Below are 88,503 nucleotides of genomic sequence, written 5' to 3' on the forward strand. Positions count from 1 at the left end.
TTCTCTATTCTCTTTTCTCTATTCTCTTTTCTCTCTTCCCCACACACCCCACACTTCGATGGCGGCTTCCCACACACCCCACACCCTACACCGATGGCGGCCCCACACCCCAGGGTCTGGGTCAGCTTAAAAAATATCTTTGCGACCCCGCAGACGGGCAAAGGTTTGTACTGGGTCTTGGCTGTCTACCGCTGACTGTAATGCCGGTTGATCCCAGCGCAAGAAAGGATTGGTGCGTTTTTCCAGCCCCAGAATTGATGGGACGGTGGGTTGAGATAGCGATCGCGCGGTTTTCACTTCAGCAAAGCGCTGTTGTAAATCTGGGTTATCCCCATCGACGGTTATGGCAAATTGCAGATTACCGAGGGTGTACTCATGGGCACACCAAACTTGCGTCGAGTCCGGTAAATTGCGTAGTTTGCTCAGGGAGTTGACCATTTGTGCGGGGGTGCCTTCAAATAATCGGCCACAACCTCCAGCAAATAAGGTATCTCCACAGAATAAATGGCCGGTGTCTTCGACCGCATTGGGCGGAAAATAGTAGGCAATGTGACCGCGAGTATGTCCGGGAACAAAGAACACTTGACCTGTGCGATTCCGCGAAGCGGATCCCTTGCGGGAATCGCCAAATTCCACGGTATCGCCTTCCTCAAGAAAGACTTGCTGACCAGGAATTCGTCCCCGATCCTCTGCCCCCCCGTACACGATCAGATTGGGGAAGCGTTCCATCAGCGATCGGTTGCCCCCCACATGATCGCTATGATGATGGGTGTTAAAAATTGCCACCAACTCAGCCCCTAGTTCTTCAAGCTTTTGTAACACCGGGGGAGCCACCGCCGGATCCACCACAGCCGCAATATTTTTCTGAGCGTCGTATATTAAGAAAATATAATTATCAGACAGCGCCGGAATTCGATAAATTTGCATAGAACCATGCCTCCATGAGCGGAAATTTATTCAGTTAAATTTTAATCTGCTTCCGGGGGACAAAGAAAAATCAATCCTCAGTAGTACAATAATGAATACTCACTATCCGGTTAAGACCGATCGCTAGATCATTCCCTATGGTTAGACAAAATCCAATTCCCGTCAGTTCAAACATTCATCAACTGATTACACGAATTGTCGAATCCAATGAAATTGGCAGAAGGGAACAGTTACAACTCACCTCTGCTATGCTAAGGGATAAGAATCTTACCGAGGAAGATCGCCGACAAATCAATCGGATCTTCGATCATATCCAAAGCGGGCGCATCAAAATTATCGATCTTTAGTCGCTCTCTAAGAATTGTTTGGTAAATATTAAGCCACTGAAACAATATAAGGAATTTGCAAGTGAGTAACAAAAAACAAATGATTTTAGTGACTGGGGGCGCTGGATATATTGGCTCCCATGCAGTTTTAGCCCTGAAACAAGCCGGTTACGATGTGCTGATTCTTGATAATTTGGTCTACGGTCATCAAGAAATTGTTGAGGAAGTTTTACAGGTGCCATTGGTGGTCGGGGATACCTGCGATCGCCCTTTGTTAGACCGCATTTTTTCTACCCATGATATTGCCGCTGTGATGCACTTTGCCGCCTATGCTTATGTGGGAGAATCTGTCACAGAACCAGCCAAATATTATCATAATAATGTGGTGGGTACTCTCACTCTTTTAGAAGCGATGGTGGCGGCAAACGTGAAGAAATTTGTCTTTTCTTCTACTTGCGCTACTTATGGCATTCCCCACAGAATTCCTCTCACAGAAGACCATCCCCAAAATCCGATTAATCCCTACGGGGCGACTAAATTAATGGTGGAAAGAATTCTCCAAGACTTTGACCCAGCTTATGATTTCAAATCCGTAAGTTTTCGCTATTTTAATGCGGCTGGGGCTGACCCAAATGGCCAACTGGGAGAAGATCACAACCCAGAAACTCATCTCATTCCTTTAGTGTTACAAACTGCTTTGGGCAAACGAGACTCTATTGGAATTTTTGGCACGGATTATGAGACTGCCGATGGCACTTGTATCCGAGATTATATTCATGTGAATGATTTGGCCAGCGCCCATATTTTAGGTTTAGAGTATCTGATCAATGGAGGAAATACAGACTTTTTTAACTTAGGCAATGGCGGCGGTTTTTCCGTTAGAGAAGTGATTTTACAAGCAGAAAAAATTACGGGTAAAAAGATTAAAGTGGTAGAGAGCGATCGCCGTCCGGGAGATCCTCCGGTGCTCGTGGGTAGTAGCGAAAAAGCCAAAACAATCTTAGGATGGTCGCCCCAATACTCAGATTTAAAGGATATTATTGCTCATGCTTGGCAATGGCATCAAAAACGTCATGGTTAAGTCTAGGCAGCATTAATAGCCAACATTAAAAATCATGGTTCTTCAGTCAGGTGGTAAGATGGCTCCCCTAGTATCAATCATTATCAATTGTTATAATCAATCTCACTACCTGGAAAGGTCAGTTAAAAGTGTTTTAGCCCAAACTTTTACTGACCTAGAATGCTTGATTGTGGATGATGGTTCCACGGATAATACTCGGCAGGTGGCGGAGAATTTAATGGCTCTAGATTCGCGAGTCAGATATTGCTATAAAGAGAATGGTGGTTTGCCCGCAGCCCGCAATTTTGGGGTAAAAGAAGCGCAAGGAGAATGGATTCAATGTCTGGATGCGGATGATTGGATCCACGAAGATAAAACCCGATTTCAGTTAGAGCATTTAAAGGGTTGGGAAAATCAAGATATTGTCTTTTATTGTGATTACGAGCGAGTGTTTATTGATGCGGATGAAAAGATTGTGGACAGACAGCCCAATATTATCGGTGACTTGAACCGAGAGCAATTAATTCAACGGTTATTGATTCCCGATTTTTTGGCAAATTCCCCCCATCCTGCCCTGCAACAATGTATGTTGATGAAACGCAGTATTTTCCAAAAATGTCAGTTTCCCGCAGAGATGAAAGCCCTGGGAGATAGATACTTTGGGGTGGATATTCTGGTGAACGGTGTCACTTTTGTTTATACCCCGATGGTGGGGGCATTCTATACAAAACACCAGGGAAATCGCACGAACAGTTGGAACTATATGCAGAATTATTATCTGTTATTTTATGAAAAGGTTTATCGAGAACAGCCAAGTTTACGGAAACTTTGTAATATTGGCTTAGAGTTTCTGGTGAATGAGGCGATTCGGGATAAAAAATCAGCAACTTTTGACCGTTTAGTCAATATCCTCGAAGTCCCGATCGCGCTCAAAATCTGGAATATGCGCTGGCAAATTTCCGGGTCTACTGGACTTAGGTTGGCTTATGGGGTGCGATCGCTCATTCCCAGCTTTTTATTATATGAAAAATACCAAGGACCGCGCTCGAAGAAAGTGATTAATTTTATAGCCAAGCTAGGGTTAAAAAAATAATCCAATCAAAAATAAAAAATTATTATGATAAAAGCATTTGAGCATACAGTCAATCTCAAGCAAATATAAGCTAAGGAGTTATTTGAAATCTTGGTGAAAGTATCTTTAGTCGTCAGTGATTTATCCGGGGGAGGAGCAATTCGGGCGTTTCTCCTGGGGCAAGTGCTAAAACAACTGAACTATCAAGTCCAAGTGATTGGCTTTCAATTTGGTAAAGAAATTTACGCGATTCCGCCCCAGGGTTTCTCCGTGGATGAGGTAGCGGGAGAAAATTATCCCGGTTTCCTGAAAGCTGCCCAAAAGCTGCTGCAAAAAATTGATGGAGATATTATTTATGCGGTCAAACCCAAGCCCACTAGCTTTGGCGTATCCCTGCTGAAGAAACTGCAAACCCGTCGTCCTTTATTGTTAGATATGGATGACTGGGAATTGAGTTGGTATGGGGGGGATGATTGGCAATATCGCCCCGGTTCTCTGAAGCAATTTTATCGCGATATTTTTAAAGAAAATGGCCAATTGCGATCGCCCGATCATCCCTTGTATGTGAAGTGGATCGAAAACTGGGTTCACCTCGCTGATGCCATCACCATTGATACGCAGTTTTTACAAGACCGCTTTGGCGGAATTTATATTCCCAATGGCAAAGACACAGATATGTTTGACCCGGAAAAGTACCACCCCGCCGCGAGTCGAGAAAAATATGGACTTTCTGGTTATCGAATTTTGATGTTTCCCGGCGCCCCGCGACCCCACAAAGGAGTAGAAGATGTTTTAATGGCTTTAGATCGATTAAATCAGCCGGATTTCCGGTTAGCCATTGTCGGCGGCAGCCCTTATGATGACTATGACGATCGCCTCATGGAAAAATGGGGACGTTGGATTGTCAAAATTCCCAAGAGTCCAGTGGAGAAGATGCCGGAAATTTTGGCCGCTGCTCATCTGGTGGTGGTGCCTCAACGAGATACCTTGACCGCCAGAGCCCAGTTTCCCCTAAAGTTAACCGATGGCATGGCGATGGCCAAACCTGTTTTATCGACAAAAGTTGGGGATATTCCCGAAATATTAGGGGACACTGGGTATTTGGTTGAACCCAATTCCCCGGAACAAATTGCCCGGGCAATTGCCAATATTTTCCAAGACTTTGAGTTGGCTAATCAAAAAGGTATGAATGCTCGGAAAAAATGCGTTCAATTTTATAGTTTAGACGCAATGGCGGCATCTTTAGAATTGTTAATCTCTGGTTTATAATCTGAATTAATTGAGCCAATAGAGCCAGCGATTCCCTTGTCCTCCGCAAGCGGATCGCATCGAACTGGCAAAACCATTACTGATATTTCCCTGAAGATTTTTTTGCTGAAAACTTCCTAGAGTAGATTTAAGCAGCCTCTCTGAGAATTTGTAGAGTTGAGGCGATCGAGTGACGAAGTTCGGTAATTTTGCTAAGGTTATTGGTGAATATCCATATTTCACCGCTCATTGGGGATTGATTAACCCATCGAAACCCTCCGCAGGCAATAATGACTCCATATAAATTTCTCCTAAAATTTGCTCGCAGACAGCCGGTCTGGATTCTCATCACGATTATCCTAGGTTGGACCGGTGCTTTGTTCAATGGGGTGAGTACAACTCTGATTGTACCATTGTTACTGGGATTTTTAGGACAAGAACTGAAATTTGAACAAGCTCCCCCTTTTCTGCGCTACACTCTATCCCTATTCGATAACCTCCCGGCTAAGTATCGCCTCCTATATATGATGGGCATCATTCTGCTAGGTATTTTGTTAAAGAATGGTGCGATCTATGCCAGCACTGTGGCTTCTGCTTATGTGTCCAAACAATTGGTGAGAGATATTCGCCTTGCGGCGATCAAGTTACTATTAGATGTAGACCTGGATTTTTACTCTAAAACTAAAATTGGCGATGTGATCAATTCCATTGGCCAAGAAGTGAGCCGTGCAGCGGGTGCCATTCGCTTGGGAATTCAAATGGTGGTTCATGGCATTACTATTTTAGTATTTATTGCTATTCTGATCTCGATTTCCTGGCAGCTAACATTAGTCGCTCCATTTATTTTAGTTTGGGTGCCTGTTTTGTCTCAGTTTGTGATTAATAGATCGCAAAAATATGGAGATTTTTTGTCCCAATCATCGAGAGCATTTTCGGGGAAATTTATAGAAATATTAAATGGAATTCGTCTGGTGAAATCAACTAGCAGTGAAGCTAGAGAATATGACATTATTGTGCAAAGAATTCTGGATCGGGAAGAAGCTGAATTAAAATCCGAGATGAACTATGCCCTAACTGCCCCAATTAATGAAATTAGCGCAGTGAGTGCCTTGTTAGCCATGATTGCGATCGGTAGGGTTCTGTTTGCCAATCAGATCGATTCATTGTCTGCGGTTCTCTTAACTTATTTATTTGTGCTGAATCGGATGATGGTGGTGGTGGGACAATTAAATAGTACCCGTAGCCGATTTGCTAATGCGGTCCCTGGGGCTGTGATTGTGAGTGAATTTTTGCGCCTTGATGATAAGCCGATCATGCAAAATGGTTATATTCCCTACCAGGGAATTCAAAAAGAAATTCGGTTTGAGGGCGTCTCTTTTTCTTATCCGAGTAGTTCAGAATTGGTGTTAGATGAGATTAATTTAACGATTCCTCGAGGCACGACTTTGGCTTTAGTGGGGGGATCGGGGGCAGGAAAATCGACTTTGGCGGATTTAGTGCCCAGATTTTACGATCCAACCGCTGGAAAAATTACCATTGATGGAATTGATTTAAGAGATTATGACTTTACCACCCTGCGAAAAGCAATGGGGATTGTGAGTCAGGAAACTTTTTTGTTTAATGATTCGGTGCGAAATAATATTAGTTATCCCCGTCCTGATGCCAGTGAAGCGGAAATTATTCAAGCGGCAAAGCAGGCGAATGCTTATGATTTTATTGTGCAGTTGCCCCAGGGGTTTGATACGGAAATTGGCGATCGCGGGGTGATGCTTTCCGGGGGACAACGACAACGCATTGCGATCGCCCGTGCCCTGTTGAGTAATCCGGATATTTTGGTCTTAGATGAAGCCACCAGCGCCCTGGATACGGTTTCCGAACATTTAGTCCAACAAGCGATCGAACGGTTAAGCAGCGATCGCACCAGCATCGTCATTGCCCACCGACTCTCCACCGTCCAAAAAGCCGATCAAATCGTCGTCCTGGAAAAAGGAAAAATCATCGAAATCGGCACTCATATAGAACTCTTAAAGAAAGGTGGTCGCTATACTCACTTATACTCCCTGCAATTTTCCAAAGACTCACAAGAACTGTTGCTAAAACGAGCTCGCAATGAAACTTTAATGAATTCTTCTTATGAAATCCGCACCCGTTTAAACCCGATGATTGGATTTCTCCGGTTACTGGTGGACAATGCTGCTGATTCAGCGGAAGAACGGCGGGAATTAACCCAAGAAGCTTATGAATCAGCCATGCGTCTGCTTGGCACTTTAGAATATCTCGAAAGTAGTGCCAAAGAATCGATTGATCCTTAATAAATTAGATATAAATTAGATGTTTATCTCCCAAATTTATGACCCTACCCAAATCAGCCAGCATGGGCAAATTTTTCCTCCGCACCACTCTTGTTGTCCCGTTTCTGATTCAAATTATCGCCACGGTTGGCTTAGTGGGGTATCTTTCTTTCCGCAATGGTCAACGGGTTGTCACCGACTTAGTGGGTCAGCTACAAGGGGAAATTAGTTCTCGAGTTAGAGAACGGGTTCAAGTCTATCTGGCTACACCACCCCTGGTGAATCAAATCAATGAAGATGCGGCGCGGTTAGGGTTGCTAGATTTTTATGACTTAGCCATCGATAGAGACTATTTGCGGCGTTATTTTTGGAACCAGGTGCAGCGTTTTCCAACCATTGGTCATGCGGGAATAGGGAACGAGGATGGACAATATTTACGCATGGGCTGGGTCAACCGTTCGGTGGGGGACGAACAACCGCAACTGGCCGAACAATTAGAATGGGGAACCGGCGATTTAATTTATTACCTACTTGACCAGAATGGTAATCCCACTGAGGTGGCTAAAAAGACTCCGAATTATGATGTCCGTAAGCGTCCCCTTTATGAGACGGTGCTGAAAAATAATCGAGCCGCTTGGAGTGAAGTTTATATTAATTTTGGCTATGGTTCACTACAAATTAATGCCAGTTCTCCCTACTACGATGAGCCGGGAAAGTTGCTGGGGATTTTCACTTGTCAGATGGGACTCGATCAAATTCAGGGTTTTTTGCAGACGTTGCAGGTGGGGCGGTCTGGTCAGGTGTTTATAATTGAACCTTCGGGAGAACTTATTGCTAGTTCTTTGAAAGACCAACCCCTAACCGTGGGCAAAGATAGTTCCCAAAGGCGTCTGACCGCCCAAGAAAGTAGCGATCCCATTATGCGTGCGAGTATCGATTTTCTCCGCCGCAAAATTCAGGATTTGCCCACGCTTCAAGAGGCAACGCAATTAGATTTTCAACTGGATAATCAACGCTATTTTCTCAAACTTTCCCCTCTAAGAGATAAATATGGGTTGAATTGGTTGATTGTGGTGGTTGTCCCGGAAGCGGACTTTATGGATCAAATCAATGAGAATACTCGCAATACATTCGTGTTGTGTTTGCTGGCATTGGCGATCGCGATCGCCTTTGGGATGTTGACCGTGAGTTGGATTACCAATCCCATCCAACAAATTACCAAAGCCTCAAAAGCGATGGCTGATGGTGATTTGAATCAATATATTCAACATAGTCCCATTATTGAAGTGGATCGATTGAGCAGTTCTTTTAATTGGATGACCGCACAACTAAAAGATTCCGTAGAAGCTTTACGTTTGGCAAATGAAGAATTAGAAAACCGGGTGGAACAACGCACGCGGCAATTGAGTCAAGAAAAAGAGCGATCGGAACAACTGTTACTGAATATTTTGCCGGTGGAAATTGCCGATCGCTTAAAAAGAGATGAATCCCCCACGGAACATTTTGAAGAAGTGACCATTCTGTTTGCGGATATTGTCGGATTTACCAGTCTTTCGGCGGAGATGGAACCGATGCAATTAGTGGCCGGACTAAATCAAATTTTCTCCGCCTTTGATGGGTTGACGGAAAAGCATGGCCTAGAAAAAATCAAAACCATTGGCGATGCTTATATGGTGGTCGGGGGATTACCGATTCCCCGTGGAGATCATGCGATCGCGATCGCGGAAATGGCCTTAGAAATGCAAGCTTACATGGCCAATATGCCCAGGGATTTAGGTCATGCCCTACAAATCCGCATTGGCATTAATACTGGCCCGGTAATTGCCGGAGTCATTGGCATCAAGAAATTTATTTATGACCTGTGGGGCGATGCGGTGAATGTCGCTTCCCGCATGGAATCTCACGGCAAACCGGGCTATATTCAGGTGACAGAAACAACATATAACCATTTAAAAGAGCAATATATCTTAGAACCCAGGGGAGCGATTTCGGTCAAGGGTCGGGGAGAGATGATCGCTTATTGGCTGGTGGGCAAAAAATCTTTGGCCTTGGCTAACCCTTCAATGCTTCAATAATCTTCACATTTGCTTGAGGAAAGGTAAATTGCTCCAACTGATCCAAGTTGACCCAACGGACTTCATCACATTCTAACGGTTGCGGTTCCCCCGCCAAGTGACGGCAATGATGCACCATCAGGGAAACTCGAAAATGAGAATAGGTGTGCTCTACGGTAATCAGGTGCGCTTGGACGGCGATTTCTATGCCTAATTCTTCCCTAATTTCTCGCTGAATACAAGCTTCTACGGTTTCTCCCGGTTCAATTTTGCCGCCGGGAAATTCCCATAAACCACCGTGAAGTCCATGGGCTTTGCGGCGGTCAATTAAAATTTGTCCGCGATCGTTCCAAATCACGGCAACGCCAATGCATTTATGGGGAATCGGTGTCAGGGTTTCACTCATAAGTATTTTTGGTTGTTGCTTGAGTTAGGGGTTTGAGGCAGGGGTTTGAGGCAGGGGTTTGAGGCAGGGGTTTGAGTCAGTTAAACAAAACAAAATCAGGCAGACTGTTCTGGGAGCCTGCCTTGCTCGCTTGTAGCGATGTTGAGAATATCAATAATGCGGGTTGGACATAAATGACTGGGATCATGGAGTCAACGGAACACAAGCGAATAAGTTTAAAACTGATCCCCGTGGGAAGATTTCGGCTCATTTAATTGCAGCGATCGCTCAAAAGACATCCGTTGTTCGGCATTTCTGAGGAAATAACCGCTCATCATCGCCGAAGCTAGTAATCTGCCCAAATGTTCCCGACTGGTAGTCACCATCATCCCAAAATGTTCGGGTGGTAAATTCCCTAACAGTCCCATAATATTTCGCTCAATCACTTGAAAGACTTCATTGGTGGTAGGCTGGGATAACTGAGAAATGGTTTCTGGACTCATAGATTGGACATATTGCCAGAGCAAATTATTGCCCTCACGGTCATGGTTGGTAAATTCTGGAAATTGATTCGACGAATTATTCATGGCGCATAACCTCCGAGATCAAAGACCTGCTCACAAATTGCTAAAGGATACTATTATCAAAGACTTTTCAGTAAGCTCATTTTTAATTTAGCAATGATCGGTTAATCCGCAGGTAGGATTAACCGATCTCCCATAGACGGGTTATCTACTAATATTCTAACTTTTTATTTTAAATCTACCAGTAGGCTGGGCAAGATTTTCCCCATTAATGTAGGGTGGGCAAGATTTTGCCCACCCTACCAGTAGTAAGGTGGGCAAAGTTTTCCCCATTAATGTAGGGTGGGCAAAATTCATTAATGTAGGGTGGGCAAGATTTTGCCCACCCTACCAGTAGTAAGGTGGGCAAAGTTTTCCCCATTAATGTAGGGTGGGCAAAATTCATTCTAGTTAGCTGGCGACATATTCGTTCATATCCGCTTTGCGCTTGCGTAATTTGGCCAGGGCTTCCCGTTCAATTTGCCGCACCCGTTCCCGACTAATTTTTAGCCGATCGCCGATTTTGGCCAAAGTCATGCCCTGTCCGTCTTCCAAACCAAATCGCAAGGCGAGGACTTCTCTTTGTTGGGGAGTTAATTCCGCCATCATGTTTTCTAAGTCCGATCGCAACGAGGCTTGAGTGGCGTAATCTTCCGGTGACGGGCCGGTATCTTCCAGCAATTCTCCCAGTTCCGTATCCTGGTTATCCCCGACTCGTAAATCTAAGGACAAGGGATGTCTGGCTCGTTCTAGGTATTCCCGAATTTGTTTGCCGGTCATTTCCAGTTCGGCGGCCAACTCATCAATGGTGGCTGCCCGCCCCAGTTGTTGGGAGAGTTGGCGTTGCGCTTTTTTAATTTTATTCAGTTTTTCCGTAATGTGAATGGGCAGACGAATGGTGCGACCTTTTTCGGCGATCGCCCGAGTAATTGCTTGGCGGATCCACCAGTAGGCATAAGTGGAAAACCGATAACCTTTACTCGGATCGAACTTTTCCACACCGCGCTGCATTCCAATGGTGCCTTCTTGAATTAAATCCAGCAAATCCACATTCCGTTTAATATATTTTTTCGCCACCGAAACCACTAAGCGCAAATTCGCTTCCACCATTTTTCGCTTGGCAATTTTACCTTGGGCGATCGCTTGAGACAGGTCGGCTTCGGTAATTTCTGCGGCGATCGCCCATTCTTCATCAGTGGGTTCTCGATGTAATTTTTCCGCCAATTCTTGTTTAAGTTGTTGCAGGGAGGTTAATCGCTGCACCTGCTTACCCAGAACAATTTCTTGTTCATGGGTTAACAAAGGAACCTTCCCAATTTCTCGCAGATAGGTGCGTACTAAGTCTGTAGAACTTTGACCGATTTTCATGGCAATAAATTAATTATGATTAACGACAGTTGAACCCAATTTATCCAGTGGTTAATTAAGGGAAATGGAAAGATGATCCTGAGAAATCAATGGGATTGATTTCACTGCTTGTTGGATGCCTACTATGAATCTGTCTGGATTTTCTTCCCCTTCAGTTATTTTCGGGAATTTTTCTGACAACGATAAATTAAAAAGTTAAACAAGTGAATTGAGGAAAAATAAAATTTTCCCTCTGACCAAACATCCGTCACAAATCTATTTCGATCGCAGTTTTCCCAATATCAGCAAATGGATACGGGAGTTGAATATCACTGACTCACGGCTTGATTTCCTGTACCGACGGATACTTTAGTCGGTTGAAATGTCAAGGTTTGCATATATTGTCGGCAGAGTATCTCGTCCGTTGAGCCTGCGATAATGCTACGCATCGCTATCGCTGGTATGTTAACAATTGTAACATTTATTAAAAAATTGTCTAGTCCTCCGCACCCTTTCTCCTCAGAAAAGTCAGAATTATGCTAGAGATTACCCAGGAATCACCCAGATAAATGCATCATGGAAAACATTTTGAAGATTTTTTTTGTCAACGCTCCGGAAATGAGCCGGATCCGTGATTGGCGATTTGTCACGAACAATGAGAGGGCGATCGGCCATGATTATGCTTGCGATATCGAGGTTTTCCGGGCTATGTTTTCCTGGCGATTCCGGGGAAAATGACGGTTAAATGAAATTGGTTAATGATGTAGATATCAAGTGAATACTCTGTTATTTTTGAGTAACTTTGCTCTTTAGAGAAGGTAGAAACATCAGTTTATTCTAATTCGGAAATCCCCGCTGCGGAAAATCCGGGGAAAACTGGCTAATTTCATTGGTTTTTCTGATGATTTGAGTAAAAATTACTTATTTTTTTGGCAAAAAATTATGCCGCCGAAAAAAGTGACGGGGTAAAACGGAAATAATTTTAGAAAAAATTAATCTTTTGCCAAGGATTTAAACATCAATTATTCTGATGGCGATGATAACAGCAATTGATGAATATCCCAAAAGTCCAGAGGCAACAAAAAACCCGGTTTTTTTGAATGAAAAAACCCCCCTTTGACCGCCATCGGGCAGGGGGGGTTTTGTATCAGCTAGACCCTTAAAAAATCAACTAACCTAACCAATATATTCCTGAAGTGCTTTCACCTCTAGGGGTTGGGATTTCAGGGTGCGAATGGCCGCTACCGTAGCCTTGGCTCCAGCAATGGTGGTGATAATCGGCAGTTTGTAATCCAGGGCAGTACGACGAATGCGTCGGCCTTCCGCTTGGGCATCTTCCCCAGAAGGAGTGTTGATAATAAATTGAATGTTTTCATTCTTAATCCAGTCGATCACATTCGGGCGACCTTCATAGATTTTCAACACTAAATCTACGTCATTAATGCCGTTTTCCTGTAAGACTCGTCGCGTCCCGGAGGTGGCCACTACCTTAAAGCCCAACTGGACTAACTCCTTGACCACGGGAACCACCGCATTTTTGTCGCGATCGCTCATGGAAACAAACACCGTCCCCCCGGTAGCTAGTTTCACACTTGCGGCCATCTCTGCTTTGGCAAATGACTTGCCAAAATCGATGTCAATGCCCATTACTTCCCCAGTGGAGCGCATTTCTGGGCCAAGTAAGGTATCGGCACCAGGGAATTTATTAAAGGGCAGCACCGCTTCTTTCACGGCAATATGTTCGGGGATGACTTCAGCGGTAAATCCGAGAGATTGTAGGGTTTCCCCGGCCATGATCCGGGAGGCGAGTTTGGCCAAGGGGACGCCGATCGCCTTAGAGACAAAGGGTACAGTCCGAGAAGCGCGGGGGTTGGCTTCCAAGATATAAACTTGTGGGTCATAGCCGCTGGCGCCCGCCACCGCATATTGAATATTCATCAAGCCCACCACTTTGAGGGCTTTGGCAATTTGATAAGTCCAAGTGCGGATCTTATTCATCACCGAGGGGGATAGGGTGATCGCGGGAATAGAACAAGCGGAGTCCCCAGAGTGAACCCCGGCTTGTTCGATGTGTTCCATGATGCCGCCAATGACTACATTGCCCGTAGCATCAGCGATCGCATCCACATCCACCTCAATGGCATTTTCCAAGAAGCCATCAATTAAAATCGGGTGGTCCGGTTCTACCTGCACCGCGAGGGTCATGTACCGTTCCAGTTCACTATCGGAATAGACGATTTCCATTGCCCGTCCCCCTAACACATAAGACGGACGCACCACCACCGGATAGCCGATTTTTTGGGCGACCACCAGGGCTTCCTCGTAGCTGCGGGCAATGCCATTGGGGGGCTGCTTAATATTCAGCTCTCGGAGGATTTTCTCAAAGCGTTCCCGGTCTTCGGCAATATCAATAGAGTCAGGAGAGGTGCCCCAAATTTTCGTATCTAAGCCCGGAGTTAAGCCGTAGGTTTCCGGATCGTTCAGGGCTTTCTCAATGGGTACGGCCAATTTCAACGGGGTTTGACCGCCAAATTGAATAATCACCCCTTGGGGATTTTCCGCTTCAATAATATTCAGCACATCCTCTTTGGTCAGAGGTTCAAAGTAAAGCCGGTCTGAGGTGTCGTAGTCCGTGGAGACGGTTTCCGGGTTGGAGTTGACCATGATGGTTTCATAGCCGTTAGCCCGCAGAGCATAAGAAGCATGACAGCAGCAGTAGTCAAATTCAATCCCTTGACCAATGCGGTTCGGGCCACCACCGAGAATCATTACCTTGGGTTTGTCGGAGCTCCTGACTTCGGTTTCCGGTTCGTAGGTGGAGTAATAATACGGCGTATAAGCTTCAAATTCAGCGGCACAGGTGTCTACCAGTTTGTACACGGGGGTGACGCCGAGTTGTTTCCGGTAAACCCGCACTTGGTCTTCGGTGGTCTTGGTGGCATAAGCAATTTGCCGATCGCTATATCCCTGACGCTTAATCTCAAACATAAGCTCTTGGGTGAGATTTTTCAGGGGAGTGCGTTTGAGGAATTTTTCGGTTTCCAGTAAATCGCTCATTTTATCTAAGAACCACGGGTCAATGCCGGTGATTTCATAGATTTCCTGATTACTCATCCCCATGAGCATGGCATGACGCAGGGTAAAGATGCGGTCTGGGTTGGGAGTACGCAACCCGGCGCTAATTTGTCCTAAGCTGGGGAGCACTTCGTCGCGATCGCACCCCCAACCAAAGCGGCCAATTTCCAAACTCCTTAAGGCTTTTTGTAAGGATTCTTGGAACGTCCGCCCGATCGCCATCGCTTCGCCCACGGACTTCATCTGGGTGGTTAAAACCGGCTTGCTTCCGGGGAATTTCTCGAAGGCAAACCGAGGAATTTTCGTCACCACATAGTCAATGGTGGGTTCAAAACTGGCTGGAGTCTTTTGGGTAATATCGTTAGAAATTTCCGGCAAGGTATAGCCCACCGCTAATTTAGCCGCAAATTTGGCGATCGGAAATCCCGTGGCTTTGGACGCTAAGGCTGAAGACCGAGATACCCGTGGGTTCATCTCAATCACCACCACATCCCCGTTCACCGGATTGACCGCAAACTGAATATTCGACCCGCCAGTTTCTACGCCAATTTCCCGAATAATGGCGATCGAGGCATCCCGCAACCGCTGATATTCTTTATCCGTCAGGGTTTGGGCTGGAGCCACCGTAATCGAATCCCCCGTATGCACCCCCATCGGATCCAGGTTTTCAATGGAGCAAATAATCACCACATTGTCCGCCAGATCCCGCATCACCTCAAGTTCATACTCTTTCCAACCCAACAGAGATTGCTCAATCAAAATCTCGGAAACTGGGGAAGCATCAATCCCTGCTTGGGCCATTTCTTCAAATTCTTCTTGGTTGTAGGCAATGCCACCCCCGGTGCCCCCTAGGGTAAAACCCGGACGGATAATCAGCGGATAGCTGCCAATTTGTTGTGCCACCGTCTTGGCTTCATCAATATTATGGGCAATTCCTGACGGGCAGCATTGGATGCCGATTTTTTCCATCGCTTCTTTAAAAAGCTGCCGGTCCTCGGCTTTTTCAATGGCCGGTAACTTCGCCCCAATCAGTTCCACCCCATACTTGTCTAACACGCCATTTTTGGACAGGTCAACCGCAATGTTTAAAGCGGTTTGACCCCCCATTGTCGGCAGCATCGCATCGGGACGTTCTTTGGCGATCACCTTTTCCACCATTTCTGGGGTCAGGGGTTCCACATAAGTCCGGTCAGCGGTTTCCGGGTCGGTCATAATCGTGGCTGGGTTGGAGTTCACCAGTACCACTTCATATCCTTCTTGTCTCAAAGCCTTGCAAGCTTGGGTGCCGCTGTAGTCAAACTCACAAGCTTGACCAATAATAATCGGGCCGGAACCAATGAGGAGAATTTTTTTGATATCGTCGCGACGAGGCATAAGTATATACTCCCACGGAATATTTTTGACTGAGTAGAATTATTTGCTAACAGAATTTACGCAAATCTTCTCTTAGCTATCAGCTATTTGCTATCGGTTATCAGCTATGATTAATTTTGCTGGGAGCGAAACATTTCGCCCCTACTGTTATTGGTTGTTGGTTGGTGGTTATTGGTTATTGGCTATTGGCTATTGGCTATTGGGGATGATCGGTTCAAATAACGAATAACCAATCACTCATAACAATATTAAGCGGCAAATTCTACGATTTTACTTACTCAATTTAGTCAGATGTTAGTCAGATGAGTCAGAGTCGAGCCGGTCTATCTAGACCTGTCCGGGCAAAGTAGCCCGGTGATAGTCATTTAAAATCGACATTTGACAGTGACTCTTTAAATCCACCACATTTTAAGGGGTTTTGTCTAGATCGTCCCAACTGCTTTCGGCCATTTTTCCAAGGTTTGATGACTTAAGGCCAAAAAATCAATTTAATATTTGCTATTTGTTATTTGTGATTTTGGGGACGGGAATCAAGGCATCTCTGGCGGTTGTCAGCGAAATTAGTCTTGATGGTATGCCTAAAAATTGCCAGGAGCTAAACCTCAATTGCCCACATCCGTTGCCCACATCCGTTGGTGGTGCCTTACGTTCCACTTCGTTCTACGCTTCGCACCCTACTGTTAAAAAAAAGAGATCCATCTCTGGGTATTGCGTAAAATAAGCAACAAGGGATAACCAATAATCAAGCATTAACAAACAACAAACAACTTGCCAAAAAACAACAAATAACAAATAACAAATATGCTAATCATTGCCAACTACCATCTCAGAGAAATTCTTTATCAAAGTAGTCACTCGGAAGTTTATCGGGGGACAAGTACCGTTGATGGACGACCGATTATTCTGAAAATATTTAGCGATCGCTACCCGGTTCGGGAAAAAATTGCTCAGTTTCAGCGGGAATATGAAATCACCAAAAGCTTAAATCTCCCTGGGGTGATTAAAGTTTATGAATTTGGCCGCTTTGAAAGCCAAAAATCAGGGGTTTTTAGCGATCGCTACGGGATGACTTTAGAAGATTTTGGCGGCACCGCTTTAAACCAGTTGGGAATCCTGGGCAAATTATCTTTAGACAAGTTTCTCAAATTAGCCATTGCGATCGTGCGAATTCTTGAAGCAGTGCATACGCAAGAAATCATCCACAAAGATATTAATCCCAGTAACTTGGTACTCAATCCCAACACTGAAGAAATTAAACTGATTGATTTTGGGTTAGCCACCCTTTTCTCTCAAGAAACAGCTACCTTTCAACCGCCCAATCAATTAAAAGGCACTTTGGCGTATTTAGCGCCGGAACAAACCGGACGCATAAATCGGCGCATCGACTATCGCACAGATTTTTACTCATTAGGGGTCACATTTTATCACCTCTTAACCGGACAATTGCCTTATGCTAGTCAAGATTCTTTAGAAATAATTCATAGTCATCTCGCCAAAGAAGCGATTCCGCCTCATCTAATTTCCCCCCATATTCCCCCAGTGGTTTCCGAGATTATTCTCAAATTGATGAAAAAAAATGCCGAAGCTCGCTATCAATCTTGTCAAGCAATTGCAGCGGATTTATCCGAATGTTTACGCCAATATCAAAGCCAGGGAAAAATTGAATCCTTTACCTTATGCCAGAAAGATTTTTATGCCAGATTTCAAATTCCCCAGAAACTATACGGACGAGACAAAGAAATTGCCCGGCTGATGAATGCTTTTAATCGAATCGGTGGTTCAGCGATCGCTCCCGTTGAATTATTCTTAGTTGCGGGCTATTCTGGAGTAGGCAAATCGGCGTTAGTTAGAGAAATACAAAAACCAATTACCGCCCATCAAAGTTATTTTATTACAGGCAAATTTGACCAATATCAGCGGCATACTCCCTATCTAGCATTTACCGAAGCCTTTCATCAACTCTGCGAGCAACTTCTGGCGGAAAAACCCGAAATTTTTACTCAATGGAAACAGCGGTTACAGAAAGCCGTGGGCAAAAATGGCCAAGTCTTAATTGATGTGATGCCTGATTTAGAATTAATCATTGGCAAACAACCCCCTGTGGATCATTTAGGAACCCAAGAAGCGCAAAATCGCTTTGAATTAGTTTTTAGAGAGTTTATCCAAACCTTATGTCAGCCCGATCGCCCGTTAGTCTTATTTATTGATGATTTACAATGGTCAGACCAAGCATCATTAAGGCTATTAGAGATGATTGTCACCAATCAGCGTTTGCATCATTTACTGGTGATTGGGGCTTATCGGGATAATGAAGTCAATGCTACTCATCCGTTGATGCTGACTTTAGAAAATATTCAGAAAAACGGCGGACTAATCTCGGTGATTACTTTAGAAAATTTACCCTGGGATGAAGTGAATGCTTTTATCGCCGATTCTTTGCAACGTTCAAATAAAAAAAATCTCAAATTTTTAACTAATTTAATTTATCAAAAAACTCAAGGTAATGTTTTTTTACTGGTCAGTTTTTACAAGCTTTAATTAGCGAAAAATTAGTCATATTTTCTCCATTTCGGGGAGAGTGTATCTGGAATATTGCCCAAATTCAGGCGAAAAATTTTTCTGATAATGTCGTAGACTTGATGGCGGAAAAACTGAGTAAGTTATCGGCAAAAACTCAGCAAATATTACGGTGGGCGGCTTGTATTGGCAATTCTTTTGATTTGGAAACTTTAGGGATTATTTCGGAAAGCTCCCCGGTTGAGGTATTCGCTGATTTATCACCGGCTTTGAATATGGGGTTAATTTGCTTAGAGAGCGATATTGCATCCGCAAAGCGACCGGATATTGCATCCGCAACGAGGAGCGATCGCTATCGGTTAATCAATGGGGAGAATACAGGGGATATTCTCCAGGATATTGCCGGGGAAATCAGATTGTATTTTATCCATGACCGAGTACAACAAGCGGCGTATTCACTGATTGATGAGGAGCAAAAACAAGCGACTCACTTAAAAATTGGTCGGTTACTTTTAGCCAATACCCCAGAAGCCAGTTTAGACTCGGTAATATTTGATGTGGTTTATCAGTTTAATCAAGGTTTGAATTTAATTGAAGACCTCCCGGAAAAATTAGAGTTAATCCAATTAAATTTAGCTGCCGGGAAAAAAGCAAAAGCAGCGAATGCTTATAACTCCGCTGGGGAGTATTTCCAAATTGCCTTAAACTTTTTACCCGAATCTAGCTGGCAGACCTATTACTCATTAACCCTAGAAGTCTATACCGAATTAGCCGAAACTGAATATTTACTCGGCAACTATGCCCAAATAGACCAATTAGCGGAAATTGTTAAAAGCCAAGCAAATTGTGCCTTGGATAAAGTCAGAATTTATTTAACCAAGATTTTAGCTTACAGTGCCCAAAATCAAATGAATAAAGCCTTGGACACTGGGATATTTTTCTTGAACCATATGTTACAGATATCTTTAAAAAAAGAACCTCCCGTAGGTTTGCACGTTGAACAGCTTTATGACCTGCCAGTGATGACTGATGTTTATAGCCAAGGAGCACTGAGAGTTTTAATGACGTTGTTTGGACCGGTCTATATCACGGAACCCAGCTTATTACCTTCATTGGCTTATACAATGGTAGATTTATGTGTCACTTATGGCAACGATCCGCTGGCGGCTTATGCTTATGGCTTGTATGGAATGTTATTATGTGGTGTGTTAGGAGAAATTGAATTAGGCTATCAATTTGGCCAGTTAGCCCTGAAAATATTAGATAAGTTTTCTGCCTGCGAAATTTATTGTCGAGTCACGAATAAATTTTACTCCTTTATTATCCACTGGAAAGAACACGCTGCTTTAGCCCTGGAACCTTTACGGCAGAAAACTATCCCTGTGGGATTAGAAACCGGGGAAATCGAGTTTACTTGTTATGCCGCTACTAACTATTGTCATAATGTGGCGTTACTGGAAGAAAATTTAGCGATCGCCTCTGAGAAAATTACTCCTTATTTAGAATTAATCCAAAGTCTGCAACAAAATTTTCAACTTTATTATGCTCAGATTTGGCTTCAATATCTGTGCAACTTGCAGGGGCAATCGGGAGATCCGAAAAAACTAGACGGTGCAGCTTTCCCTCAAGAGAAAATTTTGCCCCGCTTGATAGAAATTCAAAATCTTGCTTCTCTTTATTGTTTTTATCTCACCTCAACGATGCTGAATTATTTATTCAAAGATTATGAAGCAGCGATCGCATCGGCGGATTTAGCCGCGCAAAATGCTAGAGGAATTGTGGGATTATTTCCATTTACTTACTACCAATTTTACCAGTCTTTAGCTCTATTAGCGGTTTATCCGAGGCGGTCATCAGCGGAGCAGTTAGAAATTTTATATCAGGTGAATAAAAATCAAGATCATTTAAAAATTTGGGCAGACCATGCGCCAATGAATTATTTACATAAGTGGCAGTTAGTCGAGGCAGAGAAATCCCAAGTGATCGGCAACTATTGGCAAGCTGTGGAACTATATGAACAGGCAATTAAAGGATCAACTAAACACAAATATATCCAAGAACAAGCTTTGGCATACGAGTTGGCCGGTGAGTTTTATTTGTGGCAAGGAATGGATAATTTTGCCAAAAATTATTTACAGGAAGCTCGTTATACTTATCTGCGGTGGGGGGCTGAGGCGAAGGTGACAGATTTAGATCGGCGGTATGCTCGATTTTGGCCGGAAATTTTTGCCAAAAAACAAACCAGTCAGAATATTGTAGTTGAAGATAATTCCCTATTATCTAGTCAAACTTTAAATAGCCAAATCGATTTAACCAGTATTATTAAAGCTTCCCAAGCTTTAACGGGAGAAATTGTCTTGCCAAATTTGCTGGAAAATATCCTGAAAATTTTAATGGAAAATGCTGGAGCAACTCAAGGTTATTTGATTTTAGAAAAAAATGGCCAATGGGTGATTTACTCCGCTGTCAGCTTTTCGGCAAGAACTGGAGAAATTTTGCAGTCAATTTCCCTGAACCAATTGGATAAAATTAAGTTTCCTGCGAGCATTTCTCCAGGAATTGTTAATTATGTGATGCGAAGTCAAGAAACGGTGGTTTTAGATGATGCGCTGAATCCACCAATCCAATTTACCCAAGACCATGATATTATAGAAGGGCAGTCTAAATCTATTTTGTGTTTACCTTTGCTGAATCAAGGGAAGTTGGTGGCGATTCTTTATTTGGAGAACGATCTGACTACGGGGGCATTTACCAAAGAAAGATTGACGGTGTTAAATTTATTGGCATCCCAAGCGGCAATTTCCCTAGAAAATGCTAAACTTTATACGGAATTACAAGCTAGTGAAGCAAAGTTAAATCAAATTTTAGAATCTTTGCCGGTGGGGGTTTCATTTCATGATATTACCGGACGAGTAATTTATCTGAATCAAACGGGCAAACAACTCATTGGTCAAGATGCTAAACCGGAAGTTTCTCCCGCAGAAATTGCTCAGGTTTATCAAGTTTATGTGGCTGGAACTGATGAACCTTATCCCGCAGAAAAAAATCCGGCTTTACGATCGCTTAAAGGAGAAATAGTCCTGATTGATGATATGGAAGTTCGTCGATCGGATGGCTATTCCCGATTGTTGGAAGTGCGATCGCATCCCATATTTGATGCTCAAGGAAATGTTATTTATGCGGTGACTTCCTTTGCGGATATTACCGAACGAAAACAAGCGGAAAAACTCCTGGCAGATTACAACCGCACTCTAGAAAATCAAGTGAGAAAACGCACGGAAGAATTAGTTAAATCTACGGAATTAGCCGAAAAAGCTAATCAGGCTAAAAGTACATTTTTGGCCAATATGAGTCACGAGTTACGCACGCCTCTGAATGCGATTCTAGGCTTTACTCAATTAATGAGTCATAGTCCAAGCTTGCCCAAAAGCGATCGAGAAAATTTGCAGATTATTCAACGGAGTGGAGAACATCTATTACAACTGATTAATGATATCTTGGATGTGGCCAAGATTGAAGCAGGACGGGCGACCTTAAATGAAAAATATTTTGATTTACATCAATTACTTAAAGATATTGAGGGTTTATTTGATCTCAAGGCCAAAGAAAAAGGTTTGAGTTTAACTTTGGTGATGAGTCCAGACCTGCCCCAATATGTACAAACGGATCCGATGAAGTTGCGGCAAGTGTTGCTCAATTTGTTGAATAATGCGATAAAATTTACGGAAAATGGGGGGATTTCTGTAAAAGCGGGCATCGTGCCGAGTGCCAATCAGTCTCAGTCTTTGAACGGCCATCGCTTGTGCCGAATTTTCTTGGAAGTGGAAGATACTGGGTCAGGAATTTCTCCGGAAGATTGCGATCTCTTATTTCAAGCTTTTGTCCAAACTGAAACGGGGAAAAATGCTCAAGAAGGGACGGGTTTAGGGTTAGCCATTAGTCAAAAATTTGTGCAAATGATGGGGGGTGAGATTACAGTTATCTCCCAGGTGGATCGAGGCAGTTGTTTTCGCTTTGAAATTGATGCCAAACTGGTCGATTGTTTGACCGTAGAACATAAATTAAGCGATCGCCATGTAGTAGCTTTAGCCCCCAACCAACCCAGTTATCGGATCTTATTAGTAGACGATCGCCCAGATAATCGGCACCTCCTAGTCAAATTACTCAGTCCTTTGGGGTTTGAACTCCGAGAAGCGGGCAATGGTCAAGAAGCGATCGCCCTTTGGCAAAAGTGGGAACCCCATTTAATTTTTATGGATTTGCGAATGCCGGTAATGGACGGCTACAAAGCCACCGAAGAAATTAAATCCACCGCTAAAGGACAAGCTACGGCGATCGTTGCCCTGACTGCCAGTGTCTTCGATCAAGACCGGAACTTGATCTTAGATGCAGGATGTGATGATTTTATTCGTAAACCCTTCCGCGAGGCCGATATTTTTACCGTTCTGGAAAAACATCTGGGGGTGAATTTTATCTGGGGTGAACAGATACCCGTTCCCGTAACAGAAACCCAAGATGTCAACCAAATCGTGGCTGCCCTGCAAACGCAACCCATAGAATTATTAGACCAATTAGCTGTAGCCGTGCAAGAGTGTGACATGGAAAAAATTTCCCTAACGGTGGCAGAAATTCGTCACCATAATCCCCCTTTGGCGGAAAGTCTGACAGGTTTAGCGGATAACTTTGCCTATTTGGAAATTCTCCAGTTAATTCAAAATGCAAAGCAAAAGACCTCTGGGCTTGACCCAAAAATTCAGCCCATTGAATACCGGGGTGAGAGTCGCGATCGCTGATTTCTGCTACAATTCTGAGTGTTCAGGGAAAATCAAGAGGTGCTGGGAATCGTTTCTGCCGTTTTAATTCTGGCAATTCAGTTATAATTTTAGCAAACGCCATCAACTCAAGGATTATTTCATTTTTTCATCTCTGATATTAGAGAACGAGCGGGAATTTTCTGATAGTAACGTTTTTCCGAAAGTCTGAAATTCCGAAAATCCGCTCGCTGTTTCCTCTTTTTAATCACTGATTAAAACAAATCACAGACTAATTAATTAAAAATGACGATTAATCTCGCAGAATCTAAACACCAAATTAATATTCTGTTGGTAGACGATAATCTCGAAAATTTGCGTTTGTTGATCCAAATGTTAAGTAAACGAGGATATAAAGTCCGACCAGCTAATCAAAGCAGTTTAGCGCTTTCTGTGGCCAGAACCACGGCACCAGATTTGATTTTGCTCGACATTATGATGCCAGAAATCAATGGTTATGAAGTTTGTCAGCAGCTAAAATCCGATCCGAACACTCAAGAAATTCCGATTATATTTCTCAGTGCCCTAGACGAACCGATTGATAAAATTAAAGCGTTTACGGTGGGAGGGGCAGACTATATTACCAAGCCTTTTCAAATTGAAGAGGCGATCGCCAGAATTGAGCATCAACTAACCCTGAAACATCTAAAAGAAAAACTTAACCAAGAAAAAACTCAGTTAGAAGAGGAAATTAAACAGCGAGAACAAAGTGAACGGTTATTTAGAAATATATTTGAAAATGCTGCCGTAGGGATGTGCTTAGTGGAACTTTCCGGTAATTTATTAAAAGTAAATGCGTCCCTAGGAGAAATGTTGGGGTATTCTGCCGCTGAATTTTTGCAATTAAACGCCAAAGACATTACTCACCCGGATGATTTAAATTTAGATGCATCGGATCTACAAAAGCTCCAACTGGGTACGATTTCTAATTATGATATAGAAAAACGCTTGATTCATAAAAATAAATCAATTATTTGGGCGTGGTTGAGTGTATCTTTGATGCGGAATGCGGAGGATCAACCTCTTTACTTAATCTGGCAAATTCAAAATCTTACTCAACGCAAGGAAATGGAGGATGATCTAAAAAAAGCCAAAATTGCAGCGGATGATGCGAACCGGGCGAAAAGTGAATTTTTGGCCAATATGAGTCACGAAATTCGCACCCCACTAAATGCCATTTTAGGATTTAGTGAACTTCTCCAGAGCCTAGTCAACGAGGAAAAGTTTGGGTCTTATTTACGGGGAATTATTTCTAGTGGCAAAAATTTACAACGCTTAATCGAAGATATTCTCGATTTGTCCAAGATTGAAGCAGGAAAACTAGAATTAAACTATGAAAATGTGAATCTGGTCAATTTGATGAATGAGATCAGAAATATGTTTAGTAAGTCGGCGGAAGAAAAAGGATTATCTTTGATTTTTGAACTTGATGAGTCGGGGCCGTCAGTAATTGTCTTTGATGAATTTAGACTGCAACAAATTTTGGTGAATTTGATTGGCAATGCGATTAAATTTACCGAGGCGGGAACGGTCAAAGTGCAAATGTTGAATTCACCGAGCCAATCAGCCCAATTTGCGTCAGAGTATGCTCACGTTTTTGATTTGACCGTGATTGTTGAAGACACTGGGATTGGCATTAATCCCAGTCAACAAACTGAGATTTTTAAAGCATTTCGCCAAAGTGCTGGACAAAATGTCCGTGAATACGGAGGCACTGGTTTGGGGTTAACGATTACCCAACGCTTAACGGAATTACTAGGTGGGACGATTAAAATTAGTAGTCAATTGGGCAAAGGGTCTCAGTTTAGCTTACATTTTCCCCAAGTAGTTGGGGTAGAATTATTTAATCAAGCGATCGCCCCTGGGGAGGAAACTTTGGATCTGAATTGTTTTCCCCCCCTGAATATTTTGGTGGTGGATGATGTTTTGTCTAATCGAATCTTGATCCAGGGATATTTTGATAATACGATTCATCATGTTTGGTTGGCCGAAGATGGGACTCAAGCCTTAGAAATGGTAGAAGCTTCTTGTCCAGATTTAATTTTTTTAGATTTACGAATGCCCAATTTGGATGGAGAAGAAGTGGCGAAAATGCTGAAATCTAATCCAGACACCCAAGGAATTCCGATTATTTTTCTGAGTGCGGCTATCTTTGAAATTCAAAAAAAGCATATGAGTAGCCTCTGTAACGGCTTTCTTTCTAAACCTGTGAGTCGGCATGAATTAATTATGACTATGAACAAAATATTTCCCACCACCATGAAATTCCCTGGGAATACACCAGAGTCATGGGTTATAGATGCCCCAGAAAAATTCTTAAGTTCAACGGCGATTACCCTCTCCAAAAGCAATGGGACAAAGTTATTATTTCCCCTTGACCAAGATAGTGAATTTTCTGGATCAGAAACTTCAGAACGGTTCAGAGAATTGGCCAATATTCTCAAGGAATTAGAAGCAGAAGTTTGGCATAATTTACACAAAAAGATGATTTGGCAAGAAATTTATCATTTTATCGATCGATTACAATCCTTGGCCTTAGAATATCAATCCAAAACTTTATTAGTCTATACGGAAAAATTAGCGGCTTTGTATAACGAATTTGAAATTGAGCGATTAGAAGCAAGCATTTATCTCTTCCCAGAAGTTATTCAGGCGATCGCCCCACAGGATTCATCTCAACCAAATTCACCATAAATCCTTTGGCTGAATGGCTGAGGTAAGTTTTCCGGTAAGTTGTCCGGTAAAATTTTAAGATTTCCTAAAAATTCACAACGGTGATGCCCGCAAAATTTACACTGGAAAAAAATGATTAAAATAACTTTCACTGGATGAGGGATTTCTTATGGTGACTCGTGATTTTTCTGATGAACTGGAATGGACGACAGAGGCGAAAACCAAGTTAAAAAATATTCCTTATTTTGTGCGATCGCAAGCTCGTCAACGCATTGAACAAATGGCTAGAGAGGAAGAGTTACAGGTGGTTACACCAGACCTAGTAGAAAAAGCCCGTTTAGAATTTGGTCAATAATTCAGATAAATTGTTGCCAACTTATTTTTATTTATTGCTTATTGGTAATTATGTTCAAGGTTCTTTGATGAAAAATAAATCAGATCACCAATAAGCAATATTTTAGTCTGGCTGGACAATATCATTCAACTCAGCAGCCGCATGGTTTAATTTTTGAATTCCTATTTTAATTTGATTCATCCCATCATTGCTATCTTGAGCATTTTGACTTAGATTATTCATAGCTATCACCACTTGTTGAATCGCCGAAGCTTGTTGTTTGGCATTCAGGGAAATTTGCTGAGAACTCATCACAATTTCTTTAATTTTTTCTGCCATCAGATTAAAACTATTCGCGGTTTCTTGGGCTAATTTTTCAGTATTTTCTACACTTTGAATCCCATGTTGAGTAACAGTCACCGTTGTGCTACTAGACTCTTGAATATCTCTGACTAAGTTATTAATTTTTTCGGCGGATTTTTTACTTTGATCGGCCAATTTACGGATTTCTAAGGCTACTACAGAAAACCCTTTACCCGCTTCCCCCGCCCTCACCGCTTCCACCGCTGCATTCAGGGCTAACATATTGGTTTGATTGGCTAAATCACTGACTAATTGGGAGATGATGGCAATTTGGTTGGTGCGATCGCTCAGGCGTAAAGTTTGTTCGGCAATTCCCTGAACTTTTCCTTTCGTCTCTGCCATTTCTGCCAAGGTGGTGGCGACTAATTGATTACCTGTTTCCGCTAAATTTAAAAGGTGTTGGGCTCCTAGGGCTGACATATCTGCTTGTTGAGTGGCTTGTTTAGCAGATGCCCCTAATTCATCCATAGAAGTCGTGGTTTGATTAATAGAAATTACTTGACTATTAGTAATCGTTTCTTGTTGACGCACCGCCCGATTAATTTCTCCGGCAGAGTTGTCAATTGAACTGGCAGATTGACTGATTTTGTTGCTGACTACAGAGGAAATTAACCAAGCAATCACCAACGCGGTAAGGGCGGAAATGCCTGAGCCAAATATTAACAGATTTACGGCTAATTGCAGAGTTTTTTTGGCGGCGATATTCTCTTGGGATAATTTTTGGGTTTCTGTTTCAGTAAATTCATTGGTTAACTTGAGAAAATCCGCCAAAGCTTTAGTGCCGATTCCCGAATTAAACAGATCCATCGCCGCTTGGCTGTTACCAGTTTTGACCAAATTAAATATTTGATTGGCATATCGATCGTATTCTTGGCCAATTCTTTTCATTTCCTCAAACCGTTGTTTTTGTTGAATATCGGTAACGATATGATCTCGCTCTAAAATCTTACTCGCTTGCTGAAAATCTTGCCAATTTTGGTTGTATAATTTGATGAAATCTTCTTTTTCTGATAGCAAAAAAGCTCGACTATTGGCTACCATATTACTACCGGATAAGGCAACTTTATTGGTTTCAATAATAGATTTTTGCACAGTTTCAACTCGATTAAAAGCGTCAAATACTTCATTGGTGTTCGTATAAACAATGCTCGCCGAACCCATAAACACGACAACAGGTATGGCATAGCCAATCAGCATTTGGGTTCTGAGTTTAAGTCTACTCAGAAAGTTTTTTTGATTATTTTGACTAATTCGGCTATCTTGGATATTTTGGCTATTGTAGTTGCGATCGGAAGTATTCATAAAATTTCATAAGATAATATGAGTATTTAATGTCTATAAAGCTTTATCTTTGAACCAGTGACAGTTAGGGATTAGAAAAAAGCAGATCGGAAATTACCACCAACCCCCTGGGACTAAAAAATCGGGGGTAATGGTCTTTCCCCAAGATTTTGCTGCCAGAGGAAATGCAGATCGGTTTTTTGTCAGGATTCCCAGGATTCAGGCAGTTAGAATTTCGATAATAATTCATAACGATGGGTTGTGAGCAATGGAGGGAAATAACTATATAGTAAGGCTTTAATAATAAAGCTTTAATTACTCACATCTCCAGATTTTGACGGTACTATCACTCGACCCACTGGCAAGGGTTTTGCCGTCGGGACTAAAGATGACGGAGGTGACGGCTTTGCTATGTTCGGTGAGGGTAGTTTGCAATTGACCCGTGGTTAAATCCCAAAGTTTAATTGTGGCATCATAGCTGCCGCTGGCAAAGGTTTTGCCGTTAGGGGCGATCGCCAGGGTGGTACTCGGCAACATAGGACCCGTGAGACTGTGTAATACTTGGCGAGTCTGAAGATCCCAAATTTTGATGGTGCGATCCCAACTACTGCTGATTAACAGGCGTCCGTCCGGGGCGATCGCCACCCCATAGACTGCCCCAAGATGACCCGTCAGTTCAGCCAGTTCAGCCAGTTCAGCCCGTTCAGCCGGTTTTCCTGGGTGAGTGCTTTTGTCCAGTTGCCAAAGTTTAATCTTTTGATCTGCCGAACCACTCGCTAATAAATCACCAAGTAAATGGCGATTGGGATTAAAAGCCACACTGATTACTTGTTGGCTATGACCTTTCAGAATTTGGGTTAATTCTCCGGTCGGCAAATTCCACAGGCAAATCGTTTGGTCACGACTGCCGGAAGCGAGGGTTAATCCATCAGGGGCGATCGCTACTGATGCTACCACACTGCGATGACCTGTCAATTCAAATCTCAGGGTCGGTGGCACACCTTGGTGTAACTCAGCGGTTCCCAACTGCCACAACCGCCAAACCAGAATCCGACCATCGGCGCTGCCACTGACTAAGGTCTGACCATTGGGGGTAATGGCTAAACAGGTGACAGGATGGGGATGGGCCGTCAGAGTATGTAATAACTCACCCGTGGTAAAATCCCACAATTTAATCGTCCCATCGGCGCAACCAGCGATTAAAGCCCGACATTGTGTACTAAAAGCGATCGCCGTGACTTCTGGTATTCCTGGCGTATCTGCGGTCGCCGCATTCAAAGTTTGCACGCATTGCCATTTAGGGATGCGCGGAGATTTTGCCACCACCGGACTAGGCAACTCATTCACCGTTTGGGGCGGGGATATTTTTTCTATGGCTAATGGGGATGGTTTCTGAGAATTTTCTGGAGAATTTGGAGAACTCGTAGTCGATTTTGGGACTTTTTTAGCTTTAATTTGATAAGACTTGGGCAACTGCTTAATTAGCTGACGACTCAGGGCTGGATCTAAATCTGCTAACACCGCTTTTGCTGCATCGTAACGATGACTAACCGGCCACAGCATTTTATCTAAAATCCGGGCTAAAGCAGGACTAATCGCACTTCTGAGATAGTCTCGCCAGACCCAGACCCCTTCCAAACTATCAAACAGATCAAACGGGGTCATTTCCGTCAGCAAATGCACGCAAGTCACCCCTAAACTATAAATATCACTGGCAAAAACCGCCTGACCCATTAACTGTTCCGGGGCAGTATATTCCGCACTGCCCACCATCGTTCCTGGACTCAGCATGGCCAGAGAATTCATCTGTTTAGCTACTCCAAAATCTACCAAGACCAAAGACTGATTTTTCTCAGAGCGAATATCAGAGCGAATAATATTCTCTGGTTTAATATCTCGATGAATTAATCCATAATTATGAATTAAGTGCAATACGGGCAAAATTGATTCTAATAATTCTCGAATATTCGCCTCGTTAAAACTCCCCGTATCCCTCAATTCTGCTTCTAGATTTTTTCCGGGGATAAATTCTTGGATCAAATACTGGCGATCGTTCTTCTCCAAGGCATCAATCAGGGCAGGAATTTGGGGATGTTGCCCTAATTCCGAGAGATTGGCTAATTCCTGTTCAAAGGAATTGGCTGCTTGTTTGGACTGATGGCGAAACTGTTTAATAATACAGCGGGGTTTGGTCGCTTCTGCTTCGGCAATGCCGATAAAAGTCCGGCTATAGTTGCCACAACCAATGGGTTTGAGAACCCGATATTTGTCGCCCAGGAGTAACTTTTGGCCGCAATTTTGGCAAAAAAGATTCTGGTCAGGATTTTGGGGGTTTGGGCAATGGAGATTTAGGCAAAGGGTCATAAACTGAATTGAAATTAATATTCACCACTTCAGACAGAGGACAGAGAAATACACAGAAATATAGAGAGATGGCGTGAAGCTTCCGCAGCGTAACAGCGAATCGCCTCTGCCTCCGATCTTTGTGTCCTCTGTCTGAAGTGGTTATTTTAGTCTAATTTTATGCCAATCTTTAATTATGATATTTTATCCTAATATTTTATTCCTGAAGGTTAAATTCAGGGGATTCGCCCTCCGCGATCGCTCATTTACTCTCCGAAAATTGCGGATAAATTGGCAGTTATTTGTTAAGTTTTTTTAAGTTTTTTTGCGATTTATGATTTATTTTACCGTAAGCAGCCCCCACATATTTATCTGCATCAATTCGATATGTCACCCCATTTTGGGGCGCGATCGGCAGTCTGTGTTAGTCCAGCAAAGAATTCAAACCTAAAAATAACTTTTTCGGTGCAATTAGCAGTCGCGGATTCCCCGAATTAGTGCAGGGTATTTTTTCGGCAAAAAAATTTTATATTATAGATTTGTCTAATTTAAGTTATAATTTAATCAGGATCGAATTCAACTAAATTACGCTCCTTAATTCTCTATTTATTCTATTTATTTTCGCTGGTTCAATGCGAATAATCCCTGCTGGGAAAAAAAATATAGATGGCATCGAATATATCTGAAAATCAGGAGATGAGCAATTATGCAGATTATTCCTAGAAATGAAATCATTAAATTTACCGAAGATGAAAAAAATTTATTGACAAAAAATCGCCAAAAAAATCAGTGGCGACTGGGGAAAACTATTCCCATAGGTTTAGGCATAATTGCCAGTTTAAATCTGTTCAGTGCCATGATATCTCGAACCAACATATTGAGAATTTCTGATGCAATAGATTGGGTGAATACTGCCCATGAAGTTAAGGCAAATATTCGCTTATTGGACAGTCAAATATTAGAATTAGAAACCGATGAGCGGGGTTTTTTGTTGACGGGTAATACGCAATATTTAACTCAGTATGAAGATTACGATGAATCTATATCTAAAGTGATTAGCGATTTAAGATTATTAATCAAAGATCCAAACCAGCTTGAACGACTTGATGATGTGGAAACTATCCTAAAAATTAGATTAAGTGAAATTGCGGCAACGATTCAGCTTAAGAAAAATAATGAAACCGCAACGGTTCTCAAAGCAGTTCAGGACAACACCAGTAAAAATACGAGAAATCAAATCCGAATCCAACTGAAAAAGATGGAGGAAGAACAACATAAAATTATTGGTGAACGGCAAGAAATTGCCAATCAAGCAGAAATCCAAGCGAATTTACTGACGATCGCCACTTCTACGGGTATTTTTATGCTGGTTTGTGGCATGATTTGGTTTGTTTTGCGACAAGTGATTCAACCGATCGATCGCGCAGCTTTGACCATTAGTTCATCTTCGGCACAAATTGCCGCGACCGTGGAAGAACACGAACGCATTGCCAACCAGCAAGCAGCTTCGGTGAATCAAACCACCACGACAATGGATGAATTAGGGGCATCATCCCGACAAGCTGCGGGTCAAGCGGAAGCGGCAGCCCAAAATGTCGATCGCTTACTCATATTAGCCATTGGCAGCAATAAAGCGGAAAATATGACGTTTCAACATGAAGCGAACTTAAAGGAAAAATCTCAACAAATTGCTCAACAAGTGCTGAGTTTAAGTGAAAAGCTGACTCAAATCGATCGCATTGCTGGAGTAGTGAGTCAATTGGCCAATCAAACCAATATGTTAGCCCTGAATGCGGCGGTGGAAGCGGTGCGAGCAGGAGATCAGGGGAAAGGCTTTGGGGTCATTGCCACGGAAATTCGTAAACTGGCGGATCAAAGTGGTAAATATGCCGAGCAAATTAATGGACTGACCGCAGATATTCAACTAAGCACAGATGCCACAGTTAGTGTTAGCGAAGAGGGTAAAGAACTGGTGGAAAAAATGGTTAATTCTATTAATGAAATTGCCTTGAATATCAAACAAATTTCTTTTAATGCCAATCAACAAGCGATCGCCATTCAACAAAGTGTTGAAGCCATGACCAGCATTAACCAAGGAGCCGCAGAAACTGCCACGGGTATTGCCCAAACAAAAGCCAGTACCCAACAGTTGAATGAAGCAGCACAAGCCTTGAAAGCTCTGGTGTAGTTGTAGGGGTGTAGGGTGTAGAGCCGCCATCGGCCGCCATCGGCCGCCATCGGGGGGAGAAGTGAATAGTGAATAGTGAATAGTGAATAGTGAATAGTGAATAGTGATATTTAGGCATAACTTTTCACTTGTACGGGCGTCCTTGCGAAGCCCATGCCGTCAGGCTATATGGCCATTCGCCCCTACGAATGCATCACTTTCTTCCCCTACACCCTACACCCTCTCGAACCCTACACCCTACACCTCTTACCCTGAGCCTGCCGAAGGGCTACACCCCACACCCTACACCCTAATTAGACTTATTTAAATGAGACTTTAACTCCTCGGTCATGGCATAATAAGCCGGTTTTGGGCGATAATTAAAATCAAAAATTAACGGATCTTTCACGGTGCCTAAAAAACTTTTTAGCCAAGTATAGCGATCGGTAAATCCCCACATATTCAAAGTGTTACAATTCGGCGCTTCCAAGCAAATCCTCAAAAAATACCGATATATATCCGCTTGTTGGGCTAATTTTTCCTCTAATGTACCCGAAAACTGTGTCACGGGAACATCCATTTCCGTAATCACGATTTCTAAGCCAATCTCATTAAAACGCTTCATATTTTCTGCCACTTCTTTCGGGTCATTGGCGGAAAGAAAGCCAATATGGGTTTGAAATCCTACCCCATCAATTGACACCCCACGTTCTTTTAATTCTTTGGCTAATAAATATAAGGAATCGGCTTTTGAATTCAGCCCTTCCCCATATTCACTTAAATATAGCTTGGCGTCTGGATCCGCTTCGTGCGCCCAGCGAAAAGCTAAATCAATATATTCGGGGCCAATTGCTCGCATCCATAAGTTATCTCTTAAGGAACCATCAGATCCCAAGGGTTCATTGACTACATCCCAATGTTGTACTTGACCGCGATAATGACCGACTAAAGTTTGAATGTGATCTCGGAGAATTTCTTTCATTTCATCTCTGGTAAATTGATTTTCCGTTAACCAACGGGGCAAGGAATGAAACCAAACAATTGTGTGTCCACGCATGGTCATATTATGGTCTTGAGCAAACTTCACCAGGGCATCAGGACGAGTAAAATCATAGCGATCGCGCTCTGGATGTACAATGATAAATTTCACCTCATTTTCCGTAGTCAGGCTATTGAACTCGCGGGCTAAAACTTCTCGATATTGCCAATCTTTTTCTAAAATTTTATCCCCAACCGCTGACCCAATTAAAAACCCTTGCTGACTAGCCAAAGACCGCAAGGAAGTCGAGGGAATTTCTAGTTGAGTACCGGGGACTGGATTGGCAATTAAGCATACAGAGGCAATGGCGATCGCCAACAGAATCACCTTCGTTACCACCCGCATTAAAAATAGGTGTTTCATTATATTTTCTTGGTAGTTATATTGGTAGTTATAGTTATACTATAGTCGCACCATTGTCGCCATTGAGTCGCACCATTGTCAGAAACGGCACTCCTAGTCAATGTGCGGTTAAGAATGCAATCTCTGACATCATAACGAACGTTTCACTTAAGGATCATTTATGCATTTGATGATACCGATTTTTCCCTGTTATTCCGGCGAAATGCCGAAATTATTCAATCCATTGAACCCGCGCCATTATTTATTACTGGCTTATTGGATATTTTTTCGGCCTACGGCTTTAAATTCTTATTTCTATCAAGCTGCCCCGAACCTGCATCCGCAAGGAGGCTTCGGCAAATTCTGGCGCACCTGGAAAGTGCAGGCATATCGTCGCCTTTATCTGATGTTCGGGGCTACTTTGCTGTTATTGACAATTTTGCTCGGTTTAATCGCCAGTTTCTATAACCTCGCTACGGATCAAGGACATACTGCTTCGGTGAATGTCGTGACGCCAATTTCCTCTACGCAATTTATCTCGGCTTCTACTGGTAGTAGTTTTAGTTCGTCTACTATTAAAATTTGGGATTTGCCAACCGGCGCTGTGAGTCATGCTTTAATGGCTGGGAATCGAGGAATTAATGCGATCGCCGTCTCTTCAGATCGAACACGCATCGTTTCCGGGGGCAGTAACAGCGAATTGATTGTCTGGGATTTAAAATCTGGCACAAAACTGAAAACCCTGGAAGGTCATCGCCGTTGGATCAACGATCTGGTGATTCTGGGGGATGGTCAGCGGGCGATTTCCGCTGCCGCTGATCAAACCCTCAAAATCTGGCAACTGGACTCCGGTAAAGCCTTATTCACTTTAGAAGGTCATACCAATTCGGTCAACGATATCGTTTTGACCGAGGATCAGAAACAAGTGATTTCCGCTTCCGAGGATAGAACTTTAAAAGTTTGGGACATTTCCTCCGGCAAAGAAGTCAAAACCCTCAGCGGTCATCAGGTTGGGGTGAACAAAGTGGTGATTTTGCCCGGAAACAAAGCCCTCAGCGGATCTGTTGATGGGATTTTGAAAGTGTGGGATTTAGCATCCGGGAAAGAATTGCGGACATTAACCGGACATACGGACAGCATCCAAGATATCGCGGTGACACCAGATGGGAAATTGGCAATTTCTGGGTCAGCCGATCGCACCTTAAAAGTCTGGGACTGGCAAACCGGAAAACTCTTGCATACCCTCACAGGTCATCAAGGCTGGGTGAATTCCGTAGCGGTGACTCCTGATGGTCAGCAAGCTATTTCCGCCTCTTCTGACCATACCTTAAAAGTCTGGAATCTCCAACAGGGAAAAGAATTAAATACCCTCAAGGGTCATACGGAATGGGTGCGAACGGTGCAATTAACCCCCGATGGTCAATGGGCAATTTCTGGGTCAGGAGATGCCAGACCGAAAGTTTGGGATTGGAAGTCCGGTCAAGAAATTCCCCTCAAGTCTGCGGAGAATACCATCAAGTTAGCCCGAATTGGTTTTTATGTCGCCATGATTTTCGCGATCGCCACGGGTCTATTTCTGATTGCCCTGATTTTGGCGATCGGGATGATGGCTTTTGGCATTGCGGGCAGCCTCTTCTCTATTCTGGTTTTGGCTTTAGGCAGCACCATCGTCTTTACTTGGCTGTTCGTAGCTGCCGATGTGGTCGCTGTTAACCCCTCATTCCGAGAAGTATTCGGCGCGATGGCCCTAGATCCACAGTGGATTAATGCGGGGTTTGCCATTTCCTTGGGATTGCTATTTAATGTGGCGTTTAATTTAACCGGCAGAAAAGCGATCGCCCCAATCAGCAGCATCGCCCTAGTTTTCATCGTCGGGATTGCGATCGGTGCCCTCGAAGCCACTATATTAAGTAACAGTCAAATCATTACCCGAATTCGCCTAAACAGTGGCATAAAAACCGGGATAACTGTTGGTTTGCGATTCAACTTACTGGTCTTAATTGGCGCAGTGCGAGCCATATTTTACCCCATTGAACTTGCCTGGTCTGTCTATAGCAGCGTTCAAATTTTTTCTAAGGGGGGCAAAGGACATCCCGTGGAATGGGATGAACTACAAATTTTTCCCTTGTGGGGGACTCAGAAATATCTATATCGGCGATTACAGGCGTTTACTGCAAAGGGCGACCCCATCTCTGGACTACGTTTAATTGCCGAAGTTGCCAGCAACCCCTTTCAAAGAGTTTTCGCTATCCAAGCCCTGCATAAATTCTTACATAACGCTGAAAATGATGGAAAAAATTACAGCCCGCTACATTTGATTTATGCCATTTTGACCGATCCAGAATTAAAAGCATTCGTTTCAACTCCCAGCAGTCAACAAGATTGGCGCATTTTACCCAGCCGTCAACAATTACTCCTCGGCGAACTCGACCAACGCTGGGTTGACTGTAGTAGCGATTGGATCGATCGCCTAATTTCCCGAATTGTTTGGTTAAAATTGCGGATTTTAATTGGGTTTTGGTGGCACCACCGCACCACTCCCTTAACCCAATTTGCCGGAATGCTTTATGAATTTTTGAACCACAAAGACACAGAGGACACAAAGGACATCCGGGATTATGAAAGAATTTATGATCGTCTGATTGACTATCCCGGTGGCACAGAAATTGCCCTTTCCTTTCAAGCAATGGCTACTTGCTTGAAAGTTCAAGAATTGGCAGATATGGCTGAGGTGGTTAAGGCGATCGAACCCTTGGGAAATATACCCCCAGGTTCGCGGTTCGATTTTTTTGCGTCCCAAAGGGGCGACACTGCCCCCCTATGGGGGGACGCCATTCGACCAGCAGTAATTCAGGCTTTAATTCGTTTAGCAGATATAGCCAAGATATCGATGAATCAACCTACCACAGATGCAGTTCAAAAATTAAGCGCGATCGCTTATGGGATGATTCTGCTGCAAGAACTCGATACCGAATTAATCGCCCAAACAAATATCCCCCTGCCGGAAAAAATCATCCTGAAAAAAATTATTGCTCATTGGCGTCCATTACTAACTCAAGCAACCCATCAAACCCTAGCACAGTTCAATATGTTTTAATCACAAGGGGCGATTCCGCAAATAAGTAAATATATTTGTATGGGCGTGATATTTCCGGCAGTAAATATCGGATTACAAGCAATAACCTATATACCGGAATGCTTCGCCCTGGTAAACATGAAATGCTCTCAACTCGTAGGCGATCGCGCTCTCGTTGCAACCAAGCAAGAAACCGGGGCAAGAAACCGGGTTTCTATAAGAGTTGTTGGTTAGTGGCAAAGGTTATCTGAAGAAACCCGGTTTCTGGGTTTGGGTGGCAAAGATGGTCTAAAGAAACCCGGTTTCTGGGCCAGCGATCGCGTACAATAGAAAGCATACATTCTTGCCCAAAACCGATCTTTATGCCAGTAATTTTCATGTTTTATGGTGCGATCGTGATGATGTACTACTTTGATAACCAAAAACATCAATCCCCACACATCCACGTCACCTATCAAGATGATCTGTAATTGCAGTCAATGGGCAAGAAATATTCAAAATCAACCCCCTCCAGTAATCAGGAGTAATTATATGTCTCCCAAAGTTATTCAAGTAGAACCCTTGGAATCTTATCAACTTCGCCTGACTTTTAGCAATGGCGAAATTCGTCGTTTTGATGTGACTCCTTATCTTAACAAAGGCATATTCACCGAACTTCAAAACATTGAATATTTTCAACAAGTAAAACTTAGCTTTGGCAGCATTCAATGGCCTCACGAACAAGATTTTAGTGCGGATACCCTCTACCTCACCAGTCAGCCGGAAGAAAAAACTGTAGAGCCGATATTTTCTCACTCAGCCCGATAATAATTTGCACTCAACCAAATCGTTACAGCCGATTCGTAGGGGCGAAGCATTCCGGCAGTCAATATCGGAGTAAAACCAATAACCTATATACCGGAATGCTTCGCCCTGGCACATATTATATCCGTAGGGGCGAAGCATTCCGGCAGTAAATATCGGGGTAAAACTAATAACCTATATACCGGAATGCTTCGCCCTGACTGGGGTTCACGAGTTGCCAGCTTGCCAAGAAACCGGGTTTCTATGAGCACGTTGGTGGGGTGACAAAGATGGTCTAAAGAAACCCGGTTTCTGGGGATTATATTTGTAGGGGCGAAGCATTCCGGCAGTAAATATCGGGTTAGAACTAATAACCTATATACCGGAATGCTTCGCCCTGACACAAATGATTTACAAATCAGCTTGATTATCTTTGGGTAAAATATATTCCTCCTCAAAAACCTCTAACCAAGAAAGTGAGGTTAATCGACATTTTTTGCCCATTTCATCCTCGGCATCTTTCACCGCATTCTCAAAACATTTATCCCATATAGACTCAAGAAAATTACGATTTAAACTTGGAATTTCCTCTTGACTTTCCTCAATTTCTCTACGGGCTGAACGAATACTGATAGCCCAGCTAGAAGTGCGTTTCTCTGGTTGACATTTCCACTTAATAACGTGAAGCATTAAGCGAATTAACTGGGTTTTTACCGCTCTTTTTTCAGTTCTTCCCATCGCTTCAATTAGAGATGCTAAACCTTCTGTTGCTTCCATCGATTTTCCTTCTTTGAGAAGTGTCTGTACTGTCACAGCAGTTTGATAATGAGAGCAAACTGCTAACCAATCCCAATCTTGTTTAGTCAGCATTGCCATTTCCTTGAGATTATCTATATTTAATTAAGTTTAAAATAAGTCTTATAACAATTTGGCAAAAAAATATCAATATATCGACATTATTCCGCGACTATTTTCCCGTTTTTCTCACTCAGCTTTTCAGTTTTTAAGGTTTCTTGGATCGCTAACTCAGGAACTTCAGATGTGGGTATTTTTAAATTAAACTGAAAAACTATTTGATGTTGTTCAATATTGATATTAGTTATATTAACAACGCTTTGATCTGGTAATAAACTTTGCACGGGAATTTGGGGAGGTGCAGATTTATACCCCGACTCATCCAACCATTCATAGATTTTCCGCCAATTCTCCACCTTTTCGTCTACTTTGTCCAACAGAAATTTCACATATTTATAAATAGTGGCACATAAATCCGCCTCTACACCTCTGGGAATTTTATCTAATTTTTCCGCAATTGCTGAGGGACTATAGCCAGATAATAAACCTCTTAAATGGGCTTTTTCAATGGGAGTCAAATGTTTTCCTTTTGCCGAGGCTAAGTCAGCATAAAGGGTTTCTAAATCCCATTCTTGGGCAGCTTGACTAAACATTTGATCCACTTGAGTCATAGTAAGCGTTGGGAAATTGGCTAACAGAACTCTAACACCAGTCCTAACGTTAATCAGTAGATTTTTAGAACTGGGTTATTTTACTCTGATTATAGCATACTTTTAGCCTTTAGATAAAGATAAAACGCTTATGCCAATAGGTAATAATGCTGACTTTGCCACTAACCAAGAGCCCCGCTGTCCAGTGGTGCTGTTACTGGATAACTCAGGATCTATGAGTGGTCAGCCGATCCAGCAGCTAAATCAAGGGGTGGCGGTGTTTAAGCAATCGGTAGAGCAAGATGCTTTGGCTAAACTCAGAGTGGAGGTGGGGATCATTTCCTTTGGGCCGGTGAGGATGTGTCAAGATTTTGTCACGATCGATCAATTTGTGCCCCCACAGCTAAAAGCCGAAGAATTAACCCCGATGGGAGAAGCGATCAATTACGCTTTGGATTTATTGGAAAATCGCAAAGCTGATTACCACAATAATGGAATCCAATACTATCGGCCTTGGGTGTTTCTAATTACAGATGGTAGTCCTACAGATACTTGGCAACCGGCAGCACAGCGCGTCAGACAAGGTGAGAACGATAAAAAATTCTCGTTTTTCGCAGTCGGTGTCCAAGGTGCGGATATGGGAATTTTAAGCCAAATTGCCACTCGTTCACCCATGCTGCTGAATGGTCTTGATTTTAAATCAATGTTCTTGTGGCTCAGTGCATCGCTGACGCAGGTATCTCATAGTCAACCTGGAGCCAACACAATGATCCAAACTCCAGCGATCACGTGGAATCAAGTAGCTACTTAATATAGTGAGGAGATTAAACAGACTTTTATGCCTTGGAAAGCGATCGCCTGTTCTGCAAAGGGGACTAGCCATGAAAAAATCGGCTCGCCTTGTCAAGATTATGCTGGCTTTATCAGAGTGAATGACTCTGGAGAGGCTGACAATAATGGCGACATTGCGATCGGGGCTGTCTGTGATGGGGCTGGGAGTTGTAAATATTCTGATATCGGTTCTGAATTAGCCGTTAAAACAACTCTGCAATCTTTACAAAGTTGGCTTAAATGGCTGAAACATGAGAATAAAAAAGATTTATCACAACCCATCTTAGAAGATTATGCTCGCCAAGTTTTTGGCAAAAATCTAGCAAAAGTACAAGAAGCGTTTAGGGTCAAAGCACAGGAAATGGCCTGTTACTCAAAAGATTTCTCTTGTACTTTGTTAGTTGTGGTTGCAACTCCCAAGTGGCTGGCCGCGATGCAGATTGGCGATGGCTTTATTGTAATTCGACAGCCTGACTCAGAATATAAATTACTTTTTCAGCCCATCAAGGGAGAATATGCGAATCAAACCACCTTTATCACCGCTAGTAATGCTCTAGAAGTAATGCAGGTTAAGGTGTTGCCTGGACCGCAACAGTTTATTTTCGCCTCAACTGATGGCTTAGAAAGATTAGCCCTTGAGATTAAAAAAGAGTCAAAACCTCACCCGCCGTTTTTTGATAACTTTAGAGACGCTATACAAATTCGTTTTGAAACTGAGGAAAAAAGCTCAACCCAAGAGTGGTTACAGTCAGAGAAAGTCAATGAGAGAACCGATGATGATAAAACGATTTTATTATGCTGGTATAAATCGGCAGATGAGCTTAAACAATCAACCGAGACATCTCAATCATCAGCAATTGTTCATACCTCATCACAAGCAATTCCAACAATTCAACTACCGGGAGGTGCTACCCGCTACTCCCCCCAACCAACTCCAGCGCCTCAACCATTGGGAGGTGTTACCAGCCAAACCACACAAACCCGAGTAGCTCAACCATCGGAAAATGCTATTTCCCAATCTGATTCAAATTCAGAAACTGAACTATCGGAAGTTTCGGAATCAGAAGATCCTAAAGCCAAATCAGTTGAGAAAGCCGCTAAACAAAAAGATGCTTCCAGAGACGTTTACGCATTCGTCATTAATGTCTTAGCAGGCATTTTTTGGAACTCGCTTTGGCACGATTTATTTTTTGATATAAGGTTTAGCAGTTCAGTTGTCAGCAATTTTGTCGGTTTGTGTCTTGCGCTTCTACTGGCTGTCTTGATTTTATGGGTTGATTGGCAGCTATATCAACAAATCAAGCAGTATTCTTCTGATCAAGGGCAGAAAAAGGAACGTTTATTTCTTTACATGGCGCTAATTTGTGCAGTCGGACTAGGCTTAGGAGGTTTAGTATATTACCTAATTCGTTTAGGTTTATTGTATTTATCTAATGTGTCAATCGGATTACCCAAATAACAAAACATACAGTAAATAGCTATGCCTAGCTACTCTGACGATCAAGGTAAATCTATCTCTCTAGTTAAGGAAATTGCCAAAGGTGGTGAGGGAACGATTTGGCAAACTAATCGGAGTGGATATTTAGCAAAAACCTATCATAATCCAAGTAACGAGCAAATCACTAAGCTTGAGTTAATGGTTGCCAACCCGCCACCAAACCCAACGGCGGGTATGCGCCATATTGCGATTAGTTGGCCGACTAACTTAATTAAAGATAATCAGGGGAAGTGGGTAGGGTTCTTAATGCCAGAGATTAAGAATGCTAAAGAGCTTGTTTATGTTTATCATCCCACAAATCGCAACAAGCACGCCCCAGAATTTAACTGGTATTGTCTGCATATCATTGCCTATAATTTTGCCTCGATTCTGCGAGAAATTCATGCCAAAAATTATATAATTGGGGATATTAGTGTTAAAAATATTCTGGTAAATGGGAGCAGCTTAGTTTCTTTAATTGATACGGATTCTTTTCAAGTAACTGACCCGAAAACGCAGAAAGTTTATTATTGTTCTGTGGGTTCTGAAGGTTTTACCCCTCCTGAATTGATTGGGCAAACTTTATCTCAACTTGCCCAAAACCGATTTCATGACAGATTTCGCTTGGCAGTAATTATTCACTATTTACTGTTTGGTTCTCATCCCTTTATGGGAAAATGGACGGGTTCAGGCAACCCCCCTGGACAAAATGATGCAATTAGTCAGGGTCATTGGCCCTATGGGATTAACAGCTTGCTTAAACCTAGTCCAAACACTATCCCTCTCAATGTTCTGCATCCAAAACTTGGGCAATGCTTTACCAAATGTTTTAATGACGGTCATCAATCTCCAACTTCTCGCCCCTCTCCTGAAGATTGGGTTGATGCCCTGCAAGTGGCGATTAATGATTTAGTGGTTTGTAGTAAAAATCCGAATCATATCAATAGTCAGCATTTTCGTCGCTGTTATTGGTGCGATCGGGCTAAGGCTTTAAGCGTTGATATTTTTCCCGCTGTTAAAAATCCCATTGCTCCTCAGAAGATTTCTATAACACCACCACCCCCACCACCAGTGACAATACAACAATTGCAATCTCAAAATCAATCACTGAATCAACAGCTTGCTCAAGCTAATACACAATTATCAACACTGCAATCAAATAATCAATCACTGAATCAACAGCTTGCTCAAGTTAACCAAAAAGTATCAACACTGCAATCGGATAATAAATCACTAAGTCAAGACATTCAAAAACTGCAATCGGATAATCAATCACTAAATCAACAGCTTGCTACAGTTTCTCAAAACTCTCACCATACCAGCCAATTATCACAACAAGTACAAAGATTAGAGATTATCAAAAAAATTGCCATAACTAGCACAATCATTAGCACAATTGCTGCGACAGCTTTCGGGGGCTTATCTTTTCTTCAATATCAAGAGAGGAATCAGCTAATTAGGCAAATTGAGCAAATCAGAAGACAGAATAATCTTCCCTCTGGTCGATGGGACTTATCATCGTACTCTCTTGATAAGGAGTTAGAAAATTTGGGCGAGATGATTGAGGATGAAAAACCATTGGTTTCCCGTGACTTGGATGAGTTAATTAATAAAATGCAAGAGAATAAGGAGACGAGTATCAATGAACTAAACCAGAGAATTAGTAATTTAGAAGCTATTAAAACTGATTTAGAAAATCAAAATAACTCCCGGAAAAACCGAATCAATGAGCTAGTCAATCAAAATAACTCTCAACAAAACCGAATCAATGAGCTAGTCAATCAAAATAACTCTCAACAAAACCGGATCAATGAGCTAGTCAATCAAAATCAGTCTTTGCAAAACCGGATTAAGGAGTTAGAAGGCGAAACAACTACGCCGGGAATCTGAGAGTAATAGTAAAAAATTTGATTTTATGACTCTCGTAGCAAGCAAGAAACCGGGTTTCTAGTAGGGGCGAATGGCCATTCGCCCCTACTTGGTTGGGTGACAAAGATGGTCTAAAGAAACCCGGTTTCTGGGGATTATATCCGTAGGGGCGAAGCATTCCGGCAGGAAATATCGGGGTAAAACCAATAACCTATATACCGGAATGCTTCGCCCTGGCAACTCGTGAGCGATCGCATTGTCGTTGCCAGCAAACAAGAAACCGGGGCAAGAAACCGGGGCAAGAAACCGGGGCAAGAAACCGGGTTTCTATGACATTTGTTTGTTGGTGGCAAAGGTTATCTAAAGAAACCCGGTTTCTGGGGTTAGTGGCAAAGGTTGTCTAAAGAAACCCGGTTTCTGGGGTTAGTGGCAAAGGTTATCTGAAGAAACCCGGTTTCTGGGGTTTGTTCGGAGCGCTTCTTGGTTAGAGTAATTGTGTTAAAATTATCAAGTGGTTTAGTAGTATTCGCTACAGAGTCTTTGTGGATTCTAGCGGGCGCGGTTCGGGACAGGTTGTAGTTTGTCCCCGATCTATCGACAATATTCTAGGAGAATACAAAATGGCTAATTCCGTTGAATTTAAAACAAAAATTAAGCAGGGTATTATCGAAATACCAGAAGAATATAAACAGGAGTTAAGAGAAGAACAAGAGGTGACAGTAATTGTTGTCAAACCGCCAAAAAGAATCCCTCAAACAGGCATGATTGCTGAATTAACGCAAAATCCTATTTCAGTTCCCGGTATTCGCCAGTTAACACGAGATGAAATTCACTCACTATAGTTATGTCAAATTTTCCCATGATTTTTTTTGATTCAAATATATGGTTATATCGATTTTTATTCGATATTTTCTATGATTCAAACGATTAATGTCAGTGGCTTAAAACCCGAACAAGTCGAACAAATCAAATCGATTGTCGATGCTTTTAATGCTAAAAATAAACTCGAAGAATTAGCGATCGAGCGAATCGACAATCCAACACCAGATATCATCAATACTTTAACAGAAAATCCGATTAAAGTCAATGGTTTTCTCACCCGTGAAGATATTTATGACCGTTAATGAGGTAAAATGCCCCTAAGCTTTATTGATACTAACATTTGGCTATAATCTCTCATTTTGGGATAGCCTTATTGTGGCTATTGCCTTAGCTGGTGGTGCAGATACTCTCTATTCTGAAGATATGCAGCATGGGTTAATTCAGCTTGCCAAGAAACCGGGTTTCTATGAGCACGTTGCTTGAGTGGCAAAGATGGTCTAAAGAAACCCGGTTTCTGGGGATTATATTCGTAGGGGCGAAGCATTCCGGCAGTAAATATCGAGGTAAAACCAATAACTTATATACCGGAATGCTTCGCCCTGACTGGGGTTCACAAGTTGTCAGCAAGCAATAAACCGGGTTTCTATGAGCACGTTGGTTGGGTGGCAAAGATGGTCTTAAGAAACCCGGTTTCTGGGGATTATATTCGTAGGGGCGAAGCATTCCGGCAGGAAATATCGGGTTACAAGCAATAACTTATATACCGGAATGCTTCGCCCTGACTGGGGCTCACGAGTTGTCAGCAAGCAAGAAACCGGGGCAAGAAACCGGGTTTCTATAAGAGTTGTTGGTTGGGTGGCAAAGATGGTCTAAAGAAACCCGGTTTCTGGGACAAAGATGGTCTAAAGAAACCCGGTTTCTGGGTTTTTCTTTATCTCTTAGGTTTTAGGGTTTATCTGATACCAATGATGCACCGCTAACCAGATAGCAGAAAGTAACCCCGCAAGACTAAGAGTGATGCCACTGTATGTAACAATTAACCCCCAAATTGGCAAAACTCCCCCGGCGATCGTCGCCACAATTGCCGCTAATTTGGCAGATTTATTTTTACCTAAACCCCAGACTAATCCTAACATTACCAGTGAAATCATACTCCAAGCCAACTTAACATCTATTGAGCGACTTAAATAGGTCAAAGTTAGTAAGCAGGCAAAGAATAGTCCCCCAGCGATCGCCACATCTCGTAAACTCAGATTAACCGAGAAATACAAGAGCAGAATCCACCACAAAAATAGTGCTGGCGCTAATAATAATAAGCGGGGTAAAATGCCGGTATTTTTGACGGTATCTGTGGACGTAAATACCCCAAAAGGATTGCTCACGGATACGTTATCTTCAAACACCCAAGTAAAGCGAGTCCCATTGCGTTCGTTCTTAGTTTCCGTGGGAATAATGCCACTAGCAAAGTCAGCTTTAGAGAAATTCGCCAATGCACTTAACTGAAATTTCGCCAAAGACTCTCCTTGCGAATTATAGACCCACCGTGGCCCACCTTGGGCTTTATATCCTACCTGAAATGTGGCAGATTTACCCGCGCCTAACCGAAAGGGAAAGCCATAGTCTCCGGGGTTAATTTGTGGTAATATCTGCCCATCTTTTTCCACTTTAAAGTTTTGCAATAAAGTGTAACCGTAGGGAGGGTTAAATTCAAAGAAAAAATCTTGCGCTTGTTTGAGTTGGTTAACAAATTGATATTCCGCTTTGAAGTCTACGATATAAATGGCGCTATTTTTTTTCTGCACGTCAGTGCTTTGGTTGATGGTGACATCAATGTTTGAGGAAGCGATCGCCATATATCGGTTAAGAATTTGTTCCGACTCCACTTTTACCTGTTTGCCATCCACCCAGTTATAGTAAAAATATGGTTCAACCACGGTGTAGCGAATTTTTGGGACAGGTTGTTCTAGGCGATCGCCTGATACCGTAGCCGCTACCTGTTGAACTCGTTGCTGTTCCCAATGATGATAGCGATTTGCCAAAGTGGAACAAAGAAAAAATCCCCCCGTAACCAAAATCAAAACCAGTACCAAATGAGGAAATTTATCTAATATTCGGAAATAATTTTCCACCCACTGTTGCAGAGAAAGGGTCGGTTCTTCGGGCGCTTCGCGCAGCGATCCGCTCTCGCGGAATCGCCGTTTTATGGAAAAATTAATCACAGCAATGACCAACCCCAAAAATGCCATAAAAATGGCTAAATTTAAGGAAATTTTCATAATTTGTGACCCAAATTCCATCAATTCATTCGGATGGGTCAAATCTGGCAAATTAGGAATCCCTTGAAAATCTGAATACATAATCAGACGCCTCGCAGTTCTTTAATCATGGCGATGACTGATATATTCTAGACTTTTGGCAAAGTATCGGGAGAGCGGAGGAGCGGGGGAGCAGAGGTGCAGAGGTGCAGAGTGAATAGTAAATAGTAAATAGTAAATAGTGAATAGTGAATAGTGAATAGTGAATAGTGAATAGTGAATAGTGATATTTTTTTAACTTGTAGGGGCGAATGGCCATTCGCCCCTACGAATGCATAACTTTTCACTTTCCCCGTTCCCCGTTCCCCGATAACTGTTCCCTGTTCCCCAACCAACAACCAACAAACAACAAACAACAACCAACAACCAACAACCAACAAAAAATATGCAGAAAACCCTGAAACAAATCATCAATGAAATGCCCAAAGCAGAACTACATCTGCACCTAGAAGCAACGCCCCAATGGTCAAGTATTCGCCAAGCATTTGCTCGACATTACGGAGAAACATTGCCAGAAATTTCTCCGTTGTATCATCCTGAATTTAGATTTAATAATTTTCAAGAATTCCTCAATGGCTTTACCAGTTATATTCACCCGTGGTTACGCACCCCCAATGGCTATGCAGAATTAATCGATGCGGCGATTGACTCTTTAATTCAACAAAATATTCGCTATGTGGAACTAAATTTTAGTATCTTAAGTATTCAGCGAGTGAATCATAACCTTGAAGAGGTTTTATTTTTATTAGAAAATGCAATAAATCGAGCTAATCAACAAGGTTGTATAATTAAATTAATTGCGGGTATTAGTCGGAATCAAACCCCAGAAATAGCCGGTAAAATTGTCAAACAATTACTTAATTATTCTATAATTTCTGGGTTCGATCTTCATGGGTTTGAAACCCCAGAAACTCGTGCTGATTTATTCCGAGAGGCTTTTGAACTAGCCCAAGCAGCAGGCAAAAAAATCAAAGCCCATGCGGGAGAAATGGATGGGCCGGCAAGTATTCGGGCGGCGGTGACGGGGTTAGGGGTGACTCAAATTGGTCACGGGACTTCGGCTATGGAAGATGCGGATTTAATCCAGTTATTAATTGAGCGAAATATTGTGTTAGAAATGTGTCCGAGTTCTAACGAAAAGTTAGGCAATATTCAGCGGTATGATGACCATCCAATTTTAGCCTTAGATGCGGCTGGGGTTAAGGTGACAATAAACTCGGATGATCCGAGTTTATTTGGAGTTCATTTAACTGATGAAATGGTGCGATTAGTGACAGAAAGAGGCGTGGCGATCGCAGATTTAGTGCGTTGGACTCGTAACGCTTTTAATTGTGCGATCGCCGATGGTGACTCGCGGAATGAATTGCATCGTCAATTAGATACCTGGGCAGCAGCCTATCAGAATTTCCAGCCTATACAGCGGTGATTTAGCAAATTCGGGGAAGCTGTTCGCCACTGAGCATATCAATAATCCGTTGTTGACCAATTCTACTTTTCAGTTTAACTAAAGAATTGGCGTTGGGGTTCACGGAACCAATTTGACTGGCATTGGTTCCCAAGGGGTGCGATCGCATAATTTCCAAAGCTTTCTGGGCATCGGCAGGGGCGACAAAAGCCACAAATCGTCCTTCATTGGCCACATACAGGGGGTCAAATCCCAACAATTCACAAGCCCCTTGCACATCTTCCCGCACCGGAATCGCCAATTCATCAATAGAAATCTCAAAACCTGCTGCTGCCGCAATTTCATTTAAAGTGCTGGCTAAACCACCGCGAGTCAAATCTCGCAAACAATGAATTTCAATGCCCGCTTGTAAAAGTTGACCAACTAAATCCGCAACCGGGGCAGAATCACTTTCGATCTCGGTTTCAAAATCCAATCCTTCCCGCAGGGCCATAATCGCGATGCCATGCCGTCCCAGGTCGCCATTCACTAATAAAATATCCCCTGGTTGCACGGAACCGGGCGCGATCGCCAGGGAATGTTCAACAATTCCCACCCCTGCGGTATTGATAAAAATTCCGTCCCCTTTACCTTTGTCAACCACTTTGGTATCGCCAGTAACAATCTTCACCCCAGCATTTTCGGCCGCTTGCTGCATCGATTGGACAATCCGCCAGAGGGTTTCCATCGGCAGTCCTTCTTCTAAAATCAACCCAACGGTTAAATAAAGCGGACGGGCTCCAGCCATCGCCAAATCATTCACCGTGCCGTGAATGGCTAATGAACCAATATCCCCTCCGGGAAAAAATAGCGGACGCACCACATAGGAGTCCGTGGTCATGGCTATTTTCTGGGTGGGCAGAGTCAACACAGTGGCGTCATGGGGAATGTGGCTATCATCCCCAAAGGTGGAGATAAACATCTTTTCAATTAATTGATGCATCAGCTTACCACCGCCCCCGTGGGCTAAGAGGATATGAGGATATTGCTGAATCGGAATCGGACAGGTGCGGGTGTACTCTGGCATATATATCTGTATCTATATAAATAGATATATTTATCTTGGTATTAGGTTGGCAATACTCAGTCCCAAATTTTAACCCTTGGATTGCCGATTATTCACAATTGCGTCAGTGAGCGATCGCATCTTTCCCATTAGGGCAAGAAACTTACCCCAAGTCCAGGGGATCGAGTCCAGGTGCGACTCCCTACGGGACGCTTCGCGAACGCACTTCGCAGCAATTGTTAAAAAAAATCAACGAGTCAAAGTCAAAAACACCATTGGACTTAGAATTGTATCGAGTACAACATCTCTTTTTGCACAGAGATTTTGACCTGATGCAACTTGTCGATCGGAAAATCTGAATTTAATAACTTCAAACCCTTTGCTGTTAAAGGTTCCCAGTTTTCCCACCCCAGCTTCCACCAGGGATATGGCTTAGAATTGACAGTGATAGTTAGGTCAAGCTCAAGGGTCAAAAGCTTTCAATCTAATATTCGCGAATCATTTAATGGAGAAGGAAAATAATGATGATTCCATCCGTTCGATACTCCATCGATGTGATTAAGGAAGAAGTCCGCGATTTGGTTAACAAAAAATTAATCAGCCGTCGGCAGTCAATTTACAATATTTGTCAATATATCCCGGTTAGAGAATGGCAAGAGGTGGAGAGAGAGTTAGAAAATCACGGATTTTTACTCAGAGATAGAATTATTGACCTAATGGGTCGAGAAGATTGGTACGAAGACTAACTCAAGACTAACTCAAGACTTAACTCAAGGCTATTGTGAATTAGTCACAACCATCAAGGGGTGTGGGGCAGGACAATCATTATCAGGAAAAAAATCCCCGATGACGGGTTCACCAATCAAATATACTCATCAAGTCAAACCCGCAAAGTTTGGCTATTTTTATTTTAGGTTATTTAAGGCAGTTTATTTAGGGCGATTTCCCGCAATCCCATCCCCAAATCCAGCCAAACAAAATATAGACCAATCTGGCAAATATAAGCAAATATAAAATTAATCGGAAATTTTAGCCATATTTCTAGACCCAATGCTAAAATAAAGTAGCGTCTCTCCTGGAAGCGATCGCTCCTAATTTAATTAACCCAACCCAGTCACCTGAACCCTCATATTTTCACCCTGACCTCCGCTCTGCCCGGTAGTTACTCTATTGGGGATGGCGCTATCTGATGCGCTATCTGATGCGCTATCTAAAGAATATATTCAAGAGAGATTAAGTTATTTTGGAAATAAATATCACAAAAATTTATTTCCAACTTACAACATTTAACCAAGAAAACAACGAGAAAATTATGTGTTTAGCTGTACCAGGGAAAATTATCAGTATTACCGGGGAAGATCCACTAATGCGTTCTGGGAAAGTCAGCTTTGGTGGGGTTCTCAAAAATGTCAGTCTGGCTTATGTTCCTCAAGCGAAAGTCGGAGATTATGCTATTATTCATGTAGGCTTCGCCATTAGTCTCATCGATGAAGAAGAAGCTCAACAAACTTTAGACGACTTAAAAAAACTAGCCAGTTAACCCATCAAGTTTAAGCAATGGTAAAGGTTAGATAATTTTTGATTAAGATTAGATCAAAAAATGCTCTTAGGCATTATCCGCGATCCCAAACTGGTTTAGGGCTAAATTTGCCTGGTTTTAGCCGCGATCGCGATCGGGGGAAAGTAGAGCCGTAAATCAGTCGTAAATCAAGATTTACTCACAAGATGCCTAAGTCAGCGAGACTGATCAAAATATTTTCCAGACTGGCAGGCAAACAAGCAGGGAAACAAGCAGGTAAACACCAGGAAAACGGGTAAATTTCCCTTTTCCTGGATTTTCATCGGTTCTAGATGCCCATTGAATATTCACAAATATTAATATTAATATTAATATTTTCTCAGCAATTTCTCTCAACCCCAGGGATCCCAACAATCTCATCATTTTTTGGGCAATGGGGTCAGACTGAACCACGGGAAAGATTCATATTTCTTAACAAAAACCGATCATAATTGAAGAATCATTAGAAAACATTAAATTTCTCGGAAAATCCCCAAATCAGTTATAGAATAATAAAAGTAAGAACTATGGAGTGGGAGTTGTCCATAAAAATATCTCTAACGCCCTTAAAAAAATAAGAAATTGCCTGATTCACGCGCCCAACAAGCCCAATAAATTTAAAAACAAAATCACCGATAAATCGGGTGAATCTGAATCAGGGAAATAAACCGGGAATATGTAACCTTTACAGTCCCACCACAATCGGTCGTTTTTCACAAGATTCATTGGGGCAAATTCAACATAAATACCCAAAAAATATCCAAAAAAAGCCCCAGAACTCAACAGACAGATCGACCCAAAAATTCTGAGAGACTCACAATCAAGTTGAAATAAGTATGACTACACGAACTTATGCAACCCTAGACGGGAACGAGGCAGTCGCCCGCGTTGCCTACAAGCTTAATGAAGTGATTGCCATTTATCCCATCACACCCTCCTCACCAATGGGTGAATGGGCCGATGATTGGATGTCACAAGGTCGTCCCAACTTATGGGGCACTATTCCCACGGTGATGGAAATGCAATCCGAAGCCGGGGCAGCGGGAACCGTTCACGGTGCCTTGCAAGGCGGGGCAATGACTACCACCTTCACCGCATCTCAGGGATTATTATTAATGATCCCCAACTTGTACAAGATTGCCGGTGAACTGACCAGCGCGGTGATCCATGTGGCGGCGCGATCGCTTGCGGCCCAAGGGCTGTCAATTTTCGGCGATCACAGCGACGTGATGGCAGTGCGGGCAACGGGAATTGCCCTGCTGAGTTCCGGTTCGGTACAAGAAGCCCAAGACATGGCTTTAATTGCCCAAGCCGCAACTTTAGAATCGCGGGTGCCTTTTATTCACTTCTTTGAAGGCTTCCGCATTTCCCACGAAGTGCAAAAAGTGGAACTGCTCGACGACAGCGTTCTGCGGGCAATGATTGATGATGACTTGGTATTAGCTCACCGGGCCCGTGGCATGACCCCAGACCGTCCCGTGTTGCGCGGTACGGCTCAAAACCCGGATATCTATTTCCAAGCCCGTGAAACTGTCAACCCGTTCTACGATGCTTGTCCCGATATTGTCCAGAAAGCAATGGACAAATTTGCGGAACTAACCGGGCGTCAATATAAGATTTATCAGTATGAAGGCGCACCCGATGCCGACCGTGTGATTGTGGTGATGGGTTGCGGTGGGGAAACCACTCACGAATTGGTGGATTATTTAACCGCTAAAGGCGAAAAAGTTGGTGTGCTGAAAGTGCGTTTGTATCGCCCGTTAGACGCCCAACGGTTAGTAGCTGAACTGCCAAAAACCGTCAAGAAAATTGCCGTGCTCGATCGCACCAAAGAACCAGGATCTGCTGGAGAACCCCTCTATTTAGATGTGGTGACTGCCCTGAACGAAGCATGGGAAGGCCCAATGCCCAAAGTGGTTGGCGGTCGCTATGGTCTATCTTCTAAAGAATTTAACGCGGCGATGGCCAAAGGGGTATTTGATAATTTGGCCCAAGATAAGCCAAAGAATCATTTCACCATTGGCATTAACGACGACCTCGGCCATACTTCCATTGCTTATGACCCGAAATTCTCCGTAGAACCGGATAACGTGGTCAAGGCTATGTTCTACGGTTTGGGGGCTGATGGCACCGTTGGGGCCAACAAAAACTCGATTAAGATTATTGGGGAAGAAACCGATAATTACGCTCAAGGTTATTTCGTCTATGACTCCAAGAAATCTGGGGCAATGACGGTTTCTCACTTGCGCTTTGGCCCGAATCCCATTCGCTCTATTTACCTCATTGAACAAGCCAATTTTGTCGGCTGTCACCAGTGGATTTTCCTGGAAAAATTTGATGTCTTACGCTCCGCTGGTCAAGGGGCAACCTTCCTGCTGAACAGTCCTTTTGGACCCGATGAAGTGTGGGATCAATTACCCATTGAAGTCCAAGAAGATATTGTTCGCAAGAATCTGAAGTTATTCGTCATTAATGCCAACAAAGTTGCCCGTGAAAATGGCATGGCCGGACGGATTAATACGATTATGCAGGTGTGCTTCTTTGCCCTGTCCAATGTGTTGCCACGGGAAGAGGCGATCGCGCAAATCAAGAAAGCGATTAAAAAGACCTACGGCAAGAAAGGGGAAGAAATCGTCCGAGTCAACCTGCAAGCGGTTGACAACACCCTGGACAACCTATTTGAAGTCAATATCGGTGATGTCACCAGCACCATCAAACGTCCCCCGGCAGTTTCGCCTCTCGCCCCAGATTTTGTGCGCGAAGTCGAAGCCAAAATGCTGATCAAAGAAGGGGAAGACCTGCCCGTGAGTGCTTTACCTTGCGACGGCACCTATCCCACCGGCACCGCTAAATGGGAAAAACGCAACCTGGCGGAAGAAATTCCCGTTTGGGATCCAGATGTTTGCGTCCAATGTGGCAAGTGCATCATGGTTTGCCCCCACGCGGTGATTCGCGGCAAAGCTTACGATGAAAGCCAGTTAGCTAATGCCCCGGCCACCTTTAAGTTCACAGATACTAAAGATAAAGACTTTGCCGGAACCAAGTTCACCATCCAGGTAGCCCCAGAAGATTGCACGGGATGCGGTATTTGTGTGGATGTTTGCCCTGCGAAGAATAAGGCGCAACCTTCCCGCAAGGCGATTAACATGGCAGAGCAGTTGCCCTTGCGTCAACCAGAGGCGGAAAACTGGGAATTCTTCTTGAAGTTGCCCAATCCCGATCGCCAACAACTGCATATCGATCGCATTCGCCAACAACAATGGCAAGAACCCTTATTTGAGTTCTCTGGTGCTTGTGCCGGTTGTGGGGAAACTCCTTATGTGAAATTAATTTCCCAATTATTTGGCGATCGCATGATTGTCGCCAACGCCACCGGCTGCTCCTCCATTTACGGCGGCAACCTGCCCACCACCCCCTGGGCGCAAAACGCAGACGGACGTGGCCCAACCTGGTCGAACAGCTTATTTGAAGATAACGCCGAATTTGGCCTGGGCTTCCGCCTAACCGTCAACAAATTTGCCCAATTTGCCGGGGAATTATTAGTCAAACTCGGTGGTGAAGTGGGAGATAATCTCGTCCGGGATATCCTCAACAACACCCAAAAATCTGAAGCGGACATCTGGGAACAACGGGACCGAGTAGCCGCCCTGAAAGAAAAACTGCAACAAATCAATTCTCCCGACGCCAAACAGCTTCTCAGTTTAGCGGATTATCTAGTCAAGAAATCCGTCTGGATTCTCGGTGGTGACGGCTGGGCTTATGATATTGGCTACGGTGGTTTAGACCATGTACTCGCCAGCGGCCATAACGTGAATGTTCTGGTCATGGATACGGAAGTTTATTCCAATACCGGCGGACAATCTTCTAAAGCCACTCCTCGCGGCGCTGTGGCCAAGTTTGCCGCTGGTGGCAAACCCAGTCCCAAGAAAGACCTGGGCATGATGATGATGACCTACGGCAATATCTATGTAGCATCGGTGGCTATGGGGGCACGGGATGAACATACCCTGAAAGCATTCATCGAAGCGGAAGCTTATGATGGCCCGTCGATTATTATTGCCTACAGCCATTGCATCGCTCACGGCATTAACATGACCACCGCTATGAGTCACCAGAAAGAAGTGGTAGAAAGCGGACGCTGGTTGCTGTATCGCTATAATCCAGCCCTGAAAGAACAAGGACTCAACCCACTGCAATTGGATAGCCGTTCACCCAAGAAGAAAGTGGCCGATTCTTTGTTGCAAGAAAACCGCTTCAAGATGCTGACTAAGAGCAAGCCCGAAGCCGCTAAAGTCCTGCAAAAACAAGCCCAACAAGACGTGGACGATCGCTGGAAAGTTTATGAATATCTAGCATCCCGGTCTTTGGAAAATGGTAACGGTAACGGACATCAGTAGTGGTTGTTAAGTGATGTTGTTTGTTGGAAAGTTGTTTGTTGTTTGTTATTTGATGACACCAATAACGAAGAACGAAGAACGAAGGGTTCAGAAACCGGGTTTTTATCCCACATCTTGCTTAACCAACAAAACGTATCGAAAAAACCCGGTTTCTTTTCAATAACCCAAAAACTATGACCAACATCAAAGATTTCCGACTCAACCCAGACCAGTTACGCTTTTTTGGCCAAAATTTGCACCGTCCCGAAAGCATCATTGCCACTAAGGACGGCACTCTCTGGGTGTCAGATCGGCAAGCGGCTGTCACTCGCATTGACGCAGATGGCACCCAAACCGCGATCGGTCACATGGGTGCTGAACCCAATGGTCTGGCAATGGATCGTCATCGGGACAAGCATCGTAGGGGCAATCTTTATGTGGCGAATATCGGCGATGGGAAGTTTTACAAGCTATATCCCGACGGCACGGAGGAGGTACTCCTAAGTGAGTTTGAAGGCAAACCCCTGGGATCTCCGAATTTTGTGTTTATCGACCGGCGCGATCGCCTCTGGTTATCAGTTTCTACTCGCACCTTGCCCTGGGTTGCGGCAGCGATTAATCCCCGTCCCGATGGGTATATTCTGCTGATGGATGAAAACGGGGTCCGCATGGTTGCCGATGGCATTTATTTTACGAATGAAATTCGCCTGGATGCCAATGAAGAATATCTCTATGTGGCAGAAACCATGAAATCGCGGATCCTGCGTTTTCCAGTTAACCCTGATGGCAGTTTGGGCTCGCGCGAAGTCTTTGGACCCGATCCTCTGGATTACGGTGCTTGGGTCGATGGTTTCACCTTTGATATCGAAGGCAATCTTTGGATTACAACTCCCCTACGCAATGGGTTAGGAATTCTCACTCCTGATGGCGATTATCACGTCGTTTTTGAAGAGGTAAAACCGGATGCATTAAAAAATGCTGTCACCAACCTAGAAGCCAATCAATTAAAGCCAGAAGATATCTTCGCTTGCGCCGGAGAAAATTGGCCATTTCCTACTAGCGTGACTTTTGCCGGATCGGACTTAAAAACGGTGTATGTGGGTTCTTTAATTATGCCCCATTTAATTACTTTTGAGTCGCCAATTCCCGGTTTACCCATGCGCCATTGGCATTAAGTAATGTTGTTTGTTGTTTGTTGTTTGTTGTTTGATGTGGGTTCAGAAACCGGGTTTTTATTCCACATCTTGCTTAACCAACAAAACGTATCTAAAAAAACCCGGTTTCTTTTCAAACATTAGAAGGAAAACAGAAAATGGATTTAACTACGACTTATTTAGGTTTAAATTTGCGATCGCCCCTTGTGCCCTCAGCCGCGCAACCTTTGACTGAGGAAATTGATAATGTCAAACGGCTAGAAGATGCGGGGGCAGCGGCAGTAGTTTTGCATAGTATTTTTGCCGAACAACTGCGGATTGAACAATATGAACTGCATCATCACACCACTTATGGGACGGAAAGTTTTGCCGAAGCGCTGACTTATTTTCCCGAACCAGATGAATATAAAGTCGGCCCAGAAACCTATCTAGAACATATTCAAAAAGCCAAAGAAATGGTGGATATTCCCATCATTGCTTCCCTGAATGGGGCATCATTAGGTCAATGGGTTGACTTTTCCAAACAAATTCAACAAGCCGGTGCCGATGCTTTAGAATTAAATATCTACAGTATCCCCACGGATATGCACAAAACAGGGGCACAGGTTGAAGAAGAATATATCGAAATCGTGGAAGCAGTCCGCGCTGATGTCACCATTCCACTGACCATTAAACTGAGTCCTTATTTTAGCAACATGGCAAATATGGCCTCTCGGTTGACGAAAGCAGGGGCGAATGGTTTGGTATTATTCAACCGCTTTATGCAGGAAGATATTAACCCTGAAGAGTTGGAAGTTTGGCCGCATTTAGTATTAAGTAATGTCCAAGAATCTCTCTTGCCAATGCGTTGGATTGCCCTATTATATGGTCGCATTCATGCAGATATGGCCGCTACCAGTGGGATTCAAAAAGGCCATGATGTGGTGAAACTTTTAATGGCTGGGGCAAAAGTGACTCATGTTTGTTCACCATTACTCCGTCATGGGATTTCTCACCTAGCAGAAATTGAGCGGGAACTGGTGCATTGGATGGAAGAAAATGAATATGAATCCGTGCAGCAAATGATTGGCACCATGTCACAAGTTAATGTGGCTGATGAAAGTGCCTATGAACGGGCTCAATATATGAAAGTTGTTCAAAGTTTTAATCCCGATCGCGTCCTGATTTAGGATAGCCCAGAAACCGGGTTTATTGAGACTACCTTTGCCACCAATTAAGAAACCGGGTAACTTCGGCGAAACCCGGTTTCTTACCCGGTTTCTTGCTGGCGGCAAAAAACCAAAAATATATAATCCGTTTAATAGACAAGAGTTTACGCAGGACGGATTGATCCCCCCAACCCCCCTTAAAACCGCCATCGAGTTTGCACGAATGAAAGCCAGAATTGTCTAATGATCGATATCGTATTTGCTTTGGGGCGATCGCGGTGCTGAGAACGTTGAAATTGTCGATTATCACTAAATATCATTAATATACTACTAAAATATACTACTAAGAGAGTCAGTTTTATGATTCGCTTTCCCACTCATCGCCCACCCACTCACCCTGGGGAGATGATATTAGAAGAGTTTTTGATTCCGATGGGTCTGACACCGGAAGAATTAGCCGATGCTATTCATCTATCATATCAGCACGTTAATGAAATTATTAACCAACGGCAAGAAATTACTCCGAGTACGGCTCTGCGGCTGGCTAAATTCTTTGGTATTTCCCCGGATTTCTGGATGAATCTGCAACTGCGTTGGGATTTATATCAGGCAGAGCAGAAAGACCAAGATATCCTTAAGACAATTCGCCCGTATCTGTCAACATCTGCCTAAAAATAGGGACGATCGGCCTAGAAACCGGGTTTCTTTACACTATCTTTGCCACCCAAGCATTTGCCAGGGCGAAGCATGACCGTATATAGGTTATTGGTTGTAACCCGATATTTACTGCGGTCAAGATCACGCCCCTACGGATATATTTATTGTAGGCGATCGCCCCTTTGCCCCCGCCCCAGAAACCGGGTTTCTTTAGACCATCTTTGCCACCCCACCAAAATGCTCATAGAAACCCGGTTTCTTGCTTGCTGACAACTCGTGAACCCCAGAAACCGGGTTTCTTTAGACTATCTTTGCCACCCAAACCCAGAAACCGGGTTTCTTCAGATAACCTTTGCCACTAACCAACAACTCTTATAGAAACCCGGTTTCTTGCCCCGGTTTCTTGCTTGCTGGCAACGACAATGCGATCGCGCTTAGATGACATTTGGCTCGATCGTAATTTGCCAACCATCATCTACTTGTTTCACAGATAACTCAGGAATATTTTTCAGGAAATCAACCAATTTAATTTGAATCGATAAGCTGCGGAATATCCCCCGAATTGGTTGCCGATAATATTTGGAAAATTCTTGACTTAATGCGCCAATGGTGGTAAAATTTTGGGGATGATTTATCGTTAAACTTTTAACTAATTATAGCAAAACAAATTCCAAGTAAACCCTAGATTTTATTTCATCAATTAATTTGGGCTTATATGGTAAACCGGCTGGTTTGACAAAAAGGCTATTTTGTGGTTTGGGAATTTCTTGTGGTTTGGGAGTTTCTTGATATTCCTCTGATTTTAGCAGATCCAGCAAGCGTCCGTCAACTTTCCAGGGTCGTTTGATAGTGTATTTAATTGAAAGTGCTGTAGTGGTTTTTTCTGGGGTTAAATTAGGATTGATCGCCGAAAAAGCAGCCACATAAAACTCTTGAGTATCGGGATGGTTGTAGATAGAAAAGCGTTGGCTGCTAGTCAGAAAGCTTTTTAAACAGTCGTAGCCTTTCTGTTTCATCACTGCTTTCAGTGAAATATGGTATTTATCTGCAAACAACTTACAAAGTGTAGTTGCCGTAAACCAGGGCCGATCGGTTTCTGCCGATAACTGAACCATGAAGCGTTCCAATTCTAGGAAAATCTGTTCGGCTGGTAAAGGCGAAAAGTCATGTTCCTCGGAGTTATTCATTTTGCTACACCCAATTAGTAATGCGATCGCATATAGCTACAGACTTACTGCCGATCATTTCGGAATTTTCGCCATACAACTTGCCATACAACTTGCGGTAAAACTTGCCTTTGTGGACAATATGCAAGCATAGATAGGGTTCCAGAAAGCGCGAACTCCGCACCGCTTACGCGAACGCCCGCCCGCAACGGGAAAAGGTCCTTAGCTGAGGAAATTTCTTGATCGCGATCGTGGATATGATAAATTAATTGCTCAAAAACAAGATCGACCTGATTCGTAAGTCCTGAATTAGTGGCAAATTGGGAAAATCACAGTAAAGTAGTAATGGTTAATAATTAATCCTTTGACCATAGCTTGAGTAAAGGCGCGATAGAAAAGTAATAAGCCATGAATTCAGAACAACCATTAGGCTCAGTCATTCAAGGTTCCCTAAGTAACGGACTCGAAGTAAAACTGCATCCAGATGTCTCTGTAGAAGACATGAGGGTGGGCAAATTTTTAGTCATCCGAGGAGCGCGATCGCTATTTTTTTGCATTCTCACCGATGTCACCCTGGGTACTTCCAGCGAGAGAATTTTGATTAACCCACCGCCACCGGAAGATGACTTTATGCAAGCGGTTCTAGCGGGAAGCGGCACTTATGGCACAATTAATCTATCGCCAATGTTAATGTTGGCTCCTGAAACTTCTGAAAGTGGCTGGAGTGTAGAATCTCTCCTCAAAACTCAATCCAGTGCTAATAAAAATGGATCAAATAACAACTCAAATAACAACTCAAATAACAACGGAAAAAATAACGGATTAGCCTCGTATCAAGCCAACACTGGCACACCGATGCAACTATTGCCGGTCAAAACCATTCCCAGCCATTTCTCCCAAGTTTATGAAGCCAGCGAAAGAGATTTTCGGGCCGTATTTGGCTGGGAAGATGACCCTCAGCGGCGGAATTTTGCCGTAGGACAACCTTTAGACATGGATGTACCCGTCTGCATTGACCTCGATCGCTTCGTAGAAAGAAGTAACGGCGTCTTTGGCAAATCCGGCACTGGGAAATCTTTCTTAACCCGTCTGTTGCTGTCGGGAATTATCCGCAAACAAGCGGCAGTGAATCTGATTTTTGATATGCACTCAGAATATGGCTGGGAAGCTCAATGTGAAGGCAAACAAGTCAGTACCGTCAAAGGGTTACGGCAGCTATTCCCCCATCAAGTGCAGATATATACCCTTGACCCGGACTCTACCCGCAGACGGGGAATTCGCGATGCCCAAGAACTTTATTTAGGTTATGACCAAATAGAAGTAGAAGATATCAGCTTGGTTGCCAGAGAACTCAACCTTTCCGAAGCAAGTATCGAAAATGCTTACATCCTTCAAGGGGAATTTGGGTCATCTTGGATTAAAGATTTACTGGATATGAATAATGAGGATATTCAAGACTTTTGCGATCAAAAGCGGGGGAATAAATCCTCAATTATGGCGTTACAACGGAAATTGATGCGGTTGGATCGACTGAAATATATTAAAACCCGTTGTCCCCAGAATTATCTCTCCCAAATTTTGGCCAATTTAGAAGCGGGTAAGCACGTTGTAATTGAGTTTGGTTCTCACTCGGATATGTTGTCTTATATGTTAGCCACGAATGTGATTACCCGGCGCATTCACCGGGCTTATGTGGAAAAATCCGAGAAGTTTCTCCAAACCAAAAATCCCAGCGATCGCCCCCGACAACTGGTGATTACCATTGAAGAAGCCCACCGCTTTCTCGATAGCGCTACGGTGCGTCAAACCATCTTTGGCACCATTGCCAGAGAAATGCGGAAATATTTCGTCACCATGTTAGTGGTCGATCAACGTCCCTCTGGAATTGATAACGAGGTGATGTCACAAATTGGCACGCGAATTACGGCGTTACTTAACGATGAAAAAGATATTGAAGCAATTTTTACCGGCGTTTCTGGCGGGCAAAATTTGCGTTCTGTGTTAGCAAAACTTGACTCTAAACAACAAGCTTTAGTCTTAGGTCATGCGGTGCCCATGCCCGTGGTGGTGCGAACTCGTGCTTATGACCAACAATTTTATCGAGAAATTGGCGATATGTCCTGGGATGAAATGGATACGGAAACGTTATTAAAAGTGGCCGAAGCCGCCAAAGCGGATTTAGGGTTTTAGGAAAAAAAGGAATCAAATAACAAATAACCAACAACAAATAATCAACAACCAACAACAAATAACCAACAACAAAAAATTTTGATTAAGTATTTTTGCGGATTGTCGTCAATGTAGTACAAGTGTAATATGGTAGTAGATTAAAAATTCAACCCAGATAATTCGCCAGTCACCGAGAAAGAAAAGGAATGGGGCGTAAACATGGCATGGGTACGCGCATTCAATTTTTGCCCTGACAGAAGTTCATGGGCGATCGCTGCTGTTAGGTTTAATTTCTTTGGGATTACTGGGTACAGTTGCTATATCAAGTCGATGGAATCAAGCAAAAATTTTTTTCTCGATAACCCGGAATTCGAGATTAACCCACTGTAGTCATAGTGCAGTGATGACAAATGATTATCAATGATGATGAATCCATGTCATTCGTCCTTGGCACTTTGCCAGGGTCAGTCCCGTCCAATCATTTAGTCACATTTAGTCAAATCACTTAGGAGAGAGATTTTACGGAACATTTCATCTTTCTGCGGGTAGCGAGTGATCTTGTAAATCTTTACAAACTTTTAATTTTGACTTACGATAATAAAACAAACTCATAACGACTTCGCTTTAGCGGGATAAACCTACCTTTCATTCTCGGTGGCGGCTGAGTCACTCAGGCAAATTCCTGGTATCCAGCCTGGTATCCAGCCTGGATCCCAGCTTTGACTAGGACTTCCTTATATCAGATATCTCCTGGATGACTGGATAATTTTTTTTCTAGGGATCCGGAAAAGTCGCCATCAAAAAGGCTACGCATCTAATCTGTTTGGAGAACTGCAACCCTATGCCCACGATCAAAAACCAATCAACCACCACCCAGCAAAGCAATATGAGTACACGACGTAGTGAAACGAGTGATAGCATTCGGGCTTATCTACATGAAATCGGTCGTGTACCCCTGCTGACTCATGAGCAAGAGATTGTGTATGGGAAGCAGGTACAGCAAATGATGAAGTTGCTAGAGGATCAAGAAGCTTTGGCGAAAAAATTAAATCGCCAGCCAATTGAGCAGGAATGGGCTGACCATGTGAATTTGACGGTTTCTGAACTTCAGAGATTGTTGGATCTGGGGCAGCGGGCGAAGCGAAAAATGATTGAATCCAATTTGCGTTTGGTGGTGGCGATCGCCAAGAAATACCAAAAGCGCAATCTGGAATTTTTGGATCTGATCCAAGAAGGCACCCTCGGCTTGGAACGGGGGGTAGAAAAATTCGATCCCATGCGGGGCTATAAGTTTTCTACTTATGCTTACTGGTGGATTCGCCAAGCAATTACCCGAGCGATCGCCCAACAAGCCCGCACGATTCGTCTACCCATTCACATCACGGAAAAACTGAATAAAATCAAACGAGTGCAGCGGGAACTCAGTCAAAAACTGGGTCGCACCCCAACACCGGCAGAAATTGGGGAAATTTTGGATCTGCAACCCGCCCAAATTCGGGAATATCTGCTGCTTTCCCGTCAGCCGGTTTCTTTGGATTTGCGAGTTGGGGACAACCAAGATACGGAATTGCAAGACCTGCTCGAAGATGTGGACGCTTCCCCAGAAAATTACATTATGCAAGAGTTGTTGCGGGAAGACTTGCATAATTTATTAGATGAATTAACCCCGCAACAAAAAGATGTGATTATGCTCCGGTTTGGCTTCAAAGATGGGCGCGAGCTTTCTTTAGCCAAAGTCGGTGCCGCCCTGAAACTCAGCCGTGAGAGAGTCCGCCAATTAGAGCATCAAGCTTTGGCGCATCTGCGGCGGCGTCGGGCGAATGTGCAAGAATATTTCGCCAGCTAATCCAGCTAAGAATAATCCAGCTAAGAATAATCCAGCGAAAAATATTGTTAGCAATTTTTAGCAAATAGAATCACTGGCAAAGCCAAATAAATTCCCAAGACCAGAGAAATTAATGATTCTCTGGTCTTTGTTTTGTCCTAGGGATACGGTGTGCTGACTGAAAACCTGGACACTTGAAAAAATATGGGTTAATTTAGGCGTGTTTGTGACTTGCTCAGGCAGTCAAATTCCTGACCATCATTTTCAGGGTTAGTATCTACATATTGACGAGCCGAAGTCTTGCAAATCAAGGGTTGATCTTAAACAGGGGATAAGAAACTTCAATGACAATGAAGGATACAGAGAATCAGCATCCTGAACGGATCAGCTTGTTGACCGCGATCTGTCTTGTGGTCGCGAATATGATTGGCACCGGGGTGTTCACTTCTCTGGGTTTTCAGGTGGTGGATATTCAGTCCGGTTTTTCTTTGTTGTTTTTATGGTTTGTTGGGGGAGTTTTCGCCCTCTGTGGCGCCCTGGCTTACGGGGAATTGGGGGCGGCGATGCCCCGGTCTGGGGGTGAATATCACTATTTATCTAAGATATATCATCCGGCTTTAGGCTTTCTTTCGGGATGGCTTTCGGTGACGGTGGGGTTTGCGGCGCCGATCGCTGCTGCCGCGATCGCATTAGGAAGGTATTTCTGTAGAATCATTTGGGAACCAGAAAATATACCCAGTTTTTACCCACAGGCGATCGCTTTATTCGTGGTGATCGTGATTTCTCTATTGAATACCAAAGATTTGAAACTGGCCAGTTCATTTCAACAGATATTTACCCTGTTAAAAGTGCTGCTGATTGTGGTATTTATTGCCTGCGGATTGGTTATGGCTACTCCCCAAGATATTAGCTTTTTGCCCTCTGCCGCCGATCCAAATCTGATTTTTAGTGCGCCGTTTGCCATTTCAATGGTCTATGTCACTTATTCTTATTCCGGTTGGAATGCGGCGATTTATTTAGCCAGTGATATTGACCAACCGGCCAAAAATCTGCCCCGGTCTTTGCTGCTGGGAACGGTGATCGTTATGGTGTTATATTTGTTGTTAAACTTGGTTTTTCTCTACAGTACCCCCATCGATCAACTAGCCGGACAATTGGAAATTGGTTATATTTCTGGGAATCAGATTTTTGGGGCGATCGGGGCTAAAATTATGGCATTCTTAATTTCTTTTGGCCTAATTTCTTCCATTAGTTCAATGGTTTTAGCCGGCCCAAGGGTGACACAGGTGATTGGGGAAGATATCCCGGTTTTCCGAATTTTAGCCAAGAAAAATGCGCTGGGAATTCCTTATACTGCGATTTTATTCCAATTGGCGATCGTGATATTTTTCATCATCACCGCCACATTTGAATCTGTGATTACTTATCTGGGATTTACGCTGACTCTTTCTTCTTTTCTCACAGTCTTAGGGGTATTTGTCCATAGAATTCGCTACCCTGAAGTGGCGCGACCATATAAAACTTGGGGCTATCCGGTGACGCCAATAATTTTTCTCTTAATTAGTCTGTGGATTATGATATTTCTCTTAAGAGATAAACCGATTGAATCGGTGGCGGGTTTATACACGATCGCCCTGGGATTGCCGGTCTATTTCTGGGCTGTGAAGAAAAAACTTGCTGATTAAATTGTTGCTTGGCTTGCTGAATGCTGAATATTTTCAGCGGTTAAACTCCTAAGAAGTCTATGACTATCAAAATTACCATGAATCAAAAAATGAATCAAAAAATGAATCAAAAAGTCACGCGATCGCTTTTATTAGCCATCATCTCTACCCTAGTTTTTATTCAGTCTTGTAACAATCCGCAAACTGAAGGCAGCAAAATCGAAAATAGCAGCCAAACGGCCAACACAAATCAGACCACCGCAAGCAACCCAGAGGCAGTCACCGAAGAACCTACAGCCACGCCAAAACCTGAACCAAACCCCGATCCCTTAGCCCAATTCGATTTAGAAAAATCGGCCAAATTAACGGATACTGCCAAGTTAATTGCGGGGATGAAAATTGAGGATGCTAGTCCCCTCGCTGCCATCCAAAATACTACCGGTTGGAAAAATCATGCTCAATATTTTCAAAAGGGTTGGCCGCAACTAGAAAATCAACAACTTGCTAAAGTCAGAAAATGGACTGAAACGGAACTCAAAACCATCAACGAATCTGCGCCATCAATATTTTATCCTTTTAGCGGACCTGATTTTTTATACGCTTATTCTTTCTTCCCCAACGCCAAAGAATATGTAATGATTGGCCTTGAACCTGTGGGCACAGTCCCGGATTTGCTGAATATGTTAGAGGGACAGCGATCGCAACAATTACAAATTATTAATCAGTCCCTTTATGCCATTCTTGAATATAGCTTTTTCCGCACAAAAGCGATGGCAGTGGATTTAGCCAAACAAGGAGTTTTGCCCATTTTATTACTATTTTTGGCTCGCACAAACAATCAAATTTTGGATGTGCAATACGTCGGTTTGGATGCGGAGGCAAAGATTCAAATTTTAGAAACAAGTACCACTCCAGCAGGAATGATTCCCGGAGTCAAAATTTCGTTTTTACCCGCTGGAGAATCTGAACCTAAAACCCTGCATTATTTTTCTACGGATTTATCTAATGATGGCGTGAAGAAAACCCCACAGTTAGTAGAATTTGCCCAAGGTTATGCCAAGGATTCAGTCACTTATTTGAAAGCGGCTTCTTATTTGATGTATAATGAATCATTTTCCACGATTCGGGAGTTAATTCTCAACCAAAGCTATGCGGTGTTGCAGGATGATTCCGGAATGCCCGTTAAACATTTTGATGAAGCAAAATGGGAGCGGAAATTTTACGGCCAATACATTGCCCCGATTGATTTATTTGCCAGTCGATATCAGGCTGATTTGCGAAAAATTTATCAAAGCGATAAGACGATTCAGCCTTTAGATTTTGGCATTGGCTATAAATTTTACAAAGACTCTAATTTAATGTTAGCCACTCGGAAAGCAGCGCAATAAAAGTTAAGCAATTAATTCACCGCCATTAACACAAGAAAAGAAACCCGGTTTCGCCGAAGTTATCAAAGAAACCCGGTTTCTGGCACCGCGATGGAAAGTTTATAATCCCACGGCTTCTAATAAAGGTTGGATGGTTTCCCAGGTCAGTCCTTGCTCAATGTAAATGGGATTTGTGGGATTTAATGGACCTTGTAGGCGATCGATGGTCAAAATTTCTGCGGTATCGGGAAGTACCGGCACATCTGGGTCAAAAGCAGTTGGACGCATTAAAGAACTAGAATATCCTTTGAAAATGGCAATTTCATCCGCTTCCCCATCAATTTCTGCTTTCACAATTAGCACTTCAGTGGGACGCTTAATCGTGTATTTTTCTAATCGTTGAATGATTTGCTCTGTCATTTTAATTCCAGTCTTAATTCAAGTTTATTGTTGATGTGGTGGGAATTGCCCGCTATTGTCCTCTCAATTATATCAAGCATCAGAAATTATTTCTACAATTATTGCTACGATTGCGAGGTTATTTTGGGCGCAAGCATTGCGACCCTATGCATTTTCTATTACAGCAATTTTCTCAGCAAGTAAACCACAAATACCTGTAGGGGCGAAGCATGACCGCAGACAAATCATTGCTGAAAATATTGTAAGGGCGAAGCATTCCGTAGGGGCGAATGGCCATTCGCCCTTGTACGGGCGAATGGCCATTCGCCCCTACTGCTGAAAATATTAAATGAACTGCCGGAATGCTTCGCCCCTACCGGAATGCTTCGCCCTAAAGTGGTTGAGTAATCTGAAAAACGCTGTAAAAACAATATTAACTCAGAGGGTTAAACCGGGTTTGTTTGCCGATGGGATGCTTCGGTGAATCATTGATTTAATCACTGTCAGTGGCCATAAATGCGATCGCATAATGCCGCAATAGAGGAGGTAGCACATAAGATTTTTCGGTTTTTTCAATTAAACAACGCCTGGTTAAAGATTGCAGGGCATTGAGTAACTCTGACGCCGAAATATGATTAGCTTCTAGCAACATAGCCAAAGTGACTGGTTTTTCTTCCTTAGCTAACCGGGAAATCACCTCTATTTCCATTTGCGATAACCGCTTAAATTGTGGCGCTAAATTATCGACTAAATCTTCCGTTAATAAAATAGTATTCTCTAAGAATAACTCCCTAGGGCTGAGATCCAAGTCTTGCATCAAATTGGCCAATATTTTTAACCATAAAGGATTGCCTTGGTACAGGGAAATCAGGGATTGACTCATCTCTGAACTAGCAATCCCTCGATCCTTAAATATTTTTAGCGCTGCGTTGTAGTTTAAGCCCCGAAGTTTGAGGCTGTGAATGGGATGATACTCGCTGTTGTGCTGGGGAACTTGTCTCGGTTGTTCCCACCCAATTAGTAAGAAGCAACTTTGATGGGATAATTCCTCAATTTGTTTAAAAAAAGTGGCATAATCCTGGGTTTCGGGTTTATATTCTCCGGCAGATTTTCCCGGACTAAATAGGTGTTGAACATCATCGAATACGACTAAACAACGATGCTTTTGTAGATATTTAATCAGAGATAAAGGCTGAGGGTTCTTTTGACCTAATTGGATTTCTGACGGCTGGGAAAAAAAATCAATTAGACTGGTTTCCAGTTGGGCAAAAGTGGGGCATTTTTCCAGACTGCGCCACACTACATAGTCAAATTCATCTTTAATTTCGCGGATGAGTTCGGTTGCCAAGGTCGTTTTGCCAATGCCACTCATCCCCTCGATGGTGACAAGGCGGCAATTTTCTTGAATCACCCATTGTTTCAAGGTTTTTAGTTCATCGGTGCGGTCATAACAAATCCGCAAATCTGGCATTTCGCTCAAATCTTGATGCAGGGTTTCTGTTGATGTGGCTTCAGGATTTTTCAGATTATTTTCGCTCTTGGGGATATCTGAGAAAGGTAAAGTTTCCCTACAAAAATTTATGCTACAAATTTTTATAGAATCTCGGAGAGAATTATCGGAAAAAATAGAAATTTGCAACCTTTCCATTGTGGATCGCAAATTTGATTTATGGATATCTTCCCCCAACATTTCTGATAGGATTTGCCACAACTCAGAACCCACATTCCTCACATGACTTTCCGAACAATGAGACTCATCGGCGATTTCTTGGTATGTCTCACCTTGGACTGTCCCTCGCAGTACCGCTTTTTGCAAGTCATCGAGGTGCTGACCTGTCTTTGCGAACACCAGATCGTCGGCAAGTTTTAACATTTCCTTAAAATTCATCGGCTTGGTCAATGTCAGGGTTTGCCTATTATATCCGACATTTTCCTGCATTTTCCTACATTTTCCTACATTTTCCTACAGTAGGCAAGGAAATTTACCAAAAATTGCCGATAAAATCGGATATTTTCCGACTATACAGAATATTTTAATCGTTATATCATAGACTGATGACATTTGCTCATCCAAGGAAATCAATAGAGAATGCATTATATGGGAGAAGCTAAACGTCGTAAAAATCTCGATCCGAATTTCGGTAAAGATGCTTCAGATGCTAATTGTAGGCAAAAGCTAAAAATTAAAGTTGTTGAGATAGGTCGTTCTGGCTGCCCAGAATATATATTTCTTTCCCCTAATGAACTTAGCGAGTTGAAAGAAATAGTATTAACAACCTTGGCTTTCAATTTCATACCAACTGATCCGCAGCTTGTTGAAGGTGTTCTAGAAGCGTCTTTAGCCTGTAATTATTGGCGATCGGACAGAAGTTTTGAGGATGCGGTTGAACAAGTGATCGATGATATGAGAAGAGCTATGGAGAGGAGATAAAAATATGGGAGAATCTAAACGTCGTAAAGAAATAGATCCGAATTACGGTAAAGCCCCGTCAGATATTGAGCTAAAAATTAAACCTGATTATACTAGGCTGGTAGAAATATTTCTTAACCAAGGATCATCTGCACTCATAGAAGAGATTTTTGCTTGGCTGGGAAAAACGGGTCAAATCCACGAAGGGGAAAAAGTTCCGAGTATCCTAAATTGTGTCAATCAAATCACAAGGACAGTATATGAGTTAGCTTCAAAAGAGTCTAAAACTTTAGCATCTACGGATTTAAAGCTGGCTAGTTTTACGTTAAAAATTCCTTTTGAACTAGACGATTTTGGCAGCTACCTGCCCGTGGTCAATAATCAAGATTTAGCTAGAGAAGCAATGTGTTTAATAAACACCAGATTCTTTGATCCAGCAATCACTTGCCTGATTAACAAATATGGGGATGCGGTTGGAACGCTCAGGAAACATGGTGTTGTCCTATATATGGGAACTAACAGCAATCTAGAAATTATCGATGCTGCTTGTGCGCTGGTTACTTGGAAACCCTTTGAAGTTGTCACCTATGCAGGGGAAGAAAGGAATAGTCTGAACGGGGTAATCGAAAAAACTTTTCGTCCGCTTGCAGAAAACATTCAAAGCTTTCGCATTTCTCAGAAAGGGGCAGACAGGTTTCCTTGTTTATCACTGCTTTGTCTAATTGAAAATAAAGCAACTGGAGCAATCAGTGAATTCCGCAAACATTATACAGCGCAATCAGGTGGTCAACTGATTATTTCTGGCTTTAATAGTAATAGTCAGGCTGGTTTTAAGATAACCTCTGATGGTTTTAAGGTTATCCCCTCAATGAAGATTCTGGGAAGTCCTCGCAATATTCCCAGCATTCGAGGGTTTAGTTCAGAAAAAGATTAACTGATTTGGGGCTGAGTATGGCCTGATTTACAGATATGAGCGATCGCCCATCTATTTCCTAAACAGCGATCGCTCATCTATCTCCAAAAAAGCGATCAACTAATTACATTGAGTAAAAAATCTTATGATTAAGTTTTTAAGCAGTCTGTTTGGATGGACAACAGAAGAGTCTAATTCTGATACCTTCCAGCCTCAAATCACGAGTCAAGCTACTAATGAAAATTATTCTAGCCAAAGAGTTAGTGCATTTACAAGCTCGATAGGCTATGAAGATATAGATCACGATTATTCAGATGATGATTACAGGGAACCAAACCCTAACTATATCCCAATGGATGATTACGATTCTTCTAGCTGGATGTACGATCCAGATAACGATTATGACTAAGCAATAACCAAGCTATGCCATCAATATCATAAAACGTCATCGAGAGGAATTTTATCCGTTCGAGAACGGGACAAGTGAAAAAAATCATCACTTATTTGGAAAATGGAAAAAAACTTTTTTGCCAAGATAACAGAAGCTATCAAAACCTTTATCTCCGTGATTATTGCTTTAGCTTTATGTGGTTCATCGCTTTTGGTTCTGAATTTTCTAAGCTGCATAAACCCATTTTTTGTAGGATATCGTAGCTGTAGTTACACCGAAACAACACCATCCAGCTATCCTAATAGTTATCAGCATGACTACTCTGAGGAATATTACCCCTCTTACCGCGAAGAATAGGAAGAATACAAGAGACCAATGTATGGAAGCGATCGCCCATCTATCTCCAAAAAAGCGATCGCCTCTTTACTGAAAATCTGATTCACCACAAAGACACAAAGAACACAAAGAAGGTAAATTAACTTCCTTTGTGTCCTTCGTGTCTTTGTGGTGAGTAATTCATTCTCCCGAAAAAGCGATCGCTAATTTCATGTTAGACTAAAACGTAATTTTAATATTTTAGGGTATGACTTCAAAAGCGTCTCGATCGTACAGTCGATAAACATAAAAATCACTATCCAATGTAAAGATACGTTTAATTTTTTGACTTTCTGCCGTAGCCACCAGCCTCAGTTGGGTTAAATTGATGATGAGGTTCTGCTTGACTATCGATCGCACCAATTAAGTCCCCGATTTTTTCAGACAACGGTTCTGCTTCTGCTTGCTTGTGATAGAGTTGAGCCGCAATCCAATTTTCTGGAGTTAAACCTTGGCTTTGGGAAACCTCTAAGAGCGTTTGATAAATTTCTTTATCTAGGTTGATTGTATAGTTAGACATAAGTCTATTTTTCAGGATATTATAGGGTTGATAAGAATTTAATTATAACATAATGAAATTCTCAGTCAAGGCTTCGATCGCCCATCTATCCCAAAAAAGCGATCGCTTATCTCCCAAAAAGACGATCGCCCAGTTCTCTCTTAAAAAGCGATATCGATTCTCTTCCTCTGTGTCCTCTGTGTCTCTGTGGTGAATTGCTCATTCTCTCGTAAAAAGCGATCGCCTCCGGGACGCTGCGGAATCCCCTCCTATTTTACTGAAAATCTGATTCACCACAAAGAACACAAAGAAGGTAAATGAACTTCCTTTGTGTCCTTCGTGTCTTTGTGGTGAGTAATTCATTCTCCCGAAAAAGCGATCGCCTCGCCCGATAAGCGCGATTCCGCAAAGCGGACGAATGGCGCGAATCACATGAATCTGTTCCGCTATTGATGAGCCTCCATATATGCTCTTAACAAGCGATTAATCTGATTCTGATAACCCCGACCTTGAGATTTAAACCACTCCAAAACATCATTATCAATGGGTAAAGTCACTTCAGTTTTCGTCTTAGACTTGGGTAAACCTCTTTGAACGACTGCCTTAGCAAACATTTCTGGCGTAATTTCCGGGCAATCAGAGAAATCAATCTCTTCATCAGTCATCGCATCTAGGCGTTGCCAATCAGTCTGAGATTTGCTCGAAGTAAATTCGTTGTTCATATTTAGTTGCCTTTCTCGCAGAAATAATCCGGGTAGATTCTCCTCGTTCTGTATGGACAATTGCCACCACTCGTCCTTGCAACAAACCAAAAGTTACAAACCTCTGTTCCCCATAATTAAATCGGTCATCTTCAACGGTGACAATATCTCCCTCGAAAACTACGGGAATATCGATAAAGTCAATTCCATGTTTGCGGAGGTTGGCAAGACGTTTAGTTTCATCCCACTCAAATTCCATCCCTTCATTTACATCTTAACTAAAGATTATAACTACCTAAATGTAGTTATAGCCACTTATGTTAACACATATTCTGACTGTTCTCCCGTTAAGTAACTTCCTTTGTGTCCTTCGTGTCAATGGGAGTGAGTAATTCATTCTCCCGAAAAAGCGATTCTCTCCCCTGATCTGCGCGATCGCTTACTTCTATCCTAAAAAGCAATAAATTTGGTGAGTTAGACTCCGCTGCGCTGCGTTAACACACCCTACTAAGGTCATCTATTTCCGAAAAAGCGATCGCTAAAATCTCTGCGGAAAATCTTATTCAGCACTTTGGACAAAGCAGCTATTGTTACAATAGTCAAAAAGAAAGTCGGATGAACATACATGAACACTTCTATTATCGATCTAGTCGTTGAACAACTCAAAGTGATGCCACAGCAAAAGCAATGGCAGGTACTTGAGTTTATTGAGACATTGCTAAAAACTGAAGTTCGAGGGACTCCAGGAAAGCAGTTACTACGTTTTGCTGGTTCAATTCCGTCCGACGAGCTTCAATTGATGAGTGAGGCGATCGCCCAAGACTGTGAGGAAGTTGATATCAATGAGTGGTAGATATTTACTGGATACCAACATCATTATTGCTCTGTTTGCCAATGAAAACGTCGTCAAAGATCGTCTGGCTCAAGCCAACGAAGTTTTTCTTCCCACTGTTGCCATTGGAGAATTATGTTATGGTGCCAAAAAATCGGGGCGACCTGAAGCAAATTTAGCCAGAATTGATGAATTAGTTGTCAGCAGTATGGTGCTTGGGTGTGATGTTAACACGGCTCGACAATACGGTGAAGTCAAACACAAATTGAGGCTCAAAGGTCGTCCTTTACCGGAAAATGATATCTGGATCGCTGCTCTTGCATTACAACATGGCTTGATTTTGGTCACTCGCGATGCTCATTTTCAGGAAGTGGATGACTTGCAAACAGTAGCGTGGTGAATTCAAACCTTATACTTAATCGCCTCTTTACTGAAAATTTTATTCACTCCCATTGGCACAAAGAACACAAAGAAGGTCAAGTAACTTCCTTTGTGTCCTTCGTGTCAATGGGAGTGAATTATTCCTTCTCTGATTTATATCTATCTCCTAAAAAGCGATGGATTTGGTGCGTTACACTCCGCTACGCTGCGTTAACACACCCTACCAAACTATTTTGTGTCCTTCGTGTCGAAAGTGGTGAATCATTGATTTTCCTAAAAATCTCAAGCAAAAACCACCCCCCCCACTTGTGGAGGGGTGGTTTTGTGGGATCCCATCAAATTCGCCCATCCTTGGGGGAAAATGAGAACCTAAATTAAGAGTTGTTACAAAATTAAACTTGGCCAAGGGGGGCTGAACTTGGCTTAGTCGTCGTGGTCATCAAACGGGTCAGCCAACTCTTTAGCCGGTGGTCCAAAGGCGGTATAGATGGAAAAGGCAGTGATCGCAATCACAATGACGGCAATGCCAATAATAAAATTAGTTTCCGGAGAGGATTCCATGTGATTAGATAGGTTATGAGAACTATTTCTTCTATAATATTACGAATCGTTAAAACTTTCTGCGTACATTCATCAAAGGTGACTTATGGCACAACGCACAGGCTTAGGAGATTTGCTCAGACCCCTGAACGCTGAGTATGGTAAAGTAGCCCCCGGTTGGGGCACCACCCCAGTTATGGGTGTTTTCATGGGGCTATTTTTTGTGTTCCTGCTGATCATTCTGCAAATTTACAACTCCTCTCTAATGATTGAGGGTGTGAATGTAAATTGGACAACCCTGGGTAAATAGGCGCATCTCATTTACAAGTTTTCCCGCAATAGCCCGCCGTTTTTAATTGGGATTTGTCCCAGTTAGTTCAGGCGGGCTTTAAAATCATAGAAAACATTTGCTCGCTCGCATTTTTCGCGGTATCAAGGTGGTAATCGAAAGACCATCGCCTTAAATCCAACTGTTGCAGATTGTCGTCCATTCAGAATCGGAGGTGGCTGTGTGAATATTTTTGGGCTGGGTTTGCCAGAGATGATTGTCATTCTAGTGATTGCGGTATTAATCTTCGGGCCAAAGAAGCTGCCGGAAATTGGCCGGAGTATGGGCAAAGCCATTCGCGGCTTCCAAGAAGCTTCGCGGGAATTTGAATCGGAATTTAAGAAAGAAGCGGAACAGCTTGAGGCTGCCGCTAAACGGGAGTCGGCGGTGAAATCGGCGGCGCCATCGGATGCGGCATCGACCAAAGTGGCGATCGCCTCTCCCGAAGAAACCACCACGGGTTCCTCTGGGCAAAGCTAATCAGAAAATAAAATGTTTGATTAAATGTTTGATCCCAGACCGGGTTAAATGTAATGTTTTGAGTGGGGGTTAGAAACATCTGCATTAACATCTGCATTGCCATCCTCACTCAATCGTTCTTTCCACTTTTTATGACAGAAGCAACAGAAGTTCCCAGTTTAGTGATTCCTCAGTTAATCGTTGGGTTAGGGAATCCCGAAAAGAAATACGAGCAAACTCGCCATAATATAGGTTTTGACGCGGTGGATCTCCTAGCCCGTCGCTGGGGCATTTCCCTGCCAGAGAATCGACGCTTCCAAGGATTATTTGGGGAAGGAGTCGGGCCAAAAGGAGCAAAAATCCGTCTACTCAAGCCTTTAACCTATATGAATCGATCGGGACAAGCGATTCGTTCTGTCACCGATTGGTATAAAATACCCCCCACATCCGTGTTAGTCGTCTATGATGATATGGACTTGCCCACGGGTCGGATTAGACTGCGGTTGTCCGGTTCCGCAGGCGGTCATAATGGGATTAAGTCCACGATCGCCCATCTTGGCACCCAAGATTTTCCTCGATTACGGATTGGCATTGGCAAACCGGCAGATCCGAGTAACCTGGATACCTCCACGGTTTCCCATGTTTTAGGCAAATTTGCCCCAGAGGAAAAACCAATTATCTCAGAAGTGCTTGAGTTGGTGGGTGATGCTGTGGAATTGAGTATTAAGCAAGGGGTAGAAAAAGCGATGAGTCTTTATAATGGTCGTACCGTGCCGCCCGTGAGCTAAATCATCAATTAAATCATCAATTAAATCATCAACTAAATCATCAACTAAATCATCAACTAAATCATCAACTAAATCATCAACTAAATCATCAACTAAATCGGTGAGTGACAAGCATTTACCCAAAACTACTGCTCATGTACGGGTGACTCAGCATTCTTGGCAAAAAGGAACTCTGGAAGGAGAAGTCATTGCCGGTCAATTTGTTTGGCAATTTAAATGGAGTTTTCGCCAGGGAAAACTGGCGATCGCTCCTTCCCGGGGACGGGCTTTAATTCAAGAACCTCTCGGCAGATTTTTGGAAAAATGTGATTATCAACTAGAACCGGGTGGAGACTATTTCTTTACCATTAAAGCCCAAATTTAGATTAGCTTTAGATTAGCTTTAGATTAGCTTTACAGCAATTTTCTATTGAATCTACCACAAATATCTGTAGGGGCGAAGCATGACCGCAGATATCTTTTTGCTTAGAATATTAATTTGATTACGGTCATGCTTCGCCCTACGGTGGTTCAGTAATCTGAAAAACGCTTGAGGTTAGCTTTAGGTATTACCTGGAGCATTAATTTTTGCCAAATATCTTTCAATCAGAATAATCGCCACAATATCGTCCACAGGTCGAGGCGGTTGTCTCATCCCTTGGGGAATTAGCCATTGCAGACCTTTAGGCGGATACATTTGCCAATAGCGATCGCGGGCTTCCAGACTACTATATCGCTCATCAATCATCGCAATTTGCTCTGTAGACCAGCCGGATTTTTCTAACTCTTTAATCCACTTTTTCGCCGTAGTTTGATCGCCAATAATCAGTTTTTCCACCGGAAACTGTTTCGCGAGACTAAAAATAGTCGCGATCGCTTCACCAGATGGCACCACCTGATGAAATAGCAGAGTTTGATCTGACTTCATCACCGCAATGCCACATTTATCTTTTCCTGGATCAAAACCTAAAAAAGTAATTGAATAGTAATTCATGGATATTTTCTCATACAGGGAATAGGTTGTGGGGAGCGGGGGAGCGGATGGTGCGGGGGAGCAGAGAGGCCCGCCATCGGCAGAGGAGCGGGGGAGCAGAGGGGAGAGTGAATAGTGAAAGGGAGGAAAGAGGATGCATAGGAAAGAGGATGCATAGGAAAGAGGAAAGAGGATGCATAGGAAAGATATTCTCTCCTCTCTTTTCTCTCCTCTCTTTTCTCTCTTGGCCATTCGCCCCTACGACTTTCCCCAACCAACAACCAAAGAATCCCTACCCAACCACCAACAACCAAAGAATCCCTACCGAACAACCACCAACCAACAAAACTAATTATTCAACATAATTTGCCCGTCTTGCACCACCACTAAATTAATTTTTAGGGGGCCGGAAGTATAAGTCACATCTGAAACAATTGCCTGCACAATCACTTCTTGATTATACTGCTTTAATTGCTCAATAAATTCCAACAAAGTCAAACGACCTTCAGCAATTTGGATCGGCTCACCTAACATTCCCGCACGACGGGCTCTAAAACTCGCCGATGCCAGCAACAAATCAAGGCGTTGTCGCAATTCTGCATCGCTCATCGTTGCTGGAGACACAGAAGTTCCCGCCAAAATTTCCCCGCGAAAAAAAACAATTTTATTCACCGCTGCATCGGCGAACACTTGCACAATCTTTTCCCCAACCAAATAGTTAGCGGCAGACATAATTCTCACCACATAAGGTTGGCCATTATTAATTTGTTCCACCAGGCGTTCAAATTCCGTGGCGGTAATTTGTACCACTTGTTCTTGTGCAACATTTGTCCCCGGACGGATGCGTTGAATAGCAGCTAAATTCGCTTCCCGCAACAGTTCTTCAGCCGCTTGACGCGCCCCTAATGGTTGGAGAACCCGCACCACCCCAGAAGCCAAAACTTGATTTCTTAAAATCGCAAAGTTGCCCTCGCGTAAAAATTGAAAATTTTGTTCTAAGTTTTGAATATCTTTTTCTAAAAAAGCTTGCTGCCTTTCCAGTTCTTTCAGCCGATTTTCTCGTTCCGCAATCACTCGATCTCTTTGGGCAATCTCTGCCTGTCTTAGATCAATTTGTTGCTGTTGTTCCGTAAGTTCTTGTTTTTGTTGGTCAATTTGAGCCGTTTGTTGGTCAATTTGACTTTGTTTGGCCATAATTTGAGCCGTTTGTTGGTCAATTTGACTTTGCTTGGCCATAATTTGAGCCGTTTGTTGGTCAATTTGACTTTGTTTGGCCATAATTTGACTTTCCTGTTCGGCAATTTGACGCTTTTGTTGGGTAATTTCTTGATCGCGTTTTTGAATCTCCGCTTCACGTTGGGCAATTTCTTGGTCTCTCTGGGCAATTTGCAATTGCACTTCTTCTTTTTGTCGCAGTAACTCTTGCTGTTCTCTTTGGAGTTTTTGAATTTCCCGACGCAAGTTTTGGGCTTGCTCAGAAAAAGTTGCCAACTGACTTTGCGCCCGCTGATACTGAGATTCAATCAGACCGAGTTGCGTCTTAGCCCGTTGAAAATCAGTTTCAACTTGGCTAAGTTTACTTTCGGCTTGATTCAGTTTCACCGCTGTTTCACTTTGCCGATTAATGGCTTGCTGTAGATACTGGTTAATGGCATCTAATTTTTTTTGGGCTTGGGTTTGTTCCTTTTGGGCTTGAGCCAATTGTTGCTCTACTTGAGTTTTTTGTAGAGTCACTTCGGTAAGCTCTTGACGGGCTTGACGTAATTCTCTGAGTTTTTCATCAAGTTGGAAAATTCCCACCCGTAAAGATTTACTCGTGGCAAACAGAATTCCCAACGTCGATGCGGAAATAATGGTGCCGGTAATAATGGTGACAACGGTGGCGGTTTGTTTCGGTCGAAGATTAAATAAACTGAGTCTGGCTTTACCGACTTTCGTCCCCAGGCGATCGCCCAGGGTTGCCAGTAAGCCACCTAAGACCAAAATGGCCAGAATCAAAATATAGGCACTGGTCATTACTCGTTGGTCGTTAATTTTTACTTTGATTACTTTTAAGGGGCGGTTGATTGACAGGCTGATTTACGGCTGGTCGTAGGTACGCGAAATGGCAAATGAGCTTGGGTTTGGCATTGATTAGCCCAGATAATCAACAATGAGTCAATCGCTGAATTGATTACTTCCGCATCAAGTAAATTGCTGACTTAAGGCCACCGGCTTGTGAACGGTGATTTTTTTCTTGTGAATGGAGATCATTTGATCCTCTCGCAATTCCCCCAAGAGTCGGGTGACAGTGACTCTGGTGGAACCGATCGCCTCAGCGATCGCCTGATGGGACAGTTTCAAATCAATCGTAATCCCATCTGCGGTCGGTACGCCGAAATCCCGACAGAGAATTAACAGAAAACTCACCAACCGCGACCCCATATCTCGGTGTGCCAGGGTTTCAATCATCATCTCTGTTTGCAAAATCCGCGATGACAAGCCCCGTAACATCAGCATCGACAGTTCTGGGTCATTTTTCAGGGCTTTTTCCACTTGTTCAATAGGCACCGAGAGCAACTCCACGGGGGTAAAAGCCACCGCATGATAAAACCTGTCTGAACGATTACCTGTAATCAGCGACAGCACACCAAACACACTGTTTTCCCGCAGCAGTGCGACGGTGATTTCCTCTCCAGCTTCGTACACTCTGGAGAGTTTGACGGCTCCTTTGAGGAGAAAATACACCCGTTCAGCAGGATCCCCGGGGAAAAAAATCGTTTTGCCGCGATCAAAATTCTCGACGGCGGGTGGAAATGTCCCGGTTCCCATCTGACGAAATACAGCTTCTAGGGGTCTATCTTGAGTCATTACCATGTCCAATAGTCTATTAGGGGCCGAGTCAACTCTGCTGCAGATCTGTTTCTGTCGGAGTTCAGGAAGGGTTCAACTGTCGGAGTTTAGAGAATGTTATGTTTACAAAACTTAAACTTACAGTCAGTTGTTTTTGTCTCCCGATATACACAATTAAGCCGAGAGCGGCGATCTAAAAAAATCCCTAGGGGAAAGCGATCGGGCAACAAGGGTCGGCGAATTCTCTGAGCAAATTGCCCATCTGTGTGGTACTCAGTAGCACTCAGTGGTACTCAGTGGTACTCAGTGGGAAATTCCCCTGGCTAATCTAAGTAAATTTACACAAAGGAATTTAACACAATTAGGCGGAGATGGGATTTCACGCATCCGTAAATCCACTCTGGTCTATTTCACACTTAAAGAAATAGCACAATTGAGGCCAATTCGGGGTAAACTTGCCCAATTACAGGGATATTAAGCGCTGTCCGCTTCCCTTGGGAAGCGATCGATCGCGCACCTTAGATATAGAATATATGCTCATGCTAGATTTAACCGGAAAAAATGCCCTCGTTACAGGAATTGCTAACAATCGCTCCATAGCTTGGGGCATTGCACAACAGCTTCACCAAGCTGGCGCAAATATTGGGGTCACATACCTGCCTGACGACAAAGGTCGCTTTGAAAAGAAAGTCCAGGAACTCGTCGCACCACTCAACCCCACTATCTTTGAACCCTTAAATGTTCAAGATGACCAGCAAGTTCAGTCTACCTTTGAAGTCATCAAAGACAAATGGGGCAAGCTGGACATCCTGATTCACTGTCTAGCTTTTGCAGGCAAAGATGAACTCAGCGGGGATTTTAGCAATACCACCCGTGAAGGATTTACTCGTGCCTTGGATATTAGCGCCTATTCATTGGTCAATCTCAGTGCAGCGGCGAAACCCTTAATGACCGAAGGAGGCGCGATCGTCACCTTATCCTATCTCGGTGGCGTGCGCGTCATACCCAACTACAACGTTATGGGAGTTGCCAAAGCTGCCCTAGAAATGAACGTGCGTTATTTAGCTGCCGAACTCGGCCCATCAAATATTCGCGTCAATGCGATTTCTGCAGGCCCCATTCGCACCCTAGCTTCTTCTGCGGTCGGTGGCATTTTAGATATGATGCACCATGTGGAAAAAATCGCCCCGTTGCGGCGAAATGTCTCCCAAGAAGAAGTGGGAAATACGGCGGCTTTTCTCTGTAGTGACTTGTCCAGTGGCATCACCGGCCAAGTGATTTATGTAGACTCTGGCTACAACATTATGGGAATGTAATCAAAAACCCGGTTTCTTGAAGAAACCGGGTTTCTTTTCTGGCAGAAACCCGGTTTCTTCAAGAGATATTGGTCGGTTCGATCCGGGATTGTAGGGGCGGCGTTGCATTCCCGCAGAAGTTCTATGGTTAGAAGCGTAAATTTTTTACGGGAATGCTTCGCCCCCGCTAATCAGAAAAACGCTGTAACTTCTTAACTCTCAGAAGCTTTAATGATAGAAATCCGGTTTCTTGAAGCAACCCGGTTTCTAATCTCGCTCGCGATCGCCCGTGGTTTGGTTTTACCTCTTGCCCTAAAAAATTCCCGTTTTTCCGAAATAGCCAAAACGGGGATTGAAGTTGTGGTCTGATTGAAGTTGTGGAGAGATAGGCGATCGCTCAAAGGCAGCATTTTTCAGAAAACTTAGCAGGAGCATATCATGGATAAATCTAGTCAATTCCGAACAATTCATCCCAGAAAACATCTCAGTTTTCTCGATTCTTTGATGAATCTTTTGATTCTCAGATGGGGCAGGGTAGGTGGGGCAAAATTTGCCCCCATACTGTGGATAATTTTACTCAGTTTATCCCTGGTTGGCTTTCCTATACTGAGTCATGCTCTCAATGTCAATGATGTCCCAAATCCTAGAAAAGAGTCTAATGGATGGGTCACAGATATGGCCAATATTCTCAGCCAAAGCACCGAAACTTTACTTAATGAAATGATTTCCCAATTGGAGGCTGATACTGGGGCAGAAATTGCGGTTGTCACCGTATCCACTACGGCACCGGCACCCAGTCCCAAGGCATTTACTACTGAGCTATTTAATCATTGGGGCATTGGCAAAAAAGGGGTAAACAATGGGGTACTATTTTTAACCTCGATTGGCGATCGCCGCGTAGAAATTGAAACCGTATCGGGGGTAAAACAAATTATCTCCGATGAACAAGTTGACAATCTCATTAACACCGAAATTATTCCCCAATTTCACGAAAATAATTGGGATAGCGGAGTCTTTATAGGAACCCAAGCCTTAGTGAATTTATTAGCAGAAAATCCGCCAGATACAAGCAAATATAATCAAATTAAAATTATGCTTTTTTTATTAGGAATGTGCCTTTTATTAGGTTTTGGTATTTTCTTTTTGTTTGGCAGTAATAATCCTAATCTCAGGAATTATACAAATTCTGATGACAGCATTGATGATGATATTGATGATGTCATCATCAAAAATGGTGGTGATTACGATATGCGAGATTTTGGTGGTGGGAATAGTCATGGTGGCAGTATAGGTGGAGATTTTTAAGGCATATATAGCTATCCGTGCAGGATTTGTGAATGAGATTCCCCTCTCCCATGCATCGATCTCGCCCCCTCGCGGGGGCAGGCGTCGGTTGGGGGTGAGGGCAAATTTTCGACCTGGTTTTAGGATTGCTATAGCTAAATAAAAAAACATAGAGTAAAATTATTGATAATAAAATTACCAATATTTAACAAAAATTTAACGGGTTAAATGGCTATTTTTACTTTTTAATTTTGACTGTTTATATTCTGATAATTATAGTTTTGTAGGGTTTATTCTGTGGGTTTGGGATCATACCTGCTTTTGTAAAAAGACTTTTTCTGAATATTTTCTATCTCGTCTCTGCTCTCTCCTCTCTTCTAAAAACCTTCAAGGGCGAAAAATCCGCCCGTACTTACAAAAGTGAGATGATCCCGTAGGGGGTGGTTGCTCTCAACCTAGGACGAGTGCCTAAGTTCTAGTTATCCTGAGAGATATGCTGAGAGATATGCTGAGAGATATTGTGTTATCTGTGTATTGTCTTATCTGTGTTATGATAGATGATCGTTCTCAAACCTGATTAATTTTTTCCATGAGTCACCTTTTCTTGCCGGAAACTCCTCAATTTAGCTCTAGTCTGCTTGGTTATAATCCATCGTAACTCGACCGAACCCAATTTGGCGATTTTTCTCATGGTTTCTCATCTTTGGTGATCTGAATCATTACAAAATGACCGAAAAAGATGAATATACATCAGGTCGATGACCGAAATTCAAATATTTGGCTACTATTTGGCTACTATTTGGCTACTATTCAGCTACTATTCAGCTACAACAAGGATAAAAATGCTCCGACTCGAACATATTAGTAAAATTTACCCCACTGGGCAAGTCCTCAAAGATGTCAACTGGGAAATTAAACCCGGCGATCGCATTGGTTTGGTGGGGGTTAACGGTGCCGGAAAATCCACCCAACTAAAAATTATTGCGGGGCAAATTGAACCCACATCCGGGGAAATTATTCGGCCCGCAAGTCTGCGGATCGCCTATTTATCCCAAGAGTTTGAACTGGATTTTCAGCGTACCGTGCGCGAAGAATTTTGGGCAGTTTTTACGGAAGCGAACGACATTCAAAATCAATTACACCATCTGCAACATGAGATGGAAAACGCCGCCCCAGAAGACTTAGATCCCCTGATTCATAAACTCGATCGCCTCCACCGTCAATTTGACGCCCTGGACGGCTATGGATTAGAGTCGCAAATTGAGAAAATCTTACCAGAAATGGGATTTACTTCCGAAGACGGCGATCGCCTGGTCAGTGCCTTTAGTGGGGGCTGGCAAATGCGGATGAATTTGGGCAAAATATTACTGCAAGAACCCGATATTTTGCTCTTAGATGAACCGACCAACCATTTAGACCTGGAAACTATTGAATGGTTAGAAACCTACCTCAAACAACTAAATACCCCGATTGTAATTGTCTCCCATGACCGGGAATTTTTGGATCGTCTTTGTACGCAAATTGTAGAAACCGAAAGAGGGGTTTCAACCACTTACCTGGGAAACTATAGTTCATACTTAGAACAAAAAGCCCTCAGCCGGGAAATGCAGCAAACTACCTTTGAACGGCAACAGAAAGAACTGGAAAAACAACAACAATTTATTGAGCGTTTCCGGGCGAGTGCCACTCGCAGTACCCAGGCAAAAAGCCGCGAGAAACAACTGGAAAAAATCGAATTAGTCGAAGCTCCCATTGGCGAGTTAAAAACCTTACACTTTCACTTTAAACCCGCTCCTCGCAGTGGGCTAGAAGTCGTGACGATTCAAGATTTAACCCATGCTTATGATGAGAAGATTCTGTTCTTAGGGGCAAAGTTAGAAATTAAAAGAGGCGATCGCATTGCCTTCTTAGGCGCAAATGGCACCGGAAAATCCACCCTTTTACGCTTAATCATGGGCATAGAAACCCCCACGGAGGGAACAGTTGCTTTAGGGAAACATAATGTAATTCCTGCCTATTTTGAACAAAACCAAGCGGAAGCTTTAGACTTAGAAAAAAACGTCATGGATACCCTCCATGATGAAGTTCCAGACTGGAAAAATGAAGACGTGCGGACATTATTAGGCCGATTTCTATTTAGTGGCGACACAGTATTTAAAAAAGTCAAAGCTTTAAGTGGAGGGGAAAAAGCCCGCCTTGCCTTGGCGAAAATGCTCCTCCAACCGGCCAATTTACTCATTCTCGATGAACCGACCAACCATTTAGATATTCCCGCCAAAGAAATGCTAGAAGAAGCATTACAAACTTATGAGGGAACCGTCTTAATTGTCTCCCACGATCGCTATTTTATTTCCCAAGTCGCCAATAAAATTGTAGAAATTCGGGATGGAGAATTAAGAGTATATGCCGGGGATTATCATTATTATTTGGATAAACTAGAAGAAGAACGATTCAAAGTAAAACAGGAAAAAATTGCGGCGGCACAAGCAGCCAAAGCAGCGGCTAAACGATCAAAAAAACAGGAGAAAAAGAAAAAATGATCTTAATATCTTGAAACAGGCTCTTAGCAGAGAGGTTCTGGTGTAGGGTGTAGGGGTCAAACTACCCAGTAGCTTTCTCTGTGGTTCTCTGTGCCTGAAGTGGTTCATGGTATTAGTGCAGGGTTTAGGGGTCAAACTACCCAGTAGCTTTCTCTGTGATTCTCTGTGCCTGAAGTGGTTCATTGGTGTAGACTGTAGGGGTTAATCGAAGTACCGAATACCGTCAGCAACTAACCTTATGAGTACCGGACAAACTTTTAACCTGAGAATTCTCCAAGAGACTTTTTTTAAAGTGTCTACCGCTTCTTCTTCGACTCTAAATGACCGGCAAAAAGTCCGCTTGGTCGCGGGGCAGACATTTTCTATCAGAAAATATCAATCCAATAGCGGTCATTTTGAAGTAGAACTGGTCAATCCCATTGCCCCAGTAGGTGCCACGGGCTACCTTTTTGAACCCCACGTGCAAATCACCCCAGCCTCAGCGACTTCTCAGACCGTGGGTAGTATTCACGACGTGGCTGACCCACCTCCGGGGTTTTCTCTGCTGTGGATTGCTCAAAATACCAAAATTAAAACCTCACCGGAAAGTTCCAGTAACCTGCGATCGCACCAACAAATGGATCTTGCGGCGGGGAGATCCTTTTTAATTCTCGGTTATGCCTCGGTAGCGGATCATTTTCGGGTAACGCTCAATCAGCCCCTGGAAAATTTTGGCCGGATTGGTTATCTCTACAACCTCCATGTCCAGATTAAAAGAGATGGCAAACTGATTGCATTCGACCCGAATGCGCTGAATTTGGTGCTGCTGCGAAACACCGTAATTAAAAAGCAGCCCATTGACTCGTCCCAACTAAAACCGGAAGAACAATATACTCTCGCAGTGGGGATGATTTACGGAGTAAGCAGCTACGTCATGGAAGCGGGACAACTGAAAGTATCGCTGACAGAAAACTTACCCCCGTTTGGGAATACCGGCTATCTTTCTCCTGACTTTGTGGAACTGAGACGGGGGAACACGGTGGTTAATGCCGCCCCACGGCTAAACTATACCGGCCCAAGTGCGGTGGTGGCTAACCGGGCGACAAATTTGACCGGGACTTACGATCCACGAGTTATGACTAAGGTAGAATTAATCGCCGAAGATAAACATCCCCTGACCGTCAGCTTAAACTCAAGCGCTAGAACTTGGGCTGTGTCATTGCCCAATGGTTTCAGTACCCCTGGTGCCCGTTGGCTGAGACTGCGGGGGAGCGATCGCACAGGAAAAGTGCTAGATAGCCAAATTGTAAATATTACCGTCTCTCCTGCCGGAACAAGTCCCCAAGCTTTAAGACTTCGAGTAACCCGCGACACATTATTTAAAGCTTCCCCCGTGGACTCGACCACTCTGAATAATCGGCAAAAAGTGATGGTGAAAACGGGTCAAACTTTTGCGGTCAGCCAATATGGATTAGTCGATGGACATTTAAGAGTCACCCTTGACCCACCGATCGCACCGATTGGGGATTTTGGCTATTTTTATGAAGGCCATGTGCAAATGAGCAAAGGTCAGGAAGTCCTGAGATTTGATCTGGCGGATGTGCCCGAAATTCCCGGTACTGCCCAACTGTTAGTAACTAGCACAACTTTTATTAAATCCAGACCCGACGATTCGGCGAATTTAGCCGCGAATCAAAAAGCCGAACTGAAATTAGGGCAAAGTTTTAATCTGACCGGATATGCCTCAACTTCTGGTCATTTTCGGGTGACGCTGACCGAATCGATTCCTGGTTTTGGTCGAGTGGGATTTCTCTACCATCTCCATGTGCAAATTAAAAAAGATGGGCAAACGGTTCCTTACGATCCCGATGCTTTAACCATGACCATTCGGCAAGCCACTGATTTTAAAAGACGTGCCGTTCCTGCTTCTACTTTAAGTGCCAGTGACAAATTAAGCTTACCTGTGGGAAGAATTTATGGGGTTTCCAGCTATAGTATTGAAGCGGGAAATATCAAAGTTTCATTAACCGAAAATTTTGCCAATTTTGGTAATACGGGCTATGTTTGGCCGGGTCATGTGACGATGCGACGGGGTAGCCAAGTTTTCGATCCATTACCCAAACAAATTGAACTGAATGTTCCTTATTTTTCCCAACGAGATAATCCTCGGTTTTATTGGTCTACTTGCAATGTCACTTCGATCGCGATGGTAATGTACTATTATGGGGAGCGATCGCAGTGGGGCGGACAACTCGAAGACGAACTATTGCAATGGTGTTTCAATCGCTATGGGGAAGGCTGCCAAACCGACCATACCGTATTGGCAGAATTGATTCGCGCTTATGGATATAAACATAGTTTTAGCACCACTCGTCGCTGGTCAGACGTAGATAATGAACTGATTAATCGCCGCCCAGTTGTGATTGCCGGGGACTTTACCGCTACGGGACATATTGCCACAATCATTGGCTACAATACTCAGGGATATATTCTTAATGACCCCTGGGGAGATGCCCTGACTGGTTATAGTTATACCGAGGGTCGTCGTTTACTTTATCCTTATGGTTATATGGATCGAGTTTGCGGCCCTGATGGTAATGTTTGGGCGCATTTTATTTCCACTTAATCAGTGTTATTTGTTGTTGGTTGTTGGTTGTTGGTTGTTTGTTCTTTGTTGGTGGTTGGTTGTTGTTTGTTGGTTGTCAAACATAAACAATCAACCATCAACCATCAACAAACAACAATCAACAACCAACAATCAACAATTATATGTCAGGGCGAAGCATTCGGGTAATAAATTGTCTGTTTTTCCCCATAAATCCTTTGCCCGGTAAGCGAAGCTATGCCGTCAGGCTTTATGCTTCGCCCCTACAGATTGAATTCAACAATCAACAAACAACCAACAACGAACAAACAACCAACAACGTAAGGGCGAAGCATTCGGGTAATAAATTGTCTGTTTTTCCCCATAAATCCTTTGCCCGGTAAGCGAAGCTATGCCGTCAGGCTTTATGCTTCGCCCCTACAGATTCAATAAAGAACCATCAACAACCAACAACCAACAAACAACAACCAACAACCAACAAACAACAAACAACCAACAAACAACAAACAACAACCAACAAACAACAAACAACAACCAACAAACAACAAACAACAATGAACAAAGATAGATTATTGATCGAGAGAATTATGCCAGTGAAACTGTTAAATCAACAGGTGGCTTATGAACATGGGGGGAATCCATTTAAAGGATTACATCGCTGGTATTCTCGGAAGCCGTTATCTTTCTCTCGCGCTTCGGTTTTGGCTTCTCTGTTGCCAGAGGATATTTCATTAGATGAGTTTGAATATTTACTGGGATTACATCCAGAATTGGAGGGGTTAAAACCTGATGCTAATTTGCGACTTTATAAAGTGCCCCCAGGATATTTTAGAGTAGGGAAAGTCCATGATTATTGTGAGAGAGTTTGGGGCAACCGAAACCCTACAGTTTTAGATGCTTTTGCTGGTGGGGGGAGTATTCCTTTTGAAGCGGCTAGATATGGGTTAAATGTGTTAGCTTCGGATTTGAATCCGGTGGCAGTTGTGACTATGAAAGCTGCAATGGAATATCCGGTAAAATTTGGACCCGATTTACAAGTGGATATTGACCGTTGGGTGAAGTGGGTCGGGGATGAAGCGGAGAAAAGATTAGCGGAATTTTTCCCTTCAACCCCCAAAAGTGAGGAAGTTGTCCAAAATTATTTATGGGCACATACGGTAGTTTGTCCTAGTTGTCAGTCTGTGGCTCCCTTAAGTCCAAATTGGTGGTTAAGTAAAACAAGTAACTATGCTGGAAAAGGACAAGCTAGAAAAGTTACGAGTGATTGGTACGCGGTGAAACCAATTCCCAATTTGACAGAAAAGCGGGTTGATTTTGAGTTAATTAAGGGGAAAAAAGGGAAAGGAACGACGATTAAAACCGATGAGGGCGAATATAATCCTGATGATTACACTACGGTTAGTCGTGGGGTGGGTAGATGTCCTAGTTGTGGCAATATTATTGAGGATGAAGTGATTAAATCTCAAGCCCAATCTGTCGGTTTAGGACATCAGTTATATGCAGTGGCTTATAAAAAAGGAAAAAGCAGTTTAGAGTTTAGACTTCCTAATCAGTTTGATTTAGACGGTTATCAAAAAGTTTTAAATATTTTTTTAAAAAATATCAAAAATATTGAGATAATTCCGATTATAGATATTCCTCATGGCCAAGAGACAGAAAGACTTTTTAGTATAGGCATAGACTCATGGAATAAATTATTTAACCCGCGACAGCTTTTAACTCTGGTGACTTATGTAGAAATTATCAACGAAGCGAAGGAGTTAATCCGGGCTGAATATGAACCAGAAAAAGTAGAGGCAATTTGCACTTATTTGGCTTTAGTATTAGATAGATGTGTTGATATGAATTGTAGATTAGCTAATTGGGATTCATCAAGGGCTGGCTCAAAAAGAGCGTCAGCACAACATTCTTTAAATTTAATGTGGAATTATCCAGAAATTAACGGTGCAAGTGAATTATGGTATTGGTGTGCTGATGCTTTTGTTTCTGAATATAGAAGCCTTTGTGAATTATTCGGCACAAAAGCCCAATCTCTCAGCTTACCGGGTATCCTAGAAACCGAACCCAAAAGCATTAAAATTGATGCGGCTTCGGCGGATAGCCTGTATCATATTGCCGATAAATCTGTGGACGCGGTTATCACTGACCCGCCCTATTATGCTACGATCCAATATGCGGAACTTTCCGATTTTTTCTATGTTTGGATGAAACGGACATTAGGGGATATTTTCCCAGAATTATTCTGGTCAGAACTCA

General features: G+C 43.0%; 72 protein-coding genes. 48 read left to right on the forward strand and 24 right to left on the reverse strand.

What is annotated here, in order from left to right:
- Nucleotides 1-126 precede the first annotated feature (126 nt).
- Nucleotides 127-927 (reverse strand): hydroxyacylglutathione hydrolase, encoded by an 801-nt coding sequence (gene gloB / locus AM228_RS14025; RefSeq protein WP_054466735.1) that lies wholly within the window; start codon nt 925-927, stop codon nt 127-129.
- Between the two features lie 426 nt (nt 928-1,353).
- Between gloB and galE the strand changes: the two genes are divergently transcribed.
- The 5 genes from galE to AM228_RS14055 all read left to right on the forward strand — a co-directional run bounded on the left by galE (nt 1,354) and on the right by AM228_RS14055 (nt 8,999).
- Complete coding sequence (gene galE / locus AM228_RS14035) at nt 1,354-2,334, forward strand: UDP-glucose 4-epimerase GalE (protein WP_156331793.1); 981 nt, start codon at nt 1,354-1,356, stop codon at nt 2,332-2,334.
- A gap of 34 nt (nt 2,335-2,368) precedes the next feature.
- Entirely contained in the window at nt 2,369-3,406 is a 1,038-nt protein-coding gene (locus AM228_RS14040) for a glycosyltransferase family 2 protein (RefSeq protein ID WP_231636796.1), read from the forward strand.
- Between the two features lie 93 nt (nt 3,407-3,499).
- Nucleotides 3,500-4,654 (forward strand): glycosyltransferase family 4 protein, encoded by a 1,155-nt coding sequence (locus AM228_RS14045; RefSeq protein WP_054466739.1) that lies wholly within the window; start codon nt 3,500-3,502, stop codon nt 4,652-4,654.
- Between the two features lie 269 nt (nt 4,655-4,923).
- Nucleotides 4,924-6,945 (forward strand): ABC transporter ATP-binding protein, encoded by a 2,022-nt coding sequence (locus AM228_RS14050; RefSeq protein WP_054466740.1) that lies wholly within the window; start codon nt 4,924-4,926, stop codon nt 6,943-6,945.
- A 38-nt stretch (nt 6,946-6,983) separates the two neighbouring features.
- On the forward strand, nt 6,984-8,999 hold the full coding sequence (locus tag AM228_RS14055) for an adenylate/guanylate cyclase domain-containing protein (protein ID WP_054466741.1): 2,016 nt from the start codon (nt 6,984-6,986) through the stop codon (nt 8,997-8,999).
- Here the strand turns inward: AM228_RS14055 and mutT are convergent.
- The 4 genes from mutT to carB form a co-directional block, all read right to left on the reverse strand.
- The gene (mutT, locus tag AM228_RS14060; protein WP_054466742.1) at nt 8,977-9,384 is read right to left on the reverse strand and encodes an 8-oxo-dGTP diphosphatase MutT; all 408 of its coding nucleotides are present in this window, start codon (nt 9,382-9,384) and stop codon (nt 8,977-8,979) included. The genes AM228_RS14055 and mutT overlap by 23 nt on opposite strands.
- Before the next feature lie 215 nt (nt 9,385-9,599).
- On the reverse strand, nt 9,600-9,950 hold the full coding sequence (locus AM228_RS14065) for a DUF760 domain-containing protein (RefSeq protein WP_054466743.1): 351 nt from the start codon (nt 9,948-9,950) through the stop codon (nt 9,600-9,602).
- A gap of 387 nt (nt 9,951-10,337) precedes the next feature.
- A complete protein-coding gene (locus tag AM228_RS14070; protein WP_054466744.1) occupies nt 10,338-11,294 on the reverse strand; it encodes an RNA polymerase sigma factor, RpoD/SigA family in 957 nt (318 codons plus the stop codon).
- Between the two features lie 1,155 nt (nt 11,295-12,449).
- Nucleotides 12,450-15,722, reverse strand: a complete 3,273-nt coding sequence (carB, locus tag AM228_RS14075; RefSeq protein ID WP_054466745.1) for a carbamoyl-phosphate synthase large subunit — start codon at nt 15,720-15,722, stop codon at nt 12,450-12,452.
- 801 nt (nt 15,723-16,523) lie between these two features.
- On the opposite strand from carB, the gene AM228_RS14080 reads away from it, so the two are divergent.
- The 4 genes from AM228_RS14080 (at nt 16,524) to AM228_RS14095 (ending at nt 26,078) form a co-directional block, all read left to right on the forward strand.
- Entirely contained in the window at nt 16,524-18,260 is a 1,737-nt protein-coding gene (locus AM228_RS14080; RefSeq protein ID WP_072160769.1) for an AAA family ATPase, read from the forward strand.
- A 101-nt stretch (nt 18,261-18,361) separates the two neighbouring features.
- On the forward strand, nt 18,362-23,032 hold the full coding sequence (locus tag AM228_RS14085) for a response regulator (RefSeq protein ID WP_054466746.1): 4,671 nt from the start codon (nt 18,362-18,364) through the stop codon (nt 23,030-23,032).
- A gap of 264 nt (nt 23,033-23,296) precedes the next feature.
- Nucleotides 23,297-25,744, forward strand: a complete 2,448-nt coding sequence (locus AM228_RS14090; RefSeq protein WP_054466747.1) for a response regulator — start codon at nt 23,297-23,299, stop codon at nt 25,742-25,744.
- Between the two features lie 148 nt (nt 25,745-25,892).
- Nucleotides 25,893-26,078 (forward strand): PCP reductase family protein, encoded by a 186-nt coding sequence (locus AM228_RS14095; RefSeq protein ID WP_054466748.1) that lies wholly within the window; start codon nt 25,893-25,895, stop codon nt 26,076-26,078.
- Nucleotides 26,079-26,180: 102 nt separating this feature from the next.
- Here AM228_RS14095 and AM228_RS14100 read toward each other — a convergent pair whose 3' ends face one another.
- Both AM228_RS14100 and AM228_RS14105 read right to left on the reverse strand, forming a co-directional pair.
- Nucleotides 26,181-27,722 (reverse strand): methyl-accepting chemotaxis protein, encoded by a 1,542-nt coding sequence (locus tag AM228_RS14100; RefSeq protein ID WP_054466749.1) that lies wholly within the window; start codon nt 27,720-27,722, stop codon nt 26,181-26,183.
- Between the two features lie 294 nt (nt 27,723-28,016).
- Entirely contained in the window at nt 28,017-30,065 is a 2,049-nt protein-coding gene (locus AM228_RS14105) for a serine/threonine-protein kinase (RefSeq protein ID WP_054466750.1), read from the reverse strand.
- A 685-nt stretch (nt 30,066-30,750) separates the two neighbouring features.
- Between AM228_RS14105 and AM228_RS14110 the strand changes: the two genes are divergently transcribed.
- A complete protein-coding gene (locus AM228_RS14110; RefSeq protein WP_054466751.1) occupies nt 30,751-32,232 on the forward strand; it encodes a methyl-accepting chemotaxis protein in 1,482 nt (493 codons plus the stop codon).
- Between the two features lie 289 nt (nt 32,233-32,521).
- Here the strand turns inward: AM228_RS14110 and AM228_RS14115 are convergent, their stop codons facing one another.
- Nucleotides 32,522-33,613 carry an endo-1,4-beta-xylanase gene (locus AM228_RS14115; RefSeq protein ID WP_054466752.1) on the reverse strand — a complete coding sequence of 364 codons (1,092 nt, stop codon included), beginning with the start codon at nt 33,611-33,613 and terminating at the stop codon, nt 32,522-32,524.
- 202 nt (nt 33,614-33,815) lie between these two features.
- Between AM228_RS14115 and AM228_RS14120 the strand changes: the two genes are divergently transcribed.
- Complete coding sequence (locus tag AM228_RS14120) at nt 33,816-36,689, forward strand: WD40 repeat domain-containing protein (protein WP_190877799.1); 2,874 nt, start codon at nt 33,816-33,818, stop codon at nt 36,687-36,689.
- Between the two features lie 193 nt (nt 36,690-36,882).
- Here the strand turns inward: AM228_RS14120 and AM228_RS36210 are convergent, their stop codons facing one another.
- Nucleotides 36,883-37,005 (reverse strand): hypothetical protein, encoded by a 123-nt coding sequence (locus AM228_RS36210; RefSeq protein WP_255353201.1) that lies wholly within the window; start codon nt 37,003-37,005, stop codon nt 36,883-36,885.
- 25 nt (nt 37,006-37,030) lie between these two features.
- Between AM228_RS36210 and AM228_RS32665 the strand changes: the two genes are divergently transcribed.
- Both AM228_RS32665 and AM228_RS14125 read left to right on the forward strand, forming a co-directional pair.
- Nucleotides 37,031-37,138 (forward strand): DUF4160 domain-containing protein, encoded by a 108-nt coding sequence (locus tag AM228_RS32665; protein ID WP_156331783.1) that lies wholly within the window; start codon nt 37,031-37,033, stop codon nt 37,136-37,138.
- A 61-nt stretch (nt 37,139-37,199) separates the two neighbouring features.
- Nucleotides 37,200-37,475, forward strand: coding sequence for a DUF2442 domain-containing protein (locus tag AM228_RS14125; protein WP_054466795.1), 276 nt, complete (start codon nt 37,200-37,202; stop codon nt 37,473-37,475).
- A 387-nt stretch (nt 37,476-37,862) separates the two neighbouring features.
- On the opposite strand, the gene AM228_RS14130 is transcribed toward AM228_RS14125, so the two are convergent.
- Together AM228_RS14130 and AM228_RS14135 are read right to left on the reverse strand one after the other, a co-directional pair.
- Nucleotides 37,863-38,321: a DUF29 domain-containing protein gene (locus AM228_RS14130; protein WP_054466754.1), complete on the reverse strand. Its 459-nt coding sequence runs from the start codon at nt 38,319-38,321 to the stop codon at nt 37,863-37,865.
- Nucleotides 38,322-38,407: 86 nt separating this feature from the next.
- Nucleotides 38,408-38,917 carry a helix-turn-helix domain-containing protein gene (locus tag AM228_RS14135; RefSeq protein ID WP_054466755.1) on the reverse strand — a complete coding sequence of 170 codons (510 nt, stop codon included), beginning with the start codon at nt 38,915-38,917 and terminating at the stop codon, nt 38,408-38,410.
- 130 nt (nt 38,918-39,047) lie between these two features.
- On the opposite strand from AM228_RS14135, the gene AM228_RS14140 reads away from it, so the two are divergent.
- The 7 genes from AM228_RS14140 to AM228_RS32680 all read left to right on the forward strand — a co-directional run bounded on the left by AM228_RS14140 (nt 39,048) and on the right by AM228_RS32680 (nt 44,650).
- Nucleotides 39,048-39,707, forward strand: a complete 660-nt coding sequence (locus AM228_RS14140; RefSeq protein WP_054466756.1) for a VWA domain-containing protein — start codon at nt 39,048-39,050, stop codon at nt 39,705-39,707.
- Between the two features lie 27 nt (nt 39,708-39,734).
- Complete coding sequence (locus tag AM228_RS14145; protein ID WP_054466757.1) at nt 39,735-41,186, forward strand: PP2C family serine/threonine-protein phosphatase; 1,452 nt, start codon at nt 39,735-39,737, stop codon at nt 41,184-41,186.
- A 21-nt stretch (nt 41,187-41,207) separates the two neighbouring features.
- Nucleotides 41,208-43,094, forward strand: a complete 1,887-nt coding sequence (locus AM228_RS14150) for a hypothetical protein (RefSeq protein ID WP_054466758.1) — start codon at nt 41,208-41,210, stop codon at nt 43,092-43,094.
- Between the two features lie 599 nt (nt 43,095-43,693).
- On the forward strand, nt 43,694-43,915 hold the full coding sequence (locus tag AM228_RS14155) for a hypothetical protein (protein ID WP_054466759.1): 222 nt from the start codon (nt 43,694-43,696) through the stop codon (nt 43,913-43,915).
- 72 nt (nt 43,916-43,987) lie between these two features.
- Nucleotides 43,988-44,197 (forward strand): hypothetical protein, encoded by a 210-nt coding sequence (locus AM228_RS14160; RefSeq protein ID WP_054466760.1) that lies wholly within the window; start codon nt 43,988-43,990, stop codon nt 44,195-44,197.
- Between the two features lie 164 nt (nt 44,198-44,361).
- Entirely contained in the window at nt 44,362-44,529 is a 168-nt protein-coding gene (locus AM228_RS32675; RefSeq protein ID WP_156331785.1) for a hypothetical protein, read from the forward strand.
- Entirely contained in the window at nt 44,513-44,650 is a 138-nt protein-coding gene (locus AM228_RS32680; RefSeq protein WP_156331786.1) for a hypothetical protein, read from the forward strand. Before AM228_RS32675 ends, AM228_RS32680 begins: the two co-directional genes overlap by 17 nt.
- A 183-nt stretch (nt 44,651-44,833) precedes the next feature.
- On the opposite strand, the gene AM228_RS14165 is transcribed toward AM228_RS32680, so the two are convergent.
- Nucleotides 44,834-46,252 carry a hypothetical protein gene (locus tag AM228_RS14165; protein WP_054466761.1) on the reverse strand — a complete coding sequence of 473 codons (1,419 nt, stop codon included), beginning with the start codon at nt 46,250-46,252 and terminating at the stop codon, nt 44,834-44,836.
- Between the two features lie 343 nt (nt 46,253-46,595).
- On the opposite strand from AM228_RS14165, the gene AM228_RS14170 reads away from it, so the two are divergent.
- A complete protein-coding gene (locus tag AM228_RS14170; protein WP_054466762.1) occupies nt 46,596-47,636 on the forward strand; it encodes an adenosine deaminase family protein in 1,041 nt (346 codons plus the stop codon).
- A gap of 1 nt (nt 47,637) precedes the next feature.
- On the opposite strand, the gene hypE is transcribed toward AM228_RS14170, so the two are convergent.
- The gene (gene hypE, locus AM228_RS14175) at nt 47,638-48,681 is read right to left on the reverse strand and encodes a hydrogenase expression/formation protein HypE (protein WP_054466763.1); all 1,044 of its coding nucleotides are present in this window, start codon (nt 48,679-48,681) and stop codon (nt 47,638-47,640) included.
- 503 nt (nt 48,682-49,184) lie between these two features.
- On the opposite strand from hypE, the gene AM228_RS14180 reads away from it, so the two are divergent.
- From AM228_RS14180 to AM228_RS14220, 6 genes are all read left to right on the forward strand, one after another.
- Complete coding sequence (locus AM228_RS14180) at nt 49,185-49,406, forward strand: DUF4327 family protein (protein WP_054466796.1); 222 nt, start codon at nt 49,185-49,187, stop codon at nt 49,404-49,406.
- Between the two features lie 566 nt (nt 49,407-49,972).
- Nucleotides 49,973-50,200, forward strand: coding sequence for a HypC/HybG/HupF family hydrogenase formation chaperone (locus AM228_RS14185; protein WP_054466764.1), 228 nt, complete (start codon nt 49,973-49,975; stop codon nt 50,198-50,200).
- A gap of 854 nt (nt 50,201-51,054) precedes the next feature.
- Nucleotides 51,055-54,615: a pyruvate:ferredoxin (flavodoxin) oxidoreductase gene (nifJ, locus tag AM228_RS14200; protein ID WP_054466767.1), complete on the forward strand. Its 3,561-nt coding sequence runs from the start codon at nt 51,055-51,057 to the stop codon at nt 54,613-54,615.
- A 173-nt stretch (nt 54,616-54,788) separates the two neighbouring features.
- Nucleotides 54,789-55,769 carry an SMP-30/gluconolactonase/LRE family protein gene (locus AM228_RS14205; RefSeq protein WP_054466768.1) on the forward strand — a complete coding sequence of 327 codons (981 nt, stop codon included), beginning with the start codon at nt 54,789-54,791 and terminating at the stop codon, nt 55,767-55,769.
- A 137-nt stretch (nt 55,770-55,906) separates the two neighbouring features.
- On the forward strand, nt 55,907-56,917 hold the full coding sequence (locus AM228_RS14210) for a dihydroorotate dehydrogenase-like protein (protein ID WP_054466769.1): 1,011 nt from the start codon (nt 55,907-55,909) through the stop codon (nt 56,915-56,917).
- A gap of 339 nt (nt 56,918-57,256) precedes the next feature.
- Nucleotides 57,257-57,568: a HigA family addiction module antitoxin gene (locus tag AM228_RS14220; protein WP_054466771.1), complete on the forward strand. Its 312-nt coding sequence runs from the start codon at nt 57,257-57,259 to the stop codon at nt 57,566-57,568.
- 638 nt (nt 57,569-58,206) lie between these two features.
- On the opposite strand, the gene AM228_RS14225 is transcribed toward AM228_RS14220, so the two are convergent.
- Nucleotides 58,207-58,740, reverse strand: coding sequence for a hypothetical protein (locus AM228_RS14225; RefSeq protein WP_054466772.1), 534 nt, complete (start codon nt 58,738-58,740; stop codon nt 58,207-58,209).
- A 387-nt stretch (nt 58,741-59,127) separates the two neighbouring features.
- On the opposite strand from AM228_RS14225, the gene AM228_RS14230 reads away from it, so the two are divergent.
- The 4 genes from AM228_RS14230 (at nt 59,128) to AM228_RS14245 (ending at nt 65,765) form a co-directional block, all read left to right on the forward strand.
- Nucleotides 59,128-60,909 (forward strand): ATP-binding protein, encoded by a 1,782-nt coding sequence (locus AM228_RS14230; protein WP_054466773.1) that lies wholly within the window; start codon nt 59,128-59,130, stop codon nt 60,907-60,909.
- A gap of 865 nt (nt 60,910-61,774) precedes the next feature.
- Nucleotides 61,775-62,734, forward strand: a complete 960-nt coding sequence (locus AM228_RS14235; protein WP_231636800.1) for an RNA polymerase sigma factor, RpoD/SigA family — start codon at nt 61,775-61,777, stop codon at nt 62,732-62,734.
- 329 nt (nt 62,735-63,063) lie between these two features.
- Nucleotides 63,064-64,398 (forward strand): APC family permease, encoded by a 1,335-nt coding sequence (locus tag AM228_RS14240; RefSeq protein ID WP_054466775.1) that lies wholly within the window; start codon nt 63,064-63,066, stop codon nt 64,396-64,398.
- 59 nt (nt 64,399-64,457) lie between these two features.
- Nucleotides 64,458-65,765 (forward strand): hypothetical protein, encoded by a 1,308-nt coding sequence (locus tag AM228_RS14245; protein ID WP_231636797.1) that lies wholly within the window; start codon nt 64,458-64,460, stop codon nt 65,763-65,765.
- 99 nt (nt 65,766-65,864) lie between these two features.
- Here the strand turns inward: AM228_RS14245 and AM228_RS14250 are convergent, their stop codons facing one another.
- Complete coding sequence (locus AM228_RS14250) at nt 65,865-66,164, reverse strand: hypothetical protein (RefSeq protein ID WP_054466776.1); 300 nt, start codon at nt 66,162-66,164, stop codon at nt 65,865-65,867.
- A gap of 55 nt (nt 66,165-66,219) precedes the next feature.
- On the opposite strand from AM228_RS14250, the gene AM228_RS32685 reads away from it, so the two are divergent.
- A complete protein-coding gene (locus tag AM228_RS32685) occupies nt 66,220-66,483 on the forward strand; it encodes a hypothetical protein (RefSeq protein WP_156331788.1) in 264 nt (87 codons plus the stop codon).
- A gap of 153 nt (nt 66,484-66,636) precedes the next feature.
- On the opposite strand, the gene AM228_RS14255 is transcribed toward AM228_RS32685, so the two are convergent.
- Nucleotides 66,637-68,082 (reverse strand): NB-ARC domain-containing protein, encoded by a 1,446-nt coding sequence (locus AM228_RS14255; RefSeq protein ID WP_231636798.1) that lies wholly within the window; start codon nt 68,080-68,082, stop codon nt 66,637-66,639.
- A 159-nt stretch (nt 68,083-68,241) separates the two neighbouring features.
- On the opposite strand from AM228_RS14255, the gene AM228_RS14260 reads away from it, so the two are divergent.
- From AM228_RS14260 to AM228_RS14270, 3 genes are all read left to right on the forward strand, one after another.
- A complete protein-coding gene (locus tag AM228_RS14260; RefSeq protein WP_156331789.1) occupies nt 68,242-68,574 on the forward strand; it encodes a hypothetical protein in 333 nt (110 codons plus the stop codon).
- A 4-nt stretch (nt 68,575-68,578) separates the two neighbouring features.
- Nucleotides 68,579-69,487, forward strand: coding sequence for a hypothetical protein (locus tag AM228_RS14265; RefSeq protein WP_054466778.1), 909 nt, complete (start codon nt 68,579-68,581; stop codon nt 69,485-69,487).
- Between the two features lie 124 nt (nt 69,488-69,611).
- The gene (locus tag AM228_RS14270) at nt 69,612-69,875 is read left to right on the forward strand and encodes a hypothetical protein (RefSeq protein WP_054466779.1); all 264 of its coding nucleotides are present in this window, start codon (nt 69,612-69,614) and stop codon (nt 69,873-69,875) included.
- A 634-nt stretch (nt 69,876-70,509) separates the two neighbouring features.
- Here the strand turns inward: AM228_RS14270 and AM228_RS14280 are convergent.
- On the reverse strand, nt 70,510-70,752 hold the full coding sequence (locus AM228_RS14280) for a hypothetical protein (protein WP_054466781.1): 243 nt from the start codon (nt 70,750-70,752) through the stop codon (nt 70,510-70,512).
- A 52-nt stretch (nt 70,753-70,804) separates the two neighbouring features.
- Here AM228_RS14280 and AM228_RS32690 point away from each other — a divergent pair, with 52 nt between their 5' ends.
- The gene (locus AM228_RS32690) at nt 70,805-70,945 is read left to right on the forward strand and encodes a hypothetical protein (protein WP_156331790.1); all 141 of its coding nucleotides are present in this window, start codon (nt 70,805-70,807) and stop codon (nt 70,943-70,945) included.
- Nucleotides 70,946-71,177: 232 nt separating this feature from the next.
- On the opposite strand, the gene AM228_RS14285 is transcribed toward AM228_RS32690, so the two are convergent.
- Nucleotides 71,178-71,453 (reverse strand): BrnA antitoxin family protein, encoded by a 276-nt coding sequence (locus AM228_RS14285; protein WP_054466782.1) that lies wholly within the window; start codon nt 71,451-71,453, stop codon nt 71,178-71,180.
- Entirely contained in the window at nt 71,416-71,691 is a 276-nt protein-coding gene (locus AM228_RS14290) for a BrnT family toxin (RefSeq protein ID WP_054466783.1), read from the reverse strand. Before AM228_RS14290 ends, AM228_RS14285 begins: the two co-directional genes overlap by 38 nt.
- A 366-nt stretch (nt 71,692-72,057) precedes the next feature.
- Between AM228_RS14290 and AM228_RS14295 the strand changes: the two genes are divergently transcribed.
- Nucleotides 72,058-72,285 carry a hypothetical protein gene (locus AM228_RS14295; RefSeq protein WP_054466784.1) on the forward strand — a complete coding sequence of 76 codons (228 nt, stop codon included), beginning with the start codon at nt 72,058-72,060 and terminating at the stop codon, nt 72,283-72,285.
- The gene (locus AM228_RS14300; protein WP_054466785.1) at nt 72,275-72,664 is read left to right on the forward strand and encodes a type II toxin-antitoxin system VapC family toxin; all 390 of its coding nucleotides are present in this window, start codon (nt 72,275-72,277) and stop codon (nt 72,662-72,664) included. The genes AM228_RS14295 and AM228_RS14300 overlap by 11 nt, the downstream gene beginning before the upstream one ends.
- Nucleotides 72,665-73,068: 404 nt before the next feature.
- On the opposite strand, the gene psbN is transcribed toward AM228_RS14300, so the two are convergent.
- Entirely contained in the window at nt 73,069-73,206 is a 138-nt protein-coding gene (psbN, locus tag AM228_RS29705) for a photosystem II reaction center protein PsbN (RefSeq protein WP_072160770.1), read from the reverse strand.
- Between the two features lie 85 nt (nt 73,207-73,291).
- Here psbN and psbH point away from each other — a divergent pair, with 85 nt between their 5' ends.
- From psbH to AM228_RS14320, 4 genes are all read left to right on the forward strand, one after another.
- On the forward strand, nt 73,292-73,495 hold the full coding sequence (psbH, locus tag AM228_RS14305; protein WP_054466786.1) for a photosystem II reaction center phosphoprotein PsbH: 204 nt from the start codon (nt 73,292-73,294) through the stop codon (nt 73,493-73,495).
- Between the two features lie 201 nt (nt 73,496-73,696).
- Complete coding sequence (locus AM228_RS14310) at nt 73,697-73,993, forward strand: TatA/E family twin arginine-targeting protein translocase (protein WP_054466787.1); 297 nt, start codon at nt 73,697-73,699, stop codon at nt 73,991-73,993.
- A gap of 131 nt (nt 73,994-74,124) precedes the next feature.
- Nucleotides 74,125-74,760: an aminoacyl-tRNA hydrolase gene (gene pth / locus AM228_RS14315; protein WP_054466788.1), complete on the forward strand. Its 636-nt coding sequence runs from the start codon at nt 74,125-74,127 to the stop codon at nt 74,758-74,760.
- A gap of 100 nt (nt 74,761-74,860) precedes the next feature.
- Nucleotides 74,861-75,124 carry a DUF3146 family protein gene (locus tag AM228_RS14320; RefSeq protein ID WP_054466789.1) on the forward strand — a complete coding sequence of 88 codons (264 nt, stop codon included), beginning with the start codon at nt 74,861-74,863 and terminating at the stop codon, nt 75,122-75,124.
- A gap of 177 nt (nt 75,125-75,301) precedes the next feature.
- Here the strand turns inward: AM228_RS14320 and AM228_RS14325 are convergent, their stop codons facing one another.
- Nucleotides 75,302-75,733 (reverse strand): RuvX/YqgF family protein, encoded by a 432-nt coding sequence (locus tag AM228_RS14325; protein ID WP_072160771.1) that lies wholly within the window; start codon nt 75,731-75,733, stop codon nt 75,302-75,304.
- Nucleotides 75,734-75,905: 172 nt separating this feature from the next.
- Here AM228_RS14325 and AM228_RS32695 point away from each other — a divergent pair, with 172 nt between their 5' ends.
- Nucleotides 75,906-76,064, forward strand: a complete 159-nt coding sequence (locus AM228_RS32695; RefSeq protein WP_156331791.1) for a hypothetical protein — start codon at nt 75,906-75,908, stop codon at nt 76,062-76,064.
- Here AM228_RS32695 and AM228_RS14330 read toward each other — a convergent pair.
- Complete coding sequence (locus AM228_RS14330; RefSeq protein ID WP_054466790.1) at nt 76,061-77,728, reverse strand: DUF3084 domain-containing protein; 1,668 nt, start codon at nt 77,726-77,728, stop codon at nt 76,061-76,063. The two genes, AM228_RS32695 and AM228_RS14330, sit on opposite strands and share 4 nt — an antisense overlap.
- Nucleotides 77,729-77,896: 168 nt before the next feature.
- Entirely contained in the window at nt 77,897-78,568 is a 672-nt protein-coding gene (gene ntcA, locus AM228_RS14335) for a global nitrogen regulator NtcA (RefSeq protein ID WP_054466791.1), read from the reverse strand.
- Nucleotides 78,569-79,083: 515 nt separating this feature from the next.
- On the opposite strand from ntcA, the gene fabI reads away from it, so the two are divergent.
- Nucleotides 79,084-79,860, forward strand: coding sequence for an enoyl-ACP reductase FabI (fabI, locus tag AM228_RS14340; protein WP_054466800.1), 777 nt, complete (start codon nt 79,084-79,086; stop codon nt 79,858-79,860).
- Between the two features lie 191 nt (nt 79,861-80,051).
- On the opposite strand, the gene AM228_RS32700 is transcribed toward fabI, so the two are convergent.
- Nucleotides 80,052-80,249, reverse strand: coding sequence for a hypothetical protein (locus tag AM228_RS32700; RefSeq protein ID WP_156331792.1), 198 nt, complete (start codon nt 80,247-80,249; stop codon nt 80,052-80,054).
- A 28-nt stretch (nt 80,250-80,277) separates the two neighbouring features.
- Here AM228_RS32700 and AM228_RS29710 point away from each other — a divergent pair, with 28 nt between their 5' ends.
- The 4 genes from AM228_RS29710 to AM228_RS14360 form a co-directional block, all read left to right on the forward strand.
- Nucleotides 80,278-81,144, forward strand: a complete 867-nt coding sequence (locus AM228_RS29710) for a YgcG family protein (RefSeq protein WP_197285304.1) — start codon at nt 80,278-80,280, stop codon at nt 81,142-81,144.
- A gap of 821 nt (nt 81,145-81,965) precedes the next feature.
- Nucleotides 81,966-83,663, forward strand: coding sequence for an ABC-F family ATP-binding cassette domain-containing protein (locus AM228_RS14350; protein WP_054466792.1), 1,698 nt, complete (start codon nt 81,966-81,968; stop codon nt 83,661-83,663).
- A 238-nt stretch (nt 83,664-83,901) separates the two neighbouring features.
- The gene (locus tag AM228_RS14355; RefSeq protein ID WP_054466793.1) at nt 83,902-86,268 is read left to right on the forward strand and encodes a C39 family peptidase; all 2,367 of its coding nucleotides are present in this window, start codon (nt 83,902-83,904) and stop codon (nt 86,266-86,268) included.
- Nucleotides 86,269-86,801: 533 nt separating this feature from the next.
- On the forward strand, nt 86,802-88,503 hold a 1,702-nt coding region (locus AM228_RS14360; RefSeq protein WP_231636799.1), incomplete at its 3' end, for a DUF1156 domain-containing protein.

Source organism: Planktothricoides sp. SR001 (genome assembly GCF_001276715.1).
Classification (GTDB): domain Bacteria; phylum Cyanobacteriota; class Cyanobacteriia; order Cyanobacteriales; family Laspinemataceae; genus Planktothricoides; species Planktothricoides raciborskii.

What these genes read in the sequence shown, in the direction of transcription:
- pth (WP_054466788.1), top strand. Translation starts at nt 74,125, where the DNA reads ATGACAGAAGCAACAGAAGTTCCCAGTTTAGTGATTCCTCAGTTAATC.
- AM228_RS14290 (WP_054466783.1), bottom strand. Translation starts at nt 71,691, where the DNA reads ATGGAATTTGAGTGGGATGAAACTAAACGTCTTGCCAACCTCCGCAAA.
- AM228_RS14040 (WP_231636796.1), top strand. Translation starts at nt 2,369, where the DNA reads ATGGTTCTTCAGTCAGGTGGTAAGATGGCTCCCCTAGTATCAATCATT.
- AM228_RS29710 (WP_197285304.1), top strand. Translation starts at nt 80,278, where the DNA reads ATGGATAAATCTAGTCAATTCCGAACAATTCATCCCAGAAAACATCTC.
- AM228_RS14235 (WP_231636800.1), top strand. Translation starts at nt 61,775, where the DNA reads ATGAGTACACGACGTAGTGAAACGAGTGATAGCATTCGGGCTTATCTA.
- AM228_RS14165 (WP_054466761.1), bottom strand. Translation starts at nt 46,252, where the DNA reads ATGTATTCAGATTTTCAAGGGATTCCTAATTTGCCAGATTTGACCCAT.
- AM228_RS14155 (WP_054466759.1), top strand. Translation starts at nt 43,694, where the DNA reads ATGGCTAATTCCGTTGAATTTAAAACAAAAATTAAGCAGGGTATTATC.
- AM228_RS14070 (WP_054466744.1), bottom strand. Translation starts at nt 11,294, where the DNA reads ATGAAAATCGGTCAAAGTTCTACAGACTTAGTACGCACCTATCTGCGA.
- AM228_RS14295 (WP_054466784.1), top strand. Translation starts at nt 72,058, where the DNA reads ATGAACACTTCTATTATCGATCTAGTCGTTGAACAACTCAAAGTGATG.
- AM228_RS14265 (WP_054466778.1), top strand. Translation starts at nt 68,579, where the DNA reads ATGGGAGAATCTAAACGTCGTAAAGAAATAGATCCGAATTACGGTAAA.
- AM228_RS14110 (WP_054466751.1), top strand. Translation starts at nt 30,751, where the DNA reads ATGCAGATTATTCCTAGAAATGAAATCATTAAATTTACCGAAGATGAA.
- hypE (WP_054466763.1), bottom strand. Translation starts at nt 48,681, where the DNA reads ATGCCAGAGTACACCCGCACCTGTCCGATTCCGATTCAGCAATATCCT.
- AM228_RS14140 (WP_054466756.1), top strand. Translation starts at nt 39,048, where the DNA reads ATGCCAATAGGTAATAATGCTGACTTTGCCACTAACCAAGAGCCCCGC.
- AM228_RS14350 (WP_054466792.1), top strand. Translation starts at nt 81,966, where the DNA reads ATGCTCCGACTCGAACATATTAGTAAAATTTACCCCACTGGGCAAGTC.
- nifJ (WP_054466767.1), top strand. Translation starts at nt 51,055, where the DNA reads ATGACTACACGAACTTATGCAACCCTAGACGGGAACGAGGCAGTCGCC.
- AM228_RS14260 (WP_156331789.1), top strand. Translation starts at nt 68,242, where the DNA reads ATGGGAGAAGCTAAACGTCGTAAAAATCTCGATCCGAATTTCGGTAAA.
- AM228_RS14170 (WP_054466762.1), top strand. Translation starts at nt 46,596, where the DNA reads ATGCAGAAAACCCTGAAACAAATCATCAATGAAATGCCCAAAGCAGAA.
- AM228_RS14255 (WP_231636798.1), bottom strand. Translation starts at nt 68,082, where the DNA reads ATGCAGGAAAATGTCGGATATAATAGGCAAACCCTGACATTGACCAAG.
- AM228_RS14180 (WP_054466796.1), top strand. Translation starts at nt 49,185, where the DNA reads ATGATTCCATCCGTTCGATACTCCATCGATGTGATTAAGGAAGAAGTC.
- ntcA (WP_054466791.1), bottom strand. Translation starts at nt 78,568, where the DNA reads ATGGTAATGACTCAAGATAGACCCCTAGAAGCTGTATTTCGTCAGATG.
- AM228_RS36210 (WP_255353201.1), bottom strand. Translation starts at nt 37,005, where the DNA reads ATGCTTTCTATTGTACGCGATCGCTGGCCCAGAAACCGGGTTTCTTTA.
- AM228_RS14270 (WP_054466779.1), top strand. Translation starts at nt 69,612, where the DNA reads ATGATTAAGTTTTTAAGCAGTCTGTTTGGATGGACAACAGAAGAGTCT.
- AM228_RS14095 (WP_054466748.1), top strand. Translation starts at nt 25,893, where the DNA reads ATGGTGACTCGTGATTTTTCTGATGAACTGGAATGGACGACAGAGGCG.
- AM228_RS14135 (WP_054466755.1), bottom strand. Translation starts at nt 38,917, where the DNA reads ATGACTCAAGTGGATCAAATGTTTAGTCAAGCTGCCCAAGAATGGGAT.
- AM228_RS14240 (WP_054466775.1), top strand. Translation starts at nt 63,064, where the DNA reads ATGAAGGATACAGAGAATCAGCATCCTGAACGGATCAGCTTGTTGACC.
- AM228_RS14125 (WP_054466795.1), top strand. Translation starts at nt 37,200, where the DNA reads ATGTCTCCCAAAGTTATTCAAGTAGAACCCTTGGAATCTTATCAACTT.
- AM228_RS14115 (WP_054466752.1), bottom strand. Translation starts at nt 33,613, where the DNA reads ATGAAACACCTATTTTTAATGCGGGTGGTAACGAAGGTGATTCTGTTG.
- fabI (WP_054466800.1), top strand. Translation starts at nt 79,084, where the DNA reads ATGCTAGATTTAACCGGAAAAAATGCCCTCGTTACAGGAATTGCTAAC.
- AM228_RS32675 (WP_156331785.1), top strand. Translation starts at nt 44,362, where the DNA reads ATGAGCACGTTGCTTGAGTGGCAAAGATGGTCTAAAGAAACCCGGTTT.
- AM228_RS14185 (WP_054466764.1), top strand. Translation starts at nt 49,973, where the DNA reads ATGTGTTTAGCTGTACCAGGGAAAATTATCAGTATTACCGGGGAAGAT.
- AM228_RS14090 (WP_054466747.1), top strand. Translation starts at nt 23,297, where the DNA reads ATGACGATTAATCTCGCAGAATCTAAACACCAAATTAATATTCTGTTG.
- mutT (WP_054466742.1), bottom strand. Translation starts at nt 9,384, where the DNA reads ATGAGTGAAACCCTGACACCGATTCCCCATAAATGCATTGGCGTTGCC.
- AM228_RS14205 (WP_054466768.1), top strand. Translation starts at nt 54,789, where the DNA reads ATGACCAACATCAAAGATTTCCGACTCAACCCAGACCAGTTACGCTTT.
- gloB (WP_054466735.1), bottom strand. Translation starts at nt 927, where the DNA reads ATGCAAATTTATCGAATTCCGGCGCTGTCTGATAATTATATTTTCTTA.
- AM228_RS14245 (WP_231636797.1), top strand. Translation starts at nt 64,458, where the DNA reads ATGACTATCAAAATTACCATGAATCAAAAAATGAATCAAAAAATGAAT.
- AM228_RS14355 (WP_054466793.1), top strand. Translation starts at nt 83,902, where the DNA reads ATGAGTACCGGACAAACTTTTAACCTGAGAATTCTCCAAGAGACTTTT.
- carB (WP_054466745.1), bottom strand. Translation starts at nt 15,722, where the DNA reads ATGCCTCGTCGCGACGATATCAAAAAAATTCTCCTCATTGGTTCCGGC.
- AM228_RS14225 (WP_054466772.1), bottom strand. Translation starts at nt 58,740, where the DNA reads ATGAATAACTCCGAGGAACATGACTTTTCGCCTTTACCAGCCGAACAG.
- AM228_RS14085 (WP_054466746.1), top strand. Translation starts at nt 18,362, where the DNA reads ATGGCGGAAAAACTGAGTAAGTTATCGGCAAAAACTCAGCAAATATTA.
- psbN (WP_072160770.1), bottom strand. Translation starts at nt 73,206, where the DNA reads ATGGAATCCTCTCCGGAAACTAATTTTATTATTGGCATTGCCGTCATT.
- AM228_RS14120 (WP_190877799.1), top strand. Translation starts at nt 33,816, where the DNA reads ATGCCGAAATTATTCAATCCATTGAACCCGCGCCATTATTTATTACTG.
- galE (WP_156331793.1), top strand. Translation starts at nt 1,354, where the DNA reads ATGATTTTAGTGACTGGGGGCGCTGGATATATTGGCTCCCATGCAGTT.
- AM228_RS14210 (WP_054466769.1), top strand. Translation starts at nt 55,907, where the DNA reads ATGGATTTAACTACGACTTATTTAGGTTTAAATTTGCGATCGCCCCTT.
- AM228_RS14100 (WP_054466749.1), bottom strand. Translation starts at nt 27,722, where the DNA reads ATGAATACTTCCGATCGCAACTACAATAGCCAAAATATCCAAGATAGC.
- AM228_RS14065 (WP_054466743.1), bottom strand. Translation starts at nt 9,950, where the DNA reads ATGAATAATTCGTCGAATCAATTTCCAGAATTTACCAACCATGACCGT.
- AM228_RS14285 (WP_054466782.1), bottom strand. Translation starts at nt 71,453, where the DNA reads ATGAACAACGAATTTACTTCGAGCAAATCTCAGACTGATTGGCAACGC.
- AM228_RS14050 (WP_054466740.1), top strand. Translation starts at nt 4,924, where the DNA reads ATGACTCCATATAAATTTCTCCTAAAATTTGCTCGCAGACAGCCGGTC.
- AM228_RS14130 (WP_054466754.1), bottom strand. Translation starts at nt 38,321, where the DNA reads ATGCTGACTAAACAAGATTGGGATTGGTTAGCAGTTTGCTCTCATTAT.
- AM228_RS14160 (WP_054466760.1), top strand. Translation starts at nt 43,988, where the DNA reads ATGATTCAAACGATTAATGTCAGTGGCTTAAAACCCGAACAAGTCGAA.
- AM228_RS14300 (WP_054466785.1), top strand. Translation starts at nt 72,275, where the DNA reads ATGAGTGGTAGATATTTACTGGATACCAACATCATTATTGCTCTGTTT.
- AM228_RS14330 (WP_054466790.1), bottom strand. Translation starts at nt 77,728, where the DNA reads ATGACCAGTGCCTATATTTTGATTCTGGCCATTTTGGTCTTAGGTGGC.
- AM228_RS32700 (WP_156331792.1), bottom strand. Translation starts at nt 80,249, where the DNA reads ATGCTGCCTTTGAGCGATCGCCTATCTCTCCACAACTTCAATCAGACC.
- AM228_RS14105 (WP_054466750.1), bottom strand. Translation starts at nt 30,065, where the DNA reads ATGACCCTTTGCCTAAATCTCCATTGCCCAAACCCCCAAAATCCTGAC.
- AM228_RS14055 (WP_054466741.1), top strand. Translation starts at nt 6,984, where the DNA reads ATGACCCTACCCAAATCAGCCAGCATGGGCAAATTTTTCCTCCGCACC.
- psbH (WP_054466786.1), top strand. Translation starts at nt 73,292, where the DNA reads ATGGCACAACGCACAGGCTTAGGAGATTTGCTCAGACCCCTGAACGCT.
- AM228_RS14145 (WP_054466757.1), top strand. Translation starts at nt 39,735, where the DNA reads ATGCCTTGGAAAGCGATCGCCTGTTCTGCAAAGGGGACTAGCCATGAA.
- AM228_RS14150 (WP_054466758.1), top strand. Translation starts at nt 41,208, where the DNA reads ATGCCTAGCTACTCTGACGATCAAGGTAAATCTATCTCTCTAGTTAAG.
- AM228_RS14220 (WP_054466771.1), top strand. Translation starts at nt 57,257, where the DNA reads ATGATTCGCTTTCCCACTCATCGCCCACCCACTCACCCTGGGGAGATG.
- AM228_RS32690 (WP_156331790.1), top strand. Translation starts at nt 70,805, where the DNA reads ATGAAATTCTCAGTCAAGGCTTCGATCGCCCATCTATCCCAAAAAAGC.
- AM228_RS32665 (WP_156331783.1), top strand. Translation starts at nt 37,031, where the DNA reads ATGCCAGTAATTTTCATGTTTTATGGTGCGATCGTGATGATGTACTAC.
- AM228_RS14250 (WP_054466776.1), bottom strand. Translation starts at nt 66,164, where the DNA reads ATGACAGAGCAAATCATTCAACGATTAGAAAAATACACGATTAAGCGT.
- AM228_RS14325 (WP_072160771.1), bottom strand. Translation starts at nt 75,733, where the DNA reads ATGAATTACTATTCAATTACTTTTTTAGGTTTTGATCCAGGAAAAGAT.
- AM228_RS14280 (WP_054466781.1), bottom strand. Translation starts at nt 70,752, where the DNA reads ATGTCTAACTATACAATCAACCTAGATAAAGAAATTTATCAAACGCTC.
- AM228_RS14080 (WP_072160769.1), top strand. Translation starts at nt 16,524, where the DNA reads ATGCTAATCATTGCCAACTACCATCTCAGAGAAATTCTTTATCAAAGT.
- AM228_RS32695 (WP_156331791.1), top strand. Translation starts at nt 75,906, where the DNA reads ATGCATAGGAAAGATATTCTCTCCTCTCTTTTCTCTCCTCTCTTTTCT.
- AM228_RS14230 (WP_054466773.1), top strand. Translation starts at nt 59,128, where the DNA reads ATGAATTCAGAACAACCATTAGGCTCAGTCATTCAAGGTTCCCTAAGT.